Here is a 115343-nt window from a genome sequence, read left to right as displayed (position 1 = left end):
CAAAGAAGTGATTGCCAGCAACGGCGAGAAACTTTAAGTAGATGAAGTACCGGATGCAATGCTTGTTGCGTTGCATCCGGTCAGACAACTCTCCTGCTTTATTTCCCACCAGCCAAATCGATAAAACTTCCCGTGACATAAGAGGCTTTATCGCTTAACAGCCAGACAATGGCCTGCGCGACCTCTTCCGCCTGTCCGCCGCGCTGCATGGGGATGTTCGACTTAACGCGATCGACGCGTCCAGGTTCGCCACCGCTGGCGTGCATTTCGGTATAAATAAACCCAGGCCGCACGCCGTTAACGCGAATTCCCTGCGCGGCGACTTCCAGCGATAATCCGGTGGTTAACGTATCAATCGCCCCTTTCGATGCCGCATAATCAACGTATTCTCCGGGTGATCCCAGCCTGGCTGCTACCGAAGAAACATTGACGATAGCGCCGCCACTGCCGCCGTTTTTCAGCGCCATGCGTTTTACCGCCTCGCGGCAGCAGAGAAAATAACCCGTCACGTTGGTGGAAAGTACTCGGTTGATTCGCTCTGCGGTGAGATTTTCCACTGTGCATTGGGTAAACAAAATTCCTGCGTTATTGACCAGCGCGGCTAACGGTTCATCACGCTGATCGATTGCTGTAAACATTGCGATGACCTGATTTTCGTCGCTGATATCCGCCTGGAGCACAAATGCCTTGCCACCGGCTTGCGTTATTAAGTTCACCACTTCCTGCGCCGCGTGGAGGTTTTGCTGATAATTAACCGCCACCGTATACCCTTCTTTTACCAGCAGCAGCGCAGTTGCCCGCCCAATGCCGCGACTACCACCGGTCACAAGTGCTATAGCCATTTGTTTTCCCCAAAAATAAAGGCGCCGAAGCGCCTTTCAAATTGATGACAAAGTGCGTTTTTATGCCGGATGCGGCGTGAACGCCTTACCCAGCCTACAAGATCGTGCAAATTCAATACATTGCAGAGACCATGTAGGCCTGATAAACGAAGTGCATCAGGCAATGTTGAGTTTGTCATCAGCCTCAAAGGCGCCGAAGCGCCTTTAGAAGATAGTCGAATCAGTAAATTACTGGTATTCGCTAATCGGTACGCAGGAGCAGAACAGGTTACGGTCGCCGTAAACATCATCCAGACGTTTCACCGTCGGCCAGTATTTGTCTGCCACGCCTGCCGGGAATACCGCAACTTCGCGGCTGTACGGATGCGTCCACTCGGCAACCAGTTCGCTCTGAATGTGCGGCGCGTTCACCAGCGGGTTATCTTCCAGCGGCCAGACACCGGCTTTCACCTGGTCAATTTCTGCGCGGATAGCCAGCATCGCGTCGATAAAGCGATCCAGTTCCACTTTGCTTTCAGATTCGGTCGGTTCAACCATCAGCGTACCCGCCACCGGGAACGACATCGTCGGCGCGTGGAAACCGTAGTCGATCAGGCGCTTGGCAATATCCAGCTCGCTGATGCCGGTTTCTTCTTTCAGCGGGCGAATATCGAGAATACATTCGTGCGCCACGCGACCGTCGCGACCGGTATACAGCACCGGGAAAGCATCCTGCAGTCGGCTGGCAATATAGTTGGCGTTAAGAATTGCCACCTGGCTTGCTTTTTTCAGCCCTTCTGCGCCCATCATGCGAATGTACATCCAGCTGATTGGCAGAATGGATGCGCTACCGAACGGTGCCGCAGAAACCGCGCCCTGACGGGTTAACATGCCTTCGATTTGCACCACGCTATGACCCGGTACAAACGGCGCCAGATGCGCTTTCACGCCGATCGGTCCCATACCTGGGCCGCCACCGCCGTGCGGAATGCAGAAGGTTTTATGCAGGTTGAGGTGCGAAACGTCCGCGCCAATAAACCCCGGCGAGGTGATGCCAACCTGGGCGTTCATGTTCGCGCCATCAAGGTAAACCTGACCGCCGAACTGGTGTACAACTTCACACACTTCACGGATCGTTTCTTCATACACACCGTGAGTGGAAGGATAGGTCACCATGATGCAGGAGAGGTTATCGCCCGCCTGTTCCGCTTTCGCGCGCAGGTCAGCCAAATCGATATTGCCGTTTTTATCACACGCCACAACCACCACTTGCATCCCCGCCATATGCGCGGAAGCGGGGTTAGTGCCGTGGGCAGATGCCGGGATCAGGCAGATATCGCGATACCCTTCGTTGCGGCTTTCGTGATAATGACGAATCGCCAGCAGCCCCGCGTATTCGCCCTGAGCACCGGAGTTCGGCTGCATACAGACGGCGTCGTAGCCGGTCAGTTTCACCAGCCACTCAGCCAGTTGTGCGATCATCTGCTGATAACCTTCGGCCTGTTCTGGCGGGCAGAACGGGTGCAGTTCGGCAAATTCCGGCCAGGTGATTGGGATCATCTCGGCGGCGGCGTTCAGTTTCATGGTGCAGGAGCCCAGCGGGATCATCGCCTGATTCAGCGCCAGATCTTTACGCTCCAGCGAGTGCATATAGCGCATCATTTCGGTTTCGCTGTGATAGCGATTAAACACCGGATGGGTGAGGATTTCGTCGTCGCGCAGCATCGCAGGCTGAATAGAGCGGCTGTCGTGAGCCACGTCTTTGTCCAGCGTGTCGATGTCCAGTCCGTGGTTATCGCCCAGCAGCACGCTGAAAAGCTGCATCACGTTTTCACGCGTGGTGGTTTCATCAAGGGTGATCCCAACCGCGTTCAGGATATCGCTACGCAGGTTGATTTCAGCCGCTTCGGCACGCGTCAGTACACCCGCTTTGTCTGCCACTTCCACACAAAGGGTGTCGAAATAGTGCGCATGGCGCAGCTTCAGACCTTTTTGTTGCAGCCCCGCAGCCAGAATATCGGTCAGACGATGAATACGGTTAGCGATACGTTTCAGACCAACCGGACCGTGATAAACGGCATACAGACTGGCGATGTTTGCCAGCAGAACCTGGGAAGTACAAATGTTCGAGTTCGCTTTCTCGCGACGAATATGTTGTTCACGAGTCTGCATTGCCATGCGTAGCGCAGTATTACCAGCCGCATCTTTCGATACGCCGATAATGCGCCCCGGCATTGAGCGTTTGTATTCATCTTTCGCCGCAAAGAATGCTGCGTGTGGGCCACCGTAGCCCATCGGCACGCCGAAGCGTTGCGCCGAACCAAAAACAATATCCGCGCCCTGTTTACCCGGCGCAGTTAACAGCACCAGCGCCATAATATCGGCGGCAACGCTGACCACAATTTTGCGTGATTTCAGTTCGCTGATAAGCGCAGTGTAGTCGTGAATTTCACCAGTAGTACCGACCTGCTGTAACAGCACGCCGAAGACTTCCTGATGATCGAGCACTTTTTGCGCGTCATCGACAATGACTTCAAAACCAAATGTTTCGGCACGGGTGCGAACCACATCCAGCGTTTGCGGATGAACGTCAGAAGCAACGAAGAAGCGATTGGCATTTTTCAGTTTGCTGACGCGTTTAGCCATCGCCATTGCTTCGGCGGCAGCAGTAGCTTCGTCCAGCAGAGACGCCGAAGCCATATCCAGCCCGGTCAGATCCAGCGTTACCTGCTGGAAGTTGAGTAGTGCTTCAAGGCGCCCCTGAGAAACTTCAGGTTGATACGGGGTATACGCGGTATACCAGCCCGGATTTTCCAGCATGTTACGCAGGATAACCGGCGGTAACTGCACGGCGGTGTAACCCATGCCGATGTAAGACGTGAAGCGTTTATTGCGACTGGCAATAGCCTTGAGTTCTGCCAGTGCGGCGTATTCGGTCGCCGGTGCGCCAACCTGCGGCGGAGTCACAAGCTGAATATCTTTCGGCACAATCTGGCCGGTCAGCGCGTTTAACGATTGTGCACCAACGGCATTCAGCATTTCTTGCTGTTGCGCGGCGTCCGGTCCGATATGGCGTTCAATAAAAGCGCCGCTGTTTTCAAGCTGGCTTAACGTCTGTGTCATGAGCGATGGTTCCTGAAACGTGCAGTGAATTGTGAACCTCTCTCCTTGCGAAGAGAGTGAGGGTGAGGCGTAAATTTCCTCACCCTGATCCTCTCCCGCAGAAGAGGAATAAAGCCGTTACTCGTCTTCTAACAATGCTTCGTATGCGGTCGCATCCAGCAGTGAATCCAGTTCGCTTTCATCGCTGGCTTTGATTTTAAAGATCCAACCGCCTGCATACGGTTCGCTGTTCACCAGTTCCGGGGAATCGCTCAGTGCGTCGTTTACCGCCACGATTTCACCGCTTACTGGCGCATAAATGTCTGACGCCGCTTTTACTGATTCGGCAACCGCGCAGTCATCGCCCGCGCTAACCGTTGCGCCCACTTCCGGCAGGTCAACAAACACCATATCGCCTAACAGCTCCTGAGCGTGTTCGGTGATGCCAACGGTGTAAGTGCCGTCGGCTTCTTTACGCAGCCATTCGTGTTCTTTGCTGTATTTCAGTTCTGCTGGTACGTTGCTCATCAATCAATCTCCAAAAAAGTAAATCACGCGACGGCTTTGCCGTTACGCACAAAAACAGGTTTCGTCACTTTAACCGGCATTTCACGGTTGCGAATTTGCACAATCGCTGTTTCACCAATACCTTCCGGCACGCGCGCCAGCGCAATGCTGTAACCCAGCGTCGGGGAGAAAGTCCCGCTGGTGATAATGCCTTCATGCTGGTTGCCCTGCGCATCGGTAAAACGTACCGGCAGTTCATTACGCAGCACGCCTTTTTCGGTCATCACCAGACCAACCAGTTTTTCTGTGCCATGTTCACGCTGCGCTTCCAGAGCTTCACGACCAATAAAGTCACGATCTGCCGGTTCCCAGGCGATAGTCCAGCCCATATTGGCGGCTAAAGGAGAGATGGTTTCGTCCATCTCCTGACTATAAAGATTCATACCCGCTTCCAGACGCAGCGTGTCACGCGCGCCCAGGCCGCATGGCTTAACGCCCGCTTCCACCAGCGCGCGCCAGAAATCCGCCGCTTTTTCATTGGGCAGCGCAATTTCGTAGCCCGCTTCACCGGTATAACCGGTGGTGGCAATAAACAGATCGCCCGCCTGCACGCCAAAGAACGGTTTCATCCCTTCCACCGCCTGACGCTGGGCGTCATTAAACAGTGTGGCAGCTTTTGCCTGCGCATTCGGCCCTTGCACGGCAATCATGGAAAGGTCATCACGAACGGTAATTTCGATGCCGAAAGGTTCAGCGTGTTGGGTAATCCAGGAGAGGTCTTTTTCGCGGGTGGCGGAGTTAACAACGAGGCGGAAGAAATCTTCAGTGAAGTAGTAGACGATGAGGTCATCTATCACACCGCCAGAGGCATTCAACATCCCGGAGTAGAGGGCTTTACCGCTTTTGGTGAGTTTCGCCACATCGTTCGCCAATAGATAACGCAGAAACTCCCTGGTGCGGCTGCCGCGAAGATCGACGATGGTCATATGTGACACATCAAACATTCCGGCATCGGTACGTACCGCATGATGTTCGTCGATTTGAGAACCGTAATGCAGCGGCATCATCCAGCCGTGGAAATCCACCATGCGAGCGCCGCAAAGCGTGTGTTGTTCGTACAAAGGAGTCTGTTGTGCCATCTTGTCCTCATTGAATAAGCGGGGCTGACAACTTTTCATGGTGAAATTATCACCACGAAACCCAGCATCGGAGCCACTCCCGGTCCCCAACGCAATCGTTCTCTTTTGCCTGAACTTACCACCGAAACAGACTGTTAACCATAAGGTAAAATTGATCATCACATTAGCTTATGGTTAAAAAACACAAAAATCTCAACAGAATAAAAAACCAAAAATTTATTTTATTTCTATACAAATATGATGCTTTCAGGAATACGATTTGGATAAACCAATATTAAGAACTGAAAATATGCCAAAAATCACTCAATAAAAAAATCGTAACATTAGAAAATATAATGCGAAATTGGTGGTGAAATTAGTTTATTTCAAATGAGCAAAATCTCCCGGCGAAAAAACCGGGAGAAGAAAGTGTGATAGGTATCAAATAAACAAAAGAGGAGAAATTTTTAACGCAGCCATTCAGGCAAATCATTTAATCCCATAGCCTGACGGATCAGTTGTGGTTTAACGCCAGGAAGCGTATCGGCCAGTTTCAGGCCAATATCACGCAGCAGTTTTTTCGCCGGATTGCCCCCGGAAAACAGATCGCGAAAGCCTTGCATACCAGCCAGCATCAGCGCCGCACTGTGCTTGCGGCTACGCTCATAGCGACGCAGGTAAATATACTGTCCGATGTCTTTGCCCTGACGATGCAACCGTTTCAGTTCAGCAATCAGTTCTGCGGCATCCATAAAGCCGAGATTAACGCCCTGCCCCGCCAGCGGATGAATGGTATGTGCAGCGTCGCCCACCAGCGCCAGACGGTGCGCGGCAAACTGGCGCGCATAACGCCCCGTCAGCGGAAACACCTGACGCTCGCTCTCAACCTTGCATAGGCCCAGGCGATTATCAAAAGCGATATTTAACGCGCGATTAAATTCGTCTTCGCCTGCCTGCTGCATCCGCTGCGCTTCCTCTGGCGACAGTGACCAGACAATCGAACAAAGATGCGGATCGCTAAGCGGTAAAAAGGCCAGAATGCCTTCGCCATGGAAAACCTGCCGCGCTACTGCGTCATGCGGTTCTTCAGTGCGAATGGTCGCCACCAGCGCGTGATGCTGATAATCCCAGAAAGTCAGCGGAATATCGGCTTTGTTGCGCAACCAGGAGTTTGCCCCGTCTGCGCCAATCACCAGACGCGCCGTTAACATACTGCCGTCTTTCAGTGTCAGGAAGGTTTCGTTCTCTCCCCAGGCGACCTGCTGTAATTCTGCGGGGGCTAGCAGGGTGATATCTGACGACTGCTGCACTTTGTTCCACAGCGCATAGTGAATAACTGAATTTTCAACAATATGCCCAAGATGGCTATAGCCCATGCTCTGATCGTCAAACGAGATGTGACCAAAGCTGTCTTTGTCCCACACTTCCATGCCGTGATAGCAACTGGCTCTACGAGCGAGAATGTCCTGCCAGACGCCAAGACGGGTAAGTAATTTTTCGCTGGCGGCATTGATAGCCGAAACGCGCAATTGTGGTGGTGCATCCGCCGCCAGAGGTTCAGGTACGCGCTGCTCCAGTACGGCGACGCGTAAGCCGCTGCCCTGTAAGCCGCAGGCAACCGCCAGCCCCACCATGCCGCCGCCAACAATGGCTACATCAACACTTTGCATTGTTTATTCCTTAAAACCGCCTTCAACGCGCGACCCAACCAAGGGTGCGCTGCGCCAGCACATCACGTGCCGGAGTGAATAATTCCATTGCCATCAGCCCGATGTTGCGCCCAACAACCAGCGGCGCCCAGCGGTTGGCAAAAATATGAACAAGGCTGTCTGTTACACCAATAGTCGCTTCGCGATCGCTCTGCCGACGCTGATGGTAACGGCACAAAATGCCGTAATCACCGATATCCTCTCCGCGTTCCTGCGCCTGAGTCAGAGTTTCAGCAAGGCTCATCACATCACGCATACCGAGGTTAAATCCTTGCCCGGCAATCGGGTGCAGGGTTTGCGCTGCATTGCCCACCAGCACGGCGCGATGGGTAATAGGTTTGGCGGCGCGGGTTAACGCCAGCGGATAAGCACTGCGTTTTCCGGCGTGGGTAATTTGCCCCAGTCGCCAGCCAAACGCAGACTGGAGTTCACGGCAGAACTCATCATCACTCCACGCCAGTACCTCTTCGCGCCGTTCCAGTGGATGACACCAGACCAGCGAACAGCGTCCGTCAGACATCGGCAACATCGCCAACGGGCCATGTTTCGTGAAGCGTTCAAAAGCGCGTCCTTCGTGCGCAACGGAGGTCGCAACGTTGGCAATCACCGCCAGTTGCTCGTAAGGCTCCTGCTGCCAGTCAACGCCGCACGCGGTGGCTAACGCTGAATGGGTGCCGTCAGCGGCTACCAGCACGCGCCCCGTCAGCGTCTCACCACTCTCCAGTTTCACCTCAACGTTACTCTGAGTACGAGCAACGTTAGCAACGCGATCCGGACAGTGCAGCGTTACGCCAGGCGCTTTGCGCAACAGCGCAAACAGTCGTTGTCCGACATTGTGCAACTCGACAACCTGCCCCAGCGCCGCCAGTTGATAATCTTCTGCGGCGAGGGTGACGAATCCGGCATGACCGCGATCGCTGACATGCACGGTAGTGATGGCGGTTGCGCAATCAGCCAAAGATTGCCAGACGCCGATACGTGCCAGTTGCTGGCAGGTGCCCGCCGCCAGCGCAATAGCCCGGCCATCAAAGCCCGGATGGGCATGTGACTCTGGCGCAGTCGCTTCAATCAAATGTACCGGCAGCGCCCCGTGACTTAACCGGGAAATAGCCAGCGCCAGCGTCGCGCCCGCCATGCCGCCACCGACGATGATTACGCTCATTGCTTTCTCGCAGCTGCCATCAACGCTTCGATTTCTTCCGGCTTTTTCACCACGCTGGCGGTGAGGTTTTCGTTGCCAGTTTCGGTAATCACAATGTCGTCTTCAATACGAATGCCGATACCGCGATATTGTTCTGGCACATCCGCATCCGGCGCGATATACAGACCTGGCTCTACGGTCAGTACCATGCCCGGTTCAAGAATGCGCGAACGATCCTGACCATAAACACCTACGTCATGGACATCCAGCCCTAACCAATGGCTAAGGCCATGCATAAAGAAAGGACGATGTGCGTTCTGGGTGATCAGTTCATCAACATCACCTTTCAGGATGCCCAGTTTTACCAGGCCGCTAATCATGATACGCACCACTTCCCCGGTGACTTCCTGAATGGAAGTTCCCGGACGATACAGACGCAGGCTGGTTTCGAGAGACTCCAGCACAATGTCGTAGATTTCACGCTGAGCCTGAGTGAATTTGCCGTTGACCGGGAAGGTACGGGTAATATCGCCAGCGTAACCTTTATATTCACAGCCCGCGTCAATCAACACCAGGTCGCCGTCGCGCAGTTCACACTCGTTTTCGGTGTAGTGCAGAATGCAGCCGTTTTCACCGCTGCCGACAATGGTGTTATAGGAAGGATAGCGCGCGCCGTGGCGGTTAAATTCGTGGTGAATTTCGCCTTCCAGATGGTACTCGAACATTCCCGGACGACATTTTTCCATCGCCCGGGTGTGCGCCAGTGCGGTGATTTCCCCCGCGCGGCGAAGTACGGCAATCTCTTCTGGCGATTTGAACAGGCGCATTTCATGAACAACAGGACGCCAGTCGATCATCGTTGCCGGAGCGGTGAGATTTTGCCGTGAGCCTTTACGCAGTTTTTCCAGCGCGCTGTTCACGATTTCATCAGCATAGGTATATTCGCCCTGAGCGTGATAAACCACATCCAGGCCATTAAGCAGTTGATAAAGTTGCTGATTGATTTCGCTGAACGCCAGTGCACGGTCAACGCCCAGTTTCCCTGGCGCGGCATCCTGACCTAAGCGACGACCAAACCAGATCTCCGCCGTCAGATCGCGCACACGGTTAAACAGAACGCTGTGGTTATGAGTGTCATCGCTTTTAATCAGCACCAGCACCGCTTCCGGTTCGTTAAAGCCGGTGAAGTACCAGAAGTCACTGTTTTGACGATACGGATATTCGCTGTCGGCGCTACGGGTCACTTCCGGGGCGGCAAAAATCAGCGCGGCGCTGCCGGGTTGCATTTGCTCCACCAGAGCCTGACGGCGACGCTGAAATTCTTGCGGGGATATATCACTCATAACACTCTCCTTACGTTTTTTGTTTTTAGTGTAGAGTCGGTTTTTGTACTTCTGGCGCGGTCGGTTGCGGATGAGTAAAGGTGTCGTGGCATAACAGCGCGGCAACACGGACGTACTCGATGATCTCTTCAAGCGACATTTCCAGCTCTTCCTGATCTTCGTCTTCGTCATATCCCAGTTGCGCGATGTTACGCAGATCGTCGATGGCTTCACCGGTTTCGCCAGTCACTTTATCCAGCTTCGGCTGAGTCACGCCAAGACCAAGCAGGAAGTGATTTACCCAGCCTGCCAGCGCATCAGCGCGATCGAAAACGCTGACATCATCGCCATCAGGCAGATAAAGCTGAAAAAGAAAGCCGTCATCCTGCAGGGCATCGCTGGTGGCTGAGTGCATTTTGCGCAATGCCTGTGCCAGCTCATGACCGAAAGCCATGCCTTCGTTCGTCAGGTCGTGAAGCAGCGGCAACCATGAACTGTCGTCATTGCCACCGCAAATCATCCCGCTGATTAAACCGTGCATCTCAGCAGGGGTCAGACCCGTCCCTTGTTGGTTCAGATACTGGTTCATTTCGTTGTAACCAGGCATTTCGTTCTGTATAGACATAAGCATTCGTCATCAAAGGGAGGAAGATTCATGATATGCTACCACTTTGGACCCTGGTGAACCAGAAAAGGGCTTGTCTCTTCTCATCAGGGTAGCTATAGTTCGCCCCTTCGCAGACCATGAGTCTGAAGACGAAGGAAGCGCAGTCAATCAGCAGGAAGGTGGCATGTCTGCACAACCCGTCGATATCCAAATTTTTGGCCGTTCACTGCGTGTGAACTGCCCGCCTGATCAAAGGGATGCGTTGAATCAGGCCGCAGACGATCTGAATCAGCGGTTGCAAGATCTGAAAGAACGCACTAGAGTCACAAATACTGAACAGTTGGTCTTCATTGCTGCATTGAATATCAGCTATGAGTTAGCGCAAGAAAAAGCGAAGACTCGTGACTACGCGGCAAGTATGGAACAGCGTATTCGGATGCTGCAACAGACCATAGAACAAGCGTTACTTGAACAAGGTCGCATCACCGAAAAAACGAACCAAAACTTTGAATGACACTTTTCGGTTTACTGTGGTAGAGTAACCGTGAAGACAAAATTTCTCTGAGATGTTCGCAAGCGGGCCAGTCCCCTGAGCCGATATTTCATACCACAAGAATGTGGCGCTCCGTGGTTGGTGAGCATGCTCGGTTCGTCCGAGAAGCCTTAAAACTGCGACGACACATTCACCTTGAACCAAGGGTTCAAGGGTTACAGCCTGCGGCGGCATCTCGGAGATTCCCTTCTTACCTGGCACCAGCCATGACGCAACTACCAGAACTCCCACTGACATTATCCCGACAAGAAATCCGCAAAATGATTCGGCAACGTCGTCGTGCGTTAACGCCGGAACAACAGCAAGAAATGGGTCAACAAGCCGCTACCCGGATGATGACTTATCCCCCGGTGGTGATGGCGCATACGGTCGCTGTATTCCTCTCTTTTGATGGCGAGCTCGACACCCAACCGCTCATAGAACAACTGTGGCGTGCCGGTAAGCGCGTGTATCTTCCAGTTTTACACCCTTTTAGTGCTGGTAACTTACTGTTCCTGAATTACCATCCGCAAAGCGAATTGATGATGAACAGATTGAAGATCCACGAGCCGAAACTGGACGTGCGCGATGTGCTTCCCCTTTCCCGGTTAGATGTGCTGGTTACACCGCTGGTAGCCTTTGATGAGTACGGTCAACGCCTGGGAATGGGCGGCGGTTTTTATGATCGGACATTGCAAAACTGGCAGCACTACAAAATGCAGCCGGTAGGTTATGCGCATGATTGCCAGTTAGTAGAAAAACTGCCGGTTGAAGAGTGGGATATCCCATTGCCTGCAGTGGTTACACCGTCGAAAGTCTGGGAGTGGTGAGGGCGATACACCTGCATCGCCCTGATTGACATCGTTGATTCTTTGACCTAATTTAGTGAGTAAGGGTAAGGGAGGATTACTCCTCCCTGTGACTGACTGTTAATAAGCTCCGAAACTTATCAGTAACAGTACAATCAGTATGATGACAAGTCGCATCATAACCCTTCTCCTTTAAGCCCTCGCTTCGGTGAGGGCTTTACCGTTACAGCCCCATGCTGCCCCGCCATCGTAAACTCTCTTTAAATAACCACAACGCATTGATCTACCTTTAAATCTTTTCTTCGAGCGCACTCGTAAAACGTCATGTAAGGCAGACATACATTGCAGGGATAAGGGATTAATTACGGCAGTTAACGCGGGCGATGAAGTGGCTATCCAAAAGATCGGTTCAGGGCGATGCACCCCGCATCGCCCTGATTGACATCGTTGATTCTTTAACCTAATTTAGTGAGTAAGGGTAAGGGAGGATTGCTCCTCCCCTGAGACTGACTGTTAATAAGCTGGGAAACTTATGAGTAACAGTACAATCAGTATGATGACAAGTCGCATCATAACCCTTCTCCTTCAAGCCCTCGCTTCGGTGAGGGCTTTACCGTTACAGCCCTGTGCTGTCCCGCCATCGTAAATCCTCTTCGAATAAAGGCAACGCATTGATCTGGCTTTGATTTATTTCTTCGAGCAGACTCGCAAAGGCGATTGCAGCACACTGCAAATGCAGTGATAAGCGCGGGAAAAGGGATAAAAAAACGGGCAAGTCAGCGACCTGCCCGTTGTTTGTCAGAGAAGGGAATCAGTACAGCAGACGGGCGCGAATGGTGCCCGGAATCGCTTTCATTGCCTGTAATGCTTTTTCAGCAACGTCTTCATCTGCTTCAATATCAATAACTACGTAGCCCATCTGAGCAGACGTTTGCAGATACTGCGCGGCGATGTTAACGCCCTGCTCGGCAAAGATTTTGTTCAGCGCAGTCAGCACGCCCGGACGGTTTTCGTGGATGTGCATCAGACGGCGGCCACCGTGCAGCGGCAGCGAGACTTCCGGGAAGTTCACCGCAGAGAGCGTGGAGCCATTGTCAGAGTACTTGATCAATTTACCCGCAACTTCCAGGCCGATATTCTCCTGCGCTTCCTGAGTCGAACCGCCAATGTGCGGCGTCAGCAGGACGTTGTCGAATTCGCACAGCGGAGAAGTAAACGGATCGCTGTTGGTCGCTGGTTCTGTTGGGAATACATCGATTGCCGCGCCAGCCAGATGTTTGCTCGCCAGTGCGTCACACAGCGCCGGAATATCGACCACAGTACCGCGCGAAGCGTTAATCAGCAGCGAGCCGGGCTTCATCAGTGAGATCTCTTTCGCGCCCATCATGTTTTTGGTAGACGGGTTTTCAGGCACATGCAGGCTCACCACGTCGCTCATATTCAGCAAGTCGGAAAGATGTTGCACCTGCGTCGCGTTACCCAGCGGCAGTTTGTTTTCAATATCATAGAAGTAAACATACATCCCCAGCGACTCCGCCAGAATGCCAAGCTGCGTACCGATATGACCATAACCAATGATACCCAGCTTTTTGCCACGCGCTTCAAAAGACCCCGCCGCCAGTTTGTTCCACACGCCACGGTGCGCTTTGGCGTTGGCTTCCGGCACTCCGCGCAATAGCAGCAGAAGTTCACCAATCACCAGCTCAGCGACAGAACGCGTATTCGAAAACGGTGCGTTAAATACCGGAATCCCGCGTTTTGCCGCAGCATTTAAATCAACCTGGTTTGTGCCTATGCAAAAACAGCCAATAGCGACCAGCTTTTCTGCGGCATTGATCACTTCTTCGGTCAGATGGGTTCGGGATCGCAGGCCGATGAAGTGGGCATCGCGGATGGATTCTTTTAATTGTTCATCATCCAGCGCGCCTTTATGAAATTCGATGTTGGTGTAACCTGCCGCGCGAAGACTTTCCAGCGCCTTTTGGTGCACGCCTTCTACCAGCAGAAACTTAATCTTGTCTTTCTCCAGCGATACCTTTGCCATTTACCCAATCCTGTCTTTGAAATGTTGTGTGTGGATTTACATCCGCCTTTCAACATATCAAAAAATAATATTGCGGCAATATGAACGTTTGCGTCGCGATGTTGAGGAAATATCACGAGAGGTTGATTAACAGAAGAAAATGCTGAAGATGAGACGTTCTTTAGCGTGTTAGGCAAAAGTGAGTTAAAAACGTGATAGATGTCACCAAATTTAACAATGCAAAAAATTTTTAACGGGGGACGAACTCCCCCGTCAGATCATTTCACAATGGTTTTAACGCCGTCAGGCGTGCCAATCAGCGCGACGTCCGCGCCACGGTTGGCAAACAGACCAACAGTAACCACACCCGGAATCGCGTTAATCGCATTTTCCATCGCCACCGGATCAAGGATTTCCATACCGTGGACGTCGAGGATCACGTTGCCGTTATCAGTCACCACGCCCTGACGATATTCCGGACGACCACCAAGTTTCACCAGTTGACGAGCCACTGCACTACGCGCCATCGGAATCACTTCCACCGGCAACGGGAATTTGCCCAGAATATCGACCTGCTTGGAGGCGTCCGCGATGCAGATAAATTTCTCTGCAACCGAAGCAATGATTTTTTCACGCGTCAGCGCCGCGCCGCCGCCTTTGATCATCTGCATATGGCCGTTGATTTCATCTGCACCGTCAACGTAGATGCCGAGGCTGTCAACTTCATTGAGGTCAAATACATGAATGCCAAGGCTTTTTAGTTTTTCAGTGGATGCATCCGAGCTGGAAACTGCCCCTTCAATCTGACCTTTCATCGTGCCGAGTGCATCAATAAAGTGTGCGGCGGTGGAACCTGTACCAACACCAACAATGGTTCCGGGCTGAACATACTGAAGTGCCGCCCATCCTACTGCTTTTTTCAATTCATCCTGCGTCATGATCGTTTCGCCTGTGGTATGAAATTTCAGACGCATTATATACAAAAAAAGCGATTCAGACCCCGTCAGCAAGTCGTGCGGATAACTCATCCATGAAATAACAGGCAATGGCGGGCATCCTCTTTCACCCCGGCAAATCTGGGTATCAGGAGGCATCAGGATTACCCTTCTATCCCCCAGTCTGCATATCTGAAACTACGCCGATAAAGGTGAAGCTCTGTAATACAATTAATTGATAATATTACCAATAAAAATCACATCCAGTGCCAGTAACTCGCCCACAGAACGTTGCCTTTACGCTCTACAAAGACTAAAAAAACACGGTATTGTCAGTCAAAATTTCCATTATGGCTGCTTTTGTATACGTTAAATGCTCTGTACCCAAAGCAAAATTATGTCATAGTTCGGCATAAGAAAATTTGAGGAGCAGGTTAAAGCAATGAAACGCCCGGACTACAGAACATTACAGGCACTGGATGCGGTAATACGTGAACGAGGATTTGAGCGCGCGGCACAGAAATTGTGCATTACGCAATCAGCCGTCTCACAGCGCATTAAGCAGCTGGAAAATATGTTCGGGCAGCCGTTATTAGTGCGTACTGTCCCGCCGCGACCTACAGAACAAGGGCAAAAACTGCTGGCACTGCTTCGCCAGGTGGAATTGCTGGAAGAAGAGTGGCTGGGGGATGAACAAACCGGTTCAACCCCGCTGCTGCTTTCACTGGCGGTCAACGCAGACAGTCTGGCAACCTGGCTGCTACCGGCGCTGGCTCCGGTGCTGGCTGATTCGCCTATTCGTCTGAACTTGCAGGTGGAAGATGAAACCCGCACCCAGGAACGCCTGCGTCGCGGTGAAGTAGTTGGCGCGGTGAGTATTCAACATCAGGCGCTGCCCAGTTGTCTTGTCGATAAACTTGGCGCGCTTGACTATCTGTTCGTCAGCTCCAAACCATTTGCCGAGAAATACTTCCCTAACGGAGTAAGCCGCTCCGCGCTGCTCAAGGCACCGGTGGTGGCGTTTGACCATCTTGACGATATGCACCAGGCATTTTTGCAGCAAAACTTCGATCTGCCGCCAGGTAGCGTACCGTGCCATATCGTTAACTCGTCTGAAGCCTTCGTTCAACTCGCTCGCCAGGGAACAACCTGCTGTATGATCCCACACCTGCAAATTGAGAAAGAACTGGCGAGCGGCGAGCTGATCGACCTTACGCCAGGGCTGTTTCAACGGCGAATGCTCTACTGGCACCGCTTTGCCCCAGAAAGCCGCATGATGCGTAAAGTCACTGATGCTTTACTAGACTATGGTCACAAAGTACTTCGTCAGGATTAATCAATCACTTAATGCCTGATAGCACATATCAGGCATTTTCCTTTTTTCTTTTTATCTTCTTTGAACAACGTCACGAAACAGACAAATCTCACGCGGCAAAAAACGACGTCCCAATGCATTTTTTTTGCTGGCGACAACCCCGTGTAAAAAGCTCACCGTAAGCACATCCCACCAATTTGATTGCGTTTTATGGAGCAAATAATGTCTAACGTGCAGGAATGGCAACAACTTGCCAACAAGGAATTGAGCCGTCGGGAGAAAAACGTCGACTCACTGGTACGGCAAACGGCGGAAGGGATAGCCATCAAGCCGCTGTATACCGAAGCCGATCTCGACAATCTGGAAGTAACCGGCACCCTTCCAGGCTTGCCGCCCTACGTTCGTGGTCCACGTGCCACCATGTATACCGCTCAACCGTGGACTATTCGTCAGTATGCCGGTTTCTCCACGGCAAAAGAATCTAACGCCTTTTATCGCCGTAACCTCGCTGCCGGGCAAAAGGGTCTTTCCGTTGCTTTTGACCTCGCCACCCACCGTGGTTACGACTCTGACAATCCGCGCGTTTCAGGCGACGTCGGTAAAGCAGGCGTCGCTATCGACACCGTTGAAGATATGAAGGTGCTATTCGACCAGATCCCGCTGGATCAAATGTCGGTTTCGATGACTATGAACGGGGCAGTCCTGCCAGTACTGGCGTTTTATATTGTGGCCGCTGAAGAGCAAGGCGTTACACCCGATAAACTCACAGGCACCATCCAGAACGACATTCTGAAAGAGTACCTCTGCCGCAATACTTACATTTATCCGCCAAAACCGTCGATGCGTATTATCGCTGACATCATCGCCTGGTGTTCCGGCAATATGCCGCGCTTTAATACCATCAGTATTAGCGGTTACCACATGGGCGAAGCGGGAGCCAACTGCGTGCAGCAGGTGGCGTTTACTCTCGCTGATGGAATTGAGTACATCAAAGCTGCACTTTCTGCTGGCCTGAAAATTGACGACTTTGCCCCGCGCCTGTCGTTCTTCTTTGGCATCGGTATGGATCTTTTCATGAACGTCGCCATGCTGCGTGCCGCACGTTATCTCTGGAGTGAGGCGGTAAGTGGATTTGGAGCCAAAGATCCGAAATCACTGGCACTGCGCACCCACTGTCAGACCTCAGGCTGGAGTCTCACCGAGCAAGATCCCTATAACAACGTTATCCGCACTACCATTGAAGCGTTGGGCGCCACGCTTGGCGGTACACAATCACTGCATACCAACGCTTTTGATGAGGCACTTGGACTGCCAACCGACTTCTCGGCACGTATAGCCCGTAATACTCAGATAATCATTCAGGAAGAGTCAGAAATCTGCCGCACCGTCGATCCGCTGGCCGGATCTTATTACGTTGAGTCGTTGACCGATCAGATCGTCAAACAGGCTCGATCCATCATCGCTCAGATTGACGAAGCCGGGGGTATGGCGAAAGCGATCGAAGCGGGTTTGCCAAAACGCATGATCGAAGAAGCGTCTGCGCGTGAGCAGTCACTGATCGATCAGGGCAAACGCGTGATTGTTGGCGTTAACAAGTACAAGCTGGATCACGAAGACGAAACCGATGTCCTTGAGATAGACAACGTGATGGTACGTAACGAGCAGATTGCTTCACTGGAGCGCATTCGCGCCACCCGCGATGATGCTGCCGTAACCGCCGCACTGAATGCTCTGACTAATGCGGCACTGCAAAACGGAAACCTGCTGGCTGCTGCTATTAATGCGGCACGCGTTCGCGCGACATTGGGTGAAATCTCCGATGCGCTGGAAGCCGCTTTTGACCGTTATCTGGTGCCGAGCCAGTGTGTTACCGGCGTGATTGCGCAAAGCTATCATCAGTCGGAAAAATCAGCTTGCGAATTTGATGCCATTGTTGCGCAAACGGAACAGTTCCTCGCGGATAACGGCCGTCGCCCGCGAATTCTGATCGCCAAAATGGGGCAGGATGGACACGATCGCGGGGCCAAAGTCATTGCCAGCGCCTATTCCGATCTTGGATTTGACGTTGATTTAAGTCCGATGTTCTCGACACCAGAAGAGATCTCCCGCCTGGCGGTGGAAAACGACGTTCATGTGGTGGGCGCGTCCTCACTCGCTGCCGGGCATAAAACGCTGATCCCGGAACTGGTAGAAGCCCTCAAAAAATGGGGACGCGAAGATATCTGCGTAGTCGCTGGCGGCGTTATTCCACCGCAGGATTATGCCTTCCTGCAAGAACGCGGCGTGGCGGCGATTTATGGTCCGGGTACGCCCATGCTCGACAGCGTACGTGATGTACTGAATCGGATTAGCCAGCGTCATGATTAACGAAGCCACGCTGGCAGACAACATTCGGCGCTTACGTCAGGGTGAGCGTGCCACGCTCGCCCAGGCGATGACGCTGGTAGAAAGCCGTCATCCACGTCATCTGGAACTAAGCACTCAGTTGCTCGACGCCATCATGCCGTTTTGTGGTAATGCCCTGCGACTGGGCGTTACCGGTACACCTGGCGCGGGGAAAAGTACCTTTCTTGAAGCCTTCGGTATGTTGCTGATTCGCCAGGGGCTGAAAGTCGCGGTGATTGCCGTCGATCCCAGCAGCCCAGTGACCGGTGGCAGCATTCTTGGCGATAAGACTCGGATGACCGAACTGGCGCGTGCCGATGCGGCATTTATTCGCCCGGTTCCGTCATCCGGTCATCTGGGCGGCGCCAGCCAGCGGGCGCGGGAGTTAATGCTGTTATGCGAGGCGGCAGGTTATGACGTGGTGATCGTTGAAACCGTCGGCGTCGGGCAGTCGGAAACCGAAGTCGCCCGCATGGTGGACTGTTTTATCTCACTGCAAATCGCCGGTGGTGGTGATGATCTCCAGGGCATTAAAAAGGGACTGATGGAGATGGCAGATCTGATTGTCATTAACAAAGACGATGGCGATAACCACGCGAATGTCGCCATTGCCCGCCACATGTACGAGGGCGCTCTGCATATTCTGCGTCGCAAATATGACGAATGGCAGCCGCAGGTTCTCACCTGTAGCGCGCTGGAAAAATGCGGTATCGATGAGATTTGGCGCGCAATTATCGATTTCAAAACCGCACTTACCGCCAGCGGTCGTTTGCAACAAATGCGGCAACAACAATCGGTGGAATGGCTGCGTAAACAAACCGAAGAAGAAGTGCTGCACCACCTGTTCGCGAATGAAGATTTCGATCGTTATTACCGCCAGACGCTATTAGCAGTCAAAAACAATACTCTCTCGCCGCGCACTGGCTTGCGGCAGCTCAGTGAATTTATCCAGGCTCAATATTTTGAATAAAGGAATTTTTATGTCTTATCAGTATGTTAATGTCATTATCATCAACAAAGTTGCGGTCATTGAGTTTAACTATGGCCGCAAACTCAATGCATTGAGTAAAGTCTTTATTGACGACCTGATCCAAGCACTAAGCGATCTCAACCGACCGGAAATTCGTTGTATCATTCTGCGTGCTCCGAGTGGTTCCAAAGTCTTCTCCGCAGGCCACGACATCCATGAACTGCCATCAGGCGGTCGCGATCCTCTCTCTTACGATGATCCGCTACGGCAAATTACCCGTATGATCCAAAAATGCCCCAAACCGATCATTTCGATGGTCGAAGGTAGCGTCTGGGGAGGTGCTTTTGAAATGATCATGAGTTCCGATCTGATCATCGCTGCCAGCACGTCGACCTTCTCAATGACCCCAGTTAACCTTGGCGTACCGTATAACCTGGTGGGCATCCACAACCTGACCCGCGACGCGGGCTTCCACATCGTCAAAGAACTGATTTTTACCGCTTCGCCAGTCACCGCCCAACGCGCGCTGGCTGTTGGCATTCTCAACCACGTTGTTGACATCAGCGAGCTGGAAGATTTCACCCTGCAAATGGCGCACCACATTTCCGAAAAAGCACCGCTGGCGATCGCGGTAATCAAGGAAGAACTGCGCGTGCTGGGCGAGGCGCACACGATGAATTCAGACGAATTTGAACGTATTCAGGGGATGCGCCGAGCGGTTTATGACAGCGAGGATTATCAGGAAGGTATGAATGCTTTCCTGGAAAAACGTAAACCTAATTTCGTCGGTCATTAATGCTCAGCGAATGAAGGAGTAAAAGATGAATATGATCTGGGCAAGGATGACCGCCGATGAAGCGGCGGAAATTATCCAGCACAATGATATGGTAGCATTCAGCGGCTTTACCCCTGCGGGTTCACCTAAAGCTCTACCTGTCGCTATTGCTCATCGTGCCAACGAACAACATGAGGCGAAAAAACCGTACCAGATTCGCCTGCTAACCGGCGCGTCAATTAGCGCCGCCGCCGATGACGTGCTCTCTGAAGCTAACGCCGTTTCATGGCGCGCTCCGTATCAAACATCATCTGGGTTACGCCAAAAGATCAATCAGGGGGCAGTCAGTTTTGTTGATCTACACTTGAGCGAAGTCGCGCAAATGGTTAACTACGGCTTCTTCGGCGACATTGATGTTGCGGTAATTGAAGCCTCAGCCATTGAGCCAGATGGACGTGTCTGGTTAACCAGTGGGATCGGTAACGCTCCGACCTGGTTACTGCGGGCCAAGAAAGTAATCATTGAACTCAATCACTATCATGATCCGCGCGTTGCGGAACTGGCGGATATTGTGATTCCTGGCGCACCACCGAGACGCAATAGCGTTTCGATCTTCCATGCGATGGATCGCGTCGGTACTCGTTATGTGCAAATTGATCCGAAAAAGATTGTTGCGGTCGTGGAAACCAACTTACCTGATGCAGGTAAGTTGCTGGATAAGCAAAATCCCATGTGCCAACAGATCGCCGACAATGTGGTTACCTTCTTATTGCGTGAAATGGCACAGGGGCGCATTCCGCCGGAATTTCTGCCACTGCAAAGTGGGGTAGGCAACATCAATAATGCGGTAATGGCGCGTCTCGGGGATAACCCGGATATTCCACCGTTTATGATGTATTCGGAAGTGCTACAGGAATCAGTAGTTCATCTTCTGGAAACCGGAAAAATCACCGGAGCCAGCGCCTCCAGTCTGACTATCTCCGCCGATTCACTGCGCAAGATTTATGACAATATGGACTATTTCTCCTGTCGGATTGTGTTACGTCCGCAGGAGATTTCCAATAACCCGGAAATTATCCGCCGCCTTGGTGTTATCGCTCTGAACGTCGGCCTGGAGTTTGATATTTACGGGCACGCCAACTCAACGCATGTTGCCGGAGTTAATTTAATGAACGGTATCGGCGGCAGCGGTGATTTTGAACGCAATGCTTATCTGTCAATCTTTATGGCGCCGTCGATCGCCAAAGAAGGAAAAATATCAACCATCGTGCCGATGTGTAGTCATGTTGATCACAGCGAGCACAGCGTGAAAGTGATCATCACTGAACAAGGGATCGCCGACCTGCGCGGCCTCTCTCCACTTCAACGCGCACGCGCTATCATCGATAACTGCGCCCATCCCATGTACCGTGACTATTTGCATCGCTATCTGGAAAATGCCCCAGGAGGGCATATTCACCACGATCTTAGCCACGTTTTCGATCTGCATCGTAACTTGATCGAAACGGGTTCAATGCTGGGTTAATTGCTCGTACCATCACGATCTTCAGCAATTTGCTGTAGTATCGTGGCGGTATAGCGATGATTTTTCAGTGAATAGAGGTATTCCTGCATATACATTGGCGTATGCGGTGCATCGAAATATTTCAGCGTTGCCGGATTCACCAGTCGCCAGGCAAAATGTGGAATGACTGTCAGAAAATGTCCGCGCTCAACGGCGCTGATTTTGGCCATAAAACTGTAGGGGCGATAAATGATTGTTGGATTGATCCCACAAGGGCGCATGTTCGCATCAATCATCGCTTCATAGTTAGCGCGGTTCTGAAAGCGCATCTGTAACCACGGTAACTCCTGTAATAACTCCTGCTCCTGACGTTCTTCAAAACGGCGGGAAACAAGAAACCCCAGTCGCAGCGGCGACAGTTCGCTGATAGTTAGATTTTCCAGCCCCTTAACACGGGCGGATACATGCTGCGGAGAGATAATAAAATCAAACTGGCGGTAGAAGAGATTATCGATAACCCCATTTTCGCTAAACTCAACCGGCTGGGCAGTCACCCCTTCATATTTATCACCAAGACTGATTAGCTGATCAAAAATAATCGTCGGATACGTATTATCGATGCCAATGACAATTTCATGAGAATGACGCCCGGAATTATGAATTTCATTATCAATAGCAGAAAGTCGTTGGTAAACCGGAAATAGTTTTTGATAAAGTTCCTGTCCGGCTTTATTGAGACTAATGTTGTTATCTTTACGGGTAAACAGCGTATAACCAATTTGTTCCTCCAGCGCGGCAATACTTTTGCCAAACGGTGAAGCCGTCATATGTATTTTTTCTGCTGCCCTGGCAATATTATTGGTTTGCGCTAATAAAATAAAATTGCGCATCTTTTTTGAAATAAAAATATCCATACCCTCTCCCCAAACATCACTGTCCGCTTAACCGTTTCAGTTATTCAATCTTTGATGATATCGCGAGCAAAGATAGGTAATTGCATCATGGTTTTACAGAAAATTACAGAAAAAGGAGACGATATAAGGTGAAGACATTAGCCCGACAAATGAGTCGGGCTAAATGTATTATTGTGCGGTAGGTGTTTTTGCCGGTTGCTGATCAACGGGTTCTAACTGGAAGACCACATCCACCTGGTCATCAAACTGAATAGCGGCCTGCTCGTAAGTTTCCTGAGTAGAAACCGGCGCGGCATCAGCTTTCATCATCCGAACCATCGGGCTGGGCTGATAGTTGGAAACATGGTAGCGCACGCTATACACCGGTCCCAGTTTGCGATTAAAGCCATTCGCCAGCTCCTGCGCCTGATGAATCGCGTTATCAATCGCGGCCTTACGCGCTTTATCTTTATAGGCATCCGGTTGCGCTACTCCCAGCGAAACAGAACGAATTTCATTAAGACCAGCCTTCAGCGCGCCATCCAGCAAAGAATTCAGCTTGTCTAACTGACGAACTGTTACCTCTACCGTTCTCACTGCCCGGTAGCCTTTCAGAATACTTTTGCCATCCTGGTAATCGTAATCTGGCTGGGTACGTAAATTCGCAGAACTGATATCTTTTTTCGCGATCTGATTGAGTTCAAGGAAAGAGATATATTGCGCCACGCGCTCATCCGCTTGTTTTTTGGCGGTAGCAGCATCCTTCGCGGCCACATTAACTTCAATAGCAAGAGTGGCAATGTCTGGCACCGCATCTACGCTTGCCGTTCCTGAAGTGACAATGTGCGGACCATCCGGTAGTTCATTGGCCTGTACTGCCATCCCGCTGAAACCCATCAATGCCGCCAGGGCGATAACTTTGAACTTCACGTTAGTCTCTCCGTGTTTATTTACTTGCCCAAAATTCAAAACCTCTGTAGGCAAGCTTAGCGTCTCTGTTTTTATTTTCCATCAGATAGCGCCTAACTGAACAAGGCTTGTGCATGGGCAATACCATCTCTCGCCAGCTGTAGGGCGATAAACCACATTACGCCACCAACAATAATATTAATAATACGCTGCGCTTTGGCGGTACGCAGACGCGGTGCCAACCAGGCTGCGAGAAGAGCCAGACCAAAGAACCACAAGAAAGAGGCGCTAATCGTCCCAAGCGCAAACCAGCGTTTTGGTTCAACATCGAGCTGCCCGCCGAGGCTCCCCAATACCACAAAGGTATCCAGATAAACATGGGGATTCAGCCAGGTCACTGCCAGCATGGTGGCAATAATTTTCCAGCGTCCCTGTTTCATGACTTCAGCACTAACCAGCTCAATATTACTGCTCATCGCCGTTTTAAAAGCGCCAAAACCATACCACAGCAAGAAGGCAACGCCGCCCCAGGTGACCAGCGCCAGCAACCACGGTGACTGCATCAGTAACGCGCTACCGCCAAAAATCCCGGCGCAAATCAGAACCAAATCGCTGATTGCACAAAGTAAGGCAATCATAATGTGGTACTGGCGGCGAATACCCTGATTCATCACAAAAGCATTTTGTGGACCGAGCGGCAGGATCATAGCCGCCCCAAGTGCAAGACCTTGAAAGTAATAAGAAAACACGTTGGATATTCCGAATTAAGTATCTGATGCAGAGAATATAGCGCGGGAATGTTATTAGTGGAAATTGATATTATTAATTGGCAATCAGAATAACTAATAAGAGAGAGGCCAGATAAATTATCTGGCCTCAGCGTTGATTATGCAGCTTTGTCCTCTTTCACCCGCTTAAAATTCACATCCATTTGCGGATACGGGAAGCTGATACCAGCGGCATCAAACTCGCGTTTAATACGCTCCAGCACATCCCAGTAAACGTTTTGCAGATCGCCGCTGTTACTCCAGACGCGGACCACGAAATTAATCGAGGATGCGCCAAGCTCGTTCAGACGCACGGTCATTTCGCGATCTTTTAAAATGCGATCGTCAGACTGGATAATATCGGTCAGGATCTGCTTCACCTGATCGATATCGGAATCATACGCCACACCAATGATAAATTCGTTACGGCGCGCAGGCTCGCGAGAGAAGTTAATAATATTACCGGCAATAATTTTACCGTTCGGAATAACGATAATTTTACCGTCTGCGGTGCGCATAGTCGTAGAGAAAATCTGCACGCTCTGCACTGTACCGGCAACACCGCCGAGGTCGACATATTCACCGGCACGGAACGGACGGAACAGTACCAGCAACACACCAGCGGCCAGGTTAGACAGAGAACCCTGCAACGCCAAACCTACAGCTAAACCTGCGGCACCCAGCACGGCGATAACCGATGCAGTTTGTACCCCCACACGACCTAACGCTGCGATCAGCGTAAAAGCAATAATCGCATATCGGGCTAATGCAGAGATAAAATCAGCAACGGTGGCATCTATGTTACGGGAGATCATCAGGCGATTCACCGCGTTGGAGATCATCCGCGCGATAATCAAACCAATGATGATGATCGCGAGAGCCGCCACGATGTTTACAGCATAACTCAGCAACAGCGCCTGGTTGTTCACCAACCACGAACCTGCACCGTGTATGCTATCGACAACATTCAAATCTTCCATTCAATATTCCTTTTTAACTGACTCAAAATGGAGAAATACACTCCGCTGCCTTATGACGGGCAGTCTGACAAGGGTAAACAATAAAGCATAATTTTGCCAAATAGATCACAGATTTCTCCTGTCCATCACCTTGCTTTTGGCGAAAAAAAAGACCCGCAGAGCGGGTCTTGAGATAAGCAGAAAGGAATATCTTACAGAACGTCGATCGCGTTCAGTTCCTTGAATGCTTTTTCCAGACGAGCGATCATCGAAGTCTGACCGGCACGCAGCCATACGCGCGGATCGTAGTATTTCTTGTTCGGCTGATCTTCGCCTTTCGGGTTGCCCAGCTGACCCTGTAGGTAAGCTTCGTTTTCTTTGTAGTAGTTCAGAACACCTTCCCAGGTTGCCCATTGGGTATCGGTATCGATGTTCATTTTCACTACGCCGTAGCTTACGGAGTCTTTGATTTCCTGAGCAGTAGAACCGGAACCACCGTGGAATACGAAGTTCAGGCTGTTGTGCGGCAGGTTGTGTTTCTTAGAAACATATTCCTGAGAGTCGCGCAGGATAGTCGGAGTCAGAACCACGTTACCCGGCTTGTAAACGCCGTGTACGTTACCGAAGGACGCTGCGATGGTGAAACGCGGGCTGATTTTGCTCAGCTCGGTGTATGCGTAATCAACGTCTTCTGGCTGGGTGTACAGTGCAGAAGCGTCCATGTGGCTGTTGTCCACGCCGTCTTCTTCACCACCGGTGCAACCCAGTTCGATTTCCAGAGTCATGCCGATTTTGGACATGCGCTCCAGGTATTTAGAGCAGATTTCGATGTTCTCTTGCAGAGATTCTTCAGACAGGTCGATCATGTGAGAAGAGAACAGCGGCTTGCCGGTAGCTGCGAAGTGTTTTTCACCCGCGTCCAGCAGACCGTCGATCCACGGCAGCAGTTTCTTCGCGCAGTGGTCGGTGTGCAGGATAACCGGAACACCATAATGTTCAGCCATCTGGTGAACGTGATGCGCACCAGAGATCGCGCCCAGGATAGCAGCACCCTGCGGAACGTCAGATTTCACGCCTTTACCAGCGATAAAGGAAGCACCACCGTTGGAGAACTGAACGATAACCGGCGCTTTAACTTTAGCAGCGGTTTCCAGTACGGCGTTGATGGAGTCAGTACCGACGCAGTTTACTGCTGGCAGTGCGAAGTTGTTTTCTTTTGCTACCTGGAAAACTTTCTGTACGTCATCACCAGTGATTACGCCAGGTTTTACGAAATCAAAAATCTTAGACATGTCTCTTGTCCTGTATCGTCGGGCCTTATACTCGTCATACTTCAAGTTGCATGTGCTGCGTCTGCGTTCGCTCACCCCAGTCACTTACTTATGTAAGCTCCTGGGGATTCACTCTCTTGTCGCCTTCCTGCAACTCGAATTATTTAGAGTATGAAAAAATGCGTGCTCTAAAAGCGCGCTGAAACAAGGGCAGGTTTCCCTGCCCTGTGATTTTTTACTTCTTAGCGCGCTCTTCGAGCATCGCTACTGCAGGCAGTACTTTACCTTCCACGAATTCGAGGAATGCGCCGCCGCCAGTGGAGATGTAGGAGATTTTGTCAGCAATGCCGAACAGGTCGATTGCTGCCAGAGTGTCGCCGCCGCCAGCGATGGAGAACGCTTCGCTGTCTGCGATAGCGTTAGCCACGATTTCAGTACCTTTGCGGAAGTTCGGGAATTCGAACACGCCAACCGGACCGTTCCACAGAATGGTTTTCGCATTCTTCAGGATTTCAGCCAGTTCCTGAGCGGAAGCGTCGCCGATATCCAGGATCTGCTCGTCAGCTTTCACGTCGTTAACAGATTTCAGAGTAGCCGGAGCAGTTTCAGAGAACTCGGTTGCTACGCGAACATCAGACGGAACCGGGATGTTGCAGGTGGTCAGCAGACGTTTAGCTTCGTCAACCAGGTCAGCTTCGTACAGGGATTTACCCACATCGTGGCCTTGTGCCGCGATAAAGGTGTTAGCGATACCACCACCAACAATCAGCTGGTCAGCGATTTTAGACAGGGAGTCCAGAACGGTCAGTTTGGTAGATACTTTAGAACCACCAACGATAGCCACCATCGGGCGAGCTGGTTCTTTCAGTGCTTTACCCAGCGCGTCCAGTTCAGCCGCCAGCAGCGGACCTGCGCACGCAACGTCAGCGAATTTACCGATACCGTGAGTAGAAGCTTGCGCGCGGTGAGCAGTACCGAATGCGTCCATTACGAATACGTCGCACAGTGCAGCGTATTTTTTGGACAGGGTTTCGTCGTCTTTCTTCTCGCCTTTGTTGAAGCGAACGTTTTCCAGAACAACTAGTTCACCTTCAGCAACATCAACGCCGTCGAGGTAATCTTTAACCAGACGAACCGGGTTAGACAGTTTGTCTTTCAGGTAGTTAACAACCGGCAGCAGAGAGAATTCTTCGTTGTACTCGCCTTCGGTAGGACGACCCAGGTGGGAAGTTACCATCACTTTAGCGCCTTGTTTCAGAGCCAGTTCGATGGTCGGCAGAGAAGCACGGATACGTGCGTCGCTGGTTACTTTCCCGTCTTTTACTGGTACGTTCAGATCCGCACGGATAAATACACGTTTCCCAGCAAGATCCAGATCGGTCATCTTAATTACAGACATGGTGAATCCTCTCGTTGATTCTAAAAGTTTTGCAGACGCTGCTTGCGTCTTACCTGAAAGCAACAGTAGCCATAGCTAACGTCGTGTCGAGCATTCGGTTAGCAAAGCCCCATTCGTTATCGCACCAGACCAACGTTTTGATCAGGTGTGCGCCACTGACCCGGGTTTGAGTGCCATCGACAATGGCACTGTGCGGATCGTGGTTAAAATCTACAGAGACCAACGGCAATTCCGTATAGTCAACTATACCATGAAATGCACCTTGTGCTGCTTTTTGCAGCAACAGGTTGACTTCATTGGCTTTTACAGGTTTCTTCACCGTCACGCTTAAATCGATTGCCGTCACATTTATGGTTGGCACACGTACCGCAATCGCTTCAAAGCGATCGTTAAATTGCGGAAAAAATCGTGTGATACCGGCGGCCAGTTTGGTATCGACCGGAATGATCGACTGGCTGGCTGCCCGGGTGCGACGCAGGTCAGGATGGTATGCATCAATAACCTGTTGATCGTGCATGGCGGAGTGAATTGTGGTCACAGTGCCGGACTCAATACCGTACGCATCATCTAACAATTTGATGACGGGAATTATGCAATTCGTGGTACAGGAAGCGTTAGAAACGATGCGGTGTTCCGCACGAAGTTGATCCTGATTGACGCCGTAAACAACGGTCGCGTCGAGATCGTTACTGCCAGGATGTGAAAAGAGCACTTTTTTAGCCCCGGCGGCAATGTGCGCTTCGCCATGCTCGCGGGAGCCATATACGCCGGTGCAGTCGAGGACTACATCAACGCCAAGTTCACGCCAGGGGAGCGATTGCAGTGAACGTTCATGCAATACGCGGATGGCGTCATCACCAACAAAAAGTTGATCGCGTTCCTGACGTACTTCCCATGCAAAACGGCCATGACTGGTGTCATATTTCAACAAATGCGCCATGCCCGCAGCATCCGCCAGTTCGTTGATTGCCACCACGGTAATTTCCGCCCGGCGTCCGGATTCATACAAAGCACGAACCACATTACGCCCGATGCGACCGAAGCCATTTATCGCTACGCGTACGGTCATAGATCTCCTGCAAGGTTTTCCCTGAGCAAATTTGCCAGACAGAGTAATCCAGCAAATCGTCCGGGGAAACCTTACCTGTCGCAAACTGCGACTGATTGGTTAATTGTCGAACATTTAATCGACTGAAACGCTTCAGCTAGGATAAGCGAAACGTGGAATAAAAGGAATGATTGTCCAGTCAAAGAAGACAATTATCTGACTTACGTCACGTTTTCAGCCCCGCCCCTGTGGAATTTATTCCACTTTGCAGAATCACGAATAAGCGTAGCAAAATCTTTTCGTTGTGCCGTCACAAACCCTGACTTATATCAGAATATGACTGATGCAGCGTCGATATTATCCGCAATACGTCCGAGTTTCGGAGTACTCCAATGATGACATTGCCCTACCCATATTCTTCCTCCGCACGCTTTTACGCGCTGCGCCTGCTCCCCGGGCAGGAAGTTCTCTCCCAATTGCGCGTCTTCGCGCAGCAACAACAACTCCACGCCGCGTGGATTGCAGGTTGTACCGGCAGTCTGACTGATGTCGCTTTGCGCTATGCCGGGCAAGAAAACACCACCCTTCTAAGCGGTAAGTTTGAAGTCATCGCACTGAACGGCACGCTGGAACAGAGTGGTGAGCATCTTCATCTCTGCGTTTCCGATCCACACGGCGCGATGCTTGGCGGTCATATGATGCCCGGCTGTACCGTGCGCACCACGCTTGAACTGGTGATCGGCTGCCTTGAGGAACTGGCGTTTAGCCGCCAGTCTTGCGCGCTTTCTGGTTACGACGAGTTGCATATTTCCCCCGTTAAATAACTACTTTCAGAGAGGTTTTCTTATGGCGCGTCGCCGCTTTTCCAGTCAGGCACTGGTGTTGATCGTTATCTCTATCGCCATCAATATGATCGGCGGGCAACTGGCCAGCATGGTCAAATTACCTATATTTCTCGACTCCATCGGCACACTTATTAGCGCGGTACTGCTTGGTCCGGTGATCGGGATGCTGACCGGCTTACTGACCAATTTACTCTGGGGATTGCTGACCGACCCGATCGCCGCCGCATTTGCGCCCGTCGCGATGGTCATCGGCCTGGTCGCCGGTTGGCTGGCGCGAGCGGGTTGGTTTCGCACCCTGCCGAAAGTCGTTGTCAGCGGCGTGATTATTACGCTTGCGGTCACTGTCGTTGCTGTACCGTTACGTACTGCTCTGTTCGGCGGTGTCACCGGTAGCGGAGCCGATTTGTTCGTTGCCTGGATGCACTCTATGGGGCAAAACCTGGTGGAGTCGGTGGCGATTACGGTGATAGGCGCAAACCTGGTCGATAAAATTCTTACAGCGGTGATTGTCTGGCTTTTACTGCGCCAGCTGCCGATTCGCACCACGCGTCATTTTCCGGCAATGGCTGCCGTGCGCTAAATGCATCCGTTTACCTCATTAACGCTGTGGGCGCTGGCAGCCTGCACCACGCTAATCCTGCCCGCGCAGACCATTTTGCCAGTCTATAGCGCGGCGACCTTTCTCTGCCTTATTGCGTTAAAGGCCACGCGGCGGCGAGCAAAATATGTCGCCTGGCTGATGTTTTCGCTGGGGGGCGGCCTGTGGCTGGTGCACGGTGGCTGGCTGACAGAATGGATAAGCGGAACACCGCGCAACCCAGAACGTTGGGCATTTGCTATTACGCTCTGGCTGCGCATTCTGGCGATTGTTTCCACTTCGCAGTTGTGGATGCAGTACGTCCCCGTGCAACGATTTATCCGCGCTTTGTTTGCTTCTCGCCTGCCGCCGGGCGTCGCTTATCTGTTTGCCGGACCGCTGCTGGTCGTTGAGCAGTTAAAACGGCAATTAGCGATTATTCATGAAGCACAGCGTGCGCGTGGCGTGCCGCTGGATGAAAGCTGGTATCAACGCTTATGTGCGATGCCGGCGTTAATCATACCATTAACCCATAATGCGCTTAACGATCTGGCGATCCGTGGTGCGGCGCTGGATATGCGGGCATTTCGCTTACATAACCGGCGCACTACGCTATGGGCACCACCTGACAGTAAATTACAAAAAGTGGCTCGTTACACCATGATATTGCTGATGCTGGCAGAACCGGGAGTGTGGCTATGGTTACGTTAGAACAGTTTCGCTATTGCCCGACGCACTCAACGCACTCTCCATTCTGTTATGACTTTCACTATGACAACCCGGGGATGGTCGCCATTTTTGGAGACAACGGCAGCGGCAAAAGCACGCTGGCGCAACTGATGGCGGGTTGGTATCCAGACTTCCTGCCGGGTGACATCGCTGGCACGGGAATGCTCCTCAATACGCCCATTGGGCAACTCTCGCTAAGCGAACAAGCCGCTACCATTCAACTCGTCCAGCAATCTCCCTATTTGCAGCTTTCCGGCTGTACCTTTAGCGTGGAAGAAGAGGTTGCCTTTGGGCCAGAAAATCTGTGTCTTGATGAAGCAAAAGTTATGGCGCGCATTGACGCTGCCCTGACCCTGACCGAGTGCCAGCCGTTGCGTCATCGCCATCCGGCAACACTCTCCGGTGGAGAAACCCAACGCGTGGTTATCGCCTGTGCAATCGCTATGCAACCAAAACTATTAATTCTTGATGAAGCCTTTAGCCGCCTGACATCACAAGCCAGCGAAATTCTGTTGCAGCGTTTGCAGCACTGGGCGATGGAATGCGGTTCGCTGGTTATTCTGTTTGAACGTCATCCCACACCTTTTCTGAACTATTGCCAGCATTCCTGGCGGTTACATGACGGAGTACTCCAGCCATTATGTTAACGTTAAATCAGGTGACTTATCGCTGGCCTGGCGCGGCAACAGATTGTCTTTGCGACATTTCGCTGCAACTTAAACAAGGTGAATGGCTGGCGCTGACCGGCGACAACGGCGCGGGAAAATCGACACTGTTACGCATCATGGCGGGTCTTCTTCCCCCATCTTCCGGTACAGCAATATTGCAACAACAGGCATTACATACGCTTAAGAACCGCCAGCGCGCGGCAAAAATTGGCGTACTGTTTCAGGAAGCGGAAAACCAGTTGTTTCATAGCACCGTCGCCGAAGAGGTCGCCTTTGGTCTGAAATTACAAAAATTCTCACCCGCAGACATCGCAAAACGCACCGAATACGCCCTGCAATGTTGTCAGTTAGCAGACGTTGCCAGCGCGCATCCGTTAGACCTGCATAGCGCACAGCGACGGATGGTCGCCGTCGCCAGTCTGGAAGCTCTCGCCCCGTCACTGTTGTTGCTGGATGAACCCAGTCGGGATTTTGACGAAAACTGGCTGGGCGTGTTTGAGTGCTGGCTGGAAAAATGCCGCCAACGAGGCGCGAGTGTCGTGGCAATCAGTCATGACGCCGCATTTACCCGGCGTCATTTTTCCCGTGTTATCCGTCTGGAAGACGGCACTGTGAAAGAGGTCAATCTGCCAGACGATATTCGCCGCTAGCCGTCATCATTAAGGTCAAATTTGCGGGCAGACTCTGTTCAAGCACCCGGCGAACATTTGGGCCGTCGGTACGTTCATAAAAGGCTTCAGCGTCTGCCAGCGATAACCCTCCCGCCAGCTTGCGCCCCACCAGCCGTTCCCGTAACGCAGCTGCGGGCGCGTTGATAAAGATCGAGAAATCACAAAATTGCGCAAGCATGCGCCATTTCTCGTCATCCAATAACAGCCAGTTTCCTTCTACGATAATGATCGGTGCAGTAACGTGTAATGCATCTTCTATGGGATCATGCTTTTGTCGATCGTACTGCGGCCACGTACAATCCCCTTCCACTGCCCGGCGCAGATTTTCCGCCAGTTTCGCCACGTCGAACGTCTGCGGTGCGCCTTTATAAGAGCGAAGCTGATGCTCATCCAGCCAGATGTTGTAATGGTGAAAACCATCCATCGGGAGCGTCTGAATAGCGGGTAGTTCCGGGTCTTGTTGCGCGAGATATTCCCAGAAGGTGGTTAGGGTAGATTTACCCGTCCCCGGCGGAGCGCAAAGAAATACCACCGCACGCCGCTGTGGATTTACCGTCTGTAAGGCCGCCAACATGCGCAGCAACGGTTTATGTACATTTTTTATCTCATCATCATGGTACTGCGCCTGTACCTTCAGCCCATTCACCGTTAATTCAATTTTCACGGCGTTAATTCCTTTAAGGTGGTCGTTACTGCCAGCGTCAGCGCCGTTTTGACCATCCTGCTAAAACGCACCTCTGACCAGACGGCGAAATCGGCGAACTTCATCGCTTTCAACGCGTCATAGAGCGTCGCATTGCGGGTTATACTATTGACGTTGCTGATAAAATCCCAGGTTATGTCATCGGCAAATCCTGGGGGGGCATCCTGTTCGTTCAGGTAATGCCAGAACTGGGAAAAATGCGTGATATCGGCGTACAGCCATTTATCCATTTTCCCCAGCGCATAAATCAAACGCAGCGCAACATCAATATCGTCAAGCGGGCCGCTTTGGGCGAGTAACGGTTTCACTGCATATTCGACGATCTCTTCATCGTTATCGACAAATAGCGACGGCAGAAACTGGCGTATCCCCTGGAGCAAAATAGAATGCGCAGTTTTCATAAATGAATATAAATTGTCCTGTGCGTCCAGTTGCTCAAGCACATCATCTTCTGTCAGCGTCGCCATTCGTCTTCCGATAGATCACCATCAATGCAGGGAATCAATTATATTACACGTTTGGTCCGCGCCGCCGATCAGTAATGTCTGCGTCCGCACTCCATTCGCCGTCTGTTGTATACCGTTCACCAGCTCTCCGCCCGTGACGCCTGTGGCGCTAAAGAGGATATCTTTCCCCCTCGCCGATAACCACTCGTCCACGAAAAGCGACGTCGTTTAATGCCTGGCGCATCGCAGTGACCGCCAGGCCATCAATTTTATTTTTATCGCCACATCCGGTTTGCGGCCAGGCAGCCAACGCTGCCTGTTCCGTAACGCGAAATAATGGCCACGCCAGGGACATCATTGCGCGGCCTCCCCGATATCAACGCCAAATTGCGCCAGCAGATATTTCTCGGCCTGTTCATTCCAGATGCCGTGCGTTTCCTCAACCAGCCGCGCCAGCTCTTTAAACAGCGGATCGGTTTTGCCTTTTTCGGCAAAATCGGCAATGGCAGTGAGCGGCATGGTGACGCCGTTATAAATGAGTTTTTTACCGCCAGGGATATCCGGCAGATTGAGCACGGTTTCTGGCACCGCATCCAGGCCACCGATATGGGTCACCATAAACGACGGCTGTAACTGCCCAGTGGCGCTAAGGGCAATCGCCTCTTTCATGTCATCCGTTGAACCGCCGGATGTACCGACGACGTGCGTGCTGTTGTAATGGACGTTGTAGAAGTTAAACGGCACTTTGAAGTTTTTATCCGTCGGGCCGGCAAAGAAGTTCAGGCAGCCGTCTTCTGCCAGCAACTCATCAGCCATCTCAACTACCGAAGGCACCGCCGCATAGACAAACACGTCATCGAACCCGGTATCTCCTGTCAGCGTCCGCAGCGTCTGGACTGGATCGCTCATCCCTTTGGTATTCACATACACCAGCTCAATGCCTTTACTGGCCGCCAGTTCTACCGGCAGCAACTTCTGCACCTGTGCCAGGCGTTTTTCGTCGATATCGACCACCACTACCCGCGACGGTTGTATGCCGCCGTTAATGGCGTAATCGATAGCGCCAATTCCCATCGGGCCAGCACAGGCCAGCAGCGCAATATTGCCGCCAGGTTTGACGCCCATGCGGTGCTCATAAACATATTGCGTGGTGTGATAATTGGCATGATAAGCGCCAATTATGCAACACATCGGCTCCGCGAGCGACGCCGCTGCAAAATAAGAACCGTGATACGGTAATACACAGCCCAGGTTAATGGCGATTTCGGGAATAATCATATAGGTGGCATTACCGCCGAAATATTCGTAGCTGTATCCGGCTGAATATCCACTGGGTAATCCCATTGCTGGTTGCAATACAAAACGCTGGCCTTTTTTATATTTGCCAGTGAGATTTTTACCCACTTCGACAATAACCCCGGCACATTCATGCCCGGTAATGACCGGATGATTTTCTAAATCGTCGGGTACGCGTTTATGTTCACTACCGAGTAACGCCGCTTTCCAGGTCGATAAACAGACGCTGTCAGAAATTACACTCACTAACAGTTCATTATCGGTAATTTCTGGCAGTTCAAATTCGCGCAGACGGACATCCCGCTTGCCATAAATAGCAGCAACTTTGGTTTTCATTTTTACCTCTGTAATCAGTGTTTATGTTCGGCGGTTAATTGATTAAATAACGTGTCGAGCTTTGGATCACCAATATAGTTATTAATCAATATCAGCGGTTTATCCGTCACACGTTTCACGCGTCCTTCCAGACTGGCGTGTGTGACCACAATATCGGCATCCGCAGGCACGTTTTCTATCGCGTAATGTTTTACTTCTATTGCCAGCCCCGCTTTTTCCAGGCGCTTACGGAAGGTGGTTGCGCCCATCGCGCTGGAGCCCATCCCCGCATCGCAAACAAAGGCAATACGCTTAACCCGGCATAACGAGAATGCACCTTCTTGTTTCATCGCTTTAACCGCATTGGCTGACTGAGCAAACTCATCTTCGCTCTCCGTTTCCACCGTTTTTTCCATCTTCAGTATCAGGGAAGTGATGGCAAAGGACACCAGAGTACCGAGCGTAACACCGGCGATTGTCGCTAGGAACGAACCTTTCGGCGTCAGTGCCAGGTAGGCAAAGATAGACCCCGGACTTGGGCCTGCCACCAGACCACCGTCCAGCAAATTAAACATCCAGGTTCCAGACATACCGCCCGCAATCATGGCGATAATGGTCAGCGGCTTCATCAGCACATACGGGAAATACAGTTCGTGGATGCCGCCAAGAAAGTGAATAATCATCGCCCCGGGCGCAGAACGTTTACTCATACCTTTACCAAACAAGGTAAACGCCAGCAGCAACCCCAACCCTGGCCCCGGATTCGACGCCACCATAAAGAAGATGGATTTGCCGTTAACCGAAGCCTGTTGCATCCCCAACGGGTAATAGACGCCCTGATCTATCGCGTTATTGAGGAAAAGCACTTTCGCAGGTTCATTGATAACAGACAGCAGAGGCAGATATCCCGCATGTACCAGCGCCTCAATACACTCTTTGACGAAAGTATTGGCAATTAACACCGCTGGACCGATAACTTCAAAACCTAGCAGGCAGAGAGCCATCCCGGCGATACCTAATGAGAAGTTATTGATAACCATCTCAAAACCAGCGGGGATGCGTTTTTCCAGTGCCTTATCGATATATTTAATCATCAGACCGCCAAGCGGTCCCATAATCATCGAACCCAGGAACATGGGGATTTCAGCACCCACAATTACACCAATCGTCCCTATTCCCCCCATCACCGCACCGCGTTTACCGCCGACCAGGTGACCACCGGTAGAACCAATCATCACCGGTAATAAATAGGTAATCATTGGGCCGACAATTTTGGCGAAATGTTCGTTAGGCAGCCAGCCGGTAGGAATAAATAATGCAGTAATAAAACCCCAGGCAATAAAAGCACCGATATTGGGAATGACCATAGCGGTCAAAAAGCCCCCAAAAGCCTGAACCTTTGCACGAGCAGACTTGTTTTCCATAATATTATCCTGTAGAGGAGAGAGTTATTATTCGCGGCTGATAATGTCCGCTAATTGTTTTTCTGATGATGCTGTTAAGAGTTGTTCAAGTATTTCTTCTTCGCACAGTAATTCACTTAACGCCTGAATAGCGCCAATGTGCGAATCGGCATCGGCAGCAGAAAGCCCGATGAGTAATTTAATCGGTTCGTCATTCCCAGGGAAATAAACACCTTGTTTAAGTAACGTCAAAGACATTCCGGTTTTGAGCGCCCCACATTCTGGTCGCGCATGAGGCATTGCTACGCCTGCTGCGAGAATATAATAAGATCCGTTGTTAATGGTGGAATCTTTAATAGCCTGAATGTAATTCTCGTTGATATAATTTTTTGTTAATAATGATGCCATCGAAAAATCAATAGCCTCCTGCCAGTCTTTAGCTGCATGTATCACTGAGATTGATGATTCTGGAAAATAATCAATAAGCCGCATAAATTATCCCTATTTTTAGAGTACCGACTGTCGGTGAAAATAAAATACGCGCGCAAAAAATTGAAAGCAATTGGGCTAAAAAGGCGAACCACCAGAAGAGGAAAAGTAAACAAACCATAAATAACAATAAGTTGCGATTAACAATTATAAAGTCAACTTTCTGTTTGTGAGTTGGATTGCAAATAAGACAAATTTATGATTGTTGTGTTTGTGATCATGTTCACCATTTATAGCTTGAAAGTCCGAAAACAGATAAAATTAAATCTTACAGCCCCTTCTTTATAGATTCTTAATTGTTCGAGGTTGACTGTTATTCTCACATCAGGGGGGCATATTCCTTGCTTTGCTCAATTTCTGACGCTTATGAGAAGTCGATTGAAGATCGAATGAAAGCGGAGACTATTGCGTAAGAAGTGCGGCTGAAGCCGAAACTATTCGCCTGCGGGGTGAAGCTCTGCGGGACAATCCCGGTCTTGTGCCCTTACCACTGCTGAGCGTTGGGATGGCAAATTACCCGATACCATGAACCCCGGCAGTACCGTTCCGTTTATCTCGACCAAGTAAAAAGAGCCGCGTTTGCGGCTCTTGAGACTGATGGCAAAGGCTAAACTGCCTGATGCGCTACGCTTATCAGGCCTACACAGTCCCTGCAATTTATTGAATTTGCATGATTTTGTAGGCCGAATAAGGCGTTCACGCCGCATCCGGTATGAACAACACGCACTTTGCCAACAATATGAAGGGCTGCTTTCGCGACCCTTCTCACAAAGCATCTTACCGATTACAGCAGTTCTTTTGCTTTCGCTACCACGTTTTCAACGGTGAAGCCGAACTCTTCAAACAGTTGCTCTGCCGGTGCAGATTCACCGAAGGTGGTCATGCCGACGATAGCACCGTTCAGACCAACATACTTGTACCAGTAGTCAGCAATACCCGCTTCTACTGCAACGCGTGCAGTAACCGCTTTCGGCAGTACAGACTCACGGTAAGCAGCGTCCTGCTTGTCGAATGCGTCGGTAGACGGCATGGAAACCACGCGCGCTTTCACGCCTTCGGCAGTCAGTTTTTCGTAAGCGGCAACAGCCAGCTCAACTTCAGAACCAGTAGCAATAAAGATCAGTTCCGGCTGACCGGCACAGTCTTTCAGCACATAACCACCGCGCGCGATGTTTGCCAGCTGCTCTTCAGTACGTTCCTGCTGCGCCAGGTTCTGACGGGAGAGGATCAGGGCGGTCGGGCCGTCCTGACGCTCAACGCCGTATTTCCACGCTACAGCGGATTCAACCTGGTCACACGGACGCCATGTAGACATGTTCGGGGTCACGCGCAGAGAAGCAACCTGCTCAACCGGCTGGTGAGTTGGGCCATCTTCGCCCAGACCGATGGAGTCGTGGGTGTAAACCATCACCTGACGCTGTTTCATCAGCGCAGCCATACGTACCGCATTACGTGCGTATTCTACGAACATCAGGAAGGTGGAGGTGTACGGCAGGAAGCCGCCATGCAGGGAGATACCGTTAGCAATCGCGGTCATACCGAACTCGCGAACACCGTAGTGGATGTAGTTACCGGCAGCATCTTCGTTGATTGCTTTAGAACCAGACCACAGGGTCAGGTTAGACGGAGCCAGGTCAGCGGAGCCGCCGAGGAATTCCGGCAACAGCGGACCGAACGCTTCGATGGCATTCTGAGACGCTTTACGGCTGGCGATTTTCGCCGGATTAGCCTGCAACTTCGCGATAAACTCTTTCGCTTTCGCGTCGAAGTCAGACGGCATTTCGCCTTTCATACGACGGGTAAATTCAGCGGCTTCCTGCGGATAAGCTTTCGCATAAGCAGCGAATTTCTCGTTCCATGCGGATTCTTTCGCCTGGCCTGCTTCTTTCGCATCCCACTGAGCATAGATTTCAGACGGGATTTCGAACGGTGCATATTTCCAGCCCAGCTGTTCGCGGGTCAACGCGATTTCAGCGTCGCCCAGCGGCGCACCATGGGAATCGTGCGTACCAGCTTTGTTCGGCGAACCGAAACCGATGATGGTTTTACACATCAGCAGGGACGGTTTGTCAGTCACTGCACGCGCTTCTTCTACTGCGCGTTTGATAGATGCCGCGTCATGACCGTCGATATCACGAATAACGTGCCAGCCGTAGGCTTCGAAACGCATTGCGGTATCGTCGGTGAACCAACCTTCAACGTGACCATCGATAGAAATCCCGTTGTCATCGTAGAACGCAATCAGTTTGCCCAGCTTCAGCGTGCCCGCCAGAGAGCAAACTTCGTGGGAAATGCCTTCCATCATGCAGCCATCGCCCATGAAGGCGTAGGTGTAGTGGTCGACAATGTCGTGACCCGGACGGTTAAACTGCGCCGCCAGCGTTTTTTCTGCAATCGCCATACCGACTGCGTTCGCAATACCCTGCCCCAGCGGACCAGTGGTGGTTTCTACACCTGCGGTGTAGCCCACTTCCGGGTGGCCCGGAGTTTTGGAGTGCAGCTGACGGAAGTTTTTCAGTTCTTCCATCGGCAGATCGTAACCGGTGAGGTGCAGCAGGCTGTAAATCAGCATGGAGCCGTGGCCGTTGGACAGCACAAAGCGGTCACGGTCAGCCCAGGACGGATTCTGCGGGTTGTGTTTCAGGAAATCACGCCACAGGACTTCGGCAATGTCAGCCATACCCATCGGGGCGCCCGGGTGACCGGATTTGGCTTTCTGTACTGCGTCCATGCTCAGCGCACGAATAGCATTGGCAAGCTCTTTACGTGAGGACATTTTGACTCCAGATCGGATGATGAAGGGCACGCCCTTAACGACTTGACGACAGCGCGTTTTGGGCTACGCCGGAAAATTTGCCAACAATTTACCGCAAGCCGCGCGTCATGTACATGGAACATCCTTTTGCCGCTTCAGAAATCTCTGGATCATGCTCGCATGTTGCGCAATCTGCTCGCCCGTCCGCTGCGCTTTTCCTTATACTGAGACTGAGCGTCGATTCACCTGCAAACGGCGCATTTTTAGAATAATCCTGACCTTGTGCGGAAGAGAAAACATGAAAATTCGCGCCTTATTGGTAGCAATGAGCGTGGCAACGGTACTGACCGGTTGCCAGAATATGGACTCCAGTGGACTGCTCTCATCAGGAGCGGAAGCTTTTCAGGCTTACAGTTTGAGTGACGCCCAGGTGAAAGCCCTGAGCGATCAGGCATGTCAGGAGATGGACAGCAAGGCGACGATTGCGCCAGCCAATAGTGAATATGCTAAGCGTCTGACCACCATAGCCAACGCGCTAGGCAACAATATCAACGGTCAGCCGGTGAATTACAAAGTGTATATGGCGAAAGATGTAAACGCCTTTGCAATGGCCAACGGCTGTATCCGCGTCTATAGCGGGCTGATGGATATGATGACGGATAACGAAGTTGAAGCGGTGATCGGTCACGAAATGGGGCACGTGGCGTTAGGCCATGTGAAGAAAGGGATGCAGGTGGCACTTGGTACAAACGCCGTGCGAGTAGCTGCGGCCTCTGCGGGCGGGATTGTCGGCAGTTTATCGCAATCACAACTTGGTGACCTGGGCGAAAAGCTAGTCAATTCGCAATTCTCTCAACGCCAGGAAGCGGAAGCGGATGATTATTCCTACGATTTGTTGCGCCAACGCGGCATCAGCCCGGCAGGTCTCGCCACCAGCTTTGAAAAACTGGCGAAACTGGAAGAAGGTCGCCAAAGCTCAATGTTTGACGACCATCCGGCATCCGCCGAACGCGCCCAGCATATTCGCGATCGTATGAGCGCGGATGGGATTAAGTAAGGTCCGGTAGTACCGAACGTAGGTCAGATAAGGCGTTCACGCCGCATCCGACATTAATGGCACATTTGTTACACCGTGCGCATCTTATCCGGCGCTTACTCGCCCTTTTTCGCCGCCTGAATATACAGCATCTCCAGCGCCAGCGTCGCTGCTGCCAGAGCGGTGATTTCCGACTGATCGTATGCCGGAGCCACTTCCACAACGTCCATCCCAACAATGTTGAGATCTTTCAGGCCGCGTACCAGTTTAATGGCGCGATCGGAGGTCAGGCCGCCAATCACTGGCGTACCGGTTCCTGGCGCGAATGCCGGATCAAGACAGTCGATATCAAAAGTCAGATAAACCGGCATATCACCCACAATCTGTTTCACCTGGGCGATAACATCATCCACGCTGCGATCGTTCACCTGGCAGGCGTCCAGCACGGTAAAGCCGTTGTCTTTATCAAACTCGGTACGAATACCAATCTGCACGGAATGATTCGGGTCAATCAGACCTTCTTTTGGCGCGGTATAGAACATCGTGCCGTGGTCAAATTCACAACCGTTCGCATAGGTATCGGTGTGGGCGTCAAAGTGCACCAGCGCCATTTTGCCGAAATGCTTTGCATGGGCGCGCAGCAGCGGCAGCGTAACAAAGTGGTCACCACCGAAGGAGAGCATACGCTTACCGGCAGCCAGCAGTTTCTCGGCGTGCGCCTGCAATTTCTCGCTCATCTCACGGGCATCGCCGAAGGCATATACCAGATCGCCGCAGTCCACGACGTTCAGGCGCTCGCGCATGTCGAAATTCCACGGGAAACGGTTGTGTTCCCAGGCCAGGTTAGTTGATACCTGACGGATAGCCGCCGGACCGTGACGACCACCCGCACGACCAGAAGTGGCCATATCGAACGGTACGCCGGTAATGACCCAGTCAGCATCGCTGTCATACGGCTGGAAGTTCATCGGCAGGCGTAAAAAACCAAAGGCGTTGGAAACCAGTGAGTTATCGTATTGATGCCCTAAGGTGCTCATGGATGGACTCCTCTTACAAAGTCGATATAAAAAAACCCTTCCGCGTCGTTAGGCCCGACGAGGAAGGGTTGGATTTGCGAAACACAAGTTTGCGCTAATTATCGCCTTAAATGGGCGAGGCATCAAGCGAGGTTGCTATTTACGACACGGTGGCGGCGCATAGCCATTGTTGTCAGCCGGAAAGGCTTGTCCAGAGCACGGCTGCAGCGCGTTTTTCGCCGGGCCTTGCAATTCAAAGGCGGCAAAGCCGATCACCCCGGTATTACGCACATCGCCTTGCGCCGAATTGGCGGCGTAGGAATCTGCAACATTGGCGAACTGAAAAGCCGCTTCGGTATGTTTATCTTTGCGGAATCCTTTAATCGCTAACGAATCACCGGCATTCACAATATAGCCATTGTTATTCAACGAACCTTGTTTACCATTCAGAACATCCAGGCCATCAACCGTAGCAACGATCTCGTAGTTAGTGTTCCGGCTGTAGTTACGGACATATAATTGATAATTCATCCCGACTCTGGCATGAACAATATATCGCGGTTCATTATTTGATGAATCATAAACTCGCGTAATAGGTAGAGAATTAAAATTTGCATCACGAATAGCATATTCCAGTTCGTTAATGCGAATGCTATAAACACGGTCGTAGCCGGAAGGAATATTTGTCGAATAATTAATAACGATCATCTCTGCCGGATCGCGCCAGGCGCGTTCAGCAGATACGCCCTGAACCGTTGAATGCACATCCCCACCCCAGGCGGTGCCGACATTGCCCGATGCACTGCTATTATACTGCGCATTACTTGAGCAACCAGCCAACAACACGATTAATGCCACCAACGCGCTACGTACTTTCCATTTTTTCATAACCGTTCCCTCTGCATTTAATTAATGCAGTGATTGTAGGGTGATTATTTAATAAGAAAAGCAGCCAAATTATTTTTAAGAATATATAAAAAAAATGGGTCGATTTAATCATTTAAATCGACCCACCAGCGGAATAATCTTAATTATTCATCTTCAAGATAGGTATAACCGTACAACCCTGCCTCGAACTCTTCAAGGAACTGTTGTTGCAGCTCAGCATCAAGATCGGTTTTCTTCACTTGATCACGGAACTGGGTTAACAGCGTTTTCGGATCGAGCTGTACATATTGCAACATGTCCGCAACGGTATCGCCTTCATCAGACAGCTCCACTTCTACGCTACCGTCAGGGAAGACAAACACATCTACCGCTTCGGTATCACCAAACAGGTTGTGCATGTTGCCGAGGATCTCCTGATAGGCACCGACCATAAAGAAACCGAGCATCGGCGGATTCTCTGGATCGTACTCCGGCATAGGCATTGTCGTGGCAATACCGTCACCATCGATATAGTGGTCGATAGCACCGTCAGAGTCACAGGTGATATCCAGCAATACGGCACGGCGTTCCGGCACTTGATCCAGCCCTTCCAGTGGCAGAACCGGGAACAACTGGTCGATCCCCCACGCATCCGGCATCGACTGGAACAGCGAGAAGTTGACGTACATTTTGTCCGCCATACGTTCCTGCAATTCATCGATAATCGGACGATGAGCGCGATTTTGCGGATCCAGTTGCTTCTGCACTTCATGGCACATGCTCAAATAAAGCTGCTCAGCCCATGCGCGTTCTTGCAGGCTAAAGGTGCCGGAAGAGTAGCCGATATGAATATCGTGCAGATCCATCTGGCTGTCGTGTAACCATTCACGCAGAGAACGGCGAGTTCCCGGTTCGTGCATCTCCTGCCAGGTTTCCCACATGCTTTGCAGTGCGCGCGGCGCATCTTCTGCGGGCGCGGTCGGCACCGTGTATTCGTTACGTTCCACGCCGATGATATTAGACACCAGCACGGTATGGTGCGCAGTCACCGCACGACCCGATTCGGTGATTACCGTCGGATGCGGCAGGCCATTTTCTTCACAGGCATCGCCAATCGCCCAGATGATGTTGTTGGCGTATTCATTGAGGCCATAGTTCACCGAACAATCGGACTGTGAACGAGTGCCTTCATAATCCACGCCCAGGCCACCGCCGACGTCAAAGCACTGAATATTGACGCCGAGCTTGTGTAGCTCAACATAGAAGCGTGCAGATTCCCGAACGCCGGTAGCGATATCGCGAATATTCGCCATCTGCGAACCGAGGTGGAAGTGCAGCAGTTGCAGGCTGTCGAGACGTCCGGCTTCACGCAGCGTTTCAACCAGTTGCAGTACCTGGGTTGCCGCCAGACCGAACTTCGATTTTTCCCCGCCGGAAGACTGCCATTTGCCAGAACCTTGTGAGGCCAGACGCGCGCGCACACCCAGACGCGGAACAACGTTCAGGCGTTCAGCTTCATCCAGCACAATGGCGATTTCTGACATTTTCTCAATAACCAGATAGACCTTATGGCCCATTTTCTCGCCAATCAGCGCCAGGCGGATATATTCGCGGTCTTTATAACCGTTACAGACGATAACGCTACGGGTCATGCCTGCATGAGCCAGCACCGCCATCAACTCGGCTTTTGAACCTGCTTCCAGTCCCAACGGTTCACCTGAATGAATCAGGGATTCAATCACGCGACGATGCTGGTTAACTTTAATCGGATAAACGAGGAAGTAGTCACCGTTATAACCGTAGGATTCCCGCGCACGTTTAAACGCAGCATTAATGGAACGCAAACGGTGCTGGAGGATCTGCGGGAAGCAGAACAGTGCTGGCAGGCGCTGCCCTTGCGCTTCGCGGGTTTTCACCAACTGCGCGAGATCGACGCGAGCTTCCGGGACGTCCGGGTCCGGGCACACGCTGATGTGACCCAGCTCGTTAACGTCATAGTAGTTATTGCCCCACCAGGCAATATTGTAAGTACGCAGCATCTTGCTGGCTTCCTGGGAGCTCATTGCAACCTCCTGCATGGAGCGTAGTACACCGTGTTCGCCCGCTGACGAAGGCAAACTCATAGACATGTCGTCAGACATAGCGAACCTCAAATTATTTTATTAAGTGTAAAACAGTTAACCACTATCGCAGCCTGAAACTGCGATAACAACCCATAAGCACACGGATTTTCCAGCAGCGTATGCTGACGCTCCGACTGCGCAACCGGTTTCTTTTTCATAACATTATTAAACACATAACCGAACGTAAGTGTGACAGTTCGGCGAAACCACGAGAAAACTCTTGTTTTTTACAAGAGCGCCCTTGTTCAGTCTTCAGTAACTGTTGCCAGCTCTTGAATCCTGAGAAGCGCCGAGATGGGTATAACATCGGCAGGTATGCAATGCAGAGATGCAGAATGCGGGGAACGAATCTACACCAGAACGGTGCGACAGATTAAGCAGCAGACAACGATTCATTATTTCGTATCACCTCCACGGCCGCCTGCGAAGACGAACCAACAAGCTAAAACACTGATTTCAACCCGGCTGGAAGTGGCAACACGAAAGAAACGTCGTGTGCTTTTTATTTAAGCCGCGCGCCGCGTTTTATACCCCACAATGGCAGAAAATTGCAAAAGATAAATGCGCAGAACGCCAGCATTGTCAGGAAAAATTTCCAGCTACGTTTTTAGCAGAATGAGACACGATTCAAAAAAAAGTGGAAATTGGGTGAAGAAGTGACCTAAAATAGCCGTCCAGATGTTAATCCATCCATACTGATTAACACTCAGACTGCCAGTGTTTTTAATCTGCAGAGTCGTGGTAGGATCCGCTACCACAGAAAATCCACACAACAGTTTGAGCTAACTAAATTCTCTTTTGGTGATATTAAATATGGCAAAACACCTTTTTACGTCCGAGTCCGTCTCTGAAGGGCATCCTGATAAAATTGCTGACCAAATCTCTGATGCTGTTTTAGATGCGATCCTCGAACAGGATCCGAAAGCACGCGTTGCTTGCGAAACCTACGTAAAAACCGGCATGGTCTTAGTTGGCGGTGAAATCACCACCAGCGCCTGGGTAGACATCGAAGAGATCACCCGTAACACCGTTCGTGAAATTGGCTATGTGCATTCCGACATGGGCTTTGACGCTAACTCCTGTGCGGTTCTGAGCGCCATCGGCAAACAATCTCCTGACATCAACCAGGGCGTTGACCGTGCCGATCCGCTGGAACAGGGCGCGGGTGACCAGGGTCTGATGTTTGGTTACGCAACCAATGAAACCGACGTGCTGATGCCAGCACCAATCACCTATGCACACCGTTTGGTACAGCGTCAGGCTGAAGTGCGTAAAAACGGCACTCTGCCGTGGCTGCGCCCGGACGCGAAAAGCCAGGTGACTTTCCAGTATGACGACGGCAAAATCGTCGGCATTGATGCTGTAGTGCTTTCCACCCAGCATTCTGAAGAGATCGACCAGAAATCCCTGCAAGAAGCGGTGATGGAAGAGATCATCAAGCCGATTCTGCCCGCTGAATGGCTGACTTCCGCAACCAAATTCTTCATCAACCCGACCGGACGTTTTGTTATCGGCGGCCCGATGGGTGACTGCGGTCTGACTGGTCGTAAAATCATCGTTGATACCTACGGCGGCATGGCTCGCCACGGTGGCGGTGCGTTCTCTGGTAAAGATCCATCAAAAGTGGACCGCTCCGCAGCCTACGCGGCACGTTATGTAGCGAAAAACATCGTTGCTGCAGGTCTGGCCGACCGTTGTGAAATTCAGGTTTCCTACGCGATCGGCGTGGCAGAACCGACCTCCATCATGGTCGAAACTTTCGGTACTGAGAAAGTACCTTCTGAACAGCTGACCCTGCTGGTACGTGAGTTCTTCGACCTGCGTCCATACGGTCTGATTCAGATGCTGGATCTGCTGCACCCGATCTACAAAGAAACCGCAGCATACGGTCACTTTGGTCGCGAACATTTCCCATGGGAAAAAACCGACAAAGCGCAACTGCTGCGCGATGCAGCCGGTCTGAAATAATCTTTTATCCCTGCTTTCAAAGGCCAGCCTCGCGCTGGCCTTTTCTTTTCTAGAGAAATGCCTGATGCGCTACGCTTATCAGGCCTGCAACCATCGCTACATGTAGACTGGATAAGCCGTTCACGCCGCATCCGGCAAAAAGCCGCCTACACGATAGCAACATTCCGTTGCTGAACACGTTTACCCGCAAATTATCACCACTACTGAAACCGATTACACCCACCACACCAACAAAATATTTATACTATTTTCACCATATTATTCAGTTTTCACAGCTGTTACATTTCTTTTCAGTAAAGTCTTAATTGCAGATAACTGCGTTTAATCTATGATGATATAACTCAATTATTTTCATGTACTTAAATTATAATCACTATAAATGTTAGTGTAAGCGATTACACTGATGTGATTTGCCTCACATCTTTTTACGTCGTACTCACCTATCTTAATTCACAATAAAAAATAACATATTGGAGGGCATCATGCCTGACGCTAAAAAACAGGGGCGGTCAAACAAGGCAATGACGTTTTTTGTCTGCTTCCTTGCCGCTCTGGCGGGATTACTCTTTGGCCTGGATATCGGTGTAATTGCTGGCGCATTGCCGTTTATTGCAGATGAATTCCAGATAACCTCGCACACGCAAGAATGGGTCGTAAGCTCCATGATGTTTGGTGCGGCAGTCGGTGCGGTAGGCAGTGGCTGGCTCTCTTTTAAACTCGGGCGCAAAAAGAGCCTGATGATCGGCGCAATCCTGTTTGTTGCCGGTTCGCTGTTTTCTGCGGCTGCGCCGAACGTTGAAGTGCTGATTCTTTCCCGCGTTCTGCTGGGGCTGGCGGTGGGTGTTGCCTCTTATACCGCGCCGCTTTACCTCTCTGAAATTGCACCGGAAAAAATTCGCGGCAGTATGATTTCGATGTATCAGCTGATGATTACCATCGGCATCCTCGGTGCTTATCTTTCTGATACCGCCTTCAGCTACACCGGCGCATGGCGCTGGATGTTGGGTGTGATTATCATCCCGGCAATTCTGCTGCTGATTGGTGTCTTCTTCCTGCCAGACAGCCCACGTTGGTTTGCCGCCAAACGTCGCTTTGTTGATGCCGAACGCGTGCTGCTGCGCTTGCGCGATACCAGCGCGGAAGCGAAACGCGAACTGGATGAAATCCGTGAAAGTTTGCAGGTTAAACAGAGTGGCTGGGCGCTGTTTAAAGAGAACAGTAACTTCCGCCGCGCGGTGTTCCTTGGCGTACTGTTGCAGGTGATGCAGCAGTTCACCGGCATGAACGTCATCATGTATTACGCGCCGAAAATATTCGAACTGGCGGGTTATACTAACACCACAGAGCAAATGTGGGGGACAGTGATTGTCGGCCTGACCAACGTACTCGCCACCTTTATCGCTATCGGCCTTGTTGACCGCTGGGGACGTAAACCAACGCTGACGCTGGGTTTCCTCGTCATGGCTGCGGGCATGGGCGTACTCGGCACAATGATGCATATCGGTATTCACTCACCGTCGGCGCAGTATTTCGCTATCGCCATGTTGCTGATGTTTATTGTCGGTTTTGCGATGAGCGCCGGTCCGCTGATTTGGGTACTGTGCTCCGAAATTCAGCCGCTGAAAGGCCGCGATTTTGGCATCACCTGCTCCACCGCCACCAACTGGATTGCCAACATGATCGTCGGCGCAACGTTCCTGACCATGCTCAACACGCTGGGCAACGCCAACACCTTCTGGGTGTATGCGGCTCTGAACGTGCTGTTTATCCTGCTGACGCTGTGGCTGGTGCCGGAAACCAAACACGTTTCGCTGGAACATATTGAACGTAATCTGATGAAAGGTCGTAAACTGCGCGAAATCGGCGCTCACGATTAATCTCCTCAGGCTTCCTCCCGTCGCGGAGGAAGCCGCCTCTTGCAGTCATCTTTTCTTCGCTTTATCCTCAGCCGCTATGAAAACTTCCCGTCTCCCTATCGCCATCCAACAGGCCGTTATGCGTCGCCTGCGGGAAAAACTCGCCCAGGCCAACCTGAAGCTGGGGCGTAATTACCCGGAGCCAAAAATTTCGTACACCCAGCGTGGTACATCCGCCGGAACAGCATGGCTGGACAGCTATGAAATTCGCCTCAATCCGGTGCTGCTGATGGAAAACAGCGAGGCTTTTATAGAAGAAGTGGTGCCGCACGAACTGGCGCATCTGTTGGTCTGGAAACACTTCGGTCGCGTGGCGCCGCATGGTAAAGAGTGGAAGTGGATGATGGAAAGCGTGCTGGGCGTTCCCGCCCGCCGCACGCATCAGTTTGAGCTACAATCCGTGCGCCGCAACACCTTCCCTTACCGCTGTAAATGCCAGGAGCATCAGCTTACCGTGCGCCGCCATAACCGCGTGGTGCGTGGAGAGGCCGTCTATCGCTGCGTTCACTGCGGTGAACAACTGGTTGCCCAATAACCAGTAGAACTATCAGGAATTTTACTGATCTGGCTGATTGCATACCAAAACAACTTTCGCTACGTTGCTCGCTCGTTTTAACACGGAGTAAGTGATGTACCGTAATTTGTCTGTGGCTGCGGTGGTACTGAGCGCAGCATTTTCCGGCCCTGCATTGGCCGAAAGCATCAATAGTTTTTCCCAGGCGAAAACAGCAGCGGTAAAAGTCTACGCTGATGTGCCGGGAACATTTTACTGCGGATGTAAAATCAACTGGCAGGGTAAAAAAGGCATCGTGGATCTGGAGTCGTGCGGATACCAGGTGCGCAAAAATGAAAACCGCGCCAGCCGCGTAGAGTGGGAACATGTGGTTCCTGCCTGGCAGTTCGGTCACCAGCGTCAGTGCTGGCAAGACGGTGGACGTAAAAACTGCGCCAAAGATCCGGTTTATCGCAAAATGGAAAGCGATATGCATAACCTTCAGCCCGCAATAGGCGAAGTGAACGGCGATCGCGGCAATTTTATGTATAGTCAGTGGAACGGCGGCGAAGGGCAGTACGGGCAGTGTGCCATGAAGGTGGATTTCAAAGAAAAAGTGGCTGAACCACCCGCTCATACGCGAGGCATCATTGCACGAACTTATTTCTACATGCGTGACCAGTACAACCTGACACTCTCACGCCAACAAACGCAGCTTTTTAACGCCTGGAACAAGATGTATCCGGTGACCGACTGGGAGTGCGAGCGCGACGAACGTATTGCGAAGATGCAAGGCAATCATAACCCGTATGTGCAACGCGCTTGCCAGGCGCGAAAGAGCTAACCTACACTAGCGGGATTCTTTTTGTTAACCCCTACCCCACGCGGACAACCGCGTGGGGAGACGACGCGGATTTTTAACCATGCGTATCCCCCGCATTTATCATCCAGAACCACTTATCAGCAACTCTCACATCGCGCTTTGCGAAGATGCCGCCAACCATATCGGACGTGTGCTGCGTATGGGACCTGGACAGGCGTTGCAATTGTTTGACGGCAGCAACCAGGTCTTTGACGCAGAAATTACCAGCGCCAGCAAAAAAAGTGTCGAAGTAAAAGTGCTGGAAGGTCAGCTCGACGATCGTGAATCCCCGTTGCATATTCATCTCGGTCAGGTGATGTCGCGCGGTGAAAAAATGGAATTTACTATCCAGAAATCGATCGAACTTGGAGTAAGCCTCATTACGCCACTTTTTTCTGAACGCTGCGGCGTTAAACTGGATAGCGAACGTCTGAACAAGAAGCTCCAGCAGTGGCAGAAGATTGCAATTGCTGCCTGTGAGCAGTGTGGTCGTAACCGGGTGCCGGAAATCCGTCCAGCGATGGATCTGGAAGCCTGGTGTGCAGAGCAGGATGAAGGGCTGAAACTGAATCTTCACCCGCGCGCCAGTAACAGCATCAATACGTTGCCGTTACCGGTTGAACGCGTCCGCCTGCTGATTGGCCCGGAAGGCGGTTTATCGGCAGATGAAATTGCCATGACTGCCCGCTATCAATTTACTGATATCCTGTTGGGACCTCGCGTTTTGCGTACAGAGACAACTGCGCTCACCGCCATTACCGCGCTACAAGTACGATTTGGCGATTTGGGCTAACGGAGAAGAATAATGATCAAGCTCGGCATCGTGATGGACCCCATCGCAAACATCAACATCAAGAAAGATTCCAGTTTCGCTATGTTGCTGGAAGCACAACGTCGTGGTTACGAACTTCACTATATGGAGATGGCCGATCTCTATTTGATTAACGGTGAAGCCCGTGCTCATACGCGTACTCTGAGCGTTGAACAAAACTACGATAAATGGTACGAGTTTACGGGGGAGCAAGATCTGCCACTGGCCGATCTCGACGTGATCCTGATGCGTAAAGATCCGCCGTTTGATACCGAGTTTATCTACGCCACTTACATTCTGGAACGTGCCGAAGAGAAAGGTACGCTGATTGTTAACAAGCCGCAGAGCCTGCGCGACTGTAACGAAAAACTGTTTACCGCCTGGTTCTCTGACTTAACACCGGAAACGCTGGTCACGCGCAATAAAGCACAGTTAAAAGCGTTCTGGGAAAAACACACCGACATCATCCTTAAGCCGCTGGACGGTATGGGCGGTGCGTCTATTTTCCGGGTGAAAGAAGGTGATCCGAACCTCGGCGTAATAGCCGAAACCCTGACTGAACACGGCACGCGCTACTGCATGGCGCAGAATTATCTGCCTGCCATTAAAGATGGCGACAAGCGCGTGCTGGTCGTCGATGGCGAGCCGGTGCCGTACTGTCTGGCACGTATTCCACAGGGGGGGGAAACCCGTGGCAATCTGGCTGCCGGTGGTCGTGGCGAACCTCGTCCGCTAACTGAAAGTGACTGGAAAATCGCCCGCCAGGTTGGGCCGACGCTGAAAGAAAAAGGGCTGATTTTTGTTGGCCTGGATATTATCGGCGACCGTCTGACTGAAATTAACGTCACCAGCCCAACCTGTATTCGTGAGATTGAAGCAGAGTTTCCGGTCTCGATCACCGGAATGTTAATGGATGCCATAGAAGCACGTTTACAGCAGCAATAACCCAGTTTAACGAGAGGGATCTCGTTGAGACTCTGAGTGACAGCGCCCTTCTTTCCACGCATACTGGGCGCTGTTGCTTTTTTGAACCAGGAAACAGAACCTCTGACAATGAATTTACAGCATCACTTTCTTATTGCCATGCCTGCTCTCCAGGATCCGATTTTCCGTCGTTCCGTGGTCTACATTTGCGAACATAATACCAATGGCGCAATGGGGATTATCATTAATAAACCACTGGAAAATCTCAAAATTGAAGGGATTCTGGAAAAGCTGAAGATCACGCCGGAGCCGCGTGATGAATCAATCCGTCTGGACAAACCGGTTATGCTCGGTGGCCCGCTAGCTGAAGATCGCGGGTTTATTTTGCATACTCCACCATCAAATTTTGCTTCCAGTATTCGCATTTCAGACAACACGGTGATGACCACCTCCCGCGATGTACTTGAAACGCTCGGCACCGATAAACAACCGTCTGACGTATTGGTGGCGTTGGGTTACGCCTCCTGGGATAAAGGCCAGCTGGAACAAGAGATTCTCGACAACGCCTGGCTAACCGCCCCAGCAGATCTGAATATTCTGTTCAAAACGCCGATTGCCGACCGCTGGCGCGATGCGGCAAGACTGATTGGTGTGGATATTCTCACCATGCCTGGTGTGGCAGGACACGCCTGATGAGTGGAACCTTACTCGCCTTCGACTTCGGCACCAAAAGCATTGGCGTAGCGGTCGGCCAACGCATTACCGGCACCGCTCGCCCTTTGCCTGCAATTAAAGCACAGGACGGTACGCCGGACTGGAACCTCATCGAACGTTTACTGAAAGAGTGGCAGCCGGACGAAATCATCGTCGGTTTGCCGCTGAATATGGACGGCACCGAACAGCCGTTAACCGCCAGGGCACGTAAATTCGCCAACCGTATTCATGGTCGTTTCGGTGTTGAAGTAAAGCTCCATGACGAGCGTCTTAGCACAGTAGAAGCGCGTTCCGGGCTTTTTGAACAAGGTGGTTACCGGGCACTCAACAAAGGTAAAGTCGACTCTGCCTCTGCGGTTATCATTCTCGAAAGTTATTTCGAGCAGGGTTATTAAGGCGATTTATAAGCCTGGCGAATTGTCATTACCGTCATCTTGCCGGATGCGGCGTAAACGCCTTATCCAGCCTACATGTGGCAACGGCTGTAGGTCTGATAAGACGCGTTAGCGTCGCATCAGACGTTCATTGCCGGATGCTGCGTTTGTATGCCTGATAAGCGTAGCGAATCAGGCATATTTACGAAGCTAATCAACCAATTTCGCCTCACAAACGCCCTTCCCCCACCCGCTGCTGATAACTCTGCTGAAAAGTTAACATCCCCACTTGTTGCCCGGTTTGAATAACGTGTGGTAACTGGTGGGTTTTCCCTTCGCGAATCAAATTCCCCACCGCTGGCGTGTTAATCAATAATTCAAACAGCGCCACGCGCCCTTCCTGCTTATCCACTTCCAGCTTTTGTGACAACACCGCCCGTAAACTCCCCGCCAGTTGATTACGCACGGGATCTTTTTCCTGCACCGGAAATGAATCCACCAGCCGCTCAACGGCCTGCGCCGCACCGCGCGTATGTAAGGTCGCCAGCACCAGATGCCCGGTTTCTGCCGCCGTCAGCGCCAGACGTATTGTCTCGCTGTCACGCAGCTCTCCGAGCAATATCACATCGGGATCTTCCCGCAATGCAGCACGCAATCCCGATGCGAACGTCATACAGTGCAAACCGATTTCTCGCTGCTGGATCAAACATCGCTGGCTGGCATAGAGATATTCAACAGGATCTTCCAGCGTCAGAATATGCGCATCGACATGTTGATTGAGATAGCCAACCATCGCCGCCAGCGTGGTAGATTTGCCGCTCCCCGTCGCTCCCGTCACCAGAATCAGGCCATTCTCGCTCTTAAGCAATTCCGGCAATACCGGTGGTGCGCCAAGCTGTTCGAGCTGTGGACGGTGCGAAGGTAACAACCGTAATGCCAGAGAAATACCTTGCCGTTGCGCGAACGCACTGCCGCGCAACCGCTGGTTTTCCGCCAGCGATACGGCAAAATCAAGCTGACCATTTTCAAGCAATATCGCCCTCTGCTCGTCATCCAGCCACTCCCGCAGTAGATCTTCCACGTCCGGCGCGTCAAACGGTGCAGCTTCCATTCTGCCGCGAATGCGCCATCGTGCGGGCCAGGCGCTGCACAGGTGTAGATCCGAGACGTTATGCTTTACACTAAGGGCCACAATTTCTTCCATATTCATACTAAGATCCTCGGAAAATGAACGATATTGCGCATAACCTGGCACAGGTCCGGGACAAAATCTCAGCGGCTGCAACGCGTTGCGGCCGTTCTCCAGAAGAAATTACGCTGCTTGCAGTCAGTAAAACAAAACCTGCGAGCGCCATCGCAGAAGCCATCGACGCCGGGCAGCGTCAATTTGGTGAAAACTACGTTCAGGAAGGGGTAGATAAAATTCGCCACTTTCAGGAACTGGGCGTAACAGGATTAGAATGGCATTTTATTGGTCCGCTACAGTCCAACAAAAGCCGCCTGGTGGCAGAGCATTTCGACTGGTGTCATACCATCGACCGTTTGCGTATCGCTACCCGCCTGAACGACCAGCGACCAGCAGAACTCCCCCCTCTTAACGTACTGATTCAAATTAATATTAGTGATGAAAACAGTAAGTCCGGGATTCAACTGGCAGAACTGGACGAACTGGCGGCTGCGGTCGCTGAACTACCGCGTCTACGCCTGCGCGGGCTGATGGCAATCCCTGCGCCTGAGTCAGAATATGTAAGGCAGTTTGAAGTTGCACGCCAAATGGCTGTAGCATTTGCCGGACTGAAAACGCGCTACCCGCATGTCGATACGCTCTCTCTGGGGATGTCGGACGATATGGAAGCCGCCATTGCGGCAGGTAGCACAATGGTTCGCATCGGCACAGCCATCTTTGGTGCGCGTGATTACTCTAAAAAATAAGGAATTAAAGGAACGCCATGAATACGTTGACTTTCCTGCTTTCAACGGTCATTGAGCTGTATACCATGGTGCTGTTATTACGCATCTGGATGCAGTGGGCTCATTGTGATTTTTATAACCCTTTCTCACAGTTTGTGGTGAAAGTGACACAGCCAATTATCGGGCCACTGCGCCGCGTTATTCCGGCAATGGGGCCAATTGACAGCGCCTCGCTGCTGGTTGCCTATATTCTCAGTTTCATCAAAGCCATTGTGCTGTTTAAAGTGGTGACCTTTCTGCCAATCATCTGGATTGCTGGTTTATTAATTCTGCTGAAAACCATCGGCCTGCTGATTTTCTGGGTACTGCTGGTAATGGCGATTATGAGCTGGGTAAGCCAGGGTCGTAGCCCGATTGAATACGTGCTGATTCAGCTTGCCGATCCGCTGCTGCGCCCGATTCGCCGCCTGCTGCCGGCAATGGGTGGGATTGATTTCTCGCCGATGATCCTCGTTCTGCTGCTGTATGTCATCAATATGGGTGTCGCAGAAGTATTACAGGCGACAGGAAACATGCTGCTGCCGGGGCTGTGGATGGCGTTATGAGTGCCGTAACAGTTAACGATGACGGTCTGGTTTTGCGGCTTTATATTCAGCCAAAAGCCAGCCGTGATTCTATTGTCGGTTTACATGGCGACGAGGTAAAAGTCGCCATTACCGCGCCGCCGGTTGACGGTCAGGCCAACAGCCATCTGGTGAAATTTCTCGGTAAGCAATTCCGGGTAGCCAAAAGCCAGGTGGTGATAGAAAAAGGCGAACTTGGCCGCCACAAACAAATTAAAATCATTAATCCGCAACAAATCCCGCCAGAAATCGCGGCGTTAATTAATTAGGTATCCTATGCAAAAAGTTGTCCTCGCAACCGGCAATGCCGGTAAAGTGCGTGAGCTGGCGTCGCTGCTTAGCGACTTCGGTCTTGATATCGTGGCTCAAACGGAGCTTGGCGTTGATTCCGCCGAAGAAACCGGCCTGACCTTTATCGAAAACGCGATTCTGAAAGCGCGCCACGCGGCAAAAGCGACCGGTTTACCGGCGATTGCCGACGACTCCGGTCTGGCGGTAGATGCGCTGGGTGGCGCGCCAGGGATTTACTCCGCGCGTTATTCCGGTGAAGACGCGACCGATCAAAAGAATCTGCAAAAACTGCTGGAAACACTGAAAGACGTACCGGACGACCAACGTCAGGCTCGCTTCCACTGTGTGCTGGTGTATCTGCGTCACGCGGAAGATCCCACTCCGCTGGTGTGTCACGGCAGCTGGCCGGGCGTGATTACCCGTGAACCTTCCGGTACTGGCGGCTTTGGTTATGATCCAATTTTCTTCGTGCCTTCCGAAGGCAAAACCGCTGCCGAACTGACCCGCGAAGAAAAGAGCGCCATTTCCCATCGTGGTCAGGCATTGAAACTGCTGCTGGACGCTTTACGTAATGGTTAAATTACCGCCGCTGAGTCTTTACATTCACATCCCGTGGTGCGTGCAGAAATGCCCGTACTGCGATTTCAACTCTCACGCGTTGAAAGGGGAAGTGCCGCACGACGATTATGTTCAGCATCTGCTTAGCGATCTGGACAACGATGTCGTTTACGCACAGAACCGTGAAGTAAAGACAATCTTTATTGGCGGTGGTACGCCGAGCCTGCTTTCCGGCTCGGCGATGCAAACGCTGCTGGACGGCGTGCGTGCGCGTTTGCCGCTGGCAGCGGATGCAGAAATTACCATGGAAGCGAACCCCGGTACGGTAGAAGCCGATCGCTTTGTTGATTATCAGCGTGCCGGTGTAAATCGTATCTCTATTGGGGTACAGAGTTTTAGCGAAGAAAAGCTGAAACGGCTGGGACGTATTCATGGCCCGCAAGAAGCGAAGCGTGCTGCAAAACTGGCAAGCGAGCTGGGGCTGCGTAGCTTTAACCTTGATTTAATGCATGGGCTACCGGATCAATCGCTGGAAGAGGCGCTTGGCGATCTGCGCCAGGCTATTGAACTGAATCCGCCGCATCTTTCCTGGTATCAACTGACCATCGAACCTAATACGCTGTTTGGTTCACGACCGCCGGTACTGCCGGACGACGACGCGCTGTGGGATATTTTCGAACAGGGGCATCAGTTATTAACCGCAGCGGGTTATCAGCAATATGAAACTTCCGCTTACGCCAAACCGGGTTATCAGTGCCAGCACAATCTTAACTACTGGCGATTTGGTGACTACATCGGCATCGGCTGCGGTGCACACGGCAAAGTGAGCTTCCCGAACGGGCGCATTCTGCGTACCACCAAAACGCGTCATCCGCGTGGTTTTATGCAGGGAAGGTATCTGGAAAGCCAGCGCGATGTTGAAACCGCAGATAAGCCATTCGAGTTCTTTATGAATCGCTTCCGTTTGCTGGAAGCCGCACCGCGCGTGGAGTTTAGCCAGTACACAGGTCTTTCTGAAGAGGTGATTCGCCAACAGTTAGACGAGGCTATCGCTCAGGGTTATCTCACTGAGTGTGCGGATTACTGGCAGATAACCGAGCATGGTAAATTATTCTTAAACTCACTTCTTGAATTATTCCTCGCTGAGTAATCATTAATGCGCCTGTGGGCGCATTAATCACTTCTTTTATCCCCCCGTTAATTAACTTCGGCAAAAATATATTTCTTACTGAATAAATATCGACGACATTTATTATATAAATGTAGTGAATATTTACTCATCATTTATGATTATAAACATGTACAACCTGGCGCACAAATTTAATATTTAATTTCTGACTTTATTTCAAGTTGTGATAAACATAGACAAGTTGTCAGACAGGTTAACCAATTTGTCGCACAAAGCACTGATAAGCACAATTAGATATCAACCAATTTCCATCCTTCAACAGGGAGTTTTTTTATGAAGATGAGGTCATTTACCCGCTCATTAGTCTGCGCATCCTTGCTGGCTCTGGTTAGCACTGGCGTAAACGCCGCAGAAAAAGTGACGTTAAAGTTAGCACACAACCTGGAAAGAAGTCATGTTGTACATCAGAGTTTTGAAGAGCTTGCGAAAGAGGTAAAACAGCTGTCAAAAGGTAATATGGTGATCCGTATTTATCCCAGTAGCCAGATGGGTAATGCGCGAGAAACTATGGAGTTGTTGCAAAATGGCGCACTGGATATGACCAAAGGTTCCGCCAGCGATCTGGAATCTTTTGATAATATTTATGCCATCTATAATTTGCCGTTCTTATTTAAAGATCAGGCGCACTTCAACAAAGTCGTTTTTGGTGAAGTTGGTAAAGAAATTATGGATTCAACAAAAGATAAAGGCTTTTTTGCTTTATCAGCTTATGTAGCGGGTACTCGCAGTTTCTATGCGAAAAAACCGATTACTAAGCCAGAAGATCTTAAAGGACTGAAAATTCGTGTTCAACCAAGTCCGACCACCATCAAAATGATTGAACTGATGGGTGGTTCACCCACTCCAATTTCATTTGGCGAAGTTTATACTGCGATGCAGCAAGGTGTAGTAGATGGCGCAGAAAATAACGTGCCTTCATGGGTGCAGACTCGACATATTGAAATTGCCAAAGTCTTTTCTGAAGATGAACACGCCTCAATTCCTGATTTTTTGGTTATCTCCACCAAAACATGGAGTAAATTAACCCCAGAACAGCAACAAATCCTCGAAACAGCGGCGAAGAAATCCGAAGCTTATCAACAAAAATTGTGGGAAAAAATTGACGCTGACACACGTGCTCAGGCGAAAGCTATGGGGGGTGAAATTGTAAAAGTGGATAAAGCACCATTCCGTAAAGCCGTGCAACCTCTGTTTGACGACTTTAAAAAAGATCCAAAACAAGCTGCCTTGTTAGAAAAATTCGACAACGCTGCTCAATAATATTCCGGGCCAGTCTCTGGCCCTGATTTTCCAGGATGCTTACAATGATATTTAACCGCCTGAAACTTGCGGTAGACCGCGTCATTGCCGCGTTTTCTGTTGCCGTAATGCTTGCTCTTGTTATATGCGTAGTCTGGCAAGTATTTAGCCGCTACGTACTTAACCAGCCAAGTACATTAACCGATGAGCTGGCACGCTTTTTGATGATCTGGGTAGGATTATTAGGTGCTGCATATACCGTCGGCGCGCAGCGACATCTCTCTATTGATTTATTTGCTCTCGCCCTGAATAAGCGCAAGCAATTACTTCTTAGTATAGTCATTAACGTTCTCATTTTAGGTTTTGCCGGTTCGGTCATTGTGACTGGTGGCCTGAAATTAATTGATAAAACACTGGCAACATTTCAGGTATCTGCCGCTATGCAAATACCGATGGGATACGTATATATCATTCTGCCATTAAGTGGAGTGGTGATGATGTTTTATGCCTTGTGTTTTATTAATCAAAGCATTCAACAACTGAAACAACCTGCGCAGGAGGCCAGTTAATGGATAGTTATATCGCGCTTACACTGTTTGGCTGTTTTTTTGTGCTGGTCTTTATTGGTGTGCCCATTTCGTTCTCAATCGGTATTGCCACTGTAGCTTCAATGCTTTTGATGTTTCCCTGGGATATCGCGGCAATCACTGTTTCGCAACGACTGGCTAATGGACTGGATAACTTTGCCCTGTTGGCAATCCCCTTTTTCATCTTTGCCGGAACGCTGATGAACAGCGGCGGTATTGCGATACGTTTGATTAACCTCGCCCAGGTTATGGTTGGCCGGGTTCCTGGTTCGCTTGGTCATGTGAACGTCCTGGCGAATATGATGTTTGGTTCCATTTCTGGTTCAGCCGTTGCGGCAGCTGCTGCCGTTGGTGGCACACTTAATCCCATTCAGACCAAAGAAGGTTATGATCCGGCATTTTCTACCGCTGTAAACGTCTCATCCTGTATTACTGGATTACTGATACCGCCCTCAAACGTGTTAATCGTGTTTTCCCTGACGGCTGGTGGTGTTTCTGTAGCATCGCTATTTATGGCGGGATATTTGCCAGGGATCTTAATGGGTCTCGCGGTAATGGTTGTCTGCGCCATTATTGCTAAACGCCGTGGTTACCCACTTTCAGAAAGAGCAACCTTTGCTCAGGCCTGTAAAGCGTTTCTGGATGCCCTACCAAGTTTGCTTCTGGTGTTCATTGTGATGGGCGGCATTCTGGGCGGCATTTTTACCGCAACTGAAGCGTCAGCAATTGCCGTTGTCTACACATTTATTCTCTCGGTGCTGATTTACCGGGAAGTAAAATGGCGCGACTTACCCAAACTGATTCTGGAATCGGTTGTTACCACTTCGATTGTATTACTGTTGATCGGTTTTTCCGTGGGCATGTCCTGGGCAATGACCAATGCTGATATTCCTTATATGATCAGCGATGCGTTGATGGGGATTTCAGATAACCCACTGATCATATTGCTGCTGATTAATATCGTCTTATTAATTGTCGGCATCTTCATGGACATGACACCGGCTGTACTAATCTTTACACCGATCTTCTTGCCGATTGCACAAGAGCTGGGAATGGACCCGGTACATTTCGGTATTATGATGGTGGCTAACCTTTGTATTGGGCTATTAACACCGCCAGTGGGTAGTGCGCTATTTGTTGGTTGTTCTATCTCGGGTGTGAAGATTCAACATTTAATCAAACCATTGCTGCCATTTTATGCTGCATTGCTAGTAGCGTTGATGATGATTACCTATATCCCGCAAATTTCTTTGTTGGTTCCGCAGTTGCTAGGGTTAATGTAAATTATAAATCGCCGGATAATGCTATATTATCCGGCAATGATATTTGAAGGAAATTACTTAATCACCCCATTGCGCCGCAGTTGTTCGGTATCTTTTTTCCAGCGTTCATTAGCCTGGTTGATATCGTCAATTTTCATCAAAATCGCGACTTTTTTACTGTTTATTTCTGAAACTTTCATCGTTAACGGATATTGCCCTTTTTCGAGCGTTATCCAGTCATCCTGCAATTTACGGCTAATTTTTTGTGATTGCAGAAAAGTCTGTCGCCGCTGTTCGTTGATATCGAAATCCCGTTTCTGCTGAATCGGCACTTCATAACACTCTTCACTCTGTTTATGACATGCCGCAATCGCCGGTTGATAAACCTCTTTGTCATATTTAACCGCGAACGCCTCGCTATCATTCTGTTTATTAAACTCATCACGCTGTTGGTGAATTTTTTTGAAGGCGTCTTCGCGGGTCATTTGCTTGCCGTTTGCATCTTTTCCCCAATATGCATCCGCTGCTTTCTGCGCCGCCGCCATTTGCTTATCAAGCTCTTTCACTTCCTTTTCCAGCGCAGGAATCGAGTTCTTCTGGGTATTCAACGCTGACTCAAGCTGACTAAAGCGATAATTGAAATCTTCGCTATTCACGATCAGATACTTATTATTCGTTTTGATATCGTCGACCACCCGCCCACGATCGCTGGCTGCCGCCTGAAAAGAGTAAAAGTTCACCGTCCAGCCAGACGCAGGTGTTCCTTTACTGGTTAACATCGCCGAAAATTTTACGGACTTATCTTTCGTCCAGGTCTGTTCCAGCAGTTGGTAGTCTGCCAGTTGACCAACCCAGGTATAGAGATCATCACAGGAAGAAACATCGCCTTCCGCTGACCAGGTGGCCTGATTACCTTTCGCATCAAGGTTTTTTAAACTGATGGCATCAAGCTTGAGAATACCGTGATACTGCTTGTTGAATTGATCTTTTAAGACATTTTCAGTTGGCGGTTCACCATCGGCCCAGCCATTACCAGACATCAACACAAACAGCGCCGTGCCTACAATCCATTGCTTTTTCACCAGAAAACCCTCGCGAGGAATAATTTATTCCAGTGATTATCATCAGGGTAATAACAATTGGCAATGGACGTGAGTCTGAAGTGAAAAAGCCCCGGCACGATACCGGGGCGAGGCGATTAGTACTGATTGAAAATCTGCTGGATCTGCTGTGGATCTTTAGTTTGCGTCAGCGCCAGTTGCAGCAGAACGCGCGCTTTTTGCGGGTTCAGCGTGCCAGAGGCGACGAAACCGTATTTTGCATCATCCACTTCGGCATCCTGAGTGGTTGCGCCCGTCGGTACGCGGGAAGAACGCACTACCGCAGTGCCGTTTTTCGCAGCGGTCGCCAGGGTGTCGAACACGGTTTTATACAGATTGCCGTTACCCACACCGGCGCTAACGATACCGTCGTAGCCTGCATCTACCAGTGCTTTTACCGGAAGATCGGATGCGTTGGCGTAGTTATAAACGATGCCGACTTTCGGCAGTTCATTCAGCTTAGAGACATCGAACGGCGTGTCGCTGGTGTGCTTACGTGCCGGAGTACGCTGGTAGTCAATCTTACCGTTGTGAATGTAACCCAACGGACCGTAGTTAACAGATTTGAAGGTCGCTACATCGGTGGTATTAGTTTTGGTGACATCACGGCCATCAAGCACGGTGTCGTTCATCACCACCAGCACACCACGGTTGGCGGAGGCTTTATCGGCTGCGGTCACTACCGCGTTATACAGATTAAATGGACCGTCTGCGCTCATGGAAGTGGACGGGCGCATTGCGCCTACCATCACTACAGGCTTGTCACATTTCACGGTCAGGTCGAGGAAGTAAGCGGTTTCTTCCATCGTGTCAGTACCGTGGGTAATAACGAAGCCGTCGGTTTTATCGCAGTCGGTGTTAATTTTTTTCGCCAGCGTCAGCCAGACATTATCATTCATGTCCTGGGAGCCAATGTTAACTACCTGCTCGCCTTTAACGTTCGCAATGTCCTTCAGTTGCGGCACCGCATTGACCAGATTTTCTACGCCAACTTTACCCGCTGTGTAGTTAGATTTGGTTGCGGAGTCACCACCGCCGGCAATCGTCCCGCCGGTCGCTAAAATGGTGATATTCGGTAATGCTAATGCTGCACCACTAAAACCCATAACCAGTGCGGCAAGTGCCGTCTTTTTGAAAAACTCCATTTCATTCCTCCAGTTACGTGAACGCTACGTATTATCCCTTAGCTTTGTATGGAAAATTTGACGTTAAACAATTTACAACGTGAATGAATTTTGGAGATCTATAAAGTTAGAGGCAGGTAACAAAACGAAGAATTAAACGGCATAAAAAAGTATTATGCCGTCTTAAAATAGAGGATTATTTCAAATTCCCGACCAGGGCTTTGCGGCTATCTTCCAGTGTTACGACACGGCTACAGACATCTTTGCCAAACTGCTGGAAATCTTTTTCCTGATTTTTCCACTCGGTTTGGATTGAGGATTGCAGCCCCCCCAGGCTTCCCAGCACGTTCTGTAATGGGTTACCGCCGCTTTTCAGCACCGCTTTCGCGCCCATTTCATTAATGCTGTCCTGCAAAATACCGCCCATTGCCTGATTCACTAACTGCTGGCCTTCGGCGCGAACCTGATCGATAGCTTTATAGTGGAACGTCAGGCCATCACTGCGCGTTTCGATAATGCGGTTCATCTGCTCTTTTAATTGCGCATCCAGTTTGGTCAGACGGCTGCGCATTTTGCTGCTTTCGCCCATCTCCTGAACGATAATTTTATCCAGCGCGACGCGAGCTTTCTCGACGCGACTTTTCGCGCCTTCATCAATCCACGGTAACGTACTGCGCAATTCTGCCTGATAATCCTTCGCCTGCTCGCGTTGGGCAGCGTTCAGAGAATATTGTTTGCCGTTGTACATCACGTTGCCGTCTGGCGTGATCACCAGATTGCCGTTTTCGCCCTTCACCTGCACGGTTTGCGGGCTGACAATCACATCGTCACGCGGCGTGACGCTGCACTGGTAGTCGGCGTGAGCGGTCATTGCCGTCACTGAAAGTGCTGCCGCCAGCAGCATTTTGCGCATCATAATCTTCCCTCAAGAACAAATCAGGCCAGCATTTGCTGGCCCAGATTGATAACAAAGTGCGCGTTGTCCATGCCGGATGCGGCGTAAACGCCTTATCCGGCCTACTCGATCGTGCATCTTTGTAGACCTGATAAACGTAGCGCATCAGGCAGTTTTGCATTTGTCATCGCCCGTATGTTTTCTTAGTCCCACCAAACGTCGAAAAGTTCGCTGGTGCGTACCTCATCCAGTTTGCGCTCTTCCAGCCACTTACGCACAATCGCCTGATGTTCTTCGGTGCATTTGCCGATTTCCTGCATACAGATCAGACCTTCCCAGGCCAGATAGCCGCTGCCGTCAAAGGCCAGTTTGTTCGGTTCGATAACCTCGTTAATAAAGTCATCAACGGTTTTATCAATTTGTTCTTCCGATGTACCTTCCGGGAATCGCCATGCCACCGAAAATCCTAATTCCTGGAATTCGTCGATGTGCATTTTTTTACGCAGACGACGGCTACGGTTCTTTGCCATTATTTCACCCTCTCGAACATTAAGTCCCATACTCCGTGACCAAGACGATGACCACGTTGTTCAAATTTCGTCACCGGACGTGATGCCGGACGCGGTACGTAATCGTTGCTCTCTGACAGGTTTTTATAACCGTCAATGGAAGACATCACTTCAAGCATATGTTCCGCATAAGGTTCCCAGTCGGTCGCCATATGGAATACGCCCCCCAGTTTCAGTTTGCTTTTTACCAGCTCAGCAAACGGCACCTGAACGATACGGCGTTTATTATGGCGCGCTTTGTGCCACGGGTCAGGGAAAAAGAGCTGAACCATGCTCAATGAATTGTCAGGAATCATTTTATGCAGCACTTCGACTGCGTCATGGCACATCACACGCAGGTTATCTAACCCTTCTTCATGCGCGGAAGCCAGACAAGCGCCAACGCCCGGCGAATGCACTTCAATGCCGAGGAAGTCCTGCTCCGGGCGCTCTTTAGCCATTGCCACCAGCGAAGCGCCCATGCCGAAACCAATCTCAAGCGTCACTGGCGCTTCACGGCCAAAAAGCGCAGGGAAATCCAGCATATCTTCGCTGAACTCAACGCCCATCACCGGCCAGTAGTTTTCCAGCGCATGTTCCTGGCCTTTGGTCAGTCGCCCCTGGCGGCGCACAAAACTACGGATACGGCGCAATGGGCGGCCGTTTTCATCAAATTCCGGTGAGATGACGTCGTTTTTCATAAAGATTTAGTCGCTTGTGAAAGTGTTCTGAAAACGGGCATTATCCAAAGTTAGTTGCCGGATGCAAGCATGATAAGGCCGTGGCTGCGGAAAGTTCCGGTTTACACCCTGCCGTCGCTGTGCTGCAATCTTGCCCCCAACAACAATGAATTCGGTGACCATGCAAGCGTCGCAATTTTCAGCCCTGGTTCTGGACTGGTACGATAAATACGGGCGAAAAACTCTGCCCTGGCAAATTGACAAGACGCCCTACAAAGTATGGCTCTCAGAAGTGATGTTGCAACAAACTCAGGTTGCGACCGTTATCCCCTATTTTGAACGCTTTATGGCGCGCTTCCCGACGGTGACCGATCTCGCCAACGCGCCGCTGGACGAAGTTCTCCACTTGTGGACCGGGCTTGGCTATTACGCCCGCGCGCGCAATCTGCATAAAGCGGCACAGCAAGTTGCCACCTTACACGACGGTAAATTCCCGGAAACCTTTGAGGAAGTCGCCGCGCTGCCTGGCGTCGGACGCTCCACCGCAGGCGCAATACTCTCGCTTTCTCTGGGTAAGCACTTTCCGATTCTCGACGGTAACGTCAAACGCGTGTTAGCACGCTGCTATGCTGTAAGCGGCTGGCCAGGGAAAAAAGAGGTCGAAAATAAACTGTGGAGTTTAAGCGAGCAGGTTACGCCCGCCGTCGGCGTGGAGCGGTTTAATCAGGCGATGATGGATTTAGGCGCGATGATTTGTACGCGCTCGAAGCCGAAGTGTTCGCTCTGCCCGCTACAAAACGGGTGTATTGCCGCCGCCAACAATAGCTGGTCGCTTTATCCGGGCAAAAAACCGAAACAGACATTACCGGAGCGCACCGGCTACTTTTTGCTGTTACAGCACGAAGATGAAGTATTTCTGGCGCAGCGTCCGCCGAGCGGATTGTGGGGCGGTTTATACTGTTTCCCGCAGTTTGCCGACGAAGAAAGTTTGCGGCAGTGGCTGGCGCAACGGCAGATTGCTGCTGATAACCTGACGCAACTCACCGCGTTTCGGCATACCTTCAGCCATTTCCATTTAGATATTGTGCCTATGTGGCTTCCCGTGTCGTCATTCACCGGTTGCATGGATGAAGGCAATGCGCTCTGGTATAACTTAGCGCAACCGCCGTCAGTTGGTCTGGCGGCTCCCGTGGAGCGTTTGTTACAGCAGTTACGCACTGGCGCGCCGGTTTAGCGCGTGAGTCGATAAAGAGGATGATTTATGAGCAGAACGATTTTTTGTACTTTCCTGCAGCGTGAAGCAGAAGGTCAGGATTTTCAGCTATACCCCGGCGAACTGGGAAAACGCATCTACAACGAGATTTCCAAAGAAGCCTGGGCGCAGTGGCAGCACAAACAAACCATGCTGATTAACGAAAAGAAACTCAACATGATGAATGCCGAGCACCGCAAGCTGCTGGAGCAGGAGATGGTCAACTTCCTGTTCGAGGGTAAAGAGGTGCATATCGAGGGCTATACGCCGGAAGATAAAAAATAAAAACAGAGCCGGAGTACGCCTCCGGCAACTTGCATAAAAACAAACACAACACGCACCCGGAATGATGAAAAAATATCTCGCGCTGGCTTTGATTGCGCCGTTGCTCATCTCCTGTTCGACGACCAAAAAAGGCAATACCTATAATGAAGCCTGGGTCAAAGATACCAACGGTTTTGATATTCTGATGGGGCAATTTGCCCACAATATTGAGAACATCTGGGGATTCAAAGAGGTGGTGATCGCCGGTCCTAAGGACTACGTGAAATACACCGATCAATACCAGACCCGCAGCCACATCAACTTTGATGACGGTACGATCACGATCGAAACCATCGCCGGGACAGAACCTGCCGCACATCTGCGTCGGGCAATTATCAAAACGTTACTGATGGGGGATGATCCGAGTTCGGTCGATCTCTATTCCGACGTTGATGATATTACGATTTCGAAAGAACCTTTTCTTTACGGTCAGGTGGTGGACAACACCGGGCAGCCGATTCGCTGGGAAGGTCGCGCAAGCAACTTCGCGGATTATCTGCTGAAAAACCGTCTGAAAAGCCGCAGCAACGGGCTGCGTATCATCTACAGCGTCACCATTAACATGGTGCCGAACCACCTTGATAAACGTGCGCACAAATATCTCGGCATGGTCCGCCAGGCGTCACGGAAATATGGCGTTGATGAGTCGCTGATTCTGGCGATTATGCAGACCGAATCTTCCTTTAACCCGTATGCGGTCAGCCGTTCCGATGCGCTGGGATTAATGCAGGTGGTACAACATACTGCCGGGAAAGATGTGTTCCGCTCGCAGGGGAAATCCGGCACGCCGAGCCGCAGTTTCTTGTTTGATCCTGCCAGCAATATTGATACCGGCACTGCGTATCTGGCGATGCTGAACAATGTTTATCTTGGCGGCATTGATAACCCAACGTCGCGGCGTTATGCCGTCATCACCGCTTATAACGGTGGTGCAGGCAGCGTGTTACGCGTTTTCTCTAACGATAAGATTCAAGCTGCTAATATTATTAATACCATGACCCCGGGCGATGTTTATCAGACGCTAACGACCCGCCATCCTTCTGCGGAATCTCGCCGCTATCTTTATAAAGTGAACACGGCGCAAAAATCTTACCGTCGCCGATAATTGCACTTATCGCCCCTTGACGATGGCCTGGGGCAAAAGTGTTATCTACATCACAATTATGTTTTGCAAAACGATATTATTTGCAATTATTTGCCACGGGTAACAAAAAAACAGTCAGTGAAGTTGATAGAATCGCATCATCTTGCACGGTCAAATGTGCTTTTTGAAACACTCATCCGCATCATGATGTGAGGAAATTAACATGAATCTTAAGCTGCAGCTGAAAATTCTCTCTTTTCTGCAGTTCTGCCTGTGGGGAAGTTGGCTGACGACCCTCGGCTCCTATATGTTTGTTACCCTGAAGTTCGACGGTGCTTCTATCGGCGCAGTTTATAGTTCACTGGGTATCGCCGCTGTCTTTATGCCTGCGTTGCTGGGGATTGTGGCCGACAAATGGTTAAGTGCGAAATGGGTTTACGCCATTTGTCACACTATCGGCGCGATCACGCTCTTCATGGCGGCGCAAGTCACCACGCCGGAGGCGATGTTCCTTGTGATATTGATTAACTCGTTTGCTTATATGCCAACGCTTGGGTTAATCAACACCATCTCCTACTATCGCCTGCAAAATGCCGGGCTGGATATTGTGACGGATTTCCCGCCAATCCGTATCTGGGGCACCATCGGCTTTATTATGGCGATGTGGGTGGTGAGCCTGTCTGGCTTCGAATTAAGCCACATGCAGCTGTATATTGGCGCAGCTCTCTCCGCCGTTCTGGTGCTGTTTACCTTTACGCTGCCGCATATTCCGGTTGCTAAACAGCAAGCGAATCAGAGCTGGACGACTTTGCTGGGGCTTGATGCATTCGCGCTGTTTAAAAACAAGCGTATGGCGATTTTCTTCATCTTCTCGATGTTGCTGGGTGCGGAACTGCAGATTACCAACATGTTCGGTAATACTTTCCTGCACAGCTTCGACAAAGATCCGATGTTTGCCAGCAGCTTCATCGTGCAACATGCGTCGATCATCATGTCGATTTCGCAGATCTCGGAAACTCTGTTCATTCTGACCATCCCGTTCTTCTTAAGCCGCTACGGTATTAAGAACGTAATGATGATCAGTATTGTGGCGTGGATCCTGCGTTTTGCGCTGTTTGCTTATGGCGACCCGACTCCGTTCGGTACTGTACTGCTGGTGCTGTCAATGATTGTCTACGGCTGCGCATTCGACTTCTTCAACATCTCTGGTTCAGTGTTTGTCGAAAAAGAAGTCAGCCCGGCAATTCGTGCCAGTGCGCAGGGGATGTTCCTGATGATGACCAACGGCTTCGGCTGTATCCTCGGCGGTATTGTGAGCGGTAAAGTGGTTGAGATGTACACCCAAAACGGCATTACCGACTGGCAGACCGTATGGCTGATTTTCGCAGGTTACTCTGTGGTTCTGGCCTTCGCGTTCATGGCGATGTTTAAATACAAACACGTTCGTGTCCCTGCGGGCACACAGACTGTTAGCCACTAATTACGCAAAGAGAAACGGGTCGCCAGAAGGTGACCCGTTTTTTATTCTCACTTCAACACATAACCGTACAACCGTTTCATGCCATCCGCATCGGTTTCGCTATAGACACCTTGTAGCTCCGGCGAAAACCCCGGCAGTAAATTCACGCCCTCTTCCAGCGCAAGGAAATAACGCTGAACCGCTCCACCCCAGACTTCCCCCGGCACCACGCAAAGCACGCCAGGTGGATAAGGCAACGCCCCTTCTGCCGCAATTCGCCCTTCGGCATCACGAATCCGCACCAATTCCACTTCACCGCGAATATAGGCGCTATGCGCATCCTGCGGATTCATCACCACTGACGGGAAACTCTGCTGGCGGAACATCGCTTTTTGCAGGTCTTTGACGTCGAAGCTGACATACAAATCGTGCATCTCCTGACACAACTGGCGCAAAGTGTAGTCGCGGTAGCGTACCGGATATTTGTTATAAACACTCGGTAGCACCTCAGCCAGCGGCGAATCATCCTCAATATGCTGTTCAAACTGCGCCAGCATCGACACCAGTTGCGCCAGCTTCTCGTGACTTTCAGCCGGCGTTAATAAGAACAGAATGGAGTTGAGATCGCATTTTTCCGGCACAATGCCGTTCTCACGCAGATAATGCGCCAGAATCGTCGCCGGTACGCCAAAATCGCTATATTCACCGGTTTCGGCATTGATTCCCGGCGTGGTCAGTAATAGCTTGCACGGATCAACAAAATACTGGTCTGCGGCATATCCCTCAAAGCCGTGCCACTTTGCTCCTGGCTCAAAGCTGAAGAAACGGCGGTCACTGGCCAACACTGACGTCGCATAATCCTGCCACAATTTGCCATCGACAACGGGCGGAATAAACGGACGGAACAGCTTACAGCGCGCAAGAATCGCCTTGCGCGCTTCAATCCCCAACTCAACGCACTCAGCCCATAGCCGACGCCCACTCTCCCCTTCATGGATTTTGGCATTGACGTCCAGCGCGGCAAATAGCGGATAGAACGGACTGGTGGAAGCATGGAGCATAAAGGCATTATTCAACCGCTTATGTGGGCAAAAACGCGCCTGCCCGCGAATATGGTTATCTTTTTTATGGATCTGCGACGTCTGCGAGAATCCCGCCTGCTGTTTATGCACCGACTGGGTAACAAAGATCCCCGGATCGTTTTCGTTAAGTTCTAACAGCAGCGGCGAGCTATCCGCCATCATCGGGATAAACTGTTCATAACCAACCCATGCGGAATCAAACAGAATGTAATCGCACAGATGCCCAATGGTATCGATCACCTGACGAGCGTTATAGACAGTGCCGTCATAGGTTCCTAACTGAATGATTGCCAGGCGAAACGGCCGCGATTGCTCAGCTTTTTCTGGCGCGACGTCGCGAATTTGCTGGCGCAGATACTCTTCATTAAAACAGTGCGCATCAATACCGCCAATGAAACCAAACGGGTTACGTGAAGCTTCCAGATAGACCGGCGTCGCCCCCGCCTGGATCAACGCGCCGTGATGGTTCGACTTATGATTATTGCGGTCGAACAGCACCAGATCACCCCGCGTTAGCAACGCATTGGTCACGACCTTATTCGCTGCTGAAGTACCGTTAAGAACAAAATAGGTTTTATCGGCATGAAAAACTTTGGCTGCGAATTTCTGCGCATCCTTCGCCGATCCTTCATGAATAAGCAGATCGCCCAGTTTCACATCGGCATTACACATATCGGCGCGAAAGACGTTCTCACCGAAGAAATCGTAAAAATGGCGTCCAGCTGGATGCTTCTTAAAGAACGCGCCATGTTGATGCCCAGGGCAAGCAAAGGTGCTATTGCCCATCTCAACGTACTGCGCCAGCGTGTCATAAAACGGTGGCAGCAAATTCTCTTCATACTGGCAAGCAGCAGACTCCAGCTCCAGCCACTGCTGCTCGTTACCGTTGATAATCGCCGTAACGCCCGCAGGCACTTCAACAGCATTGTCAGAATACAAAAATACCGGCAGATGAAAACCGGTTCGCTTAAGTAACGCAAGAATGCCACTACGACTATCCGCAGCGGTAATGACGACTGCCGCGACGTCCGTAAAATCAGTATCTTCCAGCGCCACCACGCGACGATGGGTAGAAAGTCGGGAAACCAGTTCATTACTGGCGGCAATACTCATTGATTTCATAAACGCAAAACCCGTTTCGGGGAGGTAAGAATATCGGACAAGGTGAAAAACCTTGCCCCATGAGATGGGGGTCAAACTGATCACCAGCTCCGACCGCCAGACATCAGTAAAAGCAGAAACGCTCTGATTTTACTGTTGTCCTGCAGTGAGCGTGCGTTAACTTCACCGCATGAGCAGTAACATGGAAAGGGAATATTTTCGCGCAAAACGGCGAGGAGCGAGAGAATGTAAGGAGGTGGCATGCATCAGGCAAACTCCGTACAGAGAGGAGAAAATTCGCGCAATCATGGCACCTTTCGCTAAAGCGTGCAAGCCAGGACTTTGCGTCCAGGCAAGCTATAAACGGGGCAAAAAGTTCATAATAAAAAAATCAAACAATACAGTTAACAGGAACTCTTGTGGTCATCGGCCCTTTTATCAACGCTAGTGCAGTATTACTGGGTGGCATTCTCGGCGCACTGCTTAGCCAACGTTTACCGGAACGTATCCGCGTCTCAATGACATCGATTTTTGGTCTGGCATCGTTGGGGATTGGTATTTTACTGGTGGTGAAATGCGCCAACCTTCCGGCGATGGTTTTAGCAACGCTACTTGGCGCTCTAATCGGCGAAATGTGTTTGCTGGAGAAAGGAGTCAATACAGCGGTTGCCAGAGCGCAAAATCTGTTTCGCCACTCGCACAAGAAGCCAGCGCATGAATCATTTATTCAAAATTTTGTTGCGATTATTGTCCTGTTTTGTGCCAGCGGTACAGGGATCTTCGGCGCGATGAATGAAGGAATGACCGGCGATCCGAGTATTTTAATCGCCAAGTCATTTCTTGATTTCTTTACGGCGATGATCTTCGCCTGCTCTCTGGGGATTGCGGTATCAGTGATTAGCATTCCATTGCTCATCATCCAGTTAACGCTGGCCTGGGGAGCCGCGCTGATATTACCGCTAACGACACCGGCGATGATGGCGGACTTTAGCGCCGTAGGCGGTTTATTGCTTCTGGCGACCGGTTTGCGCATCTGTGGCATTAAAATGTTCCCGGTAGTCAACATGCTTCCAGCACTGCTTCTGGCAATGCCTCTTTCCGCCGCCTGGACCGCCTGGTTTGCCTGAAATGTGTGTAATAGCGGCAAAGTGATGATAGATTGTGCAGTCTGCCGTAAATTGAAGAAATTTGATTGACGAGACGAGGCGAATCAGGTTTAATGCGCCCCGTTGCCCGGATAGCTCAGTCGGTAGAGCAGGGGATTGAAAATCCCCGTGTCCTTGGTTCGATTCCGAGTCCGGGCACCACTATTCATAAGGCCTCGCTGAAAAGCGGGGCTTTTTCTTTTTCTGGCTACGATAAATTTCTGGTCGTTGTTACAGATCATTCATAACCATTCACACCTTTTAACTTCGAAGCATTCTGTTTAATATCGGCATACCTGGCGATAAGTTGTTTCAGGCGCATCTCTGCCTGAGCCCCTGCGGCAGGAGGGAGTGGCTGCCCTACCGGCGATTGTGCCAGTATCCGCAGTTGTTCTTCAGCCGGTATGGATTGGTTAAATAGCTGCATAGCGGAATAAACAACTGATTTCAGTTCACTGACCGTCATATATTTCCCCTTATGCTCATCCAGTCCGTTCAGTCGTTCACTCAGTTTCTGTAGCGTCATCATTCCCTGATGCCAGCCATTCAGGTTTCCTGTCGGCAATGCGGCAACATTAAGTTGTTGCTGCCACTGTTGCATCAGAGGTTTTGCCCGCTCCGGCCAAATCGACTGGGCTTGTTCGACAAGCTGCCAGCCTCGGGTAATGAGCCAGTCCGGTGGTAGCTTGTCCAGAAGTGCAAGTTGCTGCTGTGTTTGCGTTATTAAAGTTTGTGGCAAGGGAGATTGCTGCCGCAATATATCCAGTTGTTCAGGCGTGAGTATTGCGGGTAATGGAGTTAAAGAGGCAGTAAGCTGGGCTTGTAATGGATCCGACCGGTGAAAATATTGCCAGCCCCATACCATTGCTGCACTTATCATCAGCATGGAACACATCCCAGCAACAAAAGATTTCCACCTTTTTACTGGCGCGGGTATTGCCGGGAGCACCTCTACGTTCGGTTGTGTAACATACACCCACTTCACCGTACCGCCTGGCCTTCGGGGATCTTCAAACAGGCTTTCAGCATGGGAACCTATTGATATATCGGTTCTATTTATTACTGTGGCAGGCGACACGATACCAGACTGAATTGTCGTCCCTGTGCTGGTTGTACCATCGCTGCTTTCCAGGCTGACAGCGTTGTTGTGTATCAGGGCACGCAAAGTATCCAGTTGGCTGAGATGCCTAAGCTCCAGACGCTGTAATACTTCCCCCAGACGGGTAAGCAGTTGTTCTGCCCGATACAACTGACCAAGGTCGCTGTATATCAGCGGCAGCGAGCGTATACGTTGCTGCAAACGCTGACTCAGATTACTCAGGATCTCCATTCGAACGTGAACAGGCTGCGGCCAGAGCACGCCCCACTCATGACTTATCAGAGCCTCCAGTATTGCCAGACCTTCATTGAGACCGAATAATCCAGCCAGTTGCGTACGAGCCAGCGTATACCAGGCTGCCGTCTGCAGCTCTACACCATTTTGATCAAACAGTGAAAGACAAAGTTTCTCGACATAATGCCAGTTCACATCCGGACGCGCCGGATGTGTAAGCTTATTCAGTTCATCGCGCAGGGCAGCATAATCCGGTAGCGTGCGCGGGTCACCGCCGGTTTTGATTTTACGTGGGGTAATGTCATTCATGACCTGTTGTCCATCTGACGTGCTTGCGGTTATAGAAGACTATCGTTTCTGCGGCATATTCAGAGCGTTGCCGAATTAAGGAAGAAACATTACATACGGGTTGTCGTGTCGAGATACTGTTGTTGCTTCAAATGCCTCAACAGAACTCGACCTTCGGGTACAAATTCGGTGCTATAACGCACCAGGCCAATACCTTTAAGTTCAGCATCAATGGCATAGCACAGCTCACCGGGAATCTCTTGTTCCAGCAAAACAACGGTTATTTTTTGCAGGCGTGGCTCATATTTGAGCAGTACAGCAGATAATGCCCCCATAAGTTCATGCGCCATACCCGGCATCCCCTGAAGGATTTTGGTCATATCCGGCAGACCGTAGTCAGGTAAATGCGCCAGCGTACCGGCACGACAGTTAAGAATGCGCTGCATATTGTCCAGCACTGAGAGGATCGTCTGGTTCTGCTCGCTAACCTGATGCAGATCCAGCCCTCCGGTAAAATTCCCAAACAGGATCTCATACAATGACGGATGGGGAGTGTCATTCATCTTTCAGCACCTTCAGAGTCAGTTGGTTGCTTCCTGCTTCAATGATTCTGGCTTTATCCGGGTCAAGATCGTCACGGCTTAACACCACCCGCCAGCTGTTACTCACCTGATCCGGCGACATAAACATGCCCGCCACCGCCACATACTGCGCACTTTCCTCCATCGGCATATCAACCATCACTGCCCCACCCGGCTGCAGGCGGATATCTTTCTCCGCCACCAGATCAGCCTTAATAGCCTGACTGTCAGACTTAAACAGCGAAGGGTAATCCGTGCTGTCGAAGGTTTTGCGATCCTTGAGCTGGTAAATGCGCACCACTATGGACAGCGCCACTTCACTGGCATTGAGGTTCAGCGCCTCGCGTGCCCGAATATCCAGATGCAGGGTTTTCACCTGTTTATAAAAAATCGATTTTGTCACGGCGACAGTGCCGTCCGTAATGCTCTGGGTCAGGCCACACCCAGCCAGCATCAGTGTGATGCCCGTAGTCAGCGCAACCAGGGGAAATTTACCAGCGATAATCGCCATCTTCATCGGTCTCCCTGCGGTGAATATTTTCCTGTACCCGCTCATAGCGGCCAAGATTGATGGTTATTGTTTTACTGTATGTAGCAGTGTCCGCCACACTCAGTGGACGCATTACGGCTGTACGCCCTAATTGCACTGCACCGACTTTAGGCTTGCTGTTCATTGTGGCATCCGGTAGCAGGCTACGGTCGACACACAACTGCAGGCGGACATCAAGGCGTGAGCCAAGATAGACATGCAGCAGAGCCATTAAATCTGTATGAAGCTCACTACCGGGTAACCAGCCCTGCACTTCAACCGGGTCCGTCGTGGTAAGGCGCATCAACACCCGGCTGTTAACGTCAGTGGCATAGTTGCCCATCACTGGGCGATTTATCAGAGTGGAGGGATTACTCACGCTCATGGTCAGCGTTTTTTTCAGTGGCACCCGGTGTTTGTCGTGATGCAAGATTTTCGCCTGTGTATTGGGTGCCAACAAACGCACCAGAGAGGCCATACCTTCCGCAGTACGCCCCGGCAGCAACATCACCGGCAGCAGCGCCAGAAAGCGTGAGGCGGGAGCGGCGATACTGTCGGTGCAGCCGTCAATCCCAAGCCCAGCCAACCCCAGCAGATACTGCGATATTTTGTCCTTACCGCCTTCTTTAAAAGTGGCCGGGTACGAGTATTTACGCCAGATGCGGTAGTATTGGGCAATCAGCCGATGGTTGAAGATATCGAGGAAATCGCTGGTGGCTTCGTACCCTTCGCGGCGTTGGGTGATGTCATCGATATAGTGCGTCGGTAATGGAGATTCCACGCCGTAAAGCCCCATAAATGTGATGCGTACCGTTGGGGGTAAGTGCGGATACTCAGGTAATTCCACACCTTTGATTTCAGAGGCCGGAAACCCCATCCCCGGATGCGGGCGAAAGCGCACCGGTTCATGTCGTACCTGCCAGGTACTACCGGTGACCGGTTGATCCGGTTGGCTTTGCTCCAGCAACTGGCAGAAGCGGTAAAAATTCATATACGACAGCCGGTCACCCCACTGTGCAATTAACCGGGCAGGCGCGGGCTGTGGTTCTCTTTCCACCGGATGCATTTTCCTTCTGGCTGGATAATGAGGGTAAGCTGGTTAAATTGGTTCATATCGGCATAGAGCGCAAAGAAACGGTTAAGCATCTCACCAAACAAATGAATATCGCCCTCGCCCGTAAACCCGTTGTTGTCGAGCGTCACTTCAATATCCAGCCCTCGTAACAGGAAGCCCTGTTCGAACCGCTGCAGACGATGATGAGCCACATGCTGAATCGCCTCCAGACGCCGGATGTTCAGTTCATCGTCTTGCCAGTTGTACAGCGCAAGCGTTCCACGCAGCACTTCAGCGGTACTCATCATGTTGAGGAACCCTGATCCCAGGTGGCTCAGTACTCGCCAGTGGAAACGGTCTTCAGCGGGCGGGTAAACCGGCAGCGTTGGCTTGCAGAGGTTGCGCACTGAAAGCTGCGTATCCACGACCTGCTCACAGCGGTCAAGCAGTGTACTCTGCAGCGCCCGGCGCGGCAGTTGACCGTTCGTGCCGGTGATTTGCAGCGACACAACTTCACGCTCGACAAGTCGATCATCTTCCCACTGATGCCCCCCAAGAATTAACCAGGTGTCATACAGTCCGGTCACGCTGCGCTTACCGCGCGTATGGTAATAGCGCGGAGGCGCATGGCGACGCATCATCCCCCCTTTGTGGCGGAAGCTGCTGAACGGAACATACTCTGCGTCATTGGTTCGGTTTGAACCGGTAACCGAATCCACAGCATAAATCTCGGTATGCCCGTCCTGCAGCCGTTTAGGACGCAGCAGATATTCACTTTCAAGTCCGGTGATGATGAGCGGATCAGCCTCCAGGGTAAACAGGTTAATCACCGGTACGCAGTGGAGGCGAATGGCATCATCGGTGACTGGCAGATCAGGCGGCCACGGTGTACTGAGCACCACTTCAATGTCGAAATACTCCGCCCCGGCAGGAGGTGTGATCCCCTCCAGGCCGTTGAGATGGACGAACATAAACTTATCCCGGAAGGTAAAGTATTCCAGCAGCAACTGATAGCCGCTGAAAGCACTATCGCCTTTCGGCCACAGACGGTCTTCTTCGGCAAACCCGCCCGGCGAGAAATACCCGTCAAGGCGGATACGATCAGTCTGACCGGGCAGGCGCATATACAACGCCGCCTGGCGTTTCGTTAGCATCAGGTGCAACTGGCTACTGACCGGAGCATCAGCCCCAAGATACAGGCTCAGGCAACTAAGATCAGCATTCGACCAGTCCGCCTGACTGCTGCAGGCAAAGCGTATCCGTAGCAGCGAGCGACCGTCAGGTTCGGTGGTCATAGTGATGCCTGAAACACTGAGGGGATTGAGCATCACATCCTGCGTGGTACGGTAACGACAAACGGTGTTCTTCGGTCCTACTGGTCGGGAATACACTTCAAGACCTGCAGGCACCACTTCCGCCATTTTCATGGCGTGTAGCGCCGGGGTGAGTGCCACTACTGAAAGTGAAGGAATAGTGCGCAGATAGTGTGGCCAGAGCATACTGACCAGCCCTTCAGTAAGCTCAGGCAGGTCGTCGTCAATTTTTTCACGCAGCCGCCCCATCGAAAAGGCAAAGCCTTCAAACAGACGTTCGACATACGGGTCCGGTGTACCGGCTTTATCCATGTCCAACATCGCAGCCCGATCAGGATGAGTTTGTGCGAACTCTTTCGCCGTCTCACGAAGGTAGCGCATTTCCGCATCAAAATAGCGTAGTGTTAGATCTTTCATAAAAGAATGGCTCAATATATAGAAAAGAATGTTCTCTTCCCTAAAAGGGAATGCTATCTCACCACTTTGAGGGGAGTGAGAGAAATGGGTTTTATCTTCTCATTTAACATTTCAAATCCGGCAGATATTTTTCTGAACATATTCCCCACCCAATATCTTAAAGCCAGCTCAAAATATATATTTCCGCCGACCGCCAGACATATTTCTGGGATAAATAGCGATATCTGACCATCGATAGCCTTCAGTATTGAGAGCACAAAAACAGACAATTCCATCAGATGAACTAACCTCAACCTCCTCTTCTGGCATGATTCCATCTCCAGAACCAGGACAACCCGTAAGGATGAATAAACAGATATCAATAAAAGATGTATAAGCCAGAGATTTTTATTCGCTCTGTAAATTAAAGGGAAGACAACTACTGCAATGAACTCATATTTTGTTATATGGAGTGATTGACATAAATATTGCGCTAATCAGTTAAATTTCACCCAAATTTAACCTCCGTAATGTTCCTTCTTTTTTATGAGCCATTCCGATTCATCCTCCTGATAAATAAATTTTTATCCAGTTAATAACATTCTCTAACTACACAACACTGCGGCTCGCGCCGGATCGAGCTGAATCAGCCCGCCGAGCAATTTTTCCATGACTGGTCCGAGCCGAACCTTGTCTGCCTCACTTCGACCGGCTTTCAGCCGCAGGAGTTTCAGATGGCGAGCCTGAACTTCAAACAACAGTTCAGGTTCCCAGTCGCTAAGAACCACTTCTCTGGCACGCTCACCCAACTCAGCAAACAGGTGCACCGCCAGATCATTTTTACCGTACTGTTCAGCAATGCGCCCCATCAACAGGCGCAACAGCCACTTCTGGCGAACTGTCGTTATGCCGGGCTGGGTCTGTAACCATCCCAATGCAGCATCCGGGCCTTCATTATCAGCCAGTGCCACGGCTTCAGGTTCCAGCGCCAGAATGTCATCATTACTGGCTATTAGCGGGGCAGATGATGTGTCATTGCTCCATCCCCCCGTCGTATCCAGCACACTCTGTTGGAGCCAGTTCAGCGTTACTTCATCGGCAAACGGCGTTCCGTCACTGAACGCTAGCGTCTCCAGCCCGGAGAGCCGCTTCAGTAGCCCTTTCAGGTCAGCGGCAATGATGGCGGCCAGAGTGTCTTTACCGGACTTCGTCAGTGCCTGATGGATATACCACTGCAGATCCAGCCACAAATGATTAGCACCACGGGAAAAAGTGCTGTCTGCCGTTTCCAGCATTTCCGCCCAGTTTTGTTGCAGGTAAAGGCGCTTGAGCAGTGCTCGCTGGTCAGCCCTGGGAGGCTCGATACGTGTGCGTCCCTGCGCATCCGGAGCCGGAATAGCCCGCAGGGTGTCGTGACGCAGACTTTTCATAAGATGGTGCGCTGACAACCAACCGTCGGGCTGTTCTCGCAGGTATTCACTGAGTGTGCGTGCCTGCGCCAGCAAATCCTGGCCGGAAGTGATCCGCCCGATATCCGGAGCATCGCTCTGGCTCGCCGTGGACGGTATCTCGGTGCCGCTGGCGTTCTGTGGTACAACCGCATCCACGCCACCCGCTTTCTGCAGGCGGTTTTCCAGTGCGCCATACAGCGCATTCAGTTCAGGACGGGTTTCATCCGATTCGTTTTCGGTTAGCTGAGCTATCAGAAGCAGCGCACCGGTGGTACGCAACGCATCTTCCCTGACCACTTCCGGATACAGTGAAAGGGAATCAGTCATACGTGAACCAGCCAGCCACTCCAGTGCTGCCTTACGGCTGCGGTCACGCTGCGGATGCAGCTGCGTGCCGAAGCGGTCTATCAGACCGGCCAGCAGCTCAAGACCTTCTGCCAGCCCCTGCTCGCCTTCACGATGCAGCCTGGCCCAGCAGTAATACGTCGCCACACGGATATCTTTGGCGGTGGTGGTGAGCAACTTCTCCGCCAGTCGGCAAATGAGTTCGGTATCTGCCCCGGAGAGTTTATTGACCTCCTCGCGCATTTGCTGGAAGTCATCGTCATACCCCGGGTCTTCCCCTACAGATGATGTCCCTGATAACGGCAGCAACCAGTTGTTCCACTGCACCACACGCTCACCAGTAGCGCCTAGCAGTATCGCCTGCTCTGTCTGGCAAGCTCTAAATAAAGTATCCAGCGTACTCATCAGTCAACCGCCTCTGCATTACTGGTCGCGCTGGCAAGCTGGTTTGACGCTGCCACTCTGACCGTGTTGAAGATGGTTCCCGGCAGACGAAAGTTACGCAGTTTCAACAGTGCCAGCGGCCCCTCTCCCGCCTCGGAACGCAAGGTATAATTGAGCAGGCGTCCATCCTGAGCTTTCCAGCTCAGTGTGTAGCTACTGCCGACGCCTGGATAAGCACTGATCTCAGCCTTATCAAGCAGGCGTATCCAGCCCCACGTTCCGGGAATATCCGCATACTGACGGGTGCCAGCCTGGGTACTTATCCAGCTCAGGCTCACGCCAGGCGCTTCTGTGTCCGCAGGCCAGGTGAAGCTCCTCCACGCCGGCATCTGATTCACATAGGTCAGTTTTTGGCTGTCGATAATCATGTCGGTTTGCATCACGCCATCAGAAGTGCCTGGGCGCAGTTCGAACCTCATCCCGGCATTACCTTCGGTAAAGGCAACATCCGAGATATAGCTCAATGTGTTGATAGCGTTGAGAAACGCCGGGTTAAAAGCCAGCCCTTGCGAATTGATACTGTCCGGCACCCAATTATTCCCATTCTTGTGCAGTACGCCTTTCAGGCGTGTCTGCAAAAACTGCGAAATACGACCGGAATCAACATTGAGGTATTTGGCAAGCAGCGGCAAAGATACATCGCTGCTGGCGTTGTTGAACGGATAACTCCCGCCAAAGGCGGAGTTCCACTCGGCAACCACCGCTTGCTGCCACTGGGCATTAAGACTGTCCGCCGCAGGGGTCAGAACCAACTGCCAGGCCTGCTCCATCGGATTTACAAACACCGCGCGCCCAAAGCCACTCCACTCCTGACCAAGCCCGGCGGCAATCAGGCTACCGTAGTCACGAGTATCGGTTAGATCTACAGCTTTGCCCTGGAATACCGTCTGAGCAATCGTTTGGGTCATCGCCTGCGGATCGGCGGCATTGATCACCTGTTGCAGGCGCAGGCGCACCTGAGTCACACGAGTCAGGTACGACTGCAGACTCTGCTCCTGTGCACCCGTGCGGCTCTTGTCCATCAACTCCAGCACCGGGCCGAATGTTGCATCCAGCGGTCCATGTACACCTACGCTCTGGTCAATAGCATCCTTGTTGGCATCGCCCAGCAGATTTTTGGCTGATTTCACCAATGAATCTGAAATTGCTTCACCGGTCTGCCCGGTGCGCCCCTGCACGTTCAGGGTGTTCATCAACGCCACCAGAGGTGACTGACGCACGTCAGCCATCAGGGTCAACTGGTCAATGGAGTCCGACAGCGTAGCGGCCTGGTTCCAGCTCAGGCTATTAAGGAACTCCAGCCAGGCTCCGCCAAAGTCTGCGAAATAGCGATCCGTCAGGCGATTTTTCAGCGCCTCAGGGGAGGTTTCGTCCGATTTATTCGCCTGACGCTTACTGTCCGTGAGTACCCAATCGAGCTCGTCCCGCCGCGACTTCACTACTTTCTCGATGGCAGGCTGTACCGCCTGCTCCCATGCCTGACGGGTGAACATCCCCGGTACAATTTCGGTAGTACTGAACAGGCGGGCAGCATCGGTATCACCGGTCATATCCTCCAGGCGCATATCGACATACAAGTGCGCCACCTGCGAAAGCATCTTCTGATAGAGGCTCGACTCACTGTTACGCACCCCCATCAACCGAACCAACAGCGAGCGAGCCTGGCTGACCATGCTTTCATCAGCATGGATCTTCCACTCAGGATGCGTGACCAACTGCGCAGCATAGAACGACAACAATGATGGAGCCATTCCTTGCCAGACACCGTCTTTCACACCGTGACGTTTCGGCCAGTTGTTCAGCAAAGCAGATCTGAACCAGGCGGCGTCCATATGTTCAGGACGCGCCAGCATCAGGTAGAGCTTAAGCTGTTCCCAGGTGCTTTTTGCCCTTTGCTCCCGCAGCGGGCTATCTGGTGGCAGCGCATTAAAGGCGCTGACCTGCTTTTGTAGGTGATCTGCAGCCGCATCCCGCAACAGCGGCAGTGCGATTTCCTGATAACGAGGCCAGAGTGCCGTCAGCAACGCATTGTTCTGACTTAATCCCGCCTTTTCATACCAGGGCACACCATGCTCAGAGCGATACTGCAGACGAGCCAACGTTTTTTGCAGTTCAAACAGTGCGTACAAGCGTTGCTCCAGTGGCTGGTTTTGTCGGGAAGCCATCGCTGCCTGGGTATTTGCAGTATTAATCTGACCACGATTAGTCCTCCAGGAGACGCCCATCCAGCCTCCCCAACCCACCATCACCAGGGCAATAACAGACGCTATAACCTTCTGCCATGGAATGCCCGGCCTGACGGGACGCAGTGCGGCAGGAAGCATCCGAACAGATTCAGGCAGAGCATCCCAGCATTTGTCCATTCCCCATTGATGCGGCACGGCACGTTCACCGCTGGCAGAGGGTTGACTGAACACCAGCCCAGCCAGAGGCAGCGGACGGTATGGATTAAGCATCGCCGACAGCGGTGCGGTCACGCTCTCCGGTTTACGGATAAGCTGGTCGGCAAGCCTCAACAAAAAGTTATGTTTCACCTCACCACAGGTCTGTTGTAGCCCCTGTAAAGTCAGTTCCGGCGTCAGGATAGCCAATTGTTTAGCTAACCCTTCGGTACAACACCCGGCGGGCAGTTGGCAGCCAGCAGCCTGCACAACACGTCCTTCAGGCTTACCCGCTCGCGGATGCAATGACCAGATATACAGGGGAATCTTCCAGCCCAGCGCCTCCATGCGGCTGCTTATGGCATGAGAAAGAGAGTCCATTGCGCTTTCAGAAGGCACGGGCAACGGCTGTTCCAGACCAGGAACAGACAACTGGTCGAAAGCCGAGGTGACCCACACCAGACCATCCACCGGGCGGCGGCGCAGTTTGCGTAGTGCAGTCAACCAGATATTGTCGGCTGGCGTATTGAGATCACCGCCCCACAAAAGCAGAGTGCCACGATCTTCTTGCCAGAATTGAGCGGTCAGTTTAGGGGTCAGCAGCTCAACATCTGATGGTGTACCGGTTATCAACAGGATGCGGGTTTTACGTCCCCAGCGACGACCGTAGAGATTACGCATGGCGAGACGGATGGTGTCGACGGTGACATTGTGGGGTGGCGTGCTGGCAACTCTCTGTTCATCAAAAGGCAACACATTATTCTTCTGTTCCTGCCAGCGGTGATATTTTTCTCGCATAAATCGGAACACAAACGGCGTGTAACGAATAATCAGCAGGACAAGCCACACAGATACAAATGCCAGCGCCTCTTTCAGGCGTGTATCGAGACCATACTGAGGGCCGAAATGCAGTATCAAACTCAGTATGGCAAGAGAAATTAGGGCAACGATGCCAACAAGCCCTCCTCTGCTCCATAAACTAGCCGACATCATTATTATTGCTCCCTGAAGTAACTGTACTGACAAAATGATCAGTTCCAGAAGTAAACAGACCTAAAACTGATGTCTGGCTAACAGATGTAATATCGGAGAGTAATGCGGCCAAAAACCATGCACTACCTGCCCCCGGAATACCGTTATATTTTTCCAGTGCATCAATATCCTGGGGAGCCCATGATGTTTGATGTAATTGAGAAGCCATCATTAATTCAGCAAACCAGTCATTCCAGTGCCCATAGTCGCAATAAACTTTTGATGTCTGAGATGCGATCGTTTGTGTTTCCAGAAACAATCCCACATCAGCTTTGAAATGAGCCATATCCAGCGGCATCGGTCGCAAAATGCGGGCAGAATGAGGAAATTGATATTTTTCAGCTACATCATCGCTGGTAAGAAGCACACTCGCCAGTGCATCGGAATATTGTTCAGCCCCATGCTTCTGCAATATGAGGAGCAAATCGATATCCATAACTGGGCTCTTAAGGCGTTCTTCAATCCAGGAAAAAGAAAGGGTTTCGCAAAAGGAAATAGAACCAGAGATAGCGCGCTCTGGATATATGCTTTCCCAGATTTTTCGAAATTGGGAATCGGAGTCTGCAGAAATTTCATCACTTACAACAGTAATATTAAGTAGCACTGTATCTGGCAGCATCGCGATTGCGTTCTGCACACTGGCAAGCCCCAGCTCTAATAAAGAACCAGACATTACGGATTGAGCGTCAAAATGGCTGGTCAGTGAAAAAAGGGACGGCACATCTGATGCCTCTGATTTCGAGATGGCCCTGGCGGTTACACCTGAAGGTAACAGAATGCTGCTACCAAGCACCGCCAGATAACGCCCCGCCCAGGATTCCCACTGATGTTGCCCATATTCAGCTTCCTTCTGCAAAAACTGGTGCTCATCAAACGTTCTGCCCCAAAGCCAGCCCCGCAAGCAAAAAAGGAAAAACCAGCAAAGCACTGGGCTTGATGCCAGCCACCAAATGTTGAATCCAGACAATGCCTTAACCATGCCTGACGCATGAAGAATAAACAGCAACACACCCACAACCACGGTAGTACCACCTGCTAAAAGCCACCCCATGAAAGAGGGTTCAGAAGGTAACTCCATCGTTGTTGCTTTCGACCTTTCCCAGCCCATTTATTGTCCTACCGTACTATTCTTAGCACTCGAAATGACCTTACACCCGCACAGGCATTGGCAACCATCGACGACAACAGCACGACCGTTAAAGGTACGGTGTGGTGATCCTTCCACGATGGGATTCGTTCCATGCCCTATAATCGGACAGCAAACAAAATCACCAACTAAAGCAACCTTTTTTCCATCAACAGTAATATTGGAGGAGGCCGAGTTAACTTTGCCACCATGCGTTGTTTTATCTCCAAGTAATACCAGACCGTTAGCCACAATGAATTTATCCTGTTAAGGTTTAAAGAATTCTGTCACTAATAAAGAGTTAAAAACGAAATTGAACTATTTTGTATCTACTGATAGAAATAATGTCTTGTTAACAGTTCTACTTATGCTACAACCTGTCGATGAAAACAATACTAAGGAAATCAGAATAATTTTTGATTGGTTATGTATTTTCAATCCCTTCTTCTCCGTATTAAGTCAATCGTAAAAATATATTACAGGTCTGCACTTACAATAATTAACCTGCCTCATGCATTTAACAAAAAAACTGCCATTTTTATTTTTTAATTTTCATTTTATCAACCTTATCAAAATCAGGAAACACAGTCCCATCGGATATAATGCTGCCATCTGGATACTCTATTTTTGAATGCGCTCCTTTAATTTTCTTTTCTATCCCGATATATTTCACAATTTTGCTTTCATCTATTACAGGTGCAAATTTAATTTGATTTACATTATAAACACTTAAGGACAGGAAGCTTTCCTTACCTAAAAGGGACAATTCTTTCTTTTTTTCGCCTAGATTCCATTCAGATATATAGGGATAATATTTTGGTGATAAATTTAAATCGCCCTCAGTTGCAGTATATTGTCCGTTTCTGGAAGCATCATTATCAAAAGCGAGCGAAATCCCTACCGCTGTTCCGGGTACAAGATCTTTGCCAAGATGTGTAGCATCTATATATTCGATACCTAAATTGACCGCACTCAACGTCCATTTGCATGAGCCGCCACCTGTCATAGCGACTTTCCCTTTCCAGATGTCCCCACTCTCCTGCTGCATGGGGATCCCAATAACGTTGTAGCTGGGTTCTGTGATAACAGAGCCATCAAATCCACTGATTCTTTTTTTCATACATTCATACGAGATGTATCTGACCTCAAGCGGGAAAGGTTTCGTATACTGAGATGGATTTTTTACTTCAACATTGACCCATTTTGTATCTGGCGGTGGAGATAAAGTCTTGTTAACAGCTCTACTTATGCTGCAACCTGCCGATGAAAACAATACTAAGGAAAGCAGTATAATTTTTGATTGGTTATACATTTTCCATTACCTCTTCTCCATATTGAGCAAACCGCAAAAGCGTATCGTTGCCAGATGGCATGGACAACGTTGGGGAAAGCGATGCGTCAAGCAGTCCTTCTATATTCAGAAAAATGTTATTTCTTACTAATTCTCTCTCCGGTATGTCATTTTTATTTTCTGCCATCTGCTCTCTGAATGAATCAACGTTATACTGATGCTCAGTAAAAGTACGCTTTTCCACTATTCCAGCGTTATCAATCAGCTCTAATACTTTGTTATACATATAGGGCATATAGGAGGTCATAAAGTGGTCAAAAATATTTACATTTACGCCTCTGTCCGGATTACAACCTTTGGGGAAAAAGTCAGTTAGATCTGCTTGCGTCAGTGATGCTTTAAATTCTTTCTGCTTCTGACCTGCCTGCTGCATCTCCTGCTCCGCCAACGCAGGAACCAGGTAAAGTTTAGCTTTAAGTGGAAGTAATTTTCTGATGGTAATACACCCTGCCGGCGTTGGCAGATCTCTTTTGCATTCTTTCCATTCCCGACTCTGAGTAACCGTGAGAAAGGCTACCGTATTGCCGTGATGCCAGAAGCAATCCCCCCAGGTTACCATCTGGTAAGCCAGAAGTTCACCCAACGACCAGAAAAAGCCCAGTGTCCCCCCCAACCATCCCCATAATTTATATAACTCGTTATCCAGGTTGGCTTCTACGGGTACGGCTGGAATTGGATCATTATCGTTAACATGACGGAAATGGGTAATCTCCGACAATTGCATCACTGCATCGCGGGTAAAGGTTCGCGGCATTCCATAGGTGTAAAGTATCGGATAATAGTCCTTCAGTTTTGCTGCATGAATTAATGCTAATGCACCACCTAAACTATGCCCACAGATAAATAGCATTCTACTTTCAATGGTTTTCAATAACTCTAGTATTTCTTTATTAAATTTCTTTTCAACCCGACTATATCCACTCCAAAATCCCGTATGTACTTTTCCAGCAGAAAGTAACGTACTACATCCCGTTTTATTTATATCGCATAGTTCTGGACTTACTGGTCTGAACTCAATATCCGTTCCTACATCAAACAAGCTAGCCGTCCCACGCCAGGCAACGATTATCTTATCCACGTTATAAACATAATAAAGCTGCGTATCACCGTCTGCCTTTGTCACAGCAGTATTTTCCTTTGCCTGTGCTGTTCCATGCGAATTCTTACTGTCTACCTTAGGCGAAGTATCTCGCGAGGTATCCATAAACACTGGAGGATAATATCGATTACTGTAGGGAACATCCTGTACTAATGTATTCCATGCGGAACCATCTTTATAAAGTTGGGGTAAGCGAGAAAGATCCTGGCACTGGTTAATAAAAAAACGTGTAATTGACACCGTATCCAGAGTACTGCCATTTGCATAGGCAAGCGTCGCTGCCGCCCCAAGGTTAATTCCATTCGCAATGGAATAGTCCTTTTGATGGTGTAGAACAAGCTCCCACGATCTGAAGGGGCATATTTCTATTACATGACGTTTTTCAAGTTCATTCGTTCGGAATTTAAAGCCCTTAAATGCCGTATTTGCAGGAAAGTGATATGCGGGTAACATTTCCCCAGGTCTTAATTCAAGGTTTGGTGAACTCTGACAAAGTTCACCGATAACGGCATAATGCCAGATATACCCTTTTTCTTCAGCTTCAGGACGCACAACAGAATCATTTTCTGCATCGCGGCTAACACGTAAGGCACGTTTTTCCATTTCCGTAGCCAGTTGATTGCCATCTAACGCCAGCCTTAATTCAAGCCCATGCGGCATATCAATGCGAATAAGCCCATCTGCCTGACTTTGACCCGTATACGTAAGGTTATCAACTGGTCCGGATACTGGATGCGAACTTTCAGCACGCCATGGTATATTCGCTACGGGATCTCCCTGCTCATCAACCAACTGAATTTCAACCCAGTAAGGTTTCTGTTTTCCAGTCGTAGCTTTTTCCTCTGTATGCGTCACAGATGTTACTAATGTATTTCCTACCATAAACATCCCTCTTTATGCAGGTTAAAAAATTTATGAGCTCTTTTCTCTTGTAAGATAAAATGTCCCAACCTTAATTATCTCCGATAAGAATACAGCGGCAAGAAATATCGCCCCTACTTTGATTGACATAGTTTTAAACATCCATGGCAATATCGAAATAGAAGGGATCATGAAGAACAATCTGAATGGTGTTTGAATATAGACAACCCAATTCACATACTTCCACTTTTTTAAGAACATTACAGCAGAAAAAACAATCGAGACATTAAGCAATAACGAAAAAGAAAAAAGGACTTGCGAATACGCCCCTTGCTGAGGATAAATATGGCTAAAAGACAATATATCATCAATTAAAGGAATTCGTCCCCGAGAGATATTCAGCCAGATAAATCTGACGATGAAAAAGAGATCAAACACCGCCCAACAATACAATATATGTTTCTGTTTTAATCTAAGTTTCATTTAATTCCCTCATAGACATCATCAGCGGTCGTTGGTTGCCAGTGCCACGACTGACCTGTAACAGCCCAGGCATCATCACCTTCCAAAAAAGTTTGCGTTACCTTTCTCTGTTCTCCGTAACGATATACTGCTGATTGCTGCTCTATCTCGGCTGTAGTATCAGATGGCAAAGGCTGCCATTCCTGGATTTTATCTCTTTTCGTATTCATATAGTCCTTCCCTTCAGAACCAAAAATACGGCCCTCATCTCCCATAGAAGTTAAACGGTTGATTGCCATAATTGCAGTATTCTTCAACCCGTAATAATCATGATCAACAGTAACCCAATGCCCAAGACCTTCATCTTTTATCTCACGTGGAAACTCAATTTTTACATTACCTGGTGTCGATGAGTAAAACGGTGCAGTCTTCCCTGACGAGTCAGATATTCCTTCAAGTACCTCGCCATCTGGAGGGGTTACTCTATAACTAGTGAATGGTTTGATATCCCCTGATTCAGGATCGGTAACAGTAAACGTTCCGCTATACCCCTTAGGGAAAGTAAGAGGTTGAGAATCAAGTGTCGCAGCTCCCGTCTGATTAACATTGGCCGCTTTCAGCAAAATATTCCCTGAACAGCCCAGTTCAATATTCCCACCACTGAGCTTTATATAAGCACCACCACAACTTAAAATCAGTTCCTTGCTGGCATTCACCTTCACGCTTCCCTCACCACTGGTGAGAGTAATGTCCTGTAATGCTGAAACATTCATGGCATCAGATTGTGCCTGAATATCAACCTTCCCTGCCCCAGCATACATTTTCATTCCTGCTGCTTGTGCAAACAAACTTACAGACTTGCTTGCCGCTACAGTGAATGATTGCCCGGCGCTAATATCGGTGTTTTTACCTGACATGAGGCCAATACTTGCCCCACCTGAAGCAAGTCGGACAGTCTCAGGACTTAGAATGCCGATTCCAGCCGGTGCAACAGCCAGCATTCCTGGCATTTTCAAATATTTCAGTGAGCTATTAAGCGTCTTTTGATTGTCGATATCAGATTCCGTTGCCTTCGCCCCTTTCGCGGCTGACTGAAGGCTTCTTGCCAGCGTAAGTGCCTGCTCCAGTTGTTCTACAGCCCGGTCCATTTCAAGCATTTTACTGCCGACGTCAGGCTGAGCATCTGCAGTAAGCAGAACTCCCTTACCACCACGAACGCTGACCCAGTCATTTGTGCGCAGCTCCGCCCCTTCCCCGCGCAGTTCGCGGGAGGCATCCACGTTATGCCCCAGATTCAGCTGCGTCTTTCCCCCGTACTCCGTACTGAGCTTGATATGCTCCTCACCGCGCCTGTCCTCCATCCGCAGTTTGTTCAGGCCGGCTGTGCGGATTACATTGCGCGTGTTGTTGGCTTCGGTGACGGGGTCTGCGTGGCGCGAGTCGTGCAGCGCATGGGCGATATACGGCCGGTCCGGGTCGCCTTCATGGAACGCGATGGCAACCTCCGTCCCCTGTATCAGCGGGAAGTGAAAACCGTATTTATCCCCGCCGTACGGTCTGGCAAAGCGCACCGGCATACTTTCCATGCCCTGACCTTTGTCGTCACGGTCGGCATCGAACTTCACCCGGTACATCCCCGACGCATCCTGCCACGCGTGGATATCGTTGTCCCTGGCGCTGGTCACCCGCGCCGTCATTGTCCCGCTCACCACCGGCCGTTTTTTAGCCGCCGGGCGCCAGCAGCGGTTTTCGTAATACGGCATCCCTTCCCACGTCACGGTCAGGGCATCCTTACGGCTCGCACTGTAAACCGTGCGGATAATCACAATACCGTTGTCCGTTTCTGACGGCAGGGTCGGCGGAACGGCCCGTTCACTGATGGTCAGCACCTGAGCCGGAGAAAGCCGGGCATCATTACTGCTGCCGCTGACCATTGTCTGCCCGGACAGAAAGCGTTCATGCTCAAGCCGCGCCCAGAAATTGCCGGTTTCCGCCGCCGGGGTGATTTTGTCGCCCCGTTCAAGATGACGCGGCAGGTAATGGTACACATCCCCGTAGGTGTTCCCTTCCCCGTCGCCACGGGTCATGTCCGCCGGCACCGACGTCAGGATGTTCTGCGCTTCACGGTGATTGTAATCATCCGCCGTCACCGAACGCGCCACCACATGATGCCGGACGTTAATCCCCCACACCGAATCCGCGCCATTGTCACTCATCCCCGACGGACTGCTGAGCGCCAGCGTTTTACCGAAGGTCCAGGCGCTCTGCCTGTCGGCAAAGTGCACCACTTCCGTCAGGGTGTCCGGCTGCAGGGTGAAAAAATAAAATATCCCCACTTCAGCCAGCAGGCGCTCAATAAACGCCAGGTCACTTTCCCGGTACTGGTTTATCTGCTCACGCTTCGGATAACCGGCTTTAAGAGTGAACTCATACTCCCAGCCTTTAAGACCATGCTCCTGCAGGACGACGGTGACCACTTCCGGTACAGATTTATTGACGAAAAAACGGTGGGTGCGGTACTGCCTGCCCAGCAGGGACAGAAACGGCTCAATAATTATCCGGTACGTCGCCTGGTCACGTGAACCGCTGACACGACTGAAATCTGTCACCACCCCGTGCACCACTTTCTGCCCGCTCAGCCCCGTCAGTGGCCCGGTTCCCATGGTCAGCGTCGCCGGTTTACTCAGTAACTGCGATGCACTGATGTTCAGGTCTCTGCTGGTAAACAGAACGGTGTACTGATACAGCCCGCTCATGCACTCCTCACCCCTGAAGGACTCCACATCCGGCGATGCGGTACAGGACGGAATATCCAGACGGTAGCGGTTCAGCCCGCCTTCAGTTAATGCAGACAGGGCGTTATTCAGCGTATCTGTCAGACTCATAATATTGACTCCATGAGATAACCCGTTGTCCATGACGCTGTTACCGGCGGGCAGGTTGCGGGATTAAATAAGGGATTCAGCCGGTAAGAAAAAGAGTGATTATGGCTCCAGCCCAACGGCACTAATAATGACCTTTAATAACAACAGTCTCATTTCAAAATACCCAAATTTTTGCAGTACAAAATTATCAGCAATAATCCGTGCCTACTGTTCCATCGGATAATCACTTAGCTCCTTTAGCCAGGTTTAAACTCCAGTCCAATCCCTTCATCATCATTCCAGCCCAGCGTCAGCGAAATCGGCTTTTGTTTCGCCGCCATATGAACCAGCAATTGCTGACTCAGTACCGGCAAAATTTGCTGGTTGAGCAGGTTGTCGATATTGCGCGCTCCGGTGTCCGGTAGCAGGCAGGCACTGGTCAAAGCGTCATACAGACTCTCGTCAACATATGTGGTCAGGCCATAGTGGCGATGCAAGCGCGTGCTGACCTGTAAGAGTTTCATTGCCACGATGGCACGCATCGCCGCTTCCGTTAGCGGGCGATAAATCACCGTCTGGAAGCGGGCAAGCAGCGCAGGCTGGAAGTGTTCGCGCAGGATCGGGCGCAGCAGTTCGTGCAGGTCGCCTTCACTGGCATCTGGCTGTTCATCAAGCAACTGCATTACATAGTCGCTGCCAAGGTTTGAGGTCATCAGAATGACCGTATTGCGAAAATCGATTTCACGGCCTTCGCCATCGCGCATAAAGCCCCGATCAAAAACCTGATAGAACAGATTCATCACGTCACGATGCGCTTTTTCGACTTCATCGAGCAGCACCACGCTGTACGGGCGCTTGCGCACCGCTTCGGTGAGGATGCCCCCCTGCCCGTAGCCGACGTATCCCGGAGGAGAGCCTTTCAGTTGGGAGACGGTGTGCGGCTCCTGATACTCGGACAGGTTGATGGTAATCAGTGATTTTTCACCGCCGTACATGACGTCAGCCAGCGCCAGCGCCGTTTCGGTTTTCCCTACACCACTTGGGCCAACCAGCAGGAACACACCCTGTGGGCCATTCTCAGATGTGAGGCCTGTTTTCGCGGCACGCAGGCGCCGGGAGATGGCTTCAAGCGCCACATTCTGCCCGACTACGCGTTTGCCGATTTCGTTTTCCAGCGTCAGCAGTTCGATCTGCTCGTCTTTCATCAGCGACGACAGCGGGACGCCCGTCCAGTCAGCAATCACGGTAGCAACGGTACGCACATCCACATCGACTGAAAGTAACGGGTTGTTGTGCTGCATACCGTTCAACTCCTGTTGCAGGGAGTACGTTTTACACTGACGGGAAATGTCCTGGCGGCTTTCCAGCAGTTGTTCGGTAAGTTTCAGCTCCTGACCGTACCGGGTTTCCAGTTCGTTGAGTTCAACGCTGAAGGTGTTCTTTTCCTGTTCTATTGCCGTCAGGCGTTCACCGTAGTTTTGACTACCGACAGCCATGTCTTCCTGTAGTGCCTGCCTCTCCATTTCAAGAGCGGTGATCCGGGAACGGATACGGGTCAGTTGTTCAGGCACGGTGTCGAGACTCATGCGCACACGGGCGCTTGCGGTGTCGAGCAGGTCAACGGCTTTGTCCGGTAGCTGGCGGCCTGTGAGATAACGTCGGGAAAGCGTAACGGCAGCGCGAACCGCATCGTCGGTGATATGCACATTATGGTGTCCGGCGTAGCGAGATTTCAGGCCACGCAGCATCAGGCAGGCGGTGTCATCGTCGGGCTCGTCCACTTTCACCATCTGAAAGCGGCGCTCAAGTGCGGCATCGCGTTCGAAAAATTGTTTGTATTCAGACCAGGTTGTAGCGGCGATGGTTCGTAATTCACCACGCGCCAGTGCCGGTTTCAACAGGTTGGCGGCATCCGCACCACCAGCCTGGTTACCCGCGCCAATGATAGTGTGCGCTTCATCGATAAACAGCAAAACTGGTACTGGTGACTGCTGCACTGCATCAATCACGTTTTTCAGACGCTGTTCAAATTCCCCCTTCACACCCGCTCCTGCCTGCAGCAGACCGAGATCAAGAGTGCGTAGCACGACAGGTTTGAGCGACTCCGGCACATTGCCTTCAGCGATTCTGAGCGCCAGCCCTTCTACCAGTGCCGTTTTACCGACACCCGGCTCACCGACCAGAATCGGGTTGTTTTTTCGGCGGCGAGAAAGAATATCCACCATCTGGCGGATTTCAGTATCACGCCCAAATACTGGATCGATTTTGCCTTCGCGGGCTTTGGCAGTGACGTCGAGGGTAAACTTATCCAGCACGTTTTGCAGTGCCGGGCTGAGTTCTCCCTCTTTTATCTCCGCGACAACGGGACTTCCAACAAACGCCAGCTCCGCTTCCTGTTGCACTTCAGGACGCTCGTCTGACTGAGCATCCAGTAACGGACGCAGGCGTTCCAACTGACTCAGACCCAGGGTCAATAATGGCCACAGACCATCGCAACGCACCAGGTTCTGCTTATCAACCAGTGCCATCATCAGGTGATGACTTCGGATCTGTGCCTCACCCGCCAGTGAGGCAATCAGCCAGGCTTCTTGCATCAGCGTCTGGATGTTTTCTGAAAGCTGCGGACGACGGCGCACTGAGCGCGGTTGTTTGTCGAGCCAGCCAAGCAAATCCTGCCAGAGGCTGTCCATGTCCCACTCGTAGCGACGAGCCAGCACAGTGAGATCGCCCTCGCCCTGCTCCAGCAATTTCAGCAGCCAGTGCTCCGGCAGAATTTCCGTATGCGCACGGGTCTGGCAGAGCGAAGCCGCCCCTTCCATCGCACGGGCACAGTAAGGGTTCAAACGTCGCAGCAGGATGGCTGGATTTTCCATGAATTTCTCTCTTTGTCGGTTCCTGGACACGCTACCGCCCCTCGCTGTTTCCCAGGAAGGAGACCAAAGCGCATACGGTCAGGCTGGCAGATTGTGGGTTCTTTGCTGAAAGCCCGTTGACTTCAGACGTTCAGCAAAAACGAAAAAGCGGACAGAGAAACTCTGTCCGCTCGTGACTTACGCGGTCGCGCGTTCGTTCCATGAATCGGAATGAATGATGTTGCCGTCTTTGTAGGTCCAGGTGATTTTTTCGTAGCGCAGTTCGATCTGCTCAAGGTGGTTGTGCTTCTCGAAAGAAGGATCTTTGATGTCGTGCATTACAGGGTTCACCTTCACCACTTTCACGTTCTCAAGTTTGGTGTTGAAGTACTCGACCTCCTGACCCGCATCGTTAATTTTGTACCACTTGAATTCTGCAGACTTGAGGGTCTGTCCGGTGGTCACCGCCTTGTACAGATATGGGCTGGAGGAATCGATTTCCTTGGTAAACAGGAACGGAGTGTGGATTCGGGTGCCGGTCAGCTTGCCTGTGTTGTTATCGGTCGGGATGTACAGGTTGTGTTCCTGAGCCACCACTTCGATGCTGCCTTCACGATCCTGAACGTCCACAGACCCTTTGATGTCCGCGCCGCCATCGTCCTTCAGCCAAAGATAAACAGGAATTGCCATGGAATTACTCTCTATTATGTTGTGATGCGCCATCATCCTGCGATGACGCCAGGGTGTGACCCGGTATCTGACAGGCATTAGCCTGTGATACCAGACTGATTTCGACACGGCGGTTTAGCGCACGGCCTTCCGGGGTGTCATTGGTTGCGAGCGGGCGACTTGCACCATAGCCCTGCACCGCAAAACAGCTTTCCGGCACGTCACCGGTGTCATGCATCCAGTCGCGCACCGCTTCGGCACGTTTCTGAGAAAGCGTCTGATTTCGTTGTGCGTTGCCGGTGTTATCTGTGTGACCGGCGACCACAATCAGCCAGCCAGGCCTTGCCTTGACGCCCACCAGCGAATTAACCAGCATTTTGGTGGACCCGGCTTTCAGCGCCGATTTGCCGGAATCGAACAGCGACATGCTGTCAAGGCGGATAGTCTTCGGCTCCTGTACGATTTTTTTGATAACCGTCTGCGGTGACGGTGATAGTGATGGTGGTAGCGGCAAGTCATTCACGGCGGCTTCAACAGCAGGTATCAGACGCCCCCCCTGATACAACCCGAGGCGATAACGCAGAGGTTCACCGCGCCGCTGCCAGTCTTCCAGCAGTGCGCCATCAGCGCGCAGACGCTGCTGTGCCTGGAGTTTAGGCGTGAGAGGGGCGTCGGAGAGACGGTGGTATAAGGCAAGATGGTCGCCGACATTGCGGATCAGACGCTGATTGTTAACCCAGGACGCCAGCATCGCCAGTGCAAGAAAAATGCCCCCCAGCAGCCCGGCATAGCGCCAGAACACCATCCGACGACTGACGCCACGACGACGCGGCAGCGCCGACAGCAGTAGTTCAGGCAACGGCAAAAGCTCACCGCTCTCCACCGTATCAGGCGGCAGCGCAGTAACAGAGGCAATGTGTTGTTGCCAGAGATTGCCGGCGAGACCGCTCACGGGAGCCATGCACAGCCCTTGTATACAGGGCTTCAGAGCTGGCAGTTCTCCCTGACGCTCCGACAGCAGACTGTTAACTGCGGTATTCAGCCAGGCAAGTCCACTGTCCAGCCATAGCACCTGGCTCAGGCGGGACAGCCACTCACCCGAAGTTGTTTCTTGAGCCCAGTCGGTCAGTGACAAATTCCCCTGACCGGGTTGATATACCTGGAGTCCTGCCCGTTGGCTGACAGTAGTAAACCAGACCGGCTCAGCTTCAACACAAGCGACTGGCGGTGACAGCCAGATAACGATCCACTGCGGCGGGAGTTGACCAAGTGAGATATGGCATTGCGCAGCAGCACGCTGCCAACCACGCAGACTCTGGGTTAACTCCGCATCCGAGGTGTGGCGTTCGGGTAAGATAGCCAACAATATCGAGATCTGTGACACCAGAGCCGAACGAATCTGACTCAGGTGTTGAGCCAACAATGGCAACTGCTCTGCATCTTTTACCCACAGATACCAGCCCTGACGGGTTTCACGATGCCGTGTCCCCGCAGCAAATAATGCGCTGTTATCGCCACACACCAGAATGACTGCACCCTGAAAATCTTCCGGTGGCAGAGACTCAACTACAATATCTCTGAGCGCCGGTGCCCGTATCAGTAATGTCCGATACTGACGCCAGAGCATTCCCCCACAGACCAAAATAATCAGCAGGCTGAATGCCGCACGGCCCCCGACCGACGGTGACCAGAATCCCAGGATAAGCCACAGTGCCAGTACGCCCGCCAGGACGGTTAACAGACTCCGGTAAACATCACGCATCCTTTACCCCGGCCTGACCGTCTGACTCACCAGTTCGGTGAGGGAGGAAGAGAAGAAGTACCACAGCGCAGCCAGTACTGCCGCCCCGATAATCCAGGAAAGCCAGTACAGTCGGCGACCGCTGCGCAGACTGGATACCCTGGCGACAATCGGCGCATCCTGAGCAAGCGTAAAAGCGGGCACTCGTTCCCCCAGCGCACGCACCACGTCTTCACGACGTTCGTCATTCTGCGCCCGGTACTGTCCGACAAATCCCAGTTGTAAAGTACGGTACATACAGGTCAGCACGGCCATGTCCGGTGCGGACTCTTTCAACAGGTTGCGGATACGCTCCCATAACACCTCACCTGCGTTCAAAGTACCGAAGAAATGTGCCTGCAACGGATCACGGCGCCAGGCCAGATAACCATCGTCAGAAGCGCCCCGATTGAGAACGCTTTCATCCAGCAAGGCGCACAGCGCGTATACCATGTGCTCCTGGCTGCTATCACTGTAGCCCGCATCCGAAAGCGATTTGCGCGCTTCCTGAACCAGACGGCAGGCCCGGCGATAAAGCCCGTCCCCGTCCCGAACTTCTTGCCCGCCGCGTAGCTGGCTGGCCATCAACCAGCCTGGATAGAAAATCTGTTCAATCTGGCTGAGACTGGAATTATTCATGCGCGTAACACCGCAAACAGTTCAAGTTTCACCTCCCCCAGTGAGCACGGGGTGTAAAAGGTACAGCTACCCGCCTCCAGCATCGCCCGCGCCGCATCGGTACTCAGATCCAGAGAGAAGAACTGGTTTTCAAGGCGCAGAGGGATCGCCGCAGGCACATGGCTGAGTGGTTTTATAACCATGCCACTCAGCGCCACGTTCACGACATCTGAAACGTCATCGAGACTGCCCGCCTTACAAAGCTGCGGGAATGTCACTTGCAGTTCGTGATTCGGCATGGAGGAGCGAACGGAAAGATAGAAATCAGCCCCTTCACGCAAGCGGGCATCATGCAGCGATCCTTTCCAGAACTGATCGGCATGATCCAGTTGAATACTGATAACCCGGGAGGGCAGACTGGCTTCCAGCAATTTATCGAGCAGAGCCAGCAACGGCGGGAACACTCGTTCAGGCGTATCATGCTGATAAACAGGAATATCACTGGCATCGTGCTCCAGTGAAAACGTCAGCAGGCTGCCTGCCAGGCGGGTCAATTCACGGTAGAGCAGCTCCGGGTGGCGTCCCGGAGTCTGCATCAGTTCGGTCAGCACGGGCTCGGCGCTATTCAGGGCATTGAGTAGCCAGAACAGAGAAACATCAGCCACCGCAAAATCGGCCAGACGCTCGTTGCTTTCGCGACGCATCGCCATCAGACGCTTACGTCGTGCCTGCAGACGAACCAACAGATCGCTCAGTTCAGCCACAAGCAAAGGGCTTGCCGCAATCGAGAGCATCGGCGGGATAAAAGACGGATCACGATTCCACTGTCCCTGCGCATTACGTGCCAGACGAGCCACCGGACAAGTCAGGTAAGCGGTATTTTCCTGCGTAGATAAACGAAGCGTGACGGCATTACGCAAAATGGCCAGTTCACCACTTTCATGCCCGGCAAGCTCCTGAACCACTAGGCGTTCAGATTTCCAGCGACGCGGGCGCTCACTGTCCTGACCATTATCCAGATTGCCACCACTGGCACTCAGCAACGGCAGCGCCACAACGACTTCAACAACCTCAGAACCGTTTGCGACGGATAAATCACAGACCGGTGGAAGATTATCCGCCAGGTCAGTATCAACCATCGTGCCGTCCTGAAAACGTACCACCAGACGGGTAGCATTCAGGCGTGACAATACAAGGGCTGCGGTATCGAATTCAGCATTCACCACGCCCCAGGGATGGGAAATTCCCATTCCTGCAACAGTGTCGGCAATATGTTCGTCCCAGCGAGCCTGCTGCTGGAACTGTTGTGGGGCCAGCGCGGCCCCATCCTCCCAAAGTGGGCGAAAAATTTTCATCCCTGATTTCCCCTCGCCTTACGACTTGGCTTTCGGCATCTGGGAAACCAGTGAGAGATTGATGTCCATCCCTTCCACCTGAAAGTGCGGTACGGCGTAGAGTTTCACGCGGAAGAAGCCCGGATTATCATCAATGTCTTCCACCACAACTTTCGCATCACGCAGCGGGTGAGATGCCTGCAACTCATCACCCGGGTCGGTCATTTCAGTCACAAGACCACGAACCCAGGTGTTAAGCTCCAGTTCCAGCAACCGGCGATCCTTGGTGGTGCCAATGTTTTCACGTTGAATCAGCTTCAGGTAATGAGCGATGCGCGACAGCAGGAAGATGTAAGGCAGACGCGCATTGATGCGGCTGTTGGCAGTAGCATCCGCAGTATCGTAGAGAGCGGGTTTTTGCGTGGAGTTCGCCGAGAAGAAACACGCATAATCGCGATTTTTGTAGTACGACAGGGGAATGAAACCAAGATTCGCGAACTCGAACTCGCGGGTTTCCGGGATCATCACCTCTGAGGGGATTTTTACCTGGTTGCCGGTGCCAAGATCATACAGGTGAATTGGCAGATCCTGCACCGCACCACCCGCCTGTGGACCACGGATTTGTACACACCAACCGTTATTGATGAAGCTTTTCACCATGTTGGCCGCAAAAGCAAAGGTGGCATTGGTCCACAGGTATTTATCGTGATCCGGGCCTTTCACCTCTTCAACATAATTAAAACTACGCACCGGTACAGTGTCCGGGCCATACGGCAGGCGACCCAGCACGCGTGGCATAACCAGCCCCAGATAACGGGAATCGTCCGTATCCCTGAAACTTTTCCATTTAATGTACTCGGCGCGGTCAAAGTAGTTACCGATATCTTTGATGGCCGCAACGTCTTCCATTGACTCTTTCAGGAAAAATTTCGGACCTGCAGAACCGATAAATGGCATATGAGCCGCTGCGGACACTTTTGATAAATTACGCATCAGCGCCACATCCTGCGCAGATGCATCAAACTCATAAGCGGAAATCAGCGCGGCAATTGGCTCGCCACCCGGCGTGTCATACTCATCAATGTAGGTATGTTTGTACAAACCACTCTGGATAATTTCCGGGCTATCTTCAAAGTCCTGACGCAGGTCTTCTTTAGATATATCCAGCAGTTCAATTTTCACGTTCTGGCGGAAATCTGTTTTATCGACCAGCGATTTCACGCCGCGCCACAGACTTTCTACCGCCTGAAAGTCCTCATGATGCATAACGGCATCAAGCTGACGGCTGATCTGGTAATCCAGTTCAGCGATATGGTGGTCAATCAGATTTTTGTCGAGCTTTTCGACTTTCGATCCCGATTTTGTCAGACACTCCAGGAACACCTGCATCCCGGCCGTTAAACGTTCATCCGCAGTGGCATCCGACATCGCCTGTGCGTCCTGCCAGATATCCAGAGAACTCAGCTCAGAGACCGGGTTGAGATTAATTTTTTCAAACAGGGAAGCATAAACTCCTGCGGCAGCAGGATGTTCAAGCACCACACTCTCGCCACCAGCGGCATTCTCATTTTTTACAGACATCAACATTTTCCTTATTAATCCGTTAAATCGTCATGACCGTTACGGCTGTTTAGGTGCCAGAGCGGAAAGTTCTGCTCTGAGTTCTGCACTTAATGCCGGGTCCAGCAAAATGTTTTCCAGTTCTTTACGGAAAGTCTGGTTATCCAGAAGGTTCGCTTTTAAATCACGAAGTAAATTACGCATGGAAAGCATGGCTTTTAGCTGTGGTATTTGTCGGGAGACCTGTTCCGGGGAGAAATCCTTTATGCTCTGGAATGTTAACCTGATGCTGTCTTCACTACCGTCATCAGCAAGTGTGTTATTAACGATAAGATTTACTTTTGGGGAATATTCAGAAAGGACTGCATCAAAATTATTTTTGTTAAGATTAACTTTTTTACGTTCAGATAATGGCGCGGATTCCTGACCATTACTAAAATCACCCGCAACCAGTAACTTCAGGGGTAATTCTGTTTTCTTACTTGCTCCCCCAGTGTGCAGTTCTAATTTCAGATTAATACGGGCCTTCGGTATCTCCCGCTGGAAGCTGTCACTCATAGCTCCCTCTCGTAATTCAATTAAAGTCAAATTAATCACAATACTTCATTAACTCGATACTAAGGCAATATGGAAATCAAAAAAGCAATGCAGATCAACATATTGAGAATAAAAAATAATGGGAAAATCGCCTGACAATAAAAATAATCGCAGCCATATCAATTGATTAAAAACGTCTTTATAAATATTCCTAATTATATTTTTATTATGTTATTTTGTTTTTTATTTACCACAACATCTCTTAATAGACAGGCTATACATAGTGCAAAACACTGACTTACCCGCGCCTATGCCACAGATACTGTTATCTGATAGTTATGCCCATGTTGCCTAAGTAATTCATAAGTATTCGCCGTGTAATGACATTAAATTCTTGTCCGGCAATCAGGTCATCCCCGTATCCACAGGTCTCAATATCGGCGAGGAGATTTTATTTTAGGCAAGCGGAAATTTGCATTACAGCATATTCAGGCCTACACCCGAACGACCTGATTAACCATAAAAAATTGATTCAGCGCAGCATGTTAATTATTCCTGGATCTTACATTGTCATTGCACAGTAAATGTAGAAACTTATGCGTAACGGAGTATTTATGAGTTTTAAACGTTTGGTTATAATTACCGCAATATCCTGTATGTATACCGGATTTGCATTTGCAGCGAACGTCACATTGAACCCTGCCCAGGTAGAACACCTGAATAACGTCATTAATCACGAGGTAAAAGGGAAAGATGACCGTAATTTTGTCTATACCAACTGGACAGAAGCTCAACGTGTGGCCGAATTTATTTGCCGACCACTCGCACTGAAAGAACTACAGAAGCGGTATACCGACGTAGATAAGGTTATTTTCGATCAGGGAAAACATAATATGCAGCGTCTGATCTCACCTGCACTGCTGACAGGTAATGGTCAGTACCGTAGGGGGATTAACTGGACGACCTTTCACTTCGCCTGTGAACTGTCAGTGAAAACCGGAGAGGCGATGGCTTTCAGGTTGTTGAGAAATAAAACCCTGACCATGGCTCCGGGGCCCGTTATTCGCTCCGGGGAGATCGGCCAGTGAAAAATATTCTTACCGCGTTTCTCATCATCACTCTCCCTGCTTTCTCCGCCACGGCAGCCAGTTTTGACTGCCGCCAGTCCCGCAGTGCGGATGAAAAAGCAATTTGCTCATCACATAGCCTCAACGATTTGGATGTGGAGATGAGTGTTAAGTATCAATTTCTTCATGGGCTTTACGCGATGGGAGCCGCCGGGGAACTGCATGACTCACAGGTACTATGGCTGGCTGAACGTCGCCAGTGTGGTGGCGATACAACCTGCCTGACGAAAGCATACAAGCAGCGCCTGAAAACGTTGAACCATCTTTATGACGCGATTAATAAACCACTCTGAGTCTGGAGTGAACTGGTGGTTGTCGGAGACGCCTTCATACAAGGCACCTCCTTACCGGCGCGTGTAACGCAAAAAGAGCCTGATGATTGTTCTTCCATCGGCTCTTTCTCTGAAGTTAAGGAAGGCTCCGGACGGACGTACTCGCTGGCATATGTGGCTCCAGCTCAACCAATGATAATCACTATCGTTATTTTTTATTTAATAATAATCTCCTGAAAAATAGATATGACCAAAATTCAATCCTGCCTGGTTTAATTCCGCATCAACCACCAGAAATAATCAATATCTCAACTATCATATCGTTTAATATTCACCGCCAAAATTTTATTATTTTCTTCTGCTTTACAGGGAAATTGTCAATCTGTTTATTATGCATGACTTAAATAGTTAATCGAAAAACATCATCACCATTACTGACGTGTTTTATTTATTGATAACAGTGTCATACGTTCTTTTTTTTACAATGAAACAATCAATTGCTAAATTGTTTTTTAACTCAATAGTTAAGCGCGAAACGTTTTAATAAATGATAAAAATCCTAAATTCCTTGTTCATAATGTAGGGGTGTGTTAAATAGGTGGGCAAAATTTGGTTCCCCCTTCTCGCCTGTAATATTGCAGCATCTTCGCACTCCCATGAGACATTGCGACTTAATAAGAAGGTGATAAGCCCTGCATAAGCGCATGGGCTGACCATGGTTTTATATTCATAAAAATATTTCGTTATAACCCATTGATTTAATATCAATAATTTATTGTGGGTTCGGGTTTGTTGTGACTGTGGCATTATTTCCGTGCAAAGGAGCTGATATGTCTGAAAGACATTTACCTGATGACCAGAGCAGTACTATCGATCCATATTTAATTACCTCTGTTCGCCAGACCCTGGCAGAACAAGGCGCAGCATTACAAAACTTGTCTAAACAACTTGATTCCGGGCAGTACCAGCGTGTCCTTAATTTGATAATGAACTGTAAAGGGCACGTTATTCTTTCGGGAATGGGTAAATCGGGGCATGTCGGACGTAAAATGTCAGCGACGCTGGCCTCTACCGGTACACCGAGTTTCTTTATTCATCCGGCAGAAGCATTCCATGGCGATCTGGGTATGATTACGCCCTACGATCTCCTGATCCTTATTTCCGCCAGCGGTGAAACGGATGAAATCCTCAAGCTGGTTCCTTCACTGAAAAATTTCGGCAACCGAATTATCGCCATTACCAATAATGGAAATTCCACGCTGGCGAAAAATGCTGATGCTGTGCTGGAACTCCATATGGCGAATGAAACCTGCCCGAATAATCTTGCACCAACAACGTCCACCACGCTGACCATGGCGATCGGCGATGCGCTGGCTATTGCCATGATCCATCAGCGCAAATTTATGCCAAATGATTTTGCACGTTATCACCCGGGTGGCTCATTAGGCCGTCGCCTGCTGACCCGCGTTGCGGATGTCATGCAGCATGATGTTCCTGCGGTGCAGCTGGATGCGTCATTTAAAACCGTGATTCAACGTATCACCAGCGGATGCCAGGGAATGGTGATGGTAGAAGACGCAGAAGGCGGGCTGGCAGGCATTATCACCGACGGTGACCTGCGTCGCTTTATGGAAAAAGAGGATTCTCTGACGTCCGCCACGGCGGCTCAGATGATGACGCGTGAACCGCTGACGCTACCGGAAGACACCATGATCATTGAAGCGGAAGAAAAAATGCAAAAGCACCGCGTCTCAACGTTATTGGTGACTAACAAGGCAAATAAAGTCACTGGCCTTGTGCGCATTTTCGACTAATTAAGCAACGGGGTGCGAGAGTTTAGTCTCTCATTGAGTTTGCGCCCCACTGAAACTTTGATAATCGTTACATGTTGATAAAAGTGAAGTCTGCCGTATCCTGGATGCGTGCTCGTCTGTCTGCCATCTCACTGGCAGATATCCAAAAACACCTGGCGAAAATCATCATTCTGGCACCGATGGCGGTGCTGCTGATCTATCTGGCCATCTTCAGCCAGCCTCGCTATATGAGCGAGTCGAAAGTCGCCATTAAACGCTCAGATGATTTAAACAGCGGCAGCCTGAATTTTGGTCTGCTTCTGGGCGCCTCTAACCCCAGTTCCGCAGAAGATGCGCTGTATCTGAAAGAGTACATCAACTCGCCGGATATGCTGGCGGCGCTGGATAAGCAACTGAATTTTCGTGAAGCGTTTAGCCACAGCGGGCTCGATTTTCTTAATCATCTCAGCAAGGATGAAACCGCAGAAGGCTTCCTCAAGTACTACAAGGATCGTATCAACGTTTCGTATGACGATAAGACCGGATTGCTGAATATTCAGACGCAGGGCTTTAGCCCGGAGTTTGCGCTTAAATTTAACCAGACCGTGTTGAAAGAGTCAGAACGCTTTATCAATGAGATGTCGCATCGCATTGCGCGCGATCAGCTTGCCTTTGCAGAAAGCGAGATGGAAAAAGCGCGCCAGCGTCTGAATGCCAGCAAAGCGGAACTGCTCTCTTATCAGGACAGCAACAACGTCCTGGATCCACAAGCCCAGGCGGAGGCGGCGAGCACATTAGTCAATACGCTGATGGGTCAGAAGATCCAGATGGAAGCAGACCTGCGTAACTTGCTGACATATCTGCGTGAAGATGCACCACAAGTGGTGAGTGCGCGTAATGCGATTCAGTCATTGCAGGCACAAATCGACGAAGAAAAAAGCAAAATCACGGCGCCACAAGGTGACAAATTAAACCGCATGGCAGTGGATTTTGAAGAAATCAAATCAAAAGTAGAGTTCAACAGCGAACTGTACAAACTGACCCTGACCTCCATTGAAAAGACCCGTGTAGAAGCGGCTCGTAAGCTCAAGGTTCTGTCGGTTATAAGTTCGCCACAGTTGCCGCAGGAATCGTCTTTTCCAAACATCCCTTATTTGATCGCCTGTTGGTTACTGGTGTGCTGCCTGCTGTTCGGCACCCTGAAACTGTTGCTGGCTGTTATTGAAGATCACCGAGATTAACGCTGTCGCTGAATGAGTTTGTGATGAAATTATTTAAATCAATTTTACTGATTGCCGCCTGTCACGCGGCGCAGGCCAGCGCGGCCATTGATATTAACGCTGACCCAAACCTGACAGGAGCAGCGCCACTCCCCGGTATTCTGAGCGGACAAAAGTCGGATACGCAAAACATGAGCGGCTTCGATAATACCCCGCCGCCCGCACCGCCGGTGGTAATGAGCCGTATGTTTGGTGCTCAACTTTTCAACGGCACCAGCGCGGATAGCGGTGCGACAGTGGGATTCAACCCTGACTATATTCTGAATCCGGGCGATAGCATTCAGGTTCGTTTATGGGGGGCGTTTACCTTTGATGGTGCCTTACAGATTGATCCCAAAGGCAATATTTTCCTGCCGAACGTTGGTCCAGTGAAAGTTGCCGGGGTTAGCAATAGCCAGTTGAACACTCTGGTTACATCAAAAGTGAAGGAGGTGTACCAGTCCAACGTCAACGTCTACGCCTCCTTATTACAGGCGCAGCCAGTAAAAGTGTACGTGACCGGCTTTGTGCGTAATCCCGGTCTGTACGGCGGCGTGACGTCTGATTCTTTACTGAATTATCTGATCAAGGCTGGCGGCGTTGATCCAGAGCGTGGGAGCTACGTTGATATTGTGGTCAAGCGCGGCAACCGCGTGCGCTCCAACGTCAACCTGTACGACTTCCTGCTGAACGGTAAACTGGGGCTTTCGCAGTTCGCCGATGGTGACACCATCATCGTTGGGCCTCGTCAACATACGTTCAGCGTTCAGGGCGATGTCTTCAACAGCTACGACTTTGAGTTCCGTGAAAGCAGCATTCCCGTAACGGAAGCATTGAGCTGGGCGCGCCCTAAGCCTGGTGCGACTCACATTACGATTATGCGTAAACAGGGGCTGCAAAAACGTAGCGAATACTATCCGATCAGTTCTGCGCCAGGCCGTATGTTGCAGAACGGCGATACCTTAATTGTGAGCACTGACCGCTATGCCGGCACCATTCAGGTGCGGGTTGAAGGCGCGCACTCCGGTGAACACGCCATGGTGCTGCCTTATGGTTCAACCATGCGTGCGGTTCTGGAAAAAGTCCGCCCGAACAGCATGTCGCAGATGAACGCGGTTCAGCTTTATCGCCCATCAGTGGCTCAGCGTCAGAAAGAGATGCTGAATCTCTCGCTGCAAAAGCTGGAGGAAGCGTCACTTTCTGCCCAGTCCTCCACCAAAGAAGAAGCCAGCCTGCGAATGCAGGAAGCGCAACTGATCAGCCGCTTCGTGGCGAAAGCGCGCACCGTGGTTCCGAAAGGTGAAGTGATCCTCAACGAGTCCAATATTGATTCTGTTCTGCTTGAAGATGGCGACGTCATCAATATTCCGGAGAAAACATCGCTGGTTATGGTTCATGGCGAGGTGCTGTTCCCGAACGCGGTGAGCTGGCAGAAGGGAATGACCACCGAGGATTACATCGAGAAATGTGGTGGCCTGACGCAGAAATCGGGTAACGCCAGAATTATCGTCATTCGTCAGAACGGTGCAGCCGTCAACGCGGAAGATGTGGATTCACTCAAACCGGGCGATGAGATTATGGTTCTGCCGAAGTATGAATCGAAAAACATTGAAGTTACCCGTGGTATTTCCACCATCCTCTATCAGCTGGCGGTGGGTGCAAAAGTAATTCTGTCGTTGTAAGGAGTTGAAATGAGCAAAGCAGTTATTGTCATTCCGGCTCGTTATGGCTCATCGCGCCTGCCGGGTAAGCCGCTACTTGATATTGTTGGCAAACCGATGATCCAGCATGTTTACGAGCGTGCGTTACAGGTGGCGGGCGTCGCAGAAGTTTGGGTGGCAACTGACGACCCGCGTGTTGAACAGGCCGTACAGGCGTTTGGCGGGAAAGCCATTATGACGCGTACCGATCATGAATCCGGCACCGATCGGCTGGTCGAAGTGATGCATAAAGTCGAGGCAGATATCTACATTAACCTGCAGGGCGACGAACCCATGATTCGTCCGCAGGATGTAGAAACGCTGCTGCAAGGAATGCGTGACGATCCCGAGTTGCCGGTGGCAACACTATGCCACGCGATATCTGCCGAAGAGGCGACTGAACCCAGCACGGTAAAAGTGGTGGTGAATACCCGCCACGATGCACTTTATTTCAGCCGTTCGCCGATTCCCTATCCGCGCAATGCTGAAAAAGCGCGCTACCTGAAACACGTTGGTATTTACGCTTATCGTCGCGATGTGCTGCAAAACTACAGTCAGTTACCGGAGTCCATGCCGGAGCAGGCGGAATCACTGGAGCAGCTACGGTTAATGAACGCGGGAATCAACATTCGCACGTTTGAGGTTGCCGCAACCGGTCCGGGCGTTGACACCCCTGCATGTCTTGAAAAAGTGCGCGCCCTGATGGCACAGGAACTGGCTGAAAACGCATGATTGGCATTTTCTCGTCCGGCATCTGGCGTATTCCAAATCTGGAGAAATTTCTGGCGCAACCGTGCCAGAAACTTTCTCTGCTGCGCCCTGTTCCGCAAGAAGTTGATGCTATCGCCGTGTGGGGACATCGCCCCAGCGCGGCGAAACCAGTCACCATCGCCAAAGCAGCGGGAAAACCGGTCATCCGTCTGGAAGATGGATTTGTGCGCTCGCTGGATCTTGGCGTCAATGGTGCGCCGCCGCTTTCTCTGGTGGTGGATGATTGCGGCATTTACTACGATGCCAGCAAGCCTTCGGCGCTGGAGAAACTGGTACAGGATAAAGCCGGAAATGCGGCATTGGCAGATCAGGCCAGAGAAGCAATGCACACCATCGTGACCGAAGATTTATCGAAATATAATCTGGCGCCTGCGTTTGTGGCTGATGAATCAGAACATTCAGACATCGTTCTGGTTGTCGATCAGACATTTAATGATATGTCAGTGACGTATGGTAATGCGGGTCAGAATGAGTTTGCCGCCATGCTGGAAGCCGCGATGGCGGAAAATCCTCAAGCGGCAATTTGGGTGAAGGTGCACCCAGATGTACTGGAAGGAAAGAAAACAGGTTATTTCGCCGATCTGCACGCCACGCAACGAGTACGTTTGATTGCGGAGAATGTCAGTCCGCAGTCGCTGTTGCGACACGTTTCCAGGGTTTACGTCGTGACCTCCCAGTACGGCTTTGAAGCCTTGCTGGCAGGAAAACCGGTGACATGCTTCGGTCAGCCCTGGTATGCAGGCTGGGGCTTAACGGACGATCGTCATCCGCAGTCCGCTTTGTTATCTGCCCGTCGCGGTTCTGCCACGCTGGAAGAACTTTTTGCCGCAGCATACCTGCGTTACTGTCGCTATATCGATCCGCAAACGGGAGCAGTAAGCGATCTGTTTACTGTGTTGCAATGGCTGCAATTACAACGTCGACATCTGCAACAGCGTAATGGCTATTTATGGGCGCCAGGCTTAACGCTGTGGAAGTCGGCGATCCTGAAACCCTTCTTACGAACGCCAACAAACCGGCTGAGTTTTTCACGTCGCTGTACTGCGGCGAGCGCCTGCGTGGTATGGGGTGTAAAGGGGGAACAGCAATGGCGAGCCGAAGCGCAGCGAAACTCACTGCCATTATGGCGAATGGAAGATGGTTTTCTGCGTTCATCCGGACTTGGCTCTGACCTGCTGCCGCCGCTATCGCTGGTGCTGGATAAACGCGGTATTTACTATGACGCCACACGCCCTAGCGATCTGGAAGTGCTGCTGAATCATAGCCAGCTAACGCTGGCGCAGAAGATGCGAGCTGAAAAATTACGCCAGCGACTGGTTGAAAGCAAACTGAGCAAGTACAACCTGGGAGCCGATTTCTCTCTACCAGCCGAAGCCAAAGGTAAAAAAGTTATCCTGGTGCCGGGTCAGGTAGAGGACGATGCCTCTATTAAAACAGGCACCGTCTCGATTAAGAGCAACCTTGAGTTATTACGCACAGTACGCGAGCGTAATCCGCACGCCTACATTATTTATAAACCGCACCCGGATGTACTGGTGGGGAATCGCAAGGGCGATATTCCGGCAGAACAGATTGCTGAACTTGCTGATTATCAGGCACTGGACGCAGATATTATTCAATGCATTCAGCGCGCAGATGAAGTGCATACCATGACGTCGCTGTCGGGGTTTGAAGCGTTATTACATGGCAAGCGCGTACATTGTTACGGCCTGCCCTTCTATGCCGGTTGGGGTTTAACCGTTGATGAACATCGCTGCCCGCGTCGCGAGCGAAAATTAACGTTAGCGGATCTGCTATATCAGGCGCTAATTGTTTATCCAACCTATATCCACCCAACACGGCTACAACCTATTACGGTTGAAGAGGCGGCGGAATATTTGATCCAGACTCCGCGCAAGCGGATGTTTATTACCAGAAAAAAAGCGGGGCGAGTAATACGCTATTACCGCAAATTAATTATGTTCTGCAAGGTCAGATTTGGCTAAACAATTTCACAGTTGACTATTACACAAATTATTTATGCAAGGTAATGCACTAACCGTTTTATTATCCGGTAAAAAATATCTGCTATTACAGGGGCCAATGGGACCCTTTTTCAGTGATGTCGCCGAGTGGCTAGAGTCATTAGGCCGTAACGCTGTGAATGTTGTCTTCAACGGTGGGGATCGTTTTTACTGCCGCCATCGACATTATCTGGCTTACTACCAGACACCGAAAGAGTTTCCCGGATGGTTGCGAGATCTCCACCGGCAATATGACTTTGACACTATCCTCTGCTTTGGCGACTGCCGCCCATTGCATAAAGAAGCAAAACGCTGGGCAAAGTCGAAAGGTATCCGCTTCCTGGCATTTGAAGAAGGATATTTACGCCCGCAATTTATTACTGTTGAAGAAGGCGGAGTGAACGCATATTCATCGCTACCGCGCGATCCGGATTTTTATCGTAAGTTACCAGATATGCCTGCGCCGCATGTTGAGAACTTAACACCTTCAACAATGAAACGTATTGGTCATGCGATGTGGTATTACCTGATGGGCTGGCATTACCGTCATGAGTTTCCTCGCTATCGCCATCACAAATCGTTTTCTCCCTGGTATGAGGCTCGTTGCTGGGTTCGTGCGTACTGGCGCAAGCAACTTTACAAGGTAACACAGCGTAAGGTATTGCCGAGGTTAATGAACGAGCTGGATCAACGTTATTATCTTGCCGTTTTGCAGGTATATAACGATAGCCAGATTCGTAACCACAGCAATTATAACGATGTGCGTGACTATATTAATGAAGTCATGTACTCATTTTCGCGTAAAGCGCCGAAAGAAAGTTATTTGGTGATCAAACATCATCCGATGGATCGTGGTCACAGACTCTATCGACCATTAATTAAGCGATTGAGTAAGGAATATGGCTTAGGTGAGCGAGTCATATACGTGCACGACCTCCCGATGCCGGAATTATTACGCCACGCAAAAGCGGTGGTGACGATTAACAGTACGGCGGGGATCTCTGCGCTGATTCATAACAAACCACTTAAAGTGATGGGCAATGCCCTGTACGACATCAAGGGCTTGACGTATCAAGGGCATTTGCACCAGTTCTGGCAGGCTGATTTTAAACCGGATATGAAACTGTTTAAGAAGTTTCGTGGGTATTTATTGGTGAAGACGCAGGTTAATGGGGTTTATTATGGGGAGTGGAGTTTTGAACATGAAATTAAGATTGATAAGGATTTTTTGAGTCTTGCACGTCAAGCTTAAAACGTAATATCTTAATTGATAATTTAAATTTCAGTCTCAATGGATGTTAATTCAAAACACATCCAACGATTAGAAGCATGCTAAAAAATTACGCCTTACAATTTGATTTATTAAGTTAGATATAATTTTCAATAGTTAACTACATCGCTAAAATTTTCGCATATTGATTGCAGTTCCGTTTCCAATATTTTTGGTATATAAATTATATTTGCAAATAAAAAAGCCATGCGGGATAACTAGTTTTATCTCGCATGGGACTCCTTACGCGGAAATATTTTTATACAGCTAAATAGATGATTAAATCAATTCTTCTCCTGCTTCTTATTTATTTTATTCAATTCCAAAGCATCATGTTTAAAACATTCATAGTTCCCCTCCAGCAAATATTGTGTAAGATTTTTAAATTGTTTATAAATCAACTCAATGTTTGTAAGTTCTGGATGGGCTGCTAATGATTTATGCATCATCCTAAAAAAGTATTCTTTTTCCTCATACGATAGATTTTTGTTTCTCATGATGGTTGCTAAATGCTCTGAACATATAATCATCCATGCGTTGAACATTTTTATTTTTTCATTTATTCCTTTTTTACTTATCAAAATATAGTTCAACCCAATTTGCAAAACAAAAATTCTATTTTCAACTGGAAAGTTCACTTTAGAAAGATGTGGTTGATCGTGCCGATTAAGAATAACATAATCTTTATCTGATAAAACTGATACAATATTAGCAACAGTTAACGCATGACATGAAAAAATAACATCTTCGTAAACAGGAATTGATTGGATGAATAAAATCCCATTATCAAGGAGCAATTCTCGCTTAAAAAATTTGAAAACTCTCAGTGATCTGAATAAATGATTTTTGATAATATCTGCTTTGTTAGCACTTTTTCTGAATGCCCGTACAGGTATTCCACGTCCTGTAGATGATGCTTGCTTAAAATATACAATATCACTATTATTTTTATCTGCAATATGCAGTCCATCATAAAGTAATTCTGGATGAATTGCATCATCAGAATCTAAAAAGAAAACATAACGTCCTTTGGCTGCTTTTATTCCTTCATTGCGTGGAGCTGAAGCATTTCCGGAAGGAATTTCTCTGCGAATAACACGCCAATTTATGTCCGGTGCAATAAAATACTCAATTGCCGGAATACTTTTATCTGTTGAACCATCGTCAATAAAAATCACTTCAAATCTATTTTTATCTAGCGTTTGCGAATTAATTGATTTTATACATTCAACAATTAACCTTTCCCTATTATGAACAGGAATTATAACAGATATGTCGAATTTAATATTTAAATCGATAGTATTTATAACGGACATTATTTTATATAAAGCACAGGGAAGAGCTTCAATCAAAATAACGCAAGATGAAATCCTTTCTTTTTTTTCACTACCTTTTACAGTAAAAAAAGAACAATCAGTACGAAGTACAAAATCCACGTCCAAACCTGTCTGGTTGGCGGTGAAGTCTAATGCAAATTTCACATCTTTATATTCAAAATCAACAACGAAGCAATTTTCATTGTAGAACCATGTTTTTTTGATGTATTCGCGCAGTGATGTCTGCTCAAAAAATCTCACTATATTTTCTGTCATAGCAGCAATATCTTCTTTCATTTTTCAACCTCTAATATCTATTGTATTTATCAATATAAATACACTACAATCTTAAAATGGAGAGTTATATCAAAATATTCTTACATGATTTAATAATGTCATATTCACAGCAGGCTACAATACGACACGATATACTTAACATACATAACAATTTTATTGGTGATTATTTTGCTGGTGAGAGTTCAGCATATCTAAACCTGTCAAACTGAATTTTGAATATTTTTAAGCGAAGCGAATTATATGTATACATATAGTGGATGTGAAGTTCTGGTCATATAAAAATCCCCGCATTCTTTCGAAAGCGGGGAAGACATGAAACAAAGCTAATGGTACATATTGTGCAGTCGCATATTTTATTCCACATTGGAATAAAATTGAATATGATAGTTTCTTTTTCGGGATGATTTAACTAAAAAAGGCCCGCGGAAGCTGCGGGCATAAAACGCGGAAATGGTTAAATTTCAGATAGTCTAGGTTATGATTCTATCATGTATGTCATTCGCAGTGAAGTAATTAGATATTTGCGTGGATGTACTATTTTATCCGATTTAATAACAAATGGAATTATACCAAAGCAGGGAAATTTATGATGGATATTCTTCCCATTTTCCTGTGCTTTGTGCTGTGGTTGTACAGGTACTGGTCGGCATTCTTACTGGAAATTTGGCCTATGGTGCTATAGCCGGTTGCACATTCTTCATTGTGCATGAACACACCCAAGCTGAATATCGCTGAGTAGAAATATTCGGACATAGTAAGCGGAATAAAATGCCACGGTGGAGCGGTTTTAATTTTCGCGTACAGAATAGGCAAGCCTATTAGATTTTGCGGTTCCAGTTATGGCGTGTTTGCTCCTCTGGTTGTTGATTAATCACCAGTAAAAAATAAAGCTTATTGTGCTTCAATGAAGCTGAGTATTGTGAGTTAATGTATTAGAAAGTTAACATTATATGCTGTATTGCTAAGCTTTGTACTAATAGTCAATGATTCCACTTCAGACTGAAAGAGTGGTTGTGAACACCACAGAAGTAGATCTATCGTTGCTGGCTGCCAAGAAGAAGTTTGCAGTACTATAAAATCGTGTTGATACATCAACCGTTCCAGATATCGAGTATCTATAATTACAATTTTATTTATATAATTTGAATTAATAGGATATAAACATGAATGAAAAGTATAACGTTTCCTGTCTAAACTCGAAAACGGATTTTTACATAATAATATAATATTCAGTTATGAATTATAGAATAATAGTAATTAATTAAAATAAATCAGAACAAGATTAATAAAATCATCGTTTAATGCTCAATAATTTTCTTTGAAAAATTCATTTCTTTTCCGCATGTGCATTGTTGTATACTGGCAAAGCCATTGAATACGATCGGAATATGACATACCAGCAATTTCCCTTGAAGGATAGGTTATAAAATAATCGAATAATTCATCTCTTATTTTTTCTGAGTCTGAATCATATGATAAACAATCATTAATATCAAAAAAAGTTTTTGAGATATACGTGTTAAGCCTTTTAGGAATGTATAATTCATTGGTATATTTTCTATCAATTAACGTTAGACATGGTATTTTTTTTCGTATAAATTGCATTTCCATTGCAGAAATATCAGTAATAGCAAACTTGACTGCCCCCCAATCATTAATTTTTTTAACGCATCCATTTTTTGCAGTTAGTAAAAACTTAAAAATGTTGAATTTTTTATTTTTTGATGTACAAACAAACACAATGATCCCATTTTCCCTAAAGGTTTTAATGGCTAAATTTAATTGAGATATATAATTCTTATCTCTGTGCCCTAGATTTGGATGAGGCTTGATGTATACATACCTTATTACTTCCCGCTTACAAAAGTTAATTATTTTCTTTATATTTACATCTTGCAATGAGCAGTAATTTTCTTCAGGTACTCCTCCTTCCCATGTAGGAGCATAAACTAGAGCATTGCTATTAAAATTATAATGGAACTCATTATTTCCTAAAAATGTGTCTCCTAACGTGATTATACGCCCGCTTTGAACATCATAGGGAGTAAAAACTCCCGACTTAAGAAAACGATCTATTCCTACATTTCCTGATGTTACAACATAATCATAGATTCTTATAATCGGTTTAATTGAAGCTAATTTGTGACTTTCACCATGAGTAACAAAAATATGTACTAAATTCCTATTGGCGACTAGTTTACAGTTAGACTGCGCATTGAAAAGATATAATACTACTTTTCCTTTATCAAGTTTATAATCTGATTGTTTACGTACAAATCTGAAAGGAATATTATGTTTGATAAAAACGCTCTGAAATGTATCTGCTATTTCTTTATAGTATTTACATATTACTTCAATGCATTTATTTGAGTCAAAAACCTGTGTCTGGAAATAACCAACAAGTTGCTCCAAAGCTCCAATTATTTTAGTATCCAAATAAATATAATATAAATTACTTCCAGACACTTGCATCACCTCTTAACGACCATCTTTTCTAATATCAACAATCAGTCCTGTATTTCCAGTTCCTAATATCTTAATAGTTGTTAACGCAACATCTTTTGCATTTAGTAAAAGTTCAGTTGGCTCAAGACCAAAATTAGCTGTACGCATTGGTGTTGCAGTTCTTTCGGGATTAATACAATTTACGCGAATGTTCTCTGTTGTCCATTCTTCAGCAAGTGCTTGAGTGAAGTTAACTATTGCTGCTTTAGATGATGAATAGAGAGCGTATAATGAGCGTCCACGAGTATATGAACTTGACGTGAAATTAACAAGCATACCTGAACTTTCAGTTAAATATTTTTTAGATGCAATTGCAACATTTACTGCACCTGTATAATTAACTCCTATTAAATTATTAATTTCAGACTGAGATAAAGAATCAATAGGTTTTTTTATTAGCAATCCAGCGGTATTGATAACATAATCAATTGTGCCACGTTCTTTTTTTACTACAGCCAGAAATTTATTGATGGAATGAATGTCAGTTATATCTA

104 protein-coding genes, 1 tRNA gene, 1 other RNA gene and 5 pseudogenes (1 of these 111 running past the window's edge) are annotated in these 115343 nt (G+C 50.0%); 48 read left to right on the top strand and 63 right to left on the bottom strand.

The window, feature by feature from the left end; genetic code table 11:
* Positions 1-37, top strand: the end of a protein-coding gene (gene bglA, locus A7Z29_RS04900) for a 6-phospho-beta-glucosidase BglA (protein ID WP_024165226.1). It extends 1397 nt beyond the left edge of the window; the window shows 37 of its 1434 coding nt (coding positions 1398-1434); its start codon lies beyond the left edge, outside the window; the stop codon is at positions 35-37.
* A 61-nt stretch (positions 38-98) separates the two neighbouring features.
* Here the strand turns inward: bglA and A7Z29_RS04895 are convergent, their stop codons facing one another.
* The 4 genes from A7Z29_RS04895 to gcvT form a co-directional block, all read right to left on the bottom strand.
* Complete coding sequence (locus A7Z29_RS04895; protein WP_105280243.1) at positions 99-842, bottom strand: SDR family oxidoreductase; 744 nt, start codon at positions 840-842, stop codon at positions 99-101.
* Positions 843-1070: 228 nt separating this feature from the next.
* Entirely contained in the window at positions 1071-3944 is a 2874-nt protein-coding gene (gene gcvP / locus A7Z29_RS04890) for an aminomethyl-transferring glycine dehydrogenase (RefSeq protein ID WP_105289867.1), read from the bottom strand.
* Positions 3945-4061: 117 nt separating this feature from the next.
* Positions 4062-4451 carry a glycine cleavage system protein GcvH gene (gene gcvH, locus A7Z29_RS04885; protein ID WP_002461349.1) on the bottom strand — a complete coding sequence of 130 codons (390 nt, stop codon included), beginning with the start codon at positions 4449-4451 and terminating at the stop codon, positions 4062-4064.
* A gap of 23 nt (positions 4452-4474) precedes the next feature.
* Positions 4475-5569, bottom strand: a complete 1095-nt coding sequence (gene gcvT, locus A7Z29_RS04880; RefSeq protein ID WP_000068706.1) for a glycine cleavage system aminomethyltransferase GcvT — start codon at positions 5567-5569, stop codon at positions 4475-4477.
* A 313-nt stretch (positions 5570-5882) separates the two neighbouring features.
* Between gcvT and A7Z29_RS24025 the strand changes: the two are divergent.
* Positions 5883-5942 (top strand): annotated as a pseudogene (locus A7Z29_RS24025) (hypothetical protein); the annotation flags it as partial.
* 73 nt (positions 5943-6015) lie between these two features.
* Here A7Z29_RS24025 and ubiI read toward each other — a convergent pair.
* From ubiI to ygfB, 4 genes are read right to left on the bottom strand one after another with little or no spacing between them, the layout of a single operon-like run.
* Positions 6016-7218, bottom strand: a complete 1203-nt coding sequence (gene ubiI / locus A7Z29_RS04875) for an FAD-dependent 2-octaprenylphenol hydroxylase (RefSeq protein ID WP_105289866.1) — start codon at positions 7216-7218, stop codon at positions 6016-6018.
* A gap of 22 nt (positions 7219-7240) precedes the next feature.
* Positions 7241-8419 (bottom strand): 2-octaprenyl-6-methoxyphenyl hydroxylase, encoded by a 1179-nt coding sequence (gene ubiH / locus A7Z29_RS04870; protein WP_105289865.1) that lies wholly within the window; start codon positions 8417-8419, stop codon positions 7241-7243.
* Positions 8416-9741, bottom strand: coding sequence for a Xaa-Pro aminopeptidase (pepP, locus tag A7Z29_RS04865; RefSeq protein ID WP_001280373.1), 1326 nt, complete (start codon positions 9739-9741; stop codon positions 8416-8418). Before pepP ends, ubiH begins: the two co-directional genes overlap by 4 nt.
* Before the next feature lie 25 nt (positions 9742-9766).
* Positions 9767-10345 carry a UPF0149 family protein YgfB gene (gene ygfB / locus A7Z29_RS04860; RefSeq protein WP_001295378.1) on the bottom strand — a complete coding sequence of 193 codons (579 nt, stop codon included), beginning with the start codon at positions 10343-10345 and terminating at the stop codon, positions 9767-9769.
* 166 nt (positions 10346-10511) lie between these two features.
* On the opposite strand from ygfB, the gene zapA reads away from it, so the two are divergent.
* From zapA to A7Z29_RS04840, 3 genes are all read left to right on the top strand, one after another.
* Positions 10512-10841 carry a cell division protein ZapA gene (zapA, locus tag A7Z29_RS04850; protein ID WP_001276008.1) on the top strand — a complete coding sequence of 110 codons (330 nt, stop codon included), beginning with the start codon at positions 10512-10514 and terminating at the stop codon, positions 10839-10841.
* Between the two features lie 41 nt (positions 10842-10882).
* Positions 10883-11066, top strand: a non-coding RNA gene (ssrS, locus tag A7Z29_RS04845) — 6S RNA.
* 20 nt (positions 11067-11086) lie between these two features.
* Positions 11087-11689 (top strand): 5-formyltetrahydrofolate cyclo-ligase, encoded by a 603-nt coding sequence (locus A7Z29_RS04840; protein ID WP_105289864.1) that lies wholly within the window; start codon positions 11087-11089, stop codon positions 11687-11689.
* Between the two features lie 99 nt (positions 11690-11788).
* Here A7Z29_RS04840 and ibsC (A7Z29_RS04835) read toward each other — a convergent pair whose 3' ends face one another.
* From ibsC (A7Z29_RS04835) to rpiA, 4 genes are all read right to left on the bottom strand, one after another.
* Positions 11789-11848 (bottom strand): type I toxin-antitoxin system toxin IbsC, encoded by a 60-nt coding sequence (gene ibsC / locus A7Z29_RS04835; protein WP_071524576.1) that lies wholly within the window; start codon positions 11846-11848, stop codon positions 11789-11791.
* A 333-nt stretch (positions 11849-12181) separates the two neighbouring features.
* Positions 12182-12241, bottom strand: coding sequence for a type I toxin-antitoxin system toxin IbsC (gene ibsC / locus A7Z29_RS04825; RefSeq protein WP_071525914.1), 60 nt, complete (start codon positions 12239-12241; stop codon positions 12182-12184).
* Positions 12242-12479: 238 nt separating this feature from the next.
* The gene (gene serA / locus A7Z29_RS04820; protein WP_001151617.1) at positions 12480-13712 is read right to left on the bottom strand and encodes a phosphoglycerate dehydrogenase; all 1233 of its coding nucleotides are present in this window, start codon (positions 13710-13712) and stop codon (positions 12480-12482) included.
* A 257-nt stretch (positions 13713-13969) separates the two neighbouring features.
* Complete coding sequence (rpiA, locus tag A7Z29_RS04815) at positions 13970-14629, bottom strand: ribose-5-phosphate isomerase RpiA (RefSeq protein WP_024191163.1); 660 nt, start codon at positions 14627-14629, stop codon at positions 13970-13972.
* A 439-nt stretch (positions 14630-15068) separates the two neighbouring features.
* On the opposite strand from rpiA, the gene argP reads away from it, so the two are divergent.
* The 5 genes from argP to scpC all read left to right on the top strand — a co-directional run bounded on the left by argP (position 15069) and on the right by scpC (position 21596).
* Positions 15069-15962, top strand: coding sequence for a DNA-binding transcriptional regulator ArgP (gene argP, locus A7Z29_RS04810; RefSeq protein WP_000828349.1), 894 nt, complete (start codon positions 15069-15071; stop codon positions 15960-15962).
* Positions 15963-16163: 201 nt separating this feature from the next.
* Positions 16164-18308, top strand: coding sequence for a methylmalonyl-CoA mutase (scpA, locus tag A7Z29_RS04805; protein WP_000073217.1), 2145 nt, complete (start codon positions 16164-16166; stop codon positions 18306-18308).
* Complete coding sequence (gene meaB, locus A7Z29_RS04800) at positions 18301-19296, top strand: methylmalonyl Co-A mutase-associated GTPase MeaB (RefSeq protein WP_000606487.1); 996 nt, start codon at positions 18301-18303, stop codon at positions 19294-19296. Before scpA ends, meaB begins: the two co-directional genes overlap by 8 nt.
* 10 nt (positions 19297-19306) lie before the next feature.
* Complete coding sequence (scpB, locus tag A7Z29_RS04795; RefSeq protein ID WP_000122066.1) at positions 19307-20092, top strand: methylmalonyl-CoA decarboxylase; 786 nt, start codon at positions 19307-19309, stop codon at positions 20090-20092.
* 25 nt (positions 20093-20117) lie between these two features.
* Positions 20118-21596 (top strand): propionyl-CoA:succinate CoA transferase, encoded by a 1479-nt coding sequence (gene scpC, locus A7Z29_RS04790; RefSeq protein ID WP_001056014.1) that lies wholly within the window; start codon positions 20118-20120, stop codon positions 21594-21596.
* On the opposite strand, the gene srsR is transcribed toward scpC, so the two are convergent.
* The 7 genes from srsR to epd all read right to left on the bottom strand — a co-directional run bounded on the left by srsR (position 21593) and on the right by epd (position 28842).
* Complete coding sequence (gene srsR, locus A7Z29_RS04785) at positions 21593-22489, bottom strand: LysR family transcriptional regulator SrsR (RefSeq protein ID WP_000350788.1); 897 nt, start codon at positions 22487-22489, stop codon at positions 21593-21595. The genes scpC and srsR overlap by 4 nt on opposite strands.
* Before the next feature lie 168 nt (positions 22490-22657).
* Entirely contained in the window at positions 22658-23398 is a 741-nt protein-coding gene (locus A7Z29_RS04780; RefSeq protein WP_000669825.1) for an oxidative stress defense protein, read from the bottom strand.
* 92 nt (positions 23399-23490) lie between these two features.
* Positions 23491-24126: an arginine exporter ArgO gene (gene argO / locus A7Z29_RS04775; RefSeq protein ID WP_000493354.1), complete on the bottom strand. Its 636-nt coding sequence runs from the start codon at positions 24124-24126 to the stop codon at positions 23491-23493.
* 137 nt (positions 24127-24263) lie between these two features.
* Entirely contained in the window at positions 24264-25124 is an 861-nt protein-coding gene (gene mscS / locus A7Z29_RS04770; RefSeq protein WP_000389806.1) for a small-conductance mechanosensitive channel MscS, read from the bottom strand.
* A gap of 191 nt (positions 25125-25315) precedes the next feature.
* On the bottom strand, positions 25316-26395 hold the full coding sequence (gene fbaA / locus A7Z29_RS04765) for a class II fructose-bisphosphate aldolase (RefSeq protein WP_000034374.1): 1080 nt from the start codon (positions 26393-26395) through the stop codon (positions 25316-25318).
* Positions 26396-26609: 214 nt separating this feature from the next.
* A complete protein-coding gene (gene pgk / locus A7Z29_RS04760; RefSeq protein WP_000111269.1) occupies positions 26610-27773 on the bottom strand; it encodes a phosphoglycerate kinase in 1164 nt (387 codons plus the stop codon).
* Between the two features lie 49 nt (positions 27774-27822).
* Entirely contained in the window at positions 27823-28842 is a 1020-nt protein-coding gene (gene epd / locus A7Z29_RS04755; RefSeq protein ID WP_000218480.1) for an erythrose-4-phosphate dehydrogenase, read from the bottom strand.
* Positions 28843-29213: 371 nt separating this feature from the next.
* Between epd and A7Z29_RS04745 the strand changes: the two genes are divergently transcribed.
* From A7Z29_RS04745 to A7Z29_RS04725, 5 genes are read left to right on the top strand one after another with little or no spacing between them, the layout of a single operon-like run.
* Complete coding sequence (locus tag A7Z29_RS04745) at positions 29214-29645, top strand: PPC domain-containing DNA-binding protein (protein ID WP_085461145.1); 432 nt, start codon at positions 29214-29216, stop codon at positions 29643-29645.
* Positions 29646-29667: 22 nt separating this feature from the next.
* Positions 29668-30246, top strand: coding sequence for an ECF transporter S component (locus A7Z29_RS04740; protein WP_000124032.1), 579 nt, complete (start codon positions 29668-29670; stop codon positions 30244-30246).
* Positions 30247-30954, top strand: a complete 708-nt coding sequence (locus A7Z29_RS04735) for an energy-coupling factor transporter transmembrane component T (RefSeq protein ID WP_000553236.1) — start codon at positions 30247-30249, stop codon at positions 30952-30954.
* Positions 30942-31619 carry an ABC transporter ATP-binding protein gene (locus A7Z29_RS04730; RefSeq protein ID WP_000256984.1) on the top strand — a complete coding sequence of 226 codons (678 nt, stop codon included), beginning with the start codon at positions 30942-30944 and terminating at the stop codon, positions 31617-31619. Before A7Z29_RS04735 ends, A7Z29_RS04730 begins: the two co-directional genes overlap by 13 nt.
* A complete protein-coding gene (locus A7Z29_RS04725; RefSeq protein ID WP_105289862.1) occupies positions 31613-32290 on the top strand; it encodes an ABC transporter ATP-binding protein in 678 nt (225 codons plus the stop codon). Before A7Z29_RS04730 ends, A7Z29_RS04725 begins: the two co-directional genes overlap by 7 nt.
* On the opposite strand, the gene A7Z29_RS04720 is transcribed toward A7Z29_RS04725, so the two are convergent.
* The 7 genes and pseudogenes from A7Z29_RS04720 to cmtB all read right to left on the bottom strand — a co-directional run bounded on the left by A7Z29_RS04720 (position 32262) and on the right by cmtB (position 36966).
* Positions 32262-32975: a nucleoside/nucleotide kinase family protein gene (locus A7Z29_RS04720; RefSeq protein ID WP_000687715.1), complete on the bottom strand. Its 714-nt coding sequence runs from the start codon at positions 32973-32975 to the stop codon at positions 32262-32264. The two genes, A7Z29_RS04725 and A7Z29_RS04720, sit on opposite strands and share 29 nt — an antisense overlap.
* A complete protein-coding gene (fumE, locus tag A7Z29_RS04715) occupies positions 32972-33481 on the bottom strand; it encodes a fumarase E (RefSeq protein WP_105289861.1) in 510 nt (169 codons plus the stop codon). Before fumE ends, A7Z29_RS04720 begins: the two co-directional genes overlap by 4 nt.
* A 21-nt stretch (positions 33482-33502) precedes the next feature.
* A complete protein-coding gene (locus A7Z29_RS24020; RefSeq protein ID WP_250146959.1) occupies positions 33503-33601 on the bottom strand; it encodes a hypothetical protein in 99 nt (32 codons plus the stop codon).
* Between the two features lie 43 nt (positions 33602-33644).
* A pseudogene (locus A7Z29_RS24015) lies at positions 33645-33818 on the bottom strand (fructose-bisphosphatase class II); the annotation flags it as partial.
* Positions 33815-35092 carry a zinc-binding dehydrogenase gene (locus A7Z29_RS04705; RefSeq protein WP_105289860.1) on the bottom strand — a complete coding sequence of 426 codons (1278 nt, stop codon included), beginning with the start codon at positions 35090-35092 and terminating at the stop codon, positions 33815-33817. The gene A7Z29_RS04705 and the pseudogene A7Z29_RS24015, both read right to left, overlap by 4 nt.
* Positions 35093-35106: 14 nt before the next feature.
* Positions 35107-36495: a PTS mannitol transporter subunit IICB gene (cmtA, locus tag A7Z29_RS04700; RefSeq protein WP_000428775.1), complete on the bottom strand. Its 1389-nt coding sequence runs from the start codon at positions 36493-36495 to the stop codon at positions 35107-35109.
* Positions 36496-36522: 27 nt separating this feature from the next.
* Entirely contained in the window at positions 36523-36966 is a 444-nt protein-coding gene (gene cmtB, locus A7Z29_RS04695; protein WP_001236693.1) for a PTS mannitol transporter subunit IIA, read from the bottom strand.
* A 406-nt stretch (positions 36967-37372) separates the two neighbouring features.
* Here cmtB and A7Z29_RS23460 point away from each other — a divergent pair.
* A pseudogene (locus A7Z29_RS23460) lies at positions 37373-37530 on the top strand (prohibitin family protein); the annotation flags it as partial.
* 217 nt (positions 37531-37747) lie between these two features.
* Here A7Z29_RS23460 and tkt read toward each other — a convergent pair.
* Positions 37748-39739, bottom strand: coding sequence for a transketolase (tkt, locus tag A7Z29_RS04685; protein ID WP_000098618.1), 1992 nt, complete (start codon positions 39737-39739; stop codon positions 37748-37750).
* A gap of 277 nt (positions 39740-40016) precedes the next feature.
* On the opposite strand from tkt, the gene loiP reads away from it, so the two are divergent.
* Positions 40017-40775, top strand: coding sequence for a metalloprotease LoiP (loiP, locus tag A7Z29_RS04680; RefSeq protein WP_010347931.1), 759 nt, complete (start codon positions 40017-40019; stop codon positions 40773-40775).
* A gap of 95 nt (positions 40776-40870) precedes the next feature.
* Here loiP and speB read toward each other — a convergent pair whose 3' ends face one another.
* The 6 genes and pseudogenes from speB to A7Z29_RS23615 form a co-directional block, all read right to left on the bottom strand.
* On the bottom strand, positions 40871-41791 hold the full coding sequence (speB, locus tag A7Z29_RS04675; protein ID WP_000105566.1) for an agmatinase: 921 nt from the start codon (positions 41789-41791) through the stop codon (positions 40871-40873).
* A 135-nt stretch (positions 41792-41926) separates the two neighbouring features.
* Positions 41927-42658, bottom strand: coding sequence for a hypothetical protein (locus A7Z29_RS04670; protein ID WP_105289859.1), 732 nt, complete (start codon positions 42656-42658; stop codon positions 41927-41929).
* A gap of 143 nt (positions 42659-42801) precedes the next feature.
* Positions 42802-44778, bottom strand: coding sequence for a biosynthetic arginine decarboxylase (gene speA / locus A7Z29_RS04665; protein WP_010347927.1), 1977 nt, complete (start codon positions 44776-44778; stop codon positions 42802-42804).
* Positions 44779-44786: 8 nt separating this feature from the next.
* Positions 44787-44918, bottom strand: a complete 132-nt coding sequence (yqgB, locus tag A7Z29_RS04660; RefSeq protein ID WP_001338822.1) for an acid stress response protein YqgB — start codon at positions 44916-44918, stop codon at positions 44787-44789.
* A gap of 94 nt (positions 44919-45012) precedes the next feature.
* Positions 45013-45156, bottom strand: a complete 144-nt coding sequence (locus A7Z29_RS23620; protein WP_272941840.1) for a hypothetical protein — start codon at positions 45154-45156, stop codon at positions 45013-45015.
* Between the two features lie 110 nt (positions 45157-45266).
* Positions 45267-45518, bottom strand: a pseudogene (locus A7Z29_RS23615) (hypothetical protein).
* A gap of 55 nt (positions 45519-45573) precedes the next feature.
* On the opposite strand from A7Z29_RS23615, the gene metK reads away from it, so the two are divergent.
* The 8 genes from metK to ruvX all read left to right on the top strand — a co-directional run bounded on the left by metK (position 45574) and on the right by ruvX (position 52843).
* The gene (gene metK / locus A7Z29_RS04645; protein WP_001062128.1) at positions 45574-46728 is read left to right on the top strand and encodes a methionine adenosyltransferase; all 1155 of its coding nucleotides are present in this window, start codon (positions 45574-45576) and stop codon (positions 46726-46728) included.
* 482 nt (positions 46729-47210) lie between these two features.
* Entirely contained in the window at positions 47211-48605 is a 1395-nt protein-coding gene (galP, locus tag A7Z29_RS04640) for a galactose/proton symporter (protein WP_001112301.1), read from the top strand.
* Positions 48606-48681: 76 nt separating this feature from the next.
* Complete coding sequence (locus A7Z29_RS04635) at positions 48682-49179, top strand: SprT family zinc-dependent metalloprotease (RefSeq protein ID WP_000858393.1); 498 nt, start codon at positions 48682-48684, stop codon at positions 49177-49179.
* Positions 49180-49273: 94 nt separating this feature from the next.
* Positions 49274-49981 carry a deoxyribonuclease I gene (gene endA, locus A7Z29_RS04630; protein ID WP_000286196.1) on the top strand — a complete coding sequence of 236 codons (708 nt, stop codon included), beginning with the start codon at positions 49274-49276 and terminating at the stop codon, positions 49979-49981.
* A 79-nt stretch (positions 49982-50060) separates the two neighbouring features.
* Positions 50061-50792, top strand: a complete 732-nt coding sequence (gene rsmE / locus A7Z29_RS04625) for a 16S rRNA (uracil(1498)-N(3))-methyltransferase (RefSeq protein WP_010350368.1) — start codon at positions 50061-50063, stop codon at positions 50790-50792.
* Positions 50793-50804: 12 nt separating this feature from the next.
* Positions 50805-51755 (top strand): glutathione synthase, encoded by a 951-nt coding sequence (gene gshB / locus A7Z29_RS04620; RefSeq protein ID WP_000593254.1) that lies wholly within the window; start codon positions 50805-50807, stop codon positions 51753-51755.
* A 108-nt stretch (positions 51756-51863) separates the two neighbouring features.
* Positions 51864-52427, top strand: a complete 564-nt coding sequence (locus tag A7Z29_RS04615; protein ID WP_010347742.1) for a YqgE/AlgH family protein — start codon at positions 51864-51866, stop codon at positions 52425-52427.
* A complete protein-coding gene (gene ruvX / locus A7Z29_RS04610) occupies positions 52427-52843 on the top strand; it encodes a Holliday junction resolvase RuvX (RefSeq protein ID WP_000017111.1) in 417 nt (138 codons plus the stop codon). Before A7Z29_RS04615 ends, ruvX begins: the two co-directional genes overlap by 1 nt.
* 208 nt (positions 52844-53051) lie before the next feature.
* On the opposite strand, the gene A7Z29_RS04605 is transcribed toward ruvX, so the two are convergent.
* Positions 53052-54032 carry a PilT/PilU family type 4a pilus ATPase gene (locus A7Z29_RS04605; RefSeq protein WP_105289858.1) on the bottom strand — a complete coding sequence of 327 codons (981 nt, stop codon included), beginning with the start codon at positions 54030-54032 and terminating at the stop codon, positions 53052-53054.
* Positions 54033-54049: 17 nt separating this feature from the next.
* Here A7Z29_RS04605 and yggS point away from each other — a divergent pair, with 17 nt between their 5' ends.
* The 8 genes from yggS (at position 54050) to A7Z29_RS04565 (ending at position 60503) form a co-directional block, all read left to right on the top strand.
* The gene (gene yggS / locus A7Z29_RS04600; RefSeq protein ID WP_010347747.1) at positions 54050-54754 is read left to right on the top strand and encodes a pyridoxal phosphate homeostasis protein; all 705 of its coding nucleotides are present in this window, start codon (positions 54050-54052) and stop codon (positions 54752-54754) included.
* A gap of 17 nt (positions 54755-54771) precedes the next feature.
* Positions 54772-55338 carry an osmotic shock tolerance protein YggT gene (gene yggT / locus A7Z29_RS04595; protein WP_001094831.1) on the top strand — a complete coding sequence of 189 codons (567 nt, stop codon included), beginning with the start codon at positions 54772-54774 and terminating at the stop codon, positions 55336-55338.
* On the top strand, positions 55335-55625 hold the full coding sequence (yggU, locus tag A7Z29_RS04590) for a DUF167 family protein YggU (protein ID WP_001277222.1): 291 nt from the start codon (positions 55335-55337) through the stop codon (positions 55623-55625). Before yggT ends, yggU begins: the two co-directional genes overlap by 4 nt.
* Before the next feature lie 7 nt (positions 55626-55632).
* On the top strand, positions 55633-56226 hold the full coding sequence (locus tag A7Z29_RS04585) for an XTP/dITP diphosphatase (RefSeq protein ID WP_001174758.1): 594 nt from the start codon (positions 55633-55635) through the stop codon (positions 56224-56226).
* A complete protein-coding gene (hemW, locus tag A7Z29_RS04580; protein WP_032226196.1) occupies positions 56219-57355 on the top strand; it encodes a radical SAM family heme chaperone HemW in 1137 nt (378 codons plus the stop codon). The genes A7Z29_RS04585 and hemW overlap by 8 nt, the downstream gene beginning before the upstream one ends.
* Positions 57356-57667: 312 nt before the next feature.
* Entirely contained in the window at positions 57668-58654 is a 987-nt protein-coding gene (locus A7Z29_RS04575) for a TRAP transporter substrate-binding protein (protein WP_105280226.1), read from the top strand.
* A gap of 44 nt (positions 58655-58698) precedes the next feature.
* Complete coding sequence (locus A7Z29_RS04570; RefSeq protein ID WP_123058399.1) at positions 58699-59202, top strand: TRAP transporter small permease; 504 nt, start codon at positions 58699-58701, stop codon at positions 59200-59202.
* Positions 59202-60503, top strand: coding sequence for a TRAP transporter large permease (locus A7Z29_RS04565; RefSeq protein ID WP_105280224.1), 1302 nt, complete (start codon positions 59202-59204; stop codon positions 60501-60503). The genes A7Z29_RS04570 and A7Z29_RS04565 overlap by 1 nt, the downstream gene beginning before the upstream one ends.
* A gap of 53 nt (positions 60504-60556) precedes the next feature.
* Here A7Z29_RS04565 and A7Z29_RS04560 read toward each other — a convergent pair whose 3' ends face one another.
* The 5 genes from A7Z29_RS04560 to trmB all read right to left on the bottom strand — a co-directional run bounded on the left by A7Z29_RS04560 (position 60557) and on the right by trmB (position 64850).
* Positions 60557-61564, bottom strand: coding sequence for a DUF1202 family protein (locus A7Z29_RS04560; RefSeq protein WP_105289856.1), 1008 nt, complete (start codon positions 61562-61564; stop codon positions 60557-60559).
* A gap of 116 nt (positions 61565-61680) precedes the next feature.
* A complete protein-coding gene (ansB, locus tag A7Z29_RS04555; protein ID WP_032226203.1) occupies positions 61681-62727 on the bottom strand; it encodes an L-asparaginase 2 in 1047 nt (348 codons plus the stop codon).
* Between the two features lie 175 nt (positions 62728-62902).
* Positions 62903-63622 (bottom strand): YggN family protein, encoded by a 720-nt coding sequence (locus tag A7Z29_RS04550; RefSeq protein ID WP_105289855.1) that lies wholly within the window; start codon positions 63620-63622, stop codon positions 62903-62905.
* A gap of 182 nt (positions 63623-63804) precedes the next feature.
* On the bottom strand, positions 63805-64131 hold the full coding sequence (locus tag A7Z29_RS04545; protein ID WP_001107564.1) for a YggL family protein: 327 nt from the start codon (positions 64129-64131) through the stop codon (positions 63805-63807).
* Entirely contained in the window at positions 64131-64850 is a 720-nt protein-coding gene (trmB, locus tag A7Z29_RS04540; RefSeq protein ID WP_000786919.1) for a tRNA (guanosine(46)-N7)-methyltransferase TrmB, read from the bottom strand. Before trmB ends, A7Z29_RS04545 begins: the two co-directional genes overlap by 1 nt.
* A 160-nt stretch (positions 64851-65010) precedes the next feature.
* Here trmB and mutY point away from each other — a divergent pair, with 160 nt between their 5' ends.
* From mutY to nupG, 4 genes are all read left to right on the top strand, one after another.
* Positions 65011-66063, top strand: coding sequence for an A/G-specific adenine glycosylase (gene mutY / locus A7Z29_RS04530; protein WP_105289854.1), 1053 nt, complete (start codon positions 65011-65013; stop codon positions 66061-66063).
* Between the two features lie 27 nt (positions 66064-66090).
* Positions 66091-66366, top strand: coding sequence for an oxidative damage protection protein (locus A7Z29_RS04525; RefSeq protein WP_000091700.1), 276 nt, complete (start codon positions 66091-66093; stop codon positions 66364-66366).
* 64 nt (positions 66367-66430) lie between these two features.
* On the top strand, positions 66431-67510 hold the full coding sequence (mltC, locus tag A7Z29_RS04520) for a membrane-bound lytic murein transglycosylase MltC (RefSeq protein ID WP_105289853.1): 1080 nt from the start codon (positions 66431-66433) through the stop codon (positions 67508-67510).
* Between the two features lie 202 nt (positions 67511-67712).
* Positions 67713-68969, top strand: a complete 1257-nt coding sequence (gene nupG / locus A7Z29_RS04515) for a nucleoside permease NupG (RefSeq protein ID WP_001049787.1) — start codon at positions 67713-67715, stop codon at positions 68967-68969.
* Between the two features lie 47 nt (positions 68970-69016).
* Here the strand turns inward: nupG and speC are convergent, their stop codons facing one another.
* Positions 69017-71152 (bottom strand): ornithine decarboxylase, encoded by a 2136-nt coding sequence (gene speC / locus A7Z29_RS04510; RefSeq protein WP_105289852.1) that lies wholly within the window; start codon positions 71150-71152, stop codon positions 69017-69019.
* Between the two features lie 162 nt (positions 71153-71314).
* Positions 71315-71398 (bottom strand): hypothetical protein, encoded by an 84-nt coding sequence (locus tag A7Z29_RS23610; protein ID WP_212741836.1) that lies wholly within the window; start codon positions 71396-71398, stop codon positions 71315-71317.
* Positions 71399-71550: 152 nt separating this feature from the next.
* Here A7Z29_RS23610 and A7Z29_RS04500 point away from each other — a divergent pair, with 152 nt between their 5' ends.
* Complete coding sequence (locus tag A7Z29_RS04500; protein WP_000234488.1) at positions 71551-72258, top strand: DUF554 domain-containing protein; 708 nt, start codon at positions 71551-71553, stop codon at positions 72256-72258.
* A gap of 104 nt (positions 72259-72362) precedes the next feature.
* A tRNA-Phe gene (locus A7Z29_RS04495) sits at positions 72363-72438 on the top strand.
* A 76-nt stretch (positions 72439-72514) separates the two neighbouring features.
* On the opposite strand, the gene A7Z29_RS04490 is transcribed toward A7Z29_RS04495, so the two are convergent.
* From A7Z29_RS04490 to tssB, 19 genes are all read right to left on the bottom strand, one after another.
* Positions 72515-73918 carry a VasL domain-containing protein gene (locus A7Z29_RS04490; protein ID WP_105289851.1) on the bottom strand — a complete coding sequence of 468 codons (1404 nt, stop codon included), beginning with the start codon at positions 73916-73918 and terminating at the stop codon, positions 72515-72517.
* A gap of 89 nt (positions 73919-74007) precedes the next feature.
* Positions 74008-74460 (bottom strand): type VI secretion system baseplate subunit TssE, encoded by a 453-nt coding sequence (gene tssE, locus A7Z29_RS04485; RefSeq protein ID WP_001000321.1) that lies wholly within the window; start codon positions 74458-74460, stop codon positions 74008-74010.
* Positions 74453-74989 carry a type VI secretion system lipoprotein TssJ gene (gene tssJ / locus A7Z29_RS04480; protein ID WP_024165233.1) on the bottom strand — a complete coding sequence of 179 codons (537 nt, stop codon included), beginning with the start codon at positions 74987-74989 and terminating at the stop codon, positions 74453-74455. Before tssJ ends, tssE begins: the two co-directional genes overlap by 8 nt.
* Complete coding sequence (tssG, locus tag A7Z29_RS04475; protein ID WP_105289850.1) at positions 74970-76073, bottom strand: type VI secretion system baseplate subunit TssG; 1104 nt, start codon at positions 76071-76073, stop codon at positions 74970-74972. The genes tssJ and tssG overlap by 20 nt, the downstream gene beginning before the upstream one ends.
* Positions 76028-77791 (bottom strand): type VI secretion system baseplate subunit TssF, encoded by a 1764-nt coding sequence (gene tssF, locus A7Z29_RS04470; protein ID WP_105289849.1) that lies wholly within the window; start codon positions 77789-77791, stop codon positions 76028-76030. The genes tssG and tssF overlap by 46 nt, the downstream gene beginning before the upstream one ends.
* A 584-nt stretch (positions 77792-78375) precedes the next feature.
* A complete protein-coding gene (tssA, locus tag A7Z29_RS04460) occupies positions 78376-79971 on the bottom strand; it encodes a type VI secretion system protein TssA (RefSeq protein ID WP_105289848.1) in 1596 nt (531 codons plus the stop codon).
* The gene (locus A7Z29_RS04455) at positions 79971-83384 is read right to left on the bottom strand and encodes an ImcF-related family protein (RefSeq protein WP_105289847.1); all 3414 of its coding nucleotides are present in this window, start codon (positions 83382-83384) and stop codon (positions 79971-79973) included. The genes tssA and A7Z29_RS04455 overlap by 1 nt, the downstream gene beginning before the upstream one ends.
* Positions 83371-84531, bottom strand: coding sequence for a hypothetical protein (locus A7Z29_RS04450; protein ID WP_105279444.1), 1161 nt, complete (start codon positions 84529-84531; stop codon positions 83371-83373). Before A7Z29_RS04450 ends, A7Z29_RS04455 begins: the two co-directional genes overlap by 14 nt.
* Entirely contained in the window at positions 84532-84801 is a 270-nt protein-coding gene (locus tag A7Z29_RS04445; protein WP_094185004.1) for a PAAR domain-containing protein, read from the bottom strand.
* Positions 84802-85087: 286 nt separating this feature from the next.
* Positions 85088-85861 carry a hypothetical protein gene (locus tag A7Z29_RS04440; RefSeq protein WP_105289846.1) on the bottom strand — a complete coding sequence of 258 codons (774 nt, stop codon included), beginning with the start codon at positions 85859-85861 and terminating at the stop codon, positions 85088-85090.
* A complete protein-coding gene (locus A7Z29_RS04435) occupies positions 85854-87881 on the bottom strand; it encodes a lipase family protein (protein ID WP_000232996.1) in 2028 nt (675 codons plus the stop codon). Before A7Z29_RS04435 ends, A7Z29_RS04440 begins: the two co-directional genes overlap by 8 nt.
* A 458-nt stretch (positions 87882-88339) precedes the next feature.
* Positions 88340-91207, bottom strand: a complete 2868-nt coding sequence (locus tag A7Z29_RS04425; RefSeq protein WP_286135292.1) for a type VI secretion system Vgr family protein — start codon at positions 91205-91207, stop codon at positions 88340-88342.
* A gap of 236 nt (positions 91208-91443) precedes the next feature.
* Positions 91444-94059, bottom strand: coding sequence for a type VI secretion system ATPase TssH (gene tssH / locus A7Z29_RS04420; protein WP_105289844.1), 2616 nt, complete (start codon positions 94057-94059; stop codon positions 91444-91446).
* 177 nt (positions 94060-94236) lie between these two features.
* Positions 94237-94728 carry a type VI secretion system effector Hcp gene (gene hcp / locus A7Z29_RS04415; protein WP_001007319.1) on the bottom strand — a complete coding sequence of 164 codons (492 nt, stop codon included), beginning with the start codon at positions 94726-94728 and terminating at the stop codon, positions 94237-94239.
* 4 nt (positions 94729-94732) lie between these two features.
* Positions 94733-96469 carry an OmpA family protein gene (locus A7Z29_RS04410; RefSeq protein ID WP_105289843.1) on the bottom strand — a complete coding sequence of 579 codons (1737 nt, stop codon included), beginning with the start codon at positions 96467-96469 and terminating at the stop codon, positions 94733-94735.
* 3 nt (positions 96470-96472) lie between these two features.
* Positions 96473-97126 carry a type VI secretion system protein TssL, short form gene (gene tssL, locus A7Z29_RS04405; protein WP_105289842.1) on the bottom strand — a complete coding sequence of 218 codons (654 nt, stop codon included), beginning with the start codon at positions 97124-97126 and terminating at the stop codon, positions 96473-96475.
* Positions 97123-98460, bottom strand: coding sequence for a type VI secretion system baseplate subunit TssK (gene tssK, locus A7Z29_RS04400; RefSeq protein ID WP_105289841.1), 1338 nt, complete (start codon positions 98458-98460; stop codon positions 97123-97125). Before tssK ends, tssL begins: the two co-directional genes overlap by 4 nt.
* An 18-nt stretch (positions 98461-98478) precedes the next feature.
* Positions 98479-100026: a type VI secretion system contractile sheath large subunit gene (gene tssC / locus A7Z29_RS04395; RefSeq protein WP_000930188.1), complete on the bottom strand. Its 1548-nt coding sequence runs from the start codon at positions 100024-100026 to the stop codon at positions 98479-98481.
* Positions 100027-100059: 33 nt separating this feature from the next.
* On the bottom strand, positions 100060-100557 hold the full coding sequence (gene tssB / locus A7Z29_RS04390; RefSeq protein WP_105289840.1) for a type VI secretion system contractile sheath small subunit: 498 nt from the start codon (positions 100555-100557) through the stop codon (positions 100060-100062).
* Between the two features lie 593 nt (positions 100558-101150).
* Here tssB and A7Z29_RS04385 point away from each other — a divergent pair.
* The 8 genes from A7Z29_RS04385 to A7Z29_RS04350 all read left to right on the top strand — a co-directional run bounded on the left by A7Z29_RS04385 (position 101151) and on the right by A7Z29_RS04350 (position 110713).
* Complete coding sequence (locus A7Z29_RS04385) at positions 101151-101624, top strand: hypothetical protein (protein WP_105289839.1); 474 nt, start codon at positions 101151-101153, stop codon at positions 101622-101624.
* Positions 101621-101956 carry a lysozyme inhibitor LprI family protein gene (locus A7Z29_RS04380; RefSeq protein WP_000789901.1) on the top strand — a complete coding sequence of 112 codons (336 nt, stop codon included), beginning with the start codon at positions 101621-101623 and terminating at the stop codon, positions 101954-101956. The genes A7Z29_RS04385 and A7Z29_RS04380 overlap by 4 nt, the downstream gene beginning before the upstream one ends.
* An 809-nt stretch (positions 101957-102765) precedes the next feature.
* Entirely contained in the window at positions 102766-103749 is a 984-nt protein-coding gene (locus A7Z29_RS04375; protein ID WP_001298261.1) for a KpsF/GutQ family sugar-phosphate isomerase, read from the top strand.
* A gap of 71 nt (positions 103750-103820) precedes the next feature.
* Complete coding sequence (locus tag A7Z29_RS04370; RefSeq protein WP_105289838.1) at positions 103821-104969, top strand: capsule biosynthesis protein; 1149 nt, start codon at positions 103821-103823, stop codon at positions 104967-104969.
* Positions 104970-104992: 23 nt separating this feature from the next.
* Positions 104993-106669: a polysaccharide biosynthesis/export family protein gene (locus A7Z29_RS04365; RefSeq protein WP_010348153.1), complete on the top strand. Its 1677-nt coding sequence runs from the start codon at positions 104993-104995 to the stop codon at positions 106667-106669.
* Positions 106670-106678: 9 nt separating this feature from the next.
* Positions 106679-107419, top strand: a complete 741-nt coding sequence (kdsB, locus tag A7Z29_RS04360; RefSeq protein WP_105289837.1) for a 3-deoxy-manno-octulosonate cytidylyltransferase — start codon at positions 106679-106681, stop codon at positions 107417-107419.
* Entirely contained in the window at positions 107416-109443 is a 2028-nt protein-coding gene (locus A7Z29_RS04355; RefSeq protein ID WP_105289836.1) for a capsular polysaccharide biosynthesis protein, read from the top strand. Before kdsB ends, A7Z29_RS04355 begins: the two co-directional genes overlap by 4 nt.
* Positions 109444-109477: 34 nt before the next feature.
* A complete protein-coding gene (locus A7Z29_RS04350; protein ID WP_105289835.1) occupies positions 109478-110713 on the top strand; it encodes a capsule biosynthesis protein in 1236 nt (411 codons plus the stop codon).
* A 302-nt stretch (positions 110714-111015) separates the two neighbouring features.
* On the opposite strand, the gene A7Z29_RS04345 is transcribed toward A7Z29_RS04350, so the two are convergent.
* Positions 111016-112344, bottom strand: a complete 1329-nt coding sequence (locus tag A7Z29_RS04345; RefSeq protein ID WP_286135291.1) for a glycosyltransferase family 2 protein — start codon at positions 112342-112344, stop codon at positions 111016-111018.
* 589 nt (positions 112345-112933) lie between these two features.
* Between A7Z29_RS04345 and A7Z29_RS23605 the strand changes: the two are divergent.
* A pseudogene (locus tag A7Z29_RS23605) lies at positions 112934-113225 on the top strand (hypothetical protein).
* 424 nt (positions 113226-113649) lie between these two features.
* On the opposite strand, the gene A7Z29_RS04330 reads toward A7Z29_RS23605, so the two are convergent.
* Together A7Z29_RS04330 and A7Z29_RS04325 are read right to left on the bottom strand one after the other, a co-directional pair.
* Positions 113650-114816 carry a hypothetical protein gene (locus A7Z29_RS04330; RefSeq protein ID WP_286135299.1) on the bottom strand — a complete coding sequence of 389 codons (1167 nt, stop codon included), beginning with the start codon at positions 114814-114816 and terminating at the stop codon, positions 113650-113652.
* A gap of 6 nt (positions 114817-114822) precedes the next feature.
* Positions 114823-115343: SDR family NAD(P)-dependent oxidoreductase (locus A7Z29_RS04325; protein ID WP_198599415.1), on the bottom strand; the 521-nt coding region annotated here is incomplete at its 5' end.

It is taken from the genome of Escherichia sp. MOD1-EC6842, from assembly GCF_002965705.1.
GTDB classification, from domain to species: Bacteria; Pseudomonadota; Gammaproteobacteria; order Enterobacterales; family Enterobacteriaceae; genus Escherichia; species Escherichia ruysiae.
The sequence above is the reverse complement of the archived record's forward strand: the minus strand, read 5'-3'. Positions and strand labels throughout refer to the sequence as shown.

Coding starts and splice junctions, on each gene's coding strand:
- endA (WP_000286196.1), top strand. CDS start 49,274: ATGTACCGTAATTTGTCTGTGGCTGCGGTGGTACTGAGCGCAGCATTT.
- gcvH (WP_002461349.1), bottom strand. CDS start 4,451: ATGAGCAACGTACCAGCAGAACTGAAATACAGCAAAGAACACGAATGG.
- A7Z29_RS04705 (WP_105289860.1), bottom strand. CDS start 35,092: ATGAAAACCAAAGTTGCTGCTATTTATGGCAAGCGGGATGTCCGTCTG.
- A7Z29_RS04605 (WP_105289858.1), bottom strand. CDS start 54,032: ATGAATATGGAAGAAATTGTGGCCCTTAGTGTAAAGCATAACGTCTCG.
- yggS (WP_010347747.1), top strand. CDS start 54,050: ATGAACGATATTGCGCATAACCTGGCACAGGTCCGGGACAAAATCTCA.
- rpiA (WP_024191163.1), bottom strand. CDS start 14,629: ATGACGCAGGATGAATTGAAAAAAGCAGTAGGATGGGCGGCACTTCAG.
- tssC (WP_000930188.1), bottom strand. CDS start 100,026: ATGTTGATGTCTGTAAAAAATGAGAATGCCGCTGGTGGCGAGAGTGTG.
- speB (WP_000105566.1), bottom strand. CDS start 41,791: ATGAGCACCTTAGGGCATCAATACGATAACTCACTGGTTTCCAACGCC.
- A7Z29_RS04730 (WP_000256984.1), top strand. CDS start 30,942: ATGGTTACGTTAGAACAGTTTCGCTATTGCCCGACGCACTCAACGCAC.
- A7Z29_RS04550 (WP_105289855.1), bottom strand. CDS start 63,622: ATGATGCGCAAAATGCTGCTGGCGGCAGCACTTTCAGTGACGGCAATG.
- tkt (WP_000098618.1), bottom strand. CDS start 39,739: ATGTCCTCACGTAAAGAGCTTGCCAATGCTATTCGTGCGCTGAGCATG.
- A7Z29_RS04635 (WP_000858393.1), top strand. CDS start 48,682: ATGAAAACTTCCCGTCTCCCTATCGCCATCCAACAGGCCGTTATGCGT.
- A7Z29_RS04355 (WP_105289836.1), top strand. CDS start 107,416: ATGATTGGCATTTTCTCGTCCGGCATCTGGCGTATTCCAAATCTGGAG.
- A7Z29_RS04725 (WP_105289862.1), top strand. CDS start 31,613: ATGTTAACGTTAAATCAGGTGACTTATCGCTGGCCTGGCGCGGCAACA.
- A7Z29_RS04385 (WP_105289839.1), top strand. CDS start 101,151: ATGAGTTTTAAACGTTTGGTTATAATTACCGCAATATCCTGTATGTAT.
- tssG (WP_105289850.1), bottom strand. CDS start 76,073: ATGCATCCGGTGGAAAGAGAACCACAGCCCGCGCCTGCCCGGTTAATT.
- mltC (WP_105289853.1), top strand. CDS start 66,431: ATGAAAAAATATCTCGCGCTGGCTTTGATTGCGCCGTTGCTCATCTCC.
- A7Z29_RS04545 (WP_001107564.1), bottom strand. CDS start 64,131: ATGGCAAAGAACCGTAGCCGTCGTCTGCGTAAAAAAATGCACATCGAC.
- speA (WP_010347927.1), bottom strand. CDS start 44,778: ATGTCTGACGACATGTCTATGAGTTTGCCTTCGTCAGCGGGCGAACAC.
- A7Z29_RS04585 (WP_001174758.1), top strand. CDS start 55,633: ATGCAAAAAGTTGTCCTCGCAACCGGCAATGCCGGTAAAGTGCGTGAG.
- fumE (WP_105289861.1), bottom strand. CDS start 33,481: ATGGCGACGCTGACAGAAGATGATGTGCTTGAGCAACTGGACGCACAG.
- A7Z29_RS04370 (WP_105289838.1), top strand. CDS start 103,821: ATGTTGATAAAAGTGAAGTCTGCCGTATCCTGGATGCGTGCTCGTCTG.
- A7Z29_RS04565 (WP_105280224.1), top strand. CDS start 59,202: ATGGATAGTTATATCGCGCTTACACTGTTTGGCTGTTTTTTTGTGCTG.
- ubiI (WP_105289866.1), bottom strand. CDS start 7,218: ATGCAAAGTGTTGATGTAGCCATTGTTGGCGGCGGCATGGTGGGGCTG.
- hcp (WP_001007319.1), bottom strand. CDS start 94,728: ATGGCAATTCCTGTTTATCTTTGGCTGAAGGACGATGGCGGCGCGGAC.
- tssB (WP_105289840.1), bottom strand. CDS start 100,557: ATGAGTGACAGCTTCCAGCGGGAGATACCGAAGGCCCGTATTAATCTG.
- A7Z29_RS04840 (WP_105289864.1), top strand. CDS start 11,087: ATGACGCAACTACCAGAACTCCCACTGACATTATCCCGACAAGAAATC.
- A7Z29_RS04410 (WP_105289843.1), bottom strand. CDS start 96,469: ATGCGTGATGTTTACCGGAGTCTGTTAACCGTCCTGGCGGGCGTACTG.
- scpA (WP_000073217.1), top strand. CDS start 16,164: ATGTCTAACGTGCAGGAATGGCAACAACTTGCCAACAAGGAATTGAGC.
- kdsB (WP_105289837.1), top strand. CDS start 106,679: ATGAGCAAAGCAGTTATTGTCATTCCGGCTCGTTATGGCTCATCGCGC.
- cmtA (WP_000428775.1), bottom strand. CDS start 36,495: ATGGAAAACAAGTCTGCTCGTGCAAAGGTTCAGGCTTTTGGGGGCTTT.
- zapA (WP_001276008.1), top strand. CDS start 10,512: ATGTCTGCACAACCCGTCGATATCCAAATTTTTGGCCGTTCACTGCGT.
- A7Z29_RS04735 (WP_000553236.1), top strand. CDS start 30,247: ATGCATCCGTTTACCTCATTAACGCTGTGGGCGCTGGCAGCCTGCACC.
- galP (WP_001112301.1), top strand. CDS start 47,211: ATGCCTGACGCTAAAAAACAGGGGCGGTCAAACAAGGCAATGACGTTT.
- A7Z29_RS04375 (WP_001298261.1), top strand. CDS start 102,766: ATGTCTGAAAGACATTTACCTGATGACCAGAGCAGTACTATCGATCCA.
- meaB (WP_000606487.1), top strand. CDS start 18,301: ATGATTAACGAAGCCACGCTGGCAGACAACATTCGGCGCTTACGTCAG.
- scpB (WP_000122066.1), top strand. CDS start 19,307: ATGTCTTATCAGTATGTTAATGTCATTATCATCAACAAAGTTGCGGTC.
- tssH (WP_105289844.1), bottom strand. CDS start 94,059: ATGGAAAATCCAGCCATCCTGCTGCGACGTTTGAACCCTTACTGTGCC.
- yggT (WP_001094831.1), top strand. CDS start 54,772: ATGAATACGTTGACTTTCCTGCTTTCAACGGTCATTGAGCTGTATACC.
- metK (WP_001062128.1), top strand. CDS start 45,574: ATGGCAAAACACCTTTTTACGTCCGAGTCCGTCTCTGAAGGGCATCCT.
- mscS (WP_000389806.1), bottom strand. CDS start 25,124: ATGGAAGATTTGAATGTTGTCGATAGCATACACGGTGCAGGTTCGTGG.
- epd (WP_000218480.1), bottom strand. CDS start 28,842: ATGACCGTACGCGTAGCGATAAATGGCTTCGGTCGCATCGGGCGTAAT.
- gcvP (WP_105289867.1), bottom strand. CDS start 3,944: ATGACACAGACGTTAAGCCAGCTTGAAAACAGCGGCGCTTTTATTGAA.
- tssK (WP_105289841.1), bottom strand. CDS start 98,460: ATGAAAATTTTTCGCCCACTTTGGGAGGATGGGGCCGCGCTGGCCCCA.
- A7Z29_RS04440 (WP_105289846.1), bottom strand. CDS start 85,861: ATGTATAACCAATCAAAAATTATACTGCTTTCCTTAGTATTGTTTTCA.
- hemW (WP_032226196.1), top strand. CDS start 56,219: ATGGTTAAATTACCGCCGCTGAGTCTTTACATTCACATCCCGTGGTGC.
- yqgB (WP_001338822.1), bottom strand. CDS start 44,918: ATGAAAAAGAAACCGGTTGCGCAGTCGGAGCGTCAGCATACGCTGCTG.
- A7Z29_RS04350 (WP_105289835.1), top strand. CDS start 109,478: ATGCAAGGTAATGCACTAACCGTTTTATTATCCGGTAAAAAATATCTG.
- A7Z29_RS04330 (WP_286135299.1), bottom strand. CDS start 114,816: ATGCAAGTGTCTGGAAGTAATTTATATTATATTTATTTGGATACTAAA.
- ruvX (WP_000017111.1), top strand. CDS start 52,427: ATGAGTGGAACCTTACTCGCCTTCGACTTCGGCACCAAAAGCATTGGC.
- A7Z29_RS04895 (WP_105280243.1), bottom strand. CDS start 842: ATGGCTATAGCACTTGTGACCGGTGGTAGTCGCGGCATTGGGCGGGCA.
- cmtB (WP_001236693.1), bottom strand. CDS start 36,966: ATGCGGCTTATTGATTATTTTCCAGAATCATCAATCTCAGTGATACAT.
- scpC (WP_001056014.1), top strand. CDS start 20,118: ATGAATATGATCTGGGCAAGGATGACCGCCGATGAAGCGGCGGAAATT.
- argP (WP_000828349.1), top strand. CDS start 15,069: ATGAAACGCCCGGACTACAGAACATTACAGGCACTGGATGCGGTAATA.
- A7Z29_RS04365 (WP_010348153.1), top strand. CDS start 104,993: ATGAAATTATTTAAATCAATTTTACTGATTGCCGCCTGTCACGCGGCG.
- A7Z29_RS04570 (WP_123058399.1), top strand. CDS start 58,699: ATGATATTTAACCGCCTGAAACTTGCGGTAGACCGCGTCATTGCCGCG.
- tssL (WP_105289842.1), bottom strand. CDS start 97,126: ATGAATAATTCCAGTCTCAGCCAGATTGAACAGATTTTCTATCCAGGC.
- A7Z29_RS04490 (WP_105289851.1), bottom strand. CDS start 73,918: ATGAATGACATTACCCCACGTAAAATCAAAACCGGCGGTGACCCGCGC.
- yggU (WP_001277222.1), top strand. CDS start 55,335: ATGAGTGCCGTAACAGTTAACGATGACGGTCTGGTTTTGCGGCTTTAT.
- srsR (WP_000350788.1), bottom strand. CDS start 22,489: ATGGATATTTTTATTTCAAAAAAGATGCGCAATTTTATTTTATTAGCG.
- fbaA (WP_000034374.1), bottom strand. CDS start 26,395: ATGTCTAAGATTTTTGATTTCGTAAAACCTGGCGTAATCACTGGTGAT.
- gcvT (WP_000068706.1), bottom strand. CDS start 5,569: ATGGCACAACAGACTCCTTTGTACGAACAACACACGCTTTGCGGCGCT.
- ubiH (WP_105289865.1), bottom strand. CDS start 8,419: ATGAGCGTAATCATCGTCGGTGGCGGCATGGCGGGCGCGACGCTGGCG.
- gshB (WP_000593254.1), top strand. CDS start 50,805: ATGATCAAGCTCGGCATCGTGATGGACCCCATCGCAAACATCAACATC.
- serA (WP_001151617.1), bottom strand. CDS start 13,712: ATGGCAAAGGTATCGCTGGAGAAAGACAAGATTAAGTTTCTGCTGGTA.
- A7Z29_RS04525 (WP_000091700.1), top strand. CDS start 66,091: ATGAGCAGAACGATTTTTTGTACTTTCCTGCAGCGTGAAGCAGAAGGT.
- tssA (WP_105289848.1), bottom strand. CDS start 79,971: ATGAGTACGCTGGATACTTTATTTAGAGCTTGCCAGACAGAGCAGGCG.
- A7Z29_RS04455 (WP_105289847.1), bottom strand. CDS start 83,384: ATGATGTCGGCTAGTTTATGGAGCAGAGGAGGGCTTGTTGGCATCGTT.
- tssF (WP_105289849.1), bottom strand. CDS start 77,791: ATGAAAGATCTAACACTACGCTATTTTGATGCGGAAATGCGCTACCTT.
- speC (WP_105289852.1), bottom strand. CDS start 71,152: ATGAAATCAATGAGTATTGCCGCCAGTAATGAACTGGTTTCCCGACTT.
- pgk (WP_000111269.1), bottom strand. CDS start 27,773: ATGTCTGTAATTAAGATGACCGATCTGGATCTTGCTGGGAAACGTGTA.
- rsmE (WP_010350368.1), top strand. CDS start 50,061: ATGCGTATCCCCCGCATTTATCATCCAGAACCACTTATCAGCAACTCT.
- A7Z29_RS04435 (WP_000232996.1), bottom strand. CDS start 87,881: ATGGTAGGAAATACATTAGTAACATCTGTGACGCATACAGAGGAAAAA.
- ygfB (WP_001295378.1), bottom strand. CDS start 10,345: ATGTCTATACAGAACGAAATGCCTGGTTACAACGAAATGAACCAGTAT.
- A7Z29_RS04745 (WP_085461145.1), top strand. CDS start 29,214: ATGATGACATTGCCCTACCCATATTCTTCCTCCGCACGCTTTTACGCG.
- A7Z29_RS04740 (WP_000124032.1), top strand. CDS start 29,668: ATGGCGCGTCGCCGCTTTTCCAGTCAGGCACTGGTGTTGATCGTTATC.
- tssJ (WP_024165233.1), bottom strand. CDS start 74,989: ATGGCGATTATCGCTGGTAAATTTCCCCTGGTTGCGCTGACTACGGGC.
- trmB (WP_000786919.1), bottom strand. CDS start 64,850: ATGAAAAACGACGTCATCTCACCGGAATTTGATGAAAACGGCCGCCCA.
- mutY (WP_105289854.1), top strand. CDS start 65,011: ATGCAAGCGTCGCAATTTTCAGCCCTGGTTCTGGACTGGTACGATAAA.
- A7Z29_RS04425 (WP_286135292.1), bottom strand. CDS start 91,207: ATGAGTCTGACAGATACGCTGAATAACGCCCTGTCTGCATTAACTGAA.
- A7Z29_RS23620 (WP_272941840.1), bottom strand. CDS start 45,156: ATGAATCGTTGTCTGCTGCTTAATCTGTCGCACCGTTCTGGTGTAGAT.
- ansB (WP_032226203.1), bottom strand. CDS start 62,727: ATGGAGTTTTTCAAAAAGACGGCACTTGCCGCACTGGTTATGGGTTTT.
- A7Z29_RS04450 (WP_105279444.1), bottom strand. CDS start 84,531: ATGGGCTGGGAAAGGTCGAAAGCAACAACGATGGAGTTACCTTCTGAA.
- A7Z29_RS04670 (WP_105289859.1), bottom strand. CDS start 42,658: ATGAAAAAATGGAAAGTACGTAGCGCGTTGGTGGCATTAATCGTGTTG.
- nupG (WP_001049787.1), top strand. CDS start 67,713: ATGAATCTTAAGCTGCAGCTGAAAATTCTCTCTTTTCTGCAGTTCTGC.
- pepP (WP_001280373.1), bottom strand. CDS start 9,741: ATGAGTGATATATCCCCGCAAGAATTTCAGCGTCGCCGTCAGGCTCTG.
- A7Z29_RS04575 (WP_105280226.1), top strand. CDS start 57,668: ATGAAGATGAGGTCATTTACCCGCTCATTAGTCTGCGCATCCTTGCTG.
- A7Z29_RS23610 (WP_212741836.1), bottom strand. CDS start 71,398: ATGCATGCCACCTCCTTACATTCTCTCGCTCCTCGCCGTTTTGCGCGA.
- A7Z29_RS04615 (WP_010347742.1), top strand. CDS start 51,864: ATGAATTTACAGCATCACTTTCTTATTGCCATGCCTGCTCTCCAGGAT.
- loiP (WP_010347931.1), top strand. CDS start 40,017: ATGAAAATTCGCGCCTTATTGGTAGCAATGAGCGTGGCAACGGTACTG.
- A7Z29_RS04345 (WP_286135291.1), bottom strand. CDS start 112,344: ATGAAAGAAGATATTGCTGCTATGACAGAAAATATAGTGAGATTTTTT.
- tssE (WP_001000321.1), bottom strand. CDS start 74,460: ATGAATGACACTCCCCATCCGTCATTGTATGAGATCCTGTTTGGGAAT.